Below are 81632 nucleotides of genomic sequence, written 5' to 3'. Positions count from 1 at the left end.
GGACTATACAGGGATCCGGGGGCGCCCGGTGCTCGATTTGGCAGACCACCCCCGGATCCCTGTATAGTCATGTTCAGCGCAAGGGGGTACGCCCCCGGGGCGGACGAGAGAAAGTCCCACAGCGCGCCCCTTTAGCTCAGTCGGCAGAGCGTCTCCATGGTAAGGAGAAGGTCTACGGTTCGATTCCGTAAAGGGGCTCCACCACTTGACGAGGTTCCGGTCCACTCAGGTGGGTGGCCGGTGGAACTTCACCGGCCTTGACAGAGGGACATCCACGATAGGATGTCCTTCCGTTCTGATCGGGGCGGGGTAGCTCAGTCGGTAGAGCAAGCGGCTCATAATCGCTGTGTCGTCGGTTCAAGTCCGGCCCCCGCTACCAACCCGCTGACCCCTGAGGCGCAGTACTCAGGGGTCGTCGTGGGTCTCCAGCAGTGTTCAACTGCGCCCAGGTAATGTCTCCAGCGAGAAAGGCACTCCGAAGTGGCTGCCACAGACGTGAGGCCGAAGATCACCCTGGCCTGCCAGGAGTGCAATCACCGGAACTACATCACGCGCAAGAACCGTCGGAACACCCCCGACCGTCTGACGATCAAGAAGTTCTGCCCGAACTGCCGCAAGCACAACGACCACCGCGAGACCCGCTAGGTTCTCCAGGTCCGTCGTCCCCGGCAGGGAGCGGTCGGCTTCTCGTAGACTCCAGCCCGGTGAGCACTTCGCTCACCGGGCTTTTGTTATGGCCGACACGGGTCGGCGGGCGCAGTGCCCCCGCACCGTGACCGCACAGCGCACAGGAGAGACAGAGCGTGGCGATCAACCCTGACTACCTCGGCCGGGAGTACCCCGCCCCCGAGGCCTACGAGGTGACGCGCGGCAAGATCCGCGAGTTCGCCGAGGCGATCAACGACCTCAACCCCGTCTACCTCGACAGGGCCTCCGCCAAGGCCCTCGGGTACGCCGACGTCATCGCCCCGCCCACCTTCCCCGTCATCCTGGGCATGGCCGGGTCCGCCCTGGCACTTGCCGACCCGGACCTCGGAGTGGACTTCTCCCGGGTCGTCCACGGCGACCAGAGCTTCCGCTACAGCCGTCCGCTCCAGGCGGGCGACGTCCTGAGCACGGTCACCCGCATCACCGACATCAAGGCGCTGGGCGGTAACGAGCTCATCACCATGGAGACGGTGGCCGAGGCGGCCGACGGTGAGCACGTGGTGACGGCGGGCATGATGCTCGTCGTCCGGGGTTCCTAGGAAGCGGGGAAGACAGTGAACAGGATCAAGCACGCCGACGTCGAGGTCGGGACCGAGATCCCCGAGCGGGCCTTCCCGGTCCGCCGTCTGGACCTGGTCCGCTACGCGGGCGCCTCGGGTGACTTCAACCCGATCCACTGGAACGAGCGGTTCGCGAAGTCGGTCGGGCTGCCCGACGTGATCGCGCACGGCATGTTCACCATGGCCGAGGCGGGCCGGGTCGTCACCGACTGGACCGGGGACCCCGGCAGCGTCGTCGACTACGCTGTGCGCTTCTCCGCGCCCGTGGTGGTCCCCGACGACGACCAGGGCGCCGAGATCACCGTCGGCGGCAAGGTGAAGGCCAAGAACGACGACGGCACCGTCACCGTTCTGCTCACCGCCCGCTCCGGCGGCGCCAAGGTCCTGGCCAAGGCCACCGCCGTGGTCCGCCTGGCCCCGTAGCCCGCAGGGCCACGACCGATCCCAACCGCACCCGCGTTCGTTCTCTCCGCAAGAGGTATGCCCGTGTCCACGATGCTCGCCGACCACACCACCCTCGGCCTGGGCGGCCCCGCCAAGGCCTTCCGGACCGCCAGCTCCACCGACGAGCTCGTCGGTCTCGTCACCGAGGCCGACCGCACGGGTGAGCGCGTGCTCGTGCTCGGTGGCGGAAGCAACCTGGTCGTCGCCGACGACGGGTTCCCCGGAACCGTGGTCCTGGTCGCCTCCCAGGGCGTCACCACGACCGAGGCCGGTACCGACCCGGAGACCGGCGAGGAGATCGTCCTGCTGAGGGCGGACGCGGGTGTGGAGTGGGACCCGCTGGTGGAGCGGACCGTCGCCGAGGGCCTCAACGGCGTCGAGTTCCTCTCCGGCATCCCCGGCCGGGTGGGATCCACCCCCATCCAGAACGTGGGCGCCTACGGCCAGGACGTCAGCCAGACCGTCCGCGAGGTGCTGGCCCTGGACCGCACCACCGGTGAGCTGGTCACGCTGTCCAACGCCGACTGCGGCTTCACCTACCGCGACAGCGCCTTCAAGGGCCACGAACGGTACGTGGTGTGCGAGGTCGTCTTCGAGCTGCGCAGGGGGCCGCTGAGCCGCCCCGTCCGGTACGCCGAGGTGGCGCGCGCCATGGGTGTGGACGCGGGGGAGCGGGTTCCCCTGGCCCGGGCGCGCGAGGTGGTCCTCGGGCTGCGCGCGGGCAAGGGCATGGTCCTGGACCCCGCCGACCCCGACACCCGAAGCGCGGGTTCGTTCTTCACCAACCCGGTCCTGTCGGCCGAGGAGTACGCGGCCTTCCGCGAGCGGGCCGCCGCCCGCCTGGGGGCCGACACCGAGATCCCGGGGCACCCCGACGACGTCGGCAACGTGAAGCTCTCCGCCGCCTGGCTGATCGACCGCGCCGGGTTCACCAAGGGCCACGGTGACGGTCCCGCGCGGATCTCCGGCAAGCACACCCTGGCGCTCACCAACCCCGGCGGCGCGACCACGGCCGACCTCCTGGACCTGGCCCGCGAGGTGCGGGCCGGGGTCGAGGCGGCCTTCGGGGTGCGCCTGGTCAACGAGCCGGTCCTTCTCGGGGTCAGCCTCTGATCCGGGCGGCACCAGCCGTACGGGCCCCGGGGCCCTCCCGGCCCCCCGCGCGGGCGCGTGGCGCGGGGCACCGGCCGCCGCCCTACTGCCGCCCCGGCGGGGCGGCACCGGCGGCGACAAGACGCCCAAGAAATAAGTTAGGCGCCTCTAACTCCTTTATCAGGCCAACCTGATAATTCAATTCGCCAGATCAATAAATTGCGATCAAAAATGGTTCTGGTAATGTCTTGAGTGTCGAAGGGGAGTAGTCCCCAATGCGCGCGGTCGACACACTGGACGTCACGGTCCCGGCCGCGTGAGCCCAGTACAGCGGGCGGACGAGACCTTTGACCCGGTAGGAGACGACCGGGTTGAAGGGGCGTTCTCCGCCTCCTTCTGCCCATCAAGGACAGCAGGAGAACCATGTCAGCTTTTCTGGTCGGCCTCGGCGTGAGCACGGGTGCCATCTTCATCGCCGAAATGGGCGACAAGACCCAGTTGGTCGCGATGTCCCTGGCGACCCGTTACCGCGCCCTCACCGTCATCCTCGGCATCACCGTCGCCACCGCACTGGTGCACCTGGGAAGCGTGTTCATCGCGGAGGTCCTCGGCACCGCCATCCCCACCGACTGGCTCACCCTCGCGGCCGGGGCCGCCTTCCTGGTCTTCGGACTGTGGACCCTGCGCGGCGACGAGATGTCCGACAAGGACGAGGAACGGGCCGCCTCCCGCCGCATCCGCTCCGGGTTCGTGACCGTGTTCGTGGTCTTCCTCGTGGCGGAGCTCGGTGACAAGACCATGCTCGCCACCATCACCGTGGGCACGCAGTACCACTGGCTCCCCGTGTGGATCGGCTCCACCGTCGGCATGGTCGCCGCCGACGCCATCGCCATCGCGATCGGCGCCGTCCTCGGCAAGAAGCTCCCCGAGAGGGCCATCCAGATCGGCGCCTCGGTGCTGTTCTTCGTCGCGGGGGCGGCCATGCTCGGCCAGGGCGCCTGGATGCTCCTGGCCTGAGCACACGGAGCGGGAGCCCGCCCCGCCGCTCAGACCTCCAACGGCTCCGGTTCGCCGGCCAGCCAGTCGTCCACCCCGGAGAGCAGCTGCTTCTTCAGGGAGTCGGGGGCCCCGGCGCCCCGGATCGACATCCGCGCGAGGTCGGCCAGTTCAGCGTCGGTGAACCCGAACACCTCGCGGGCGATCCGGTACTGCTCCACCAGGCGCGGACCGAACAGCAGGGGGTCGTCGGTACCCAGGGCGATGGGCGCGCCGGCCTGGTAGAGCCTGCGCAGCGGGACGCGGTCCAGCTGGTCGAACACCCCGAGACCCACGTTGGAGGTCGGGCAGACCTCCAGGGTCACCTCCTGGGTGGCGATGCGCTCCAGCAGGTAGGGGTCCTCCACCGCGCGCACCCCGTGACCGATCCGGTCCGCGTTCAGCTCGTCCAGGCACTCCCGGACGCTGCGCGGGCCGTTGAGCTCCCCGCCGTGGGGTGTGGAGAGCAGTCCGGCGCGCTTGGCGATCCGGAAGGCCGCCTCGAACTCCCGTGCCCGGCCTCGGCGCTCGTCGTTGTTCAGCCCGAACGACACCACGCCACGGCCCGAGTACTGGGCGGCGAGGCGGGCCAGAGCCCGGGCGTCCAGGGGGTGCCGGGTCCGGTTGGCGGCCACCATCAGGCCGATCGCCACTCCGGTCTCGCGCTCGGCCACGCGGGCGGCGTCCAGGATCAGCTCCAGGGTCGCGGTCAGCCCGTCGAAGAGCGAGGAGTACCCGCTGGGGTCGACCTGGATCTCCAGCCACCCCGAACCGGCCTCCCGCTCGTCCTCCGCGGCCTCCAGGAGCAGGCGGTGGATGTCCTCGGGCCTGCGCAGCACGGAGCGGGCGACGTCGTAGAGGCGTTGGAAGCGGAACCAGCCGCGTTCGTCCGTGGCCCTGAGCTTGGGCGGCCACTCCTTCACCAGGGCCTGGGGCAGGTGCACCCCGCGTTCCTCGGCCAGTTCCACCAACGTGTCGTGGCGCATCGAGCCGGTGAAGTGCAGGTGCAGGTGGGCCTTGGGCAGCCGATCCAGTCGGCGAGCGGCGGTCGGTGTCTCCATGAACCAAGCCTGCCGTATGAAGGGCACCAGGCGTGCCAGGAATGGCCAACACCACACGACGTGAACGCGCCCCGGGCCGGAACCCGGGGCGCGTCGTCCGTCGTCGGTGCCGGTGAGGGCTACTCGGCCTCGCCCAGCAGCTTCTGCACGCGGCTGACGCCCTCCACCAGGTCCTCGTCGCCCAGCGCGTACGACAGGCGCAGGTAGCCCGGCGTGCCGAAGGCCTCACCGGGCACCACGGCGACCTCGGACTCCTCCAGGATGATCTCGGCCAGCTCGGCGGAGGTGTTCGGCGTCCGGCCCCGGATCCTCCTCCCGAGGACCCCCTGGACCGACGGGTAGACGTAGAACGCGCCCTCGGGCACGGGACACACCACGCCGTCGATCTCGTTGAGCATGCGCACGATGGTCCGACGGCGGCGGTCGAAGGCCTCGCGCATCTCCCCGACGGCGGTCAGGTCGCCGGAGACGGCGGCCAGAGCGGCGGCCTGGGAGACGTTCGCGACGTTCGAGGTGGCGTGTGACTGCAGGTTGCTCGCGGCCTTCACGAGGTCCTTCGGGCCGATGATCCACCCCACGCGCCAGCCGGTCATCGCGTACGTCTTGGCGACACCGTTGACGACGACCGTGCGGTCGGCGATCTCGGGTACCTCGACGGGCAGCGAGGAGAACTCGGCGTTGCCGTAGACGAGGTGTTCGTAGATCTCGTCGGTCAGCACCCACAGGCCGTGCTCGTGCGCCCAGCGGCCGACGGCGCGCACCTGATCGCGCGGGTAGACGGCCCCGGTCGGGTTCGACGGGGAGACGAAGACCAGCACCTTGGTGCGCTCGGTGCGCGCGGCCTCCAGCTGCTCGACACCGGCCATGTACCCGGTGCTCTCGTCGGTGACGACGAAGACCGGCACGCCCCCGGCGAGCCGGACCGACTCCGGGTAGGTGGTCCAGTACGGGGCGATGACGATGACCTCGTCGCCCGGGTCCAGCAAGGCGGCGAAGGCCTCGTAGATGGCCTGCTTGCCGCCGTTGGTCACCAGGACCTGCGCGGGCTCCACCTCGTAGCCGGAGTCGCGCCGGGTCTTCTCCGCGATCGCCGCGCGCAGCTCGGGCAGCCCGGCGGCGGGGGTGTAGCGGTGGAAGCGGGGATCGCGCGCGGCGGCCACGGCCGCCTCCACGACGTAGTCGGGGGTCGGGAAGTCCGGCTCGCCCGCGCCGAAGCCGATGACGGGGCGTCCCTCCGCCTTCATGGCCTTGGCCCTGGCGTCCACGGCGAGGGTGGCGGACTCGGAGATGGCGCTGATACGTGCGGAGACACGGGGTCGCTCAGTCATGTCCCCCATCGTGTCACGTGCCCCTTCGCGGAGCCGGGCGGGCACCGAACCGGTTTGTCCGGAGCCACGGTGAGGGCATACAATCATCCGCGTCGGCCGGGCGCCGTGCGCTCGCAACATCCACAGGAGGTGTGCGACAGCACTCCGGACCGGCTATGGTGGGGAACGCAGTTTCCGCTAAGGGCAGTGGCTCAATTGGTAGAGCACCGGTCTCCAAAACCGGCGGTTGGGGGTTCGAGTCCCTCCTGCCCTGCAAGTCCGCGCGTGGTCGGGGTGGCGCATCCGTCGCCGCCCCGATCGCGAGGGCGACGGAACTACGGGGATACGAAGCAACCCGCGACCCTAAGGACCCCAGGTGACTCAGACTGACGCCGACGCGAAGCCCGACAAGGAGCCGAAGCGTCGTACCGGTCCGGTGACGTTCACCAAGCAGGTCGTCGGAGAACTCCGCAAGGTCCGTTGGCCCACGCGCAAGGAACTGGTCACCTACACCATCGTCGTGATGGTCTTCGTCGTGATCGTCCTCGCCTACGTCTCCCTCCTGGACTTCGCCTTCGGTGAGGCCGTGACCTGGCTCTACGGCACCTTCGGCCGTCCCGCCGGAGCCTAGCTCCGACGTTCAGCCCCGCTCGGCGCCCCTTCTCGGGCGCCCTCGACGGTGGCCGTGTCCACCCTCGCCCCGTTCCTCCCGGCCGGACCTGGTCCGGCCGCGCTCGTCCGCGCGTTGGTCCCGCTTCGCCCGGAGAGACCGTAAGCTGGCAGGACTGGGTTCGACGCACGGCCGGGTTTCGGCGTGCGTCGTGCGCACTAGCGAATCCGACGAGAGAAAGAGCAGCCGTGTCCGAGTCCCCACTGACCTCTGACGACTTCCCCGAAGAGGAGCCGGATCAGTCGTCGGCGGAAGAGACCGGCCTGGCGGGCGAGCTGTCCGAGGAAGCGGTCGAGCCGGCCGACGCCGACAGCCCCGAGCTGACCGAAGAGGCCGACGAGAGCACCGAGGACGCCGAAGAGGCCGAAGAGGCTGAAGAGGCCGACGCGGAGCCCGAGCTGCCCCGTCTCGACCCCGTCGAGGAGTTCCGCAACGAGCTCGTCCTCCTGCCCGGCGACTGGTACGTCGTGCACACCTACGCGGGTTACGAGAAGCGGGTCAAGGCCAACGTCGAGAGCCGTACCCAGTCCCTCAACATGGAGGAGTACATCTTCCAGGTCGAGGTGCCCGAGCACGAGGTCACCGAGGTCAAGAGCGGCAAGCGCCAGCAGGTCACCGAGAAGGTCCTGCCCGGTTACGTCCTCGTCCGCATGGACCTGACCGACGAGTCCTGGTCCGCCATCCGCAACACCCCCGGCGTCACCGGTTTCGTGGGCCTGTCCAACAAGCCCGCCCCGCTCAGCCTCACCGAGGTGGCCAAGCTCCTGGCTCCCGAGCCGGAGGCGGAGCCGGAACAGGCCCAGCAGGCCAGGTCCGGTGGCGGTGGCTCCGACTCCCGCTCGGACGTGGCGTACGAGGTCGGCGAGTCCGTCACCGTCATGGAGGGTCCGTTCGCGACCCTGCCCGCCACCGTCAGCGAGATCAACGCCGACACCCAGAAGCTCAAGGTGCTCGTGTCGATCTTCGGTCGCGAGACCCCGGTCGAGCTCTCCTTCAACCAGGTCGCCAAGATCTGACCTCGTGGGGCCTTTCCCACAACCCGCCCGGACCACTGTCCGGGCGACGTAGACTTGGTGGGTCCGTCCCTCGCGGGACGGACCCACTGTCGCGCTGTCCCACCCGGGTGCGAACCCGGGCGGAACGCGCTCCGGTCCGTCCGGTCCCGACGGGCCGTGACCCCGTGCCCCTGGCACGGACAGCCTCCTTCGGCAGCGGTTCCACCGCGGTCCCCGTGGCCAGTGGCGCCGTGGGGGAGGCAGGGATCGGCACACAACGCAGATCAGGCAAAGGACCCGATATGCCTCCGAAGAAGAAACTTGCCGCACTCGTCAAGGTGCAGCTCCCCGCCGGTCAGGCGACCCCGGCGCCGCCCGTCGGTACCGCACTCGGTCCGCACGGCGTCAACATCATGGACTTCTGCAAGCAGTACAACGCTGCTACGGAAGCCCAGCGCGGCAGCGTCATCCCCGTCGAGATCTCCATCTACGAGGACCGCTCCTTCACCTTCATCACCAAGACGCCCCCGGCGCCTCGGCTGATTCTGAAGGCCGCCGGGCTGGACAAGGCCGCCACCGACCCGGGTCGCAGCACCGCCGGTTCGATCACCGCCGACCAGGTCCGTGAGATCGCGCAGACCAAGCTGCCCGACCTCAACACCGACGACATCGAGGCCGCGTCCAAGATCGTCGCCGGCACCGCCCGCTCCATGGGCATCGAGGTCAAGTAGCTCCCCTCGGGGTTGCTCGACGGCAAGAACCACCGTGGCAGGGCCAGCGCTGGCCCTAGGACCACACGTTCCCGTAGGAGAACAGCGTGAAGCGCAGCAAGAACCACCGCAAAGCCACGAACCTGGTGGACCGGGACCGGCTCTACAGCCCCGCCGAGGCTCTGAAGCTGGCCAAGGAGACCACCAACGTCAAGTTCGACGCGACCGTCGAGGTCGCCCTGCGCCTGGGCGTCGACCCGCGCAAGGCCGACCAGATGGTCCGCGGCACCGTGAACCTGCCGAACGGCACCGGCAAGACCGCTCGGGTCCTGGTCTTCGCGACCGGTGAGCGTGCCGAGCAGGCTCGTGCCGCTGGCGCCGACATCGTCGGCGACGACGAGCTGGTCGAGAAGGTCCAGAACGGCTTCCTCGACTTCGACTCCGTCGTGGCCACCCCGGACCTCATGGGCAAGGTCGGCCGCCTGGGCCGCGTGCTCGGTCCGCGTGGCCTCATGCCCAACCCGAAGACGGGTACCGTCACCCCGGACGTGGCCAAGGCCGTGACCGAGATCAAGGGCGGCAAGATCGAGTTCCGCGTGGACCGCCACGGGAACCTGCACTTCATCATCGGCAAGGTCTCGTTCGACGAGCCCAAGCTGCTGGAGAACTACCAGGCCGCGATCGACGAGGTCAACCGCCTCAAGCCGTCCGCCGCCAAGGGCCGCTACATCAAGAAGGCCGTGGTCACCACCACGATGGGCCCGAGCATCCCGCTCGACGCCTAGGGCCTTCTTTCGGGGCGCGCGCTCGCGTCCGCCCCGGCCCCGTGTGACACACGAACGGCCCCCGCCTCCTCAGGGAGTGCGGGGGCCGTTTCGCGTGTGCGGGGTGCTACACGGTGCCGATCTCGTCCTCGGAGGGCATGTCGAAGGAGGTCGAGCCGATGGCGGAGAACTCCATCCAGACGTCGGACTCGTCGTCGGAGAACTCGATGCGCATCGGGAAGCCGTCGGTGTCCAGCCAGAGCTTGGCGTCCATGGCGCTCTCCAGGCCGCCGCTGAACAGGTTCTCCATGGCGCCGCGCTCCTCCGCGCTCAGCTCGGAGATGTCGCTCGTGGACATCGTGCCCTCGACCACGGTGGTCTCGACGCCGTCGATCTCCTCCGTGCCGACCTCGGTGACGTCCTCCAGGTCGGAGAAGGCCCCGGCCAGGTCGGGGAGCGCCTCGACGTCGAAGCTCTCGGTCGGGTCGGCGTTCTCGTCGACCTCACCGCGGAACCACGGGGTCCCGGCACCGTAGACGCCGTGGGGGTCGGCGATGAGGGTGTCGCCGTCCTCCGTGAGCAGGACGGTGGAGGCGCCCAGGTCCTCCGCGGTGACGCCGTCGGGGACCCCTCCGGCCATGGACATCAGCTCGAACATCGTCTCGCCGAGGAAGGGCATGTCCACGGTGGCGAGGATCGCCGCGGGGTCGTCGGTCACCTGGTAGTTGAAGGTGACGGTGACGTCGCCCTCGGCCGTGGGGTCGAGGGTCTGCACCTCCATGTCGAGGGTGTAGTTGGTGAGCTCCTGGGTGCTGGAACCCAGGTTGCCCAGCAGTTCCTCCAGTGCGGAGCCGGAGGAGGCCTCGTCGGCGTCGGCGGTGCCTTCGGCGGCGGGCTCCTCGTTACCGCAGGCGGTGAGGGCGAGGAGGAGGGAGAGGGAACCAGCGGCGATCGAGGCCGGGATGCGGGTGTTCACGCGTACGTGTGCTTTCTCTGAGAGGGCGCGTCAGAAAGGGGGTGCGCCCAAGTGAGTTCCATGTTCGCACCTCAGACGGACATTCCACCCGTTCTGGTTCCCAAGGGGCGGGTCAGTTCCGCACGGGCTCGCTCACCTCGTCGCCGTTGGGGACGTGGAAGGCCGTGTCGCCCCGCTCGGAGAACTCCAGCCACAGCGAGGAGGTGGGTCCGGCGGACTCCATGCGGACGGGGAAGCCCTCGGCGTCCACCCATACGGAGACCTCCAGGCGCCCCGACACGTCCTCGCCGAGCAGGGGGCCGAAGGTGGCCCGCTCCTCGGGCCCGGTCCCTTCCGCCAACGCGGGCAGGAACCCGTGGAGGGGGAGCGTGCCGGTCTCCCCGATGTTCTCCGAGGCGCCGGGGTCGGCCCCCTGCATCGCGGACAGCAGGCCGACCAGCTCGCCCAGGGAGTCGAGGTCAAGGACCTCGGCCGGGGAGGGTGAGGGCAGGAGTGCGTCGCCCCGGACCCACTCGGTGGGCGCGCCGAGCAGGTCCTCGGAGTCGTGCAGCAGGGCCTGCCCCTCCTCGGGGTAGACCACCACCAGGTCGGGGCCGCCCTCGGGGGCACTCAGCGTGGCCCGTACGGCGGACGGGGAGTCCGACACCTCGTAGGTCAGCAGCGTCCCCGTCCCGCCCGCGGGTCCGGGGCCGAAGCCGAGTTCGAGGGTGTAGTTGTCGGCGCCCGAGGCCGCGTCGGCCAGGGCGCCGAGCAGGGCCTCGGTGTCGGCCTCCTCGTACCAGGGCCGGTCGGCGGAGGGGAAGAGCGCGCATCCGGACAGGGAGAGGGAGAGGGCGCAGGCCAGTGCCAGGGCGGAACGGGGGGATTCCACGGCGGAGGGGACTCCTTCGGAGCGGGGGGCTCGGGCGTCCCATGGTGTCATCCCGGCCTCCGGTGGAGGAGGGGAGCGCGGCACGTGTCGGTGATCACCCGATCCGGGCCCGCTCGACTACCCGAGCACTCCGGTCTTCGGCTAGAGTTGGTACTTGCCGAAGACCGCTGGTCGTCACCCGCTCGGGTGACCCAAGGACCCATTGATGGGCGCCCGCGCAGGTGTCACCAGAGCTTTCCCGTTCCGGAACGTGCCAGCCACGTACTGAGAACGCGGTCGTGCCCCGTGCGCCTCGCGCTCGGGGCTTTTTCTCGTGCTGACGCCGATCATGGAGCCCTTGGGAGTCAACCAGCGTTCACTGTTGGAAGGAGTCCCATGGCGAGGCCGGACAAGGCAGCCGCGGTCGCCGAACTCACGGACGAGTTCCGTGAGTCAAACGGCGCCGTGCTGACCGAATACCGGGGGCTCACTGTCGCGCAGATCACTGAACTGCGCCGCAGCCTCGGTCAGACAGCGCGTTTTCGCATCGTCAAGAACACGCTGACCAAGATCGCGGTCAAGGAGGCCGGCGTCGACGAGCAGATCAGCGATCTGCTCGAGGGCCCGTCCGCCATCGCCTTCGTCCACGGGGACGTCGTCGAGGCCGCGAAGGGTCTGCGTGACTTCGCGAAGACGAACACGCCTCTGGTGATCAAGGGCGGCATCATCGACGGTAAGTCGATGAGCGCCGAGGACGTCACCAAGCTGGCCGATCTGGAGTCCCGAGAGGTTCTCCTCTCGAAGCTGGCCGGCGCGCTCAAGGCCAAGCAGGGCCAGGCCGCCGCCGTCTTCCAGGCGCTTCCGCTCAAGACCGCGCGTCTCGCGCAGGCCCTGGCGGACAAGCGTGCCGAGGAAGCCGCTTAATTCCCATGAACCACGGCGGGTGCCCACCGGGCCCGGCCACTGGCTTGCACGATGCGCCGATGTGCGCCCGTGTCGTTAGAGAAAGAGAGATCGCATCATGGCGAAGCTCAGCAACGAGGAACTGCTTGCCGCGTTCGAGGGCATGACCCTCCTCGAGGTCTCCGAGTTCGTGAAGCTGTTCGAGGAGAAGTTCGACGTCACCGCCGCCGCCCCGGTCGCCGTCGTCGCCGCCGGCCCCGCCGGTGCCGCCCCGGACGCCGAGGAGGAGAAGGACGAGTTCGACGTCATCCTCGAGGGTGCTGGCGACAAGAAGATCCAGGTCATCAAGGAGGTCCGCGGCCTCACGAGCCTGGGTCTCAAGGAGGCCAAGGACCTCGTCGACAACGCCCCGAAGGCGCTCCTCGAGGGCGTGAACAAGGAGGCCGCGGAGAAGGCCAAGGCCGCCCTTGAGGGCGCTGGCGCCACCGTCACCCTCAAGTAGTCCTCCGCGGGCGCCAGTCGCCCGCTGGTCTGCGTGAAGCGGCCGTTCCTCCCCACGGGGAGGGGCGGCCGCTTTCTCGTGTCCGGGGGCGCCTCCGGCGGTCCGCCGGGATTCGGTCCTCCAGGAACCGGGAGGTTCCGGACAGCTTCGGGGGCCGAAGGTCCCCAGGGGCCGGGGGACCGACGTCCCGTATGTCGTGAACGACGCCGTGTCTGAACCGTCGTGAGCTGGGTGATGTGCGAAGCTGGGGCGGTTCGCGGACGTGTACCCCGAGTTCCCGTGTGCGAACTGTCCCCGGGACGCGATAATCTCCCGTCCCGGGAATCCTGACGGGCTCCGGAGAGAGTGTTTACCCGCCTGGGGCGGGGGAATCCTTCCGGGTGTCCGTTGGCTCACATCCCCCGTGGGGCCAGGGCAGGCGCGCTGTTTCACCCTGATGGTCCAGGGCCTTCCCCCGGGGATGTGCGCGGTGGCGTCGGGTGTCGTCGACCGGGTCCGTCCCGGGACCACCGGTCCCTCACGGGGGCACTGGTGGCCGCACGCCGGGCTTGACGGATCGCCCTCCAGGGGTGATCCTGCCGGTGTCGTGAGTGGCGCTGTGGACCGTGAGTGGACAGCGGTGTGGTGTTCGGCTACACTGCTCTTTTGCGCTGCCCTTTGGTGATCCCTGTGTCGGTGTACGGCTTCCGCCATCCCATTTCCTGGAATCCGGAAGGCCCGTCCCCGCTCGATGTGACCGTCTCAACCGCGTTGCGGCGGTCCCTCTCGTGACGGATCGTCTGGCGTGCGCGCTTCAACCGCCACAAGCCTTCGGAAGGACCCCTGTTGGCAGCCTCGCGCAACGCCTCCGCTAACGCCCTTGGTCCGCACCGCGTTTCTTTCGCCCGTATCCAGGAACCCCTTGAGGTTCCGAACCTTCTGGCCCTGCAGACCGAGTCGTTCGACTGGCTGCTGGGCAACGACACGTGGAAGACCCGGGTCGAGACGGCCCGCAACGCCGGCCGCAAGGACGTTCCGGAGCAGTCCGGTCTCGAAGAGATCTTCGAGGAGATCAGCCCGATCGAGGACTTCTCGGGCACGATGTCTCTTTCGTTCCGTGACCATCGGTTCGAGCCGCCCAAGTACTCCGAGGAGGAGTGCAAGGACAAGGACATGACGTACTCCGCCCCGATGTTCGTCACGGCGGAGTTCATCAACAACGACACCGGTGAGATCAAGAGCCAGACGGTGTTCATGGGCGACTTCCCGCTCATGACCGTCAAGGGCACCTTCATCATCAACGGCACCGAGCGCGTTGTCGTGTCCCAGCTGGTCCGCTCCCCGGGCGTGTACTTCGACAAGTCCGTCGACAAGACCTCGGACAAGGACCTCTTCGGCTGCAAGGTCATCCCGTCCCGCGGCGCCTGGCTCGAGTTCGAGGTCGACAAGCGCGACTTCGTCGGAGTCCGCATCGACCGCAAGCGCAAGCAGGGCGTCACCGTCCTGCTCAAGGCGCTGGGCTGGACCACTGACCAGATCCTGGAGCGTTTCGGCCAGTACGAGTCGATCCGCAACACCCTGGAGAAGGACCCCACCGCCGGTACCGACGACGCGCTGCTGGACATCTACCGCAAGCTGCGTCCGGGAGAGCCGCCCACGAAGGAGTCGGCCCAGGCGCTGCTGGAGAACCTGTACTTCAACCCCAAGCGCTACGACCTCGCCAAGGTCGGCCGGTACAAGATCAACAAGAAGCTCGGCCTCGACACCGACTTCACGCAGGGCACCCTCACCGAAGAGGACATCGTCGCGACCATCGACTACCTCGTGCGCCTGCACGCGGGTGAGATCGAGAAGGAGACCGTCCTCGGCCTCCGTCCGGTCGAGACCGACGACATCGACCACTTCGGCAACCGTCGCCTGCGCACCGTCGGCGAGCTCATCCAGAACCAGGTCCGCCTGGGCCTGGCCCGTATGGAGCGCGTCGTCCGCGAGCGGATGACCACCCAGGACGTCGAGGCGATCACGCCGCAGACCCTGATCAACATCCGTCCCGTCGTCGCCTCCATCAAGGAGTTCTTCGGCACCTCGCAGCTGTCCCAGTTCATGGACCAGACCAACCCGCTCGCGGGTCTGACCCACAAGCGCCGCCTCTCGGCGCTGGGTCCGGGCGGTCTGTCCCGTGAGCGCGCGGGCTTCGAGGTCCGTGACGTGCACCCCTCGCACTACGGACGCATGTGCCCGATCGAGACGCCTGAGGGCCCGAACATCGGTCTGATCGGCTCGCTCGCCGCCTACGGCCGGGTGAACTCCTTCGGGTTCGTCGAGACCCCGTACCGCAAGATCATCGAGGGCAAGGTCTCCGAGCAGGTCGACTACCTGACCGCTGACGAAGAGGACCGCTACGTCATCGCGCAGGCGAACACCCCGATGAACCCGGACGGGAGCTTCGCCGAGGCCGGCGTGCTCGTCCGTCGTAAGGGCGGGGAGTTCGAGCAGGTCAGCACCGACGAGGTCGACTACATGGACGTGTCGCCGCGCCAGATGGTGTCGGTCGCCACCGCCATGATCCCGTTCCTGGAGCACGACGACGCCAACCGCGCGCTCATGGGCTCCAACATGCAGCGCCAGGCCGTGCCGCTGCTGCGCGCCGAGTCGCCCTTCGTCGGCACCGGCATGGAGTACCGCGCCGCCACCGACGCCGGCGAGGTCATCATCGCCGAGAAGGCCGGTGTGGTCGAGGACGTCACCGCCGACTACGTCACCGTGATGGCCGACGACGGCACGCGCAAGACGTACCGCATGGGCAAGTTCCAGCGCTCCAACCAGGGCACCTGCTTCAACCAGCGCCCCATCGTGCACGAGGGTCAGCGCATCGAGGTCAAGCAGGTCCTCGCCGACGGTCCGTCCACGGACCAGGGCGAGATGTCGCTGGGCAAGAACCTCCTCGTGGCCTACATGTCCTGGGAGGGCCACAACTACGAGGACGCGATCATCCTCAGCCAGCGTCTGGTGCAGGACGACGTCCTCTCCTCGATCCACATCGAGGAGCACGAGGTCGACGCCCGTGACACCAAGCTCGGCCCGGAGGAGATCACCCGCGAGATCCCCAACGTCAGCGAGGAGGTCCTGGCCGACCTCGACGACCGGGGCATCATCCGCATCGGCGCCGAGGTCGTCGACGGCGACATCCTCGTCGGCAAGGTCACGCCCAAGGGTGAGACCGAGCTGACCCCGGAGGAGCGCCTGCTGCGCGCCATCTTCGGCGAGAAGGCCCGCGAGGTCCGCGACACCTCCCTGAAGGTGCCGCACGGCGAGACCGGCAAGGTCATCGGCGTTCGCGTGTTCAGCCGCGACGAGGGCGACGAGCTCGCCCCCGGCGTCAACGAGATGGTCCGCGTCTACGTGGCCCAGAAGCGCAAGATCACCGATGGTGACAAGCTCGCCGGCCGTCACGGCAACAAGGGCGTCATCTCGAAGATCCTGCCCCAGGAGGACATGCCCTTCCTGGAGGACGGCACCCCCGTCGACATCATCCTCAACCCGCTGGGCGTCCCCGGCCGAATGAACGTCGGTCAGGTACTGGAGGTCCACCTGGGCTGGCTGGCCAAGAACGGCTGGTTGGTCGAGGGTGTCGAGGAGGAGTGGCAGAAGTCGCTGCACGCGATCGGAGCGGCAGAGGTCGACCCGAACTCGCGCGTGGCCACGCCGGTCTTCGACGGCCTGCACGGTGACGAGCTCAGCGGCCTCATCCAGTCGGTCCGCCCGAACAAGGACGGCAACCGCCTCATCAACGAGGACGGCAAGGCCCGCCTGTTCGACGGCCGCACCGGTGAGCCCTTCGCCGAGCCGATCTCCGTCGGCTACAAGTACATCCTGAAGCTCCACCACCTCGTGGACGACAAGATCCACGCCCGTTCCACCGGCCCGTACTCCATGATCACGCAGCAGCCGCTGGGTGGTAAGGCGCAGTTCGGCGGTCAGCGGTTCGGTGAGATGGAGGTCTGGGCGCTGGAGGCCTACGGCGCCGCCTACGCGCTCCAGGAGCTGCTCACCATCAAGTCCGACGACGTGGTGGGTCGCGTCAAGGTCTACGAGGCCATCGTCAAGGGCGAGAACATCCCCGAGCCGGGCATCCCTGAGTCCTTCAAGGTGCTCATCAAGGAGATGCAGTCGCTCTGTCTGAACGTGGAGGTGCTGTCCAGTGACGGTATGTCCATCGAGATGCGGGACAGTGACGAGGACGTCTTCCGCGCCGCGGAAGAACTGGGAATCGACCTGGGCAGGCGAGAGCCGAGCAGTGTCGAAGAGGTCTAACTTCCGCGGGATTCGAGAGCAGGGGACGAATTAAGTGCTCGACGTCAACTTCTTCGACGAGCTGCGGATTGGCCTCGCCACCGCTGATGACATTCGCCAGTGGTCGCACGGCGAGGTCAAGAAGCCCGAAACCATCAACTACCGCACCCTCAAGCCCGAGAAGGACGGACTCTTCTGCGAGAAGATCTTCGGTCCGACCCGGGACTGGGAGTGCTACTGCGGCAAGTACAAGCGCGTCCGCTTCAAGGGCATCATCTGTGAGCGCTGCGGCGTCGAGGTGACCCGTGCCAAGGTGCGCCGTGAGCGGATGGGCCACATTGAGCTGGCCGCTCCCGTCACGCACATCTGGTACTTCAAGGGCGTGCCCTCCCGCCTGGGCTACCTGCTGGACCTGGCGCCGAAGGATCTCGAGAAGATCATCTACTTCGCCGCCTACATGGTCACGTGGGTGGACACCGAGGCCCGTGAGCGCGACCTCCAGTCGCTGGAAGCCCGGATCTCGGTCGAGAAGCAGCACCTGGAGCAGCGTCGCGACTCCACCATCGAGGAGCGCCACCGCAAGCTCGAGGCCGACCTGGCCGAGCTCGAGGAGCAGGGTGCCAAGGGCGACGCGCGCCGCAAGGTGCGCGAGGGCGCCGAGCGTGAGATGCGCCAGCTGCGCGACCGCGCCCAGCGCGAGATCGACCGCCTCGACGAGGTGTGGAGCCGTTTCAAGAACCTCAAGGTCCAGGACCTCGAGGGCGACGAGATGCTCTACCGCGAGATGCGCGACCGCTTCGGGAAGTACTTCCGTGGCGGCATGGGCGCCCAGGCGATCCAGGACCGCCTGTCCAACTTCGAGCTGGACGAGGAGGCGGAGAAGCTCCGGGAGACCATCCGCACCGGCAAGGGCCAGAAGAAGGCCCGCGCCCTGAAGCGGCTCAAGGTCGTCTCGGCGTTCCTCAACACCACCAACAGCCCCATGGGCATGGTGCTGGACTGCATCCCGGTGATCCCGCCGGACCTGCGTCCCATGGTGCAGCTGGACGGTGGCCGCTTCGCGACCTCCGACCTCAACGACCTGTACCGCCGCGTCATCAACCGGAACAACCGCCTCAAGCGGCTGCTGGACCTGGGCGCGCCCGAGATCATCGTCAACAACGAGAAGCGGATGCTTCAGGAGGCCGTCGACGCGCTGTTCGACAACGGCCGCCGTGGTCGCCCGGTCACCGGTCCCGGTAACCGTCCGCTCAAGTCGCTGTCCGACATGCTCAAGGGCAAGCAGGGTCGTTTCCGTCAGAACCTGCTCGGCAAGCGCGTCGACTACTCCGGCCGTTCGGTCATCGTCGTCGGCCCGCAGCTGAAGCTGCACCAGTGTGGTCTGCCCAAGCAGATGGCCCTGGAGCTCTTCAAGCCGTTCGTGATGAAGCGCCTGGTGGACCTGAACCACGCGCAGAACATCAAGAGCGCCAAGCGCATGGTGGAGCGGTCCCGCCCCGTCGTGTGGGACGTCCTCGAAGAGGTCATCACCGAGCACCCGGTGCTGCTGAACCGTGCTCCGACGCTGCACCGCCTGGGCATCCAGGCCTTCGAGCCGCAGCTGGTCGAGGGCAAGGCCATCCAGATCCACCCGCTCGTGTGCACCGCGTTCAACGCGGACTTCGACGGTGACCAGATGGCCGTGCACCTGCCGCTGTCCGCCGAGGCCCAGGCCGAGGCGCGGCTGCTGATGCTCGCCACCAACAACATCCTCAAGCCGTCCGACGGCAAGCCCGTGACCATGCCCACCCAGGACATGATCATCGGCCTGTTCTACCTGACGACCGAGCGCGTGGGTGCCGCGGGCGAGGGTCGTGCCTTCCGTTCCCCGGCCGAGGCCATCATGGCCTACGACCTGGGCGACCTGGACCTTCAGGCCAAGATCCGGCTGCGTATCGCCGACGGCGCTCCCGCGCCCAAGGACTGGACGCCGCCGGAGGGCTGGGAGCAGGGCGACGTCTACGTCCTGGAGACCACGCTGGGCCGGTACCTCTTCAACGAGGCCACCCCGGTGGACTACCCGTACGTCAACTTCCAGGTGGGCAAGAAGCAGGTCTCGGTGCTGGTCAACGACCTCGCCGAGAACTACCCCAAGGTCCAGGTCGCCACGACCCTGGACGCCCTGAAGGACGCCGGTTACCGCTGGGCCACCCGGTCCGGTCTGACCATCGGCATCGAGGACGTCGTCGCGCCTCCGCACAAGGCCGAGATCCTCGGTGGGTACGAGCGCAAGGCCGACAAGATCCAGCGCGAGTACGACCGCGGTCTGATCACCGACGACGAGCGCCGTCAGGAGCTCACCGAGGTGTGGACCCAGGCCACGGCCGAGGTCGCCAAGGACATGGAGGACAACTTCCCCGCCGACAACCCGGTGTGGATGATGGTCCAGTCCGGTGCGCGTGGTAACCCGATGCAGGTGCGCCAGATCGCCGGTATCCGGGGTCTGGTCTCCAACACCAAGGGTGAGACCATCCCGCGTCCGATCAAGTCCTCCTACCGTGAGGGCCTGTCCGTGCTGGAGTACTTCATCTCCACGCACGGTCAGCGCAAGGGTCTGGCCGACACCGCCCTGCGTACCGCCGACTCGGGTTACCTGACCCGTCGTCTGGTGGACGTCGCGCAGGACGTCATCGTCCGCGAGATCGACTGCGGCACGGACCGTTCGCTGTGGCACGAGATCGGTGAGAAGAACGCCGCCGGCGTCGTCGTGCGCAAGCACAACGTCGAGAACACCGGCTTCGGTCGGACCATCGCCGAGGACACGCTGGACCCCGAGGGCAACCTCGTCCTTCCGGCGCTGTCCGACACCTCCGAGCAGAACATCGACAAGCTGGTCGCCGCCGGGGTCACCCGCGTGCGCATCCGCTCGTCGCTGACCTGTGAGGCGAAGATCGGTGTCTGCACCACCTGCTACGGCCGCTCCATGGCGACCGGCAAGCCGGTGGACGTCGGTGAGGCGATCGGTATCATCGCGGCCCAGTCCATCGGTGAGCCCGGTACCCAGCTGACCATGCGTACCTTCCACATGGGTGGTTCGGCCGGTCAGGACATCACCCACGGTCTGCCCCGTGTCCAGGAGCTCTTCGAGGCCCGCGTCCCCAAGGGTGTGGCCCCGATCTCCGAGATGGAGGGGCGGATCAGGGTCGACGACACCGAGAAGAGCCGCAAGATCGTCGTCATCCCCGACGACGGCACGGACGAGATCGCCTACCCGGTCCCGATGCGTGCGCAGCTCCTGGTGAGCGACGGCGACCACGTCAAGGTCGGCCAGCAGCTCATCCAGGGTGCGATCAACCCGCACGAGGTTCTTCGCATCCAGGGCCCGCGCGCGGTGCAGCAGCACCTCGTGTCGGAGGTCCAGGAGGTGTACAAGTCGCAGGGTGTGTCCATCCACGACAAGCACATCGAGATCATCGTCCGCCAGATGCTCAAGCGGGTGAACATCCTGGAGTCCGGTGACACCGAGCTCCTGCCCGGTGAGATGGTCGAGCGGCCGAAGTTCGAGCGGATCAACCGACGCGTCGTGTCCGAGGGCGGCCAGCCCGCCGCCGGACGTCCGGTGCTGCTGGGTATCACCAAGGCCTCTCTGGCCACGGAGTCCTGGCTGTCGGCGGCCTCCTTCCAGGAGACCACCCGCGTGCTGACCGAGAACGCGATCCACGGTAAGAGCGACCCGCTGCTGGGCCTCAAGGAGAACGTCATCATCGGTAAGCTCATCCCGGCCGGTACCGGTATTCCGCAGTACCGCAACATCCGGGTGGAGCCGACCGAGGAGGCCAAGGCCTCGATGTACTCGGTCTCCGGTTACGAGGAGCCCAGCGAGTACACCTTCGGTCAGGGTTCGGGCGAGGCCGTTCCGCTGGAGGAGTACGACTTCGGTCCGTACAACCGGTAGGTCCAACCTGAACGTTGGTTGAGCTGACGGCGGTGGTCAGCCACCCCCATCACCGGGGGTGGCCCCGCCGCCGTTTCGTCGTTGTCGGTTCGTACACTGCGGTGCGGACGGGGAGAGGGCGCTACGGCGCTGTCGGGAGAGCAGGCAAGTGACTGATAACGGGGGCGGGACGCCGGGCAACCGTGCGTCCGATGCGGACGGGGACTCCTGGTTCAAGCCCAGCGAGAACCGCTACCGCACACAGTCGGAGTACCAGGACCCCCTCGAGGAGGACGCGGCGGCCAACCCTGGGGAGGGGAGCGCGGAGGGCGCGGTCTTCCCCGACAGCGGCGGCTACGCGGGGCTGAGCGCCTCGCGTCCGGCGATGGTGGAGCCGTACCCGGACGCACTGGGTGGTCCGCCCTCGACACCGGGTATCTCGTACCCGGGCGCGGGCACGTCCGCCTACGAGCCGGTGACCCGTTTCCCGGGGGAGGACCCCCTCGCCGTCCGCGAGCCCGGGTACCCGGGCATCGCGGCCAGCGCCGAGGTGCCGCTGCCCCCCGAGGACGACAGTTGGGCCAACTCCCGCCGCTCGTGGGAGGAGGCCTCTCCCGCCGGTGAGCGCACCGCTCCCGCGAGGGGGGAGCCCACCCCTGCCCAGGACCCGTGGAACCCGCAGGAGTCCCTCTCGGGCCCCGGCCGGGACTCCGGGGATTCGCAGGGTTCGGCTTCCGCGCCGGGCTCCCGGGGCTCGGAGTCTCCGACCGCCGGGTACACCCCGGGTGCTCCTGGCGACTCCGGCCTCTACGGCACCTCCGGCGACTCGTGGGGTTCGCGGGACGCCGACTCTTCGCTGGGATCCGATTCCGCGCGGGACGCCTGGATGCCCCTGGCCCCGACCCCTGGCTCCAGGGATTCCGGGGCTCCCTTCGGGGACGCCTCTGGCGCTCCTGGGGGCTCTGGGTCTGTTGGCGACTCCTGGTCTTCGCGGGACTCCGCTGCCCCGCGTGGTTCCGATGCGTATGACGCCGACGCTGCCGCGTGGTCCTTCCCGGACTCCGGTCTGTCCGGTGACTCACGTGGTGCGGACCTCGGGCAGGATGCGTGGTCGCCGCAGGAGTCCGTCCCCGGCTCCGCCCCGGACTCCGGTTCCGCGGGTGACCTGTGGGCTTCGGATCCCGACGCGCGGACGTCCCAGGCCTCCTGGGGATCCGAGTCCTCGGCTGCCGGGTACACCGCGGATGCTGCTCTCGACTCCGGTTCGGCCGGTGACTCGTGGGCCTCGCGTGGGTCCGAGTCGCTTGACGCTGACGTGGCGCCGTGGTCCTCGCCGGGCTCCGGTTCGTCCGGTGATTCGTGGGGTTCCGGGGACTCTGATCCGCTTGCGTCCTCTGGCTTCGCGCCCTCGGGTGCTCCTGGGGACGCTGGGTCTGTTGGTGACTCCTGGTCCTCGCAGGACTCCGCTGCCCCGCGTGGTTCCGATGCCTATGACGCCGGCGCTGCCCCGTGGCGCTCGCCGGACTCCGGTCTCTCCGATGACTCACTCGGTGCGGCCCTCGGGCAGGACGCGTGGTCGCCGCAGGAGTCTGTTTCCGGTCCTGCTCAGGACTCCGGTTCCGCCGGTGAACTGTGGGGTTCGGGGGATTCCGCTGCCTCGCGGGGTTCGGATCCCGACGCCCTGTCGTCCCAGGGTTCCTGGAGTTCGGTGTCTTCGGCCACCGGTGCCTCTTTCGACTCCGGTTCGGCCGGTGACCCGTGGGCCTCGCGTGGGTCCGAGTCGCCTGAGGCCGATGTGACCCCGTGGTCTGCGCAGGACTCCGGTTCGTCCGGTGATTCGTGGGGTGCCGGGGACCCTGATCCGCTCGCGTCCTCGGGCTTCGAGCCCTCGGGTGCTCCTGGGGGCTCTGGTTCTGTCGGGGACTCCTGGTCCTCGCAGGACTCCGCTGCCCCGCGTGGTTCCGATCCGTACGACACCGACGCTGCCCCGTGGCACTCCCCGGACTCCGGGCCCTCCGATGACGCGTGGGGCGCCGCCTCGCCGGGGTCGGATGCCGTGAGCGGTGCGCGGTCGCCCCTGGGGTCCTGGGACGCGGACTCCTCCGCCGCCGGGTACACCTCGGATGCCCCTCTCGACTCCGGTTCGGACTCGTGGGGTTCGCGGGGGTCGGACTCCGGTGCGGACTCGTGGTCCCCGCTGGACTCTGGTTCCTCGGGTGACGCGTGGGGTTCGCGGGACTCCGCTGCCTCGCGTGGCTCCGAGTCGCCTGAGGCTGATGTGGCCCCGTGGTCTCCGTCGGACTCCGGGGACGCGTGGGGTTCGGGGGACCCCGAGGCTCCGGCTTCCGGTGCGTCCTCCTGGACCTCCCGGCCCTCCGGCCCCGGTGAGGGGTCGTGGGGCTCGGACTCCTCGCTGGACGCGGATGCGCCGTTCCCGACCGTTTCGGGTCCCGGCTCCGCGTCGGACTCGTGGTCCTCGCGGAACCCGGATTCCTCGCTGGACGCGGACACGCCGTACCCGACGGTCTCGGGCCCCGGCTCGGTTTCGGACTCGTGGGCCTCCCAGGACTCCGATCCCCTCCAGGACAGCTGGCGCCCCACGGGCCCCGGCGAGGAACTCTGGAAGTCGGACCGGGAACAGTCGAGCGAGTGGTCCGGCACGGGCGGGCTGGACAGCTGGAGCCCGAGCGAGGACACCGGGGACACGTGGAAGGCCTCGGGTACCACCGAGCCGTGGGCGGAACAGGCCGAGCGGCCGTGGTCCGACCAGACCCGCACCTCCTCCTACAGCGGTGACCGGTACGACGACGAGCTGTCCCCGCGTCCCGTCGAGGGAGCTCGGTCCACCGACCGCTACGACGACGAGCTCTCTGCGCCCGATGGCGGCACGGGCAACACCTGGGCCTTCGACCGCAACGATCCGCGTCTTCCCGACGTGGTCCGGGACGCGGAGCGACGCCGTCGGGAGACGCCCCGGGACGAGTACGGGGACTGGGGGGAGGACGACGAGCCGGACACCGGCACACTGTCCGCCGCCGTCCCCAGTTCCGAGGACCCCCTGGCCGCCATCGCGGACATGCAGTCGCGCGCCAGGACGAAGGACCACGAGGACGACCCCGAGTCCGACCGCGACGAGGAGGGCGACGACTCCTGGCGCGGCGGTGAGGGCGCCACCCAGATGTTCAGCGCGCCGTCCTTCGAGGAGGACCCGTCCCCCGGTCGCGACGATTCCGAGGACCGTTACGAGGACGATCCATCGGACGAGGACGACCGGGACCGCGGGGAGGTGGAGACGGACTACGAGGACGACTTCACCCCGGCCGACTACGGGATGCCGGAGCGGCCCAAGCCCGCCAAGCGGCGCCGGGACAAGATCGCCGAGGACTTCCCGGGCTTCGACGAGGCCCGGGACGACGGCGACTACCCGGGCTACGACAGCATCGACTTCCTGGCCGACACCGAACCCGGAGCGAACGTCACCCTGTGGCTGGGTCTGGCCTCGGTGATCCCGGGCCTCGGTGTGATCACCGCGATCCTGGCGTTGTTCGTCACCGGCCCCAAGGCCAAGCGGGCGATCCGGGAGTCGCGAGGGACCCTCGACGGGCTGGGCCTGATCACCACGGGCACCGTCTTCGCGGTCATCGGCATCCTCGTGACGGTGATCTCCGTCGCGATCTGGTTCGTTCTGTAGAAACCCGGCCGCTTTTCGGGGGACAATCGGGTCCTCCGGGAAGCGGCCGTCCCCGTTGTCGGCCCTTTGATGGGAAACCCTGGGCGAAGCGCGCCGGGGAGCACGTAGACTGTTTGAGACCCACGGCTACGCGAGATCCGGTTCCGCTTGTCTCGCCATGTCGCACACCGTTTTGACCGCATGTTCGGTTAGCGGTAGCCTGTGTGATTGTGCCCGTGAGTCGACGGGTCACACGTGCGTGTGCGGCGCCCCAGTTCTCCTCAGGATGGACACGGGGCGCGCGGCGCAGGTGAACCCCCTCCTGTGAATCGGTCTCCGACCGGGTGTGCATCCGTTCGCCATGCGTGGGAACGAGGGCGACACGCCCGACCACGGGGGTCGGGGAGGTTCGGGGAATTCAGCAGGTCAATAGCGATATCGGCTACGAGAACCGGCGTAGGTCACGAGGAAGACGGAGACGCGGTGCCCACCATCCAGCAGCTGGTCCGCAAGGGCCGACAGGACAAGGTCGCAAAGAACAAGACCCCGGCGCTGAAGGGGAGTCCGCAGCGTCGTGGTGTGTGCACGCGTGTCTACACCACTACGCCGAAGAAGCCGAACTCCGCTCTGCGTAAGGTCGCTCGCGTCAAGCTGAGCAGCGGCATCGAGGTCACGGCCTACATCCCCGGCATTGGTCACAACCTCCAGGAGCACAGCATCGTGCTGGTTCGTGGCGGTCGTGTGAAGGACCTGCCGGGCGTTCGCTACCGAATTGTCCGCGGTTCGCTCGACACCCAGGGTGTCCGAGGCCGCAAGCAGGCCCGTAGCCACTACGGCGCCAAGAAGGAGAAGTAAGCATGCCGCGCAAGGGCCCGGCGCCGAAGCGCCAGCTCATCACCGACCCGGTCTACGGCTCGCCGCTCGTCACCGCACTGATCAACAAGGTGCTCCTCGACGGCAAGCGCTCCATCGCTCAGGCGGTCGTGTACGACGCCCTCGAGGGCGCCCGGGAGAAGTCCGGTCAGGACCCGCTCGTCGTTCTCAAGCGAGCCCTGGACAACGTCAAGCCCGCGCTGGAGGTCCGCAGCCGCCGCGTTGGTGGCGCGACCTACCAGGTGCCGGTCGAGGTTCGCGCCTCCCGGTCCACCACGCTGGCCCTGCGCTGGCTGGTCTCCTACTCGCGTCAGCGTCGTGAGAAGACCATGACCGAGCGTCTGATGAACGAGCTGGTTGACGCCAGCAACGGTCTGGGCGCGGCTGTCAAGAAGCGTGAGGACACGCACAAGATGGCCGAGTCGAACAAGGCCTTCGCCCACTACCGCTGGTAACCCCGCGGCGAATCGATTCCTTGAGACCTAGGGAAGACGAGCCACATGGCTAAGACTTTGCTTGACCTGGCCAAGGTCCGCAACATCGGCATCATGGCCCACATCGACGCGGGCAAGACCACGACGACCGAGCGGATCCTCTACTACACGGGTGTCAACCACAAGCTCGGCGAGACGCACGACGGCGCCTCGACGATGGACTGGATGAAGGAAGAGCAGGAGCGGGGTATCACCATTACCTCGGCTGCGATCACCACCAGTTGGAACGACACCACGATCAACATCATCGACACGCCCGGCCACGTCGACTTCACGGTCGAGGTCGAGCGGTCGCTGCGTGTCCTTGACGGCGCCGTCGCGGTGTTCGACGCCAAGGAAGGCGTCGAGCCCCAGTCGGAGCAGGTCTGGCGTCAGGCCGACCGGTACAACGTGCCGCGTATCTGCTTCGTCAACAAGATGGACAAGATCGGCGCCGAGTTCCAGCGCTGTGTCGACATGTTCCGTGAGCGCCTCGGCGCGAACGCCATGCCGATCCAGCTGCCGATCGGTGCCGAGAGCGACTTCAAGGGCGTCATCGACCTCGTCCGCATGAAGGCCTACGTCTGGAACGACGAGGCCGTGCTCGGCGAGATGTACGACACCATCGAGATCCCCGAGTCCCACGCGGACGCGGCTCGTGAGGCGCGCGACTTCTTCCTCGAGACGTTGGCCGAGGCCGACGACGAGATCATGGAGATGTACCTCGAGGGCCAGGAGCCCACCGTCGAGCAGCTGGTGCCCGCGATCCGTCGCGCCACCATCGCCGGTACGGCCATCCCGGTCGTCTGCGGTACCGCCTTCAAGAACAAGGGCGTCCAGCCCCTGCTCGACGCGGTCGTCGACTACCTCCCCTCGCCCCTGGACGTCGAGGCCATCGACGGTCACGACCCCAAGGACGAGACCGAGCAGACCAAGCTCGAGCGCAAGCCGAGCGTGGAGGAGCCGTTCTCGGCCCTGGTCTTCAAGATCGTCAGCGACCCCCACCTGGGCAAGCTGTCCTACGTGCGGATCTACTCCGGCGTCCTCGAGGCCGGCACCCAGGTGCTGAACAGCCTCAAGGGCCGCAAGGAGCGCATCGGCAAGGTCTACCGGATGCACTCCAACAAGCGCGAGGAGATCCCCGCCGCTGGTGCGGGCGACATCGTCGCGGTCATGGGTCTGAAGGACACCACGACCGGCGAGACGCTCTGCGAGCAGGGTGCTCCGATCGTCCTGGAGTCCATGACGTTCCCGGCTCCGGTCATCGAGGTGGCCATCGAGCCGAAGACCAAGAGCGACCAGGAGAAGCTGGGCATCGCGATCCAGCGTCTGGCGGACGAGGACCCCTCCTTCCAGGTGGCCTCGGACGAGCAGACCGGTCAGACCGTGATCTCCGGCATGGGCGAGCTGCACCTCGAGGTGCTGGTCAACCGCATGCGCGACGAGTTCAAGGTCGAGGCGAACATCGGTAAGCCCCAGGTGGCCTACCGTGAGACCATTCGCAAGAAGGTCGAAGGCCACGTCTACACCCACAAGAAGCAGACCGGTGGGTCGGGCCAGTTCGCCAAGGTCAAGATCGACCTCGAGCCGCTCACGTCCGAGGACGGCGACGCGTCCGGGTACGAGTTCGTCAACGCCGTCACCGGTGGCCGCATCCCGCGGGAGTACATCCCCTCGGTCGACGCCGGCTGCCAGGAGGCCGCTGAGCTGGGCGTGCTCGCGCACTACCCGCTCGTCGGCATCAAGGTGAGCCTGACGGACGGTCAGTACCACGACGTCGACTCGTCCGAGATGGCGTTCAAGACCGCCGGTTCGATGGCCTTCAAGGAGGCCGTCCGCCTGGCGAAGCCGACTCTTCTCGAGCCGGTCATGGCCGTCGAGGTCACCACCCCTGAGGAGTACATGGGTGACGTGATCGGTGATCTGAACTCCCGCCGTGGACAGATTCAGTCCATGGACGAGCGTTCCGGCGTCCGTCTCGTCAAGGCCCAGGTGCCCCTTTCGGAAATGTTCGGCTACGTGGGTGACCTGCGCAGCCGTACCCAGGGTCGAGCCAACTACTCGATGGTGTTCGACTCCTACGCGGAGGTTCCGTCCGCTGTCGCCCAAGAAATTGTGGCGAAGGTTCGCGGCGAGTAGTCGCGAGCAAGCAACCAGGCTGTACCCCGCGACCGCGGGGTTGGACCACAGTCGATAGATCTGTACGTCTAGGAGACTTCCAGTGGCGAAGGAAAAGTTCGAGCGGACTAAGCCGCACGTCAACATCGGCACCATCGGTCACATTGACCACGGCAAGACCACGCTGACCGCGGCCATCACCAAGGTGCTGCACGACGCGTACCCGGCGCTGAACCCGTTCACCCCGTTCGAGGACATCGACAACGCTCCTGAGGAGCGCGAGCGCGGTATCACCATCTCCGTCGCTCACGTCGAGTACCAGACCGAGGCGCGTCACTACGCCCACGTCGACTGCCCCGGTCACGCTGACTACGTGAAGAACATGATCACGGGTGCCGCGCAGATGGACGGCGCGATCCTGGTCGTGGCCGCCACCGACGGTCCGATGCCGCAGACCAAGGAGCACGTCCTCCTGGCCCGCCAGGTCGGCGTCCCCGCCATCGTCGTCGCCCTGAACAAGGCCGACATGGTGGACGACGAGGAGATCTTCGAGCTCGTCGAGCTCGAGGTCCGTGAGCTCCTCAGCGAGTACGAGTTCCCCGGCGACGACATCCCCGTCACCAAGGTCTCGGCTCTCAAGGCCCTCGAGGGCGACGCGGAGTGGGGCAAGGCCGTCCTGGAGCTCATGGGCACCGTGGACAGCTTCATTCCCGAGCCCGAGCGTGACACCGAGAAGCCCTTCCTCATGCCGATCGAGGACGTCTTCTCGATCACCGGTCGCGGCACCGTCGTCACCGGTCGTATCGAGCGCGGCGTCGTCAACGTCAACGAGACCGTTGACATCGTCGGCATCAAGGAAGACAAGCAGACCACCACCGTCACCGGTGTTGAGATGTTCCGCAAGCTGCTCGACAACGGTCAGGCTGGCGACAACGTCGGTCTGCTCCTGCGCGGCATCAAGCGCGAGGACGTCGAGCGCGGCCAGGTCGTGATCAAGCCCGGCACGACCACCCCGCACACCGAGTTCGAGGGCCAGGTCGTCATCCTGTCCAAGGACGAGGGTGGCCGCCACACGCCGTTCTTCAACAACTACCGCCCGCAGTTCTACTTCCGCACCACTGACGTCACCGGCGTCGTGACGCTGCCGGAGGGCACGGAGATGGTCATGCCCGGTGACAACACCGAGATGACCGTCAACCTGATCCAGCCGGTCGCGATGGAAGAGGGCCTCAAGTTCGCCATCCGTGAGGGTGGCCGGACCGTGGGCGCGGGTCGCGTCACGAAGATCCTCAAGTAGCACACACGTTGGGGTGGCCCCTTCCGGAGCCGCCCCAACGTGGTGGGTGGGCCGCTTCACGGCGGCCCGCCCGCCACACTGACAAGACGTCATCGGGCTCTGTGACGGTGACGCACCGCAGGGGCAAGCCCTGTTGCGGTTTCTCAAGGGAATAGGGGCTCACGGCCAACACGCCGGCGGATTCGCCGACGGGCCTGGGCGTCTGTGACCGGACAGCTCACCGTTACGGACACTGAAGCGAAGGACGAACAGGCCACATGGCGGGACAGAAGATCCGCATTCGGCTAAAGGCCTATGACCACGAGGTCATCGACAGCTCGGCGCGCAAGATCGTTGAGACTGTGACGCGAACTGGCGCACAGGTCGCGGGCCCGGTGCCGCTGCCGACGGAGAAGAACGTTTACTGCGTCATCCGATCGCCGCACAAGTACAAGGACTCGCGCGAGCACTTCGAGATGCGCACCCACAAGCGGCTGATCGACATCATCGACCCCACGCCGAAGACGGTCGACTCGCTCATGCGACTCGACCTCCCGGCTGGCGTTGACATCGAGATCAAGCTTTAAGGACGCACAGACATGGCCACCAAGCAGATCAAGGGAGTTCTGGGCGAAAAGCTCGGCATGACCCAGGTCTTCGACGACGCGGGCAAGATGGTGCCCGTGACCGTCCTGAAGGCCGGTCCGTGCGTCGTGAGCCGCATCCGGACCCCCGACACCGATGGCTACTCCGCCATCCAGCTCGGCTACGGGCAGATCAACCCTCGCAAGGTCAACAAGCCCCTGGGCGACTACCTGCGTGCGAACGACCTGACCCCGCGCCGTCACTACGTCGAGGTGCGTACGACCGACGCCTCCGAGTACACGCTCGGCCAGGAGGTCGACGCCGCGGCGTTCGAGATCGGCCAGAAGGTCGACGTCACGGGCAAGAGCAAGGGCAAGGGTTTCGCCGGTGTGATGAAGCGCCACGGTTTCCGTGGTCTCTCCGCCTCGCACGGCACCCAGCGTAAGCACCGCTCTCCCGGCTCCATCGGCGGCTGCGCCACTCCCGGCCGCGTTTTCAAGGGCATGCGGATGGCCGGGCGCATGGGTAACGTGCGCAAGACCGTCCAGAACCTGACCGTTCACTCAGTGGACGCGGAGAAGGGCCTCATCCTGGTCAAGGGTGCTGTCCCGGGTCCCAACGGCGGTCTGGTGCTCGTCCGCACCGCTGTGAAGGGGGACAAGTAAGCCATGACCCAGATCGAGGTCAAGAACCCTGAGGGCGGCTCCAAGGGCAGCGTTGAGCTCCCCGAGTCCGTCTTCGCCCAGCAGGTCAGCATTCCGCTGATCCACCAGGTCGTGAACGGCCAGCTGGCTGCCGGTCGGCAGGGCACCCACGCCACCAAGACCCGCGGCGAGGTCCGCGGCGGTGGCAAGAAGCCCTACCGCCAGAAGGGAACCGGTCGCGCCCGTCAGGGCTCGATCCGCGCCCCGCAGTACACCGGTGGTGGCACCGTTCACGGTCCCCAGCCGCGTGACTACAGCCAGCGGACCCCGAAGAAGATGAAGGCCGCCGCCCTGCGCGGTGCCCTCTCGGACCGGGCCAACCACGGCCGCATCCACGTCGTCACCGAGTTCGTCGGTGAGGGCGCGGAGAGCAAGTTCACGCAGACCGCTCTGAAGGCGCTGCGTCAGGTCACCGAGTCCGACAAGGTTCTCGTCGTCCTGGCCCGCGAGGACGAGCACAACCGGCGCGCCCTGCGCAACCTCGAAGAGGTCCACATCCTCGACGCGGACCAGGTGAACACCTACGACGTCCTCTACGCGGACGACGTGGTCTTCACTGAGGCGGGCTACGCCGAGTTCCTGGCCCACGCGGCCGGTGCCTCGAAGGCCGCTGAGTCCGAGGAGGACGACCAGTGAGGATCGCCGACCACCGGGACATCATCGTCGAGCCGGTGATCTCCGAGAAGAGCTACGGGCTCATGGACGAGAACAAGTACACGTTCATCGTTCGCCCGGACGCCAACAAGACCCAGATCAAGATCGCGATCGAGAAGATCTTCGAAGTGAAGGTCACGAACGTGAACACGATCAACCGGAAGGGTAAGCGCAAGCGGACCCGTTTCGGTTTCGGGAAGCGTCCCGACACCAAGCGCGCGATCGTCAGCGTGGCCGACGGCCAGCGGATCGACATCTTCGGTGTCTGACCTTTCCCGGGTCTGACCGCTACATGTCAAGCAACACGTAAAGGAATGCGCGAAGAAGATGGGCATTCGGAAGTACAAGCCGACGACGCCGGGTCGTCGCGGCTCCAGCGTGAGCGACTTCGTCGAGATCACGCGTTCGGAGCCGGAGAAGTCCCTGGTCCGTCCGCTTCACTCCAAGGGCGGTCGTAACGGCCACGGCCGGATCACCGCTCGTCACCAGGGTGGTGGCCACAAGCGCGCCTACCGCGTGATCGACTTCCGTCGTCACGACAAGGACGGCGTGCCGGCCAAGGTCGCTCACATCGAGTACGACCCCAACCGCACCGCTCGGATCGCTCTGCTCCACTACGTGGACGGTGAGAAGCGCTACATTCTGGCGCCCGCCGGCCTCAAGCAGGGCGACAAGATCGAGAACGGCCCCCAGTCCGACATCAAGCCGGGCAACTGCCTCCCGCTGCGCAACATCCCCACGGGTACGTTCGTGCACGCGGTCGAGCTGAAGCCCGGTGGCGGTGCCAAGCTGGGTCGTTCCGCGGGGTCGCAGATCCAGCTCCTCGCCAAGGAGGGCCGTTACGCCACGCTGCGTATGCCCTCCGGTGAGATGCGCATGGTCGAGATCTCCTGCCGCGCCACGGTTGGTCAGGTCGGCAACGCCGAGCAGTCCAACATCAACTGGGGCAAGGCCGGCCGCTCGCGGTGGAAGGGCAAGCGCCCGACCGTCCGTGGTGTGGTCATGAACCCGGTCGACCACCCGCACGGTGGTGGTGAGGGCAAGACCTCCGGTGGTCGTCACCCGGTCAGCCCCTGGGGCAAGAAGGAAGGCCGGACCAGGGCCAAGAACAAGGCCAGCGACAAGCTGATCGTGCGGCGTCGGCGTAGCGGTAAGAAGAAGCGGTAAGGAGCACGTCTGATGCCACGTAGCCTTAAGAAGGGTCCCTTCGTCGACGACCACCTCATCAAGAAGGTGGAAGTTCAGAACGAGAAGGGGACCAAGAACGTCATCAAGACGTGGTCCCGGCGATCCATGATCGTCCCGGAGATGATCGGTCACACGATCGCCGTCCACGACGGCCGCAAGCACGTTCCGGTGTTCGTGTCGGAGTCGATGGTCGGCCACAAGCTCGGTGAGTTCGCTCCCACGCGTACTTTCCGTAGCCACGTCAAGGACGACCGCCGCAGCCGCCGCTAGCGGTTGCAGCAGTTGTAAGAACCATTTTCTCCACGGTGAGTGGGGAAGGAATTTCCGTGAGCGAGGGAAAAGCGATGGGAACGAGGGCACAGGCGCGGTTCGTCCGCGTTACGCCCCGAAAGGCTCGCCGGGTGGCGGACCTTATTCGCGGGTTGCCCGCTGACGAGGCACAGGCGGTGCTCCGGTTCGCGCCCCAGTCGGCGAGCGAGCCCGTTGGCAAGGTGCTGGCAAGCGCCATCGCCAACGCTGAGCACAACGACAAGCTGGACCGCGAGTCCCTGGTGGTCGAGCGCGTCTGGGTGGACGAGGGTCCGACCCTGAAGCGCATTCGTCCCCGAGGCTTCGGCCGGGCTTTCCGAGTCACCAAGCGCACGAGCCACATCACCGTGGTCGTCGCTGAGGGCGCGGGCGCCTCGTCCAAGACCAAGGAAAGGACCCGATAGTGGGGCAGAAGGTAAACCCGCACGGGTTCCGCCTCGGCATCACCACCGACTTCAAGAGCCGCTGGTACGCCGACAAGTCCTACAAGGACTACGTCAAGGAAGACGTCGCGATCCGTCGGATGTTGACCCGTGGCATGGAGCGCGCGGGCATCTCCAAGGTGGAGATCGAGCGCACCCGTGACCGTGTCCGCGTGGACGTCTACACCGCCCGGCCGGGCATCGTCATCGGCCGCCGCGGCGTCGAGGCCGACCGGATCCGTACGGACCTTGAGAAGCTCACTGGCAAGCAGGTGCAGCTGAACGTCTTCGAGGTCAAGAACCCCGAGATCGACGCGCAGCTCGTCGCCCAGGGCGTCGCTGAGCAGCTGAGCAGCCGCGTGGCTTTCCGCCGCGCGATGCGCAAGGCCATGCAGAGCGCCATGAAGAGTGGCGCCAAGGGCATTCGTATCCAGTGCGGTGGCCGCCTGGGTGGGGCTGAGATGTCCCGCTCGGAGTTCTACCGCGAGGGTCGCGTCCCGCTGCACACGCTGCGCGCCGACATCGACTACGGCTTCTTCGAGGCCCGTACGACGTTCGGTCGCATCGGTGTCAAGGTGTGGATCTACAAGGGCGACGCCCCTGTGACCCGCGCCGAGCGCGAGGCCGCTCAGGCCGCGCAGCGCACCGCCGGTGGCGGTCAGCGCCGCGAGCGTCCGCAGCGTCGCCGTCGTGGCGGTGCCGCTGGCGCCCCGGGCACTGACGCCAAGGCTGGTGCTTCGGCCGAGGCCCCGAAGACCGAGGGGAGCTGACCGATGCTTATTCCTCGCAAGGTGAAGTACCGGAAGCAGCACCACCCGGACCTTCGCGGCAAGGCCAAGGGCGGAACGACGATCACCTTCGGTGAGTTCGGCATCCAGGCCCTGGAGTCGGCTTACGTGACGAACCGTCAGATCGAGTCCGCTCGTATCGCCATGACGCGTCACATCAAGCGTGGCGGCAAGGTGTGGATCAACATCTTCCCGGACCGTCCGCTGACGAAGAAGCCTGCCGAGGTCCGCATGGGCTCCGGTAAGGGTTCGCCCGAGTGGTGGGTCGCGCCGGTCAAGCCGGGTCGCGTGATGTTCGAGCTGTCGGGCGTGCCCGAGGCCGTGGCCAAGGAGGCCCTGCGCCGTGCGATGCACAAGCTCCCGATGAAGTGCAAGTTTGTTAAGCGGGAGGTGTGGGAGTAGTGGCGAAGTCCGTGACTGCCCACGAGCTGCGCGACCAGTCCGTCGAGGACCTGGTCACGAAGCTCAAGGAAGCCAAGGAAGAGCTCTTCAACCTCCGCTTCCAGGCCGCCACCGGCCAGCTCGACAACCACAGCCGTCTGCGCACTGTCAAGCGCGAGATCGCCAGGATCTACACGGTCCTGCGCGAGCACGAGCTGGGCATCGTCCCGCTGTCTGGTGAGTCGGCTGAGGAGACGAAGGAAGCAGCCGAATGAGTGAGAACCAGACCGCGACGCGCAACTACCGCAAGGTGCGCGAGGGCTACGTCGTCAGCGACAAGATGGACAAGACCGTCGTTGTCGAGGTCGAGGACCGCGTCAAGCACGCCCTGTACGGCAAGGTCATCCGACGGACGACCAAGTACAAGGCGCACGACGAGGCGAACTCCGCTGGCGTCGGCGACCGGGTCCGCATGATGGAGACCCGGCCGCTCTCCGCGACGAAGCGTTGGCGCGTCGTGGAGATCCTGGAGAAGGCTAAGTAACCCCAGCCTGTTGGCGGCCGGCACGCGTTGTCGGCCGCCGACGCGAGGGGTGAGACCACCTAGCCGTGCGGCAGTGGACCGCACGCATCACATCAGGAGCAGACGTGATTCAGCAGGAGTCGCGACTCAAGGTCGCCGACAACACGGGTGCCAAGGAGATCCTTACCATCCGTGTTCTCGGTGGCTCGGGTCGGCGCTACGCCGGGATCGGCGACACGATCGTCGCCACGGTGAAGGACGCCCTGCCTGGCGCTGGAGTCAAGAAGGGCGACGTCGTCAAGGCCGTTGTCGTGCGCACCGTCAAGGAGCGCCGCCGGCCCGACGGCTCCTACATCCGCTTCGATGAGAACGCTGCCGTGCTCATCAAGGACGGTGGGGACCCGCGAGGCACCCGCATCTTCGGCCCGGTCGGCCGTGAGCTGCGTGACAAGAAGTACATGCGCATCATTTCGCTGGCGCCGGAGGTGCTCTAAGCGATGAAGATCAAATCTGGCGACGAGGTCATCGTTCTCGCCGGCAAGGACAAGGGTGCCACCGGCAAGGTCGTCAAGGCCCTGCCGAAGGAAGACCGTGTCATCGTCGAGGGCGTCAACCTGGTCAAGAAGCACAGGAAGGCCAACCCGGCGGGCGGCCAGCAGGGCGAGGTCGTCACCAAGGAGGCCCCCATCCACGTGAGCAATGTTGCGCTCGCCGTGGACGGCAAGGCCACTCGGGTCGGCTACCGCTTCGAGGAAGACGGAACCAAGGTTCGGGTCTCCCGTCGCACCGGTAAGGACATCTGATGACGGTTACCAACGACATCACCGCACCTCCGATGCCGCGACTCAAGGAGAAGTACCGCAACGAGATCGCTGCGGGCCTCAAGGACGAGTTCGACATCGCCAACGTCATGCAGATCCCCGGTCTCACGAAGATCGTGGTCAACATGGGCGTGGGCGAGGCGGCTCGGGACGCGAAGCTGATCCAGGGCGCGATCGCCGACATCACGGCGATCACCGGGCAGAAGCCGAAGATCAACCGGGCCAAGAACTCCATCGCGCAGTTCAAGCTGCGCGAGGGTCAGCCGATCGGCGCCAGCGTCACGCTGCGCGGTGACCGGATGTGGGAGTTCCTTGACCGGCTGCTCTCGCTGGCCCTGCCCCGGATCAGGGACTTCCGTGGCCTTTCCCCGAAGCAGTTCGACGGGAACGGCAACTACACGTTCGGTCTGACCGAGCAGGTCATGTTCCACGAGGTCGACCCGGACAGGGTCGACCGCCAGCGTGGGATGGACATCACGGTTGTCACGACGGCGACCACCGACGAACAAGGCCGCAGCCTGCTCAAGCGGCTCGGTTTCCCGTTCAAGGAAGCCTGAGGGGTTACCACAGATGGCTAAGAAGTCGCTGATCGCGAAGTCGCAGCGGAAGCCGAAGTTCGGCGTTCGTGCGTATACTCGATGCTCTCGGTGCGGCCGCCCCCGCGCCGTCTTCCGGAAGTTCGGCCTGTGCCGTATCTGCTTCCGCGAGATGGCCCACCGGGGCGAGCTGCCCGGTATCACCAAGTCGAGCTGGTAGTTTCCGGTGGGGCCGACCCTGCGCACTAGCGCGGTCGGCCCCCCGAAACGCCGCCTCACTGGTGGCTCGAAGCAGTGACCGTGACCGCCTCCAGGCGGTCGTCGGTGCAGCAACATCCATTCAACAGGGCACGGCAGTCCCGGGAGGGACCGCGGTGCCCACGACCACGCCGAAGGTCCGTTTGTGCACTCTCCGGGGGTAACCCCGACGGGAGGCAGGCTCTGGGAAAGCCCGCACTCGGAAACCGCGGTGAGGAAGGGCCAGTCGGCCATGACGATGACCGACCCGATCGCAGACATGCTGACGCGTCTGCGTAACGCGAACTCGGCGTACCACGACACCGTGACGATGCCGTATTCCAAGATCAAGGCGCACATCGCCGAGATCCTCCAGCAGGAGGGCTTCATTCAGGGCTGGCGGACCGAGGAGGCCCCCGTGGGCCAGAGCCTCGTCCTCGACCTGAAGTACGGCCCCACCCGTGAGCGTTCCATCGCGGGAATCCGCCGGGTGTCCAAGCCCGGTCTCCGGGTGTACGCGAAGAAGGAGAACCTTCCGCGCGTGCTGGGTGGCCTCGGTGTGGCGATCATTTCGACGTCCGGTGGCCTGATGACTGACAAGCAGGCCAAGAAGCGTGGCGTGGGCGGCGAAGTCCTCGCTTACGTCTGGTAATAGGGAGAGACTGAAGCATGTCGCGAATCGGTCGACTGCCGCTCTCGGTCCCCAAGGGCGTCGAAGTCACGATTAACGGGCAAGACGTCACTGTCAAGGGGCCGAAGGGCGAACTCAAGCACACGATCGCCGAGCCGATCACCGTCTCCTTCGAGGACGGTATCGTCACGGTCGCTCGTCCTGACGACAAGCCGGAGAACCGGTCGCTGCACGGTCTGACCCGTGCACTGGTCGCCAACCTCGTCGAGGGTGTGTCCAAGGGCTACGCCAAGACGCTGGAGATCCACGGTGTGGGTTACCGCGTCCAGGCCCGCGGCTCCAACCTGGAGTTCTCGCTGGGCTTCAGCCACCCGGTGGTCATCGAGCCCCCGGAGGGCATCACCTTCCGCGTGGAGAAGCCGACCATCCTCCACGTCGAGGGCATCGACAAGCAGCTGGTGGGCCAGGTCGCCGCGAACATCCGCGGTCTGCGCAAGCCTGACCCGTACAAGGCCAAGGGCGTGCGGTACAAGGGTGAGCACATCCGCCGCAAGGCCGGAAAGGCTGGTAAGTAGGCATGGGCATCACCGTGAGCCGTAAGCGCACCGCGAAGGCCACTACCTCGCGCAAGCGCCGGCAGTTCCGGGTCCGCAAGAAGGTCGTGGGCACCAGTGAGCGTCCGCGTCTGGCCGTGTTCCGTTCCTCCAAGCACATCGTCGCGCAGGTGATCGACGACTCCAAGGGTCACACCCTGGTCGCCGCCTCCAGCGTCGAGACCGATGTGCGGGGTGCCGAGGGCACGAAGTCCGACAAGTCCGTCAAGGTCGGTGAGCTCGTCGCGCAGCGCGCGAAGGACGCCGGTATCACCCAGGTCGTCTTCGACCGCGGTGGTAACCGGTACGCCGGTCGTATCGCCAAGCTCGCCGACGCGGCGCGCGAGGGCGGGCTGGAGTTCTAGTTCCATGACCTCTGTACTGGCCAAGAACAAGCACGAGAAGAGGAATCACTGATGGCTGCAGCACCGCGGCGCGGCGCCGGTGGCGAACGGCGTGATCGCCGTGACGATCGCCGCGGCGGCGCCGCAGACAAGGGTGTCTCCTACATCGAGAAGGTCGTGACCATCAACCGGGTCGCGAAGGTCGTCAAGGGCGGCCGTCGCTTCTCCTTCACCGCTCTCGTCGTCGTCGGTGACGGCAACGGCATGGTGGGTGTCGGTTACGGCAAGGCCAAGGAAGTTCCGGCCGCGATCGCCAAGGGCGTGGAGGCCGCGAAGAGGAACTTCTTCCGCGTCCCCCGCATCCAGGGCACCATCGTGCACCGGGTCCAGGGCGAGGAAGCCGCTGGCGTCGTCCTGCTCCGTCCGGCCGCCCCGGGTACCGGTGTTATCGCCGGTGGTCCCGTGCGCGCCGTCCTGGAGTGCGCCGGCATTCACGACATCCTGAGCAAGTCGCTCGGTTCGTCCAACCCGCTGAACATCGTGCACGCCACGGTGGCGGCGCTCAAGGGTCTCAACCAGCCCGAGGAGATCGCGGCCCGCCGTGGTCTGCCGATCGAGGATGTGGCCCCGGCTGCCATGCTGCGCGCTCGCTCTGAGGCGAAGGCAGGAGCCTGATCATGGCCAAGATCAAGATCACGCAGACCCGCTCCAAGATCGGCGGCAAGGTGAAGCAGCACGCTGCTCTCCAGTCGCTGGGCCTGGGCCGGATCGGCAAGTCCACCGTCCGTGAGGACCGCCCTGAGGTTCGCGGGCAGATCACGATCGTCTCGCACCTCGTCACTGTCGAGGAGGTCGCAGAATGAGCGACTACAACCCCGACGAGCTGCTCAAGCTGCACCACCTGCGTCCCGCCCCGGGTAGCAACAAGGCCAAGATCCGCAAGGGTCGTGGCGAGGCTTCCAAGGGTAAGACCGCTGGTCGCGGTACCAAGGGCACCAAGGCTCGTAACACCGTTCGTCCCGGCTTCGAGGGTGGGCAGATGCCCCTCATCCGCCGGATCCCGAAGCTCAAGGGCTTCAGCAACGCCCGGTTCAAGACGACCTACCAGATCGTCAACCTGGACAAGCTGAGCGAGCTCTACCCCGAGGGTGGCGAGGTCACCGTCGAGGGCCTGGTCGCCAAGGGTGCGGTTCGCAAGAACCAGCTCGTCAAGGTGCTGGGTACGGGTGAGATCACCGTCGCCGTGCAGGTGAGCGCCAACGCGTTCTCCGGCTCCGCGAAGGAGAAGATCACCGCCGCCGGTGGCACTGTCACCGAGCTGTAGGGGTCTCCCTACGATGCGTACTGGGGGCGTCCGCCCAGCAGGTCCTGGAAAGGTCCTGTTGGCGGGCGCCCTCACGTGTTGGAGCGGGTTCGTTATCCCGCTCCGACCCCTCGCGTCGGGTGATGACTGTTACAGTGCCATCTGTTTGAGTTCCCCGCTTGACGTAATGTGAGTACTTCCGAGCACCGGGCGACAGGCCCGGCGCTGACGTTCTACGACGATTCAGGATCGGCCGCGATGTCTGGAACCCGTTCCGCCGCCGAAGCCGCGCAGGAGGAGACGTGCTAGGTGCGTTCGTTCGTGCATTCCGCACGCCCGACCTGCGCAATAAGCTGCTGTTCACACTGTTCATCCTGACGATCTTCCGGCTGGGTTCGGTGATTCCCGCACCGGGCATCGACTCGGCGGCGATCAGGGACCAGATGGACTTCATCACCGCGCAGGACCAGTCCGGTGTCTACGCGATGGTGAACCTCTTCAGCGGCGGCGCCCTGCTGCAACTGGCGGTGTTCGCGCTCGGGGTCATGCCGTACATCACCGCGAGCATCATCATCAACCTGCTCACTGTCGTGATCCCGCGTCTGGAGGCCCTCAAGAAGGAGGGCCAGGCCGGACAGAGCAAGATCACGCAGTACACCCGTTATCTCACCCTCATGCTCGCCGTGCTCCAGGCCACCTCCATCGTGGCCATGGCCCGCACCGGCGCCCTCTTCCAGAACTCGATCGACCCGTCGGTCTACATGCCCAACCAGGACATCCTCACCATGGTGACGATCGTCTTCGTGATGACCGGCGGTACCGCGATCATCATGTGGATGGGTGAGCTGATCACCGAGCGCGGTGTCGGCAACGGTATGTCGCTGCTGATCTTCACCCAGGTCATCGCGATGTTCCCCTCCTCGATCATGGGTCTGTACGAGGAGCGGTCGGTCTGGATCTTCATCATCATCTGCCTCGCCGGTCTGGCCCTGATCACCGCCGTGGTGTTCATGGAGCAGGCGCAGCGCCGTATCCCGGTGCAGTACGCGAAGCGCATGGTGGGTCGTCGCATGTACGGCGGCAGCTCGACCTACATCCCCCTGAAGGTCAACCAGGCGGGCATCATCCCCGTGATCTTCGCCTCCTCCCTCCTGTACCTCCCGCAGCTGGTCGTCGGTCTGATCGGGCAGGACTCCACCCATCCGGTGGCCCAGTTCTTCCAGACCTACTTCCTCACGGGCACTCACCCCGTCTACATGGCGACCTTCTTCGTCATGATCGTCGGCTTCGCGTTCTTCTACGTGGCGATTACGTTCAACCCCACTGAAGTCGCCGACAACATGAAGAAGTACGGTGGGTTCATCCCGGGTATCCGTCCGGGGCGTCCGACCGCCGAGTACCTGGACTACGTCCTGACTCGTCTGACGACCCCCGGTTCGCTGTACCTGGGTGTGATCGCTCTCCTGCCCATGGTCGCTCTCGGCGCCACCGGTGCCGACATGAACTTCCCCTTCGGCGGGACGAGCATCCTGATCATGGTGGGTGTCGGGCTGGACACGGTGAAGCAGATCGAGAGTCACCTCCAGCAGAGGAACTACGAAGGTTTTCTGCGATAAATGCGTGCAGTATTGGTGGGGCCGCCTGGGGCCGGTAAGGGCACCCAGGCCCAGATCCTCGCGGAAGAGCTGTCGATCCCGAAGGTGTCCACCGGTGACATCTTCCGGGCCAACGTCAGCGGTGGTACCGAACTCGGCAAGAAGGCCAAGGAGTTCATGGACCGTGGCGACCTCGTCCCCGACGAGGTCACGAACGCCATGGTCAAGGACCGGCTGGCCCAGGACGACGCTGCGGGTGGTTTCCTGCTGGACGGGTTCCCCCGCAACGTCCCCCAGGCCGAGACCCTCAAGGGGATGCTCGGCGACCTCGGCACCGACCTCGACGTCGTCCTGGAGCTGCGGGTCGACGAGGAGGAGGTCGTCAAGCGCCTCTCGGGTCGTCGTTCCTGCCCCGAGTGCGGCCGCGTGTACCACGTCGAGTACGACGCCCCGAAGGAAGAGGGCAGGTGCGACAACGAGGGCGCCGCGCTCTACCAGCGTGAGGACGACCGCGAGGAGACCATCCGGCACCGCCTGAAGGTCTACCGCGAGCAGACCTCCCCGCTGGTCGAGTTCTACTCCGGTGAGGGCCTGCTGGCCACCATCGCCGCCACGGGCCCCGTGGCGGAGGTGACGGCCCGAGCCAAGGCCGCCATCGAGGAGAAGCGGTCGGCCCGCTGATGTCCCGTAGAGCCGACTCGGGCGTGCAGATCAAGACGCCGGAACAGATCGCCAAGATGAGGGCGGCGGGCCAGGTCGTGGCCCGCGCCCTGGACACCCTCCGGTCCGCGGTGCGGCCCGGGGTGTCCACCCTCGAACTGGACGCGGTGGCCGAGAAGGTCATCCGGGACGCCGGGGCCATCCCTTCCTTCAAGGGCTACCACGGCTTCCCCGGATCGATCTGCGCCTCGGTCAACGAGGAGGTCGTGCACGGCATCCCGAGCACCGAGCGCGTCCTGGCCGACGGCGACATCATCTCCATCGACTGCGGTGCCATCCTCGACGGCTGGCACGGCGACTCCGCGGTGACCATCGCGGTCGGGGAGGCCCGGCCCGAGGACCTCGCGATGATGGAGGTGTGCGAGGAGTCCATGTGGCAGGGGATCGCGCAGATGCACCCGGGCAGGCGCCTGGGTGACATCGGGTTCGCGATCGATGGCCACATCGCGGCCAACGGCGGCTACGGCAACGTGCGCGAGTACGGCGGCCACGGCATCGGCACCGAGATGCACATGGACCCGCACGTGCTCAACTACGGCAAGAAGGGCCGTGGCCAGAAGCTGGTCGAGGGCATGTGCCTGGCGATCGAGCCCATGACCACGCTCGGCAAGCACGACGTGGTGGAGCTGGAAGACGGCTGGACGGTCGTCACGCGGGACGGCGGTCGCGCCGCCCACTTCGAGCACACCGTGGCGATCACGGCGGACGGCCCGATGGTGCTGACCGCACGCGAGTCGAACCGCGATAAAATCACCCAGATGGGGTTCGTCCAGCCGACCTGGTGACGGCGGACCCACCACCCGGTTACCTCCGGCCAACGGCCGGAGGCGGCGGGGGTGGCGACCACCCACGGGTGAAGAGGCGAGGTACGCGCAGTGTCCGAACCGGTGCCGTCGATACGAACGTCCGACTCCGAGCGGGACCGCGTGGCGGGGCTCCTCCAGGAGCACTTCGCGCAGGGCCGGTTGGACCACGAGGAGTTCACCGAGCGTCTCAGCCAGGCCTACCGGTCCAGGACCGTGGAGGAGCTGGCCGTGGTGACGCGGGACCTGCCCGAGCGTGACCTCGCCGACGTCGGCCGGGCCCCGCTGGCCGACGCCGCGGCCCCGCCCCTGCGGTTGCGCGACCCCGCGCTGATGGTGCCGTGGGTCCTCTACGGCGGCGTCAACGTCCTGTGCTTCTTCATCTGGCTGATCCTCTACTTCACGACCGGGGCCAGCTACCCTTGGTTCCTGTGGGTTCTCGGCCCGTGGGGGATCATGATGTCCGTCGTGACCTTCGGGGTGCTCGCCGCCCAGCGCGGCCAGGGCGAGGACTAGGACGCCCGCCGACCGTGTAGGGTTCTGTGCCCTCCGGTTAGGAGTACTTGTCCGAAGGGGATAGACTGTCACTGCCCATACGCGGGCTGTTGGGTCAGTCTGCCTTCTTTGTGCCACGTCATTCCACTCGACGTACGCTCTCTCGCAGTTGGCCCGAGCTTCCAGTGTGTTCAGGCTCTGACGACCAGGACTTCTCCGGTCGTCCGGGCTCTCGCGTCATGCGAGGCCACTGGGGTCGCGTCGGGTTGTCATGATCAACCAATTGATGAGCGAGGCGTGGAGGACATGGCGAAGAAAGACGGCGCCATCGAGATCGAGGGTTCCGTTGTCGAGTCGCTACCCAACGCTATGTTCAAGGTAGAGCTCGACAACAAGCACACGGTCCTTGCCCACATCAGCGGCAAGATGCGGATGAACTACATCCGTATTCTCCCCGACGACCGCGTCGTCGTGGAGCTGAGCCCGTACGACCTCACGCGCGGGCGCATCGTTTACCGCTACAAGTAGCCCGTCAGGGGCCGCACGGCCCAAGACTGGTGATGTGATGAGTTCGGAGTCACCATGAAGGTCAAGCCGAGCGTGAAGAAGATCTGCGCGAAGTGCCGCGTGATCCGTCGTAACCGTCGGATCATGGTCATTTGCTCGGACCCGCGCCACAAGCAGCGCCAGGGCTAGCTCCCCGGTTCGCTCGTCGCGGCTTCCGCACAGCGAGGACCCGGTGGGGTACCACCCCAGCCGGGCACGTGAAACAACGAAAACCTGTTCCGATCTCCCGCCGTCAAGGACGCGCGGGGGAGAACCCCCGGTCGGAGGCCGGGGCCTCGTCGATTGGGCGACGAGAGGATGGAACGGGTCAGACCTCCGCATATGCATGGATGGAGTCTCGCCCACATGGCACGTATTGCCGGCGTTGACCTCCCCCGCGACAAGCGGGTGGAGATCGCTCTCACTTACGTTTTCGGGGTTGGCCGTACCCGCGCCCTCGAAACCCTGAAGAACACCGGTGTCGACGGGAACACCCGCGTCTACCAGCTGTCCGAAGAGGACCTGGTCAAGCTGCGCGAGTGGATCGACGCCAACTACCAGGTCGAGGGTGACCTGCGTCGCGAGGTCCAGGCCGACATCCGTCGCAAGATGGAGATCGGTAGCTACCAGGGCATTCGCCACCGTCGTGGCCTTCCGGTCCGCGGTCAGCGCACGCAGACCAACGCCCGTACCCGCAAGGGCAAGAAGAAGACCGTGGCCGGCAAGAAGAAGGCCGGCAAGAAGTAGTCCGCCTCGGACCTGTCAACCGCGTCCGAGAAGATGCACACGGACCGATGATCTCTGGGAGTTTCGCTCATGCCGCCTAAGGGCCGTCAGGGTGCCGCGCGCAAGGTGCGCCGCAAGGAAAAGAAGAACATTGCCCACGGGCACGCTCACATCAAGAGCACGTTCAACAACACGATCGTGAGCATCACCGACCCCACCGGTGCGGTGATCGCCTGGGCCAGCTCGGGCCAGGTCGGCTTCAAGGGGTCGCGTAAGTCCACCCCCTACGCCGCGCAGATGGCCGCCGAGGCCGCTGCCCGCCGCGCCCAGGAGCACGGTGTCCGCAAGGTCGACGTCTTCGTGAAGGGCCCGGGTTCCGGCCGGGAGACCGCCATCCGTTCGCTTCAGGCGACCGGTCTCGAGGTGGGCTCCATCCAGGACGTCACCCCGGTTCCGCACAACGGCTGCCGCCCGCCGAAGCGCCGCCGCGTCTGATTGGCACCGGTGCCCGCGCCTCCTACCGCGCGGGCACCCCGTGGTGCGGTCCGCCACCGCCCCCTGTGGGTAAGCGGGGCGGACCGGGTAGGAATCCGAACAGGGGACGCCACCGCTCCGGTGGTGTCCGTCCGGTGGCCGTCAAATAGCGGGCGGCCATGTGGAAGGGAAGTCACGGACCATGTTGATCGCACAGCGTCCCACGCTCACCGAGGAAGTCGTCTCGGACCTGCGTTCGAGGTTTGTCATCGAGCCGCTGGAGCCGGGTTTCGGCTACACGATCGGTAACTCTCTCCGTCGTACGCTGCTGTCCTCCATCCCCGGTGCGGCTGTCACCAGCATCCGCATCGAGGGCGTCGAGCACGAGTTCACCACCGTGCCCGGGGTCAAGGAGGACGTCACCGAGATGATCCTCAACCTCAAGGGTCTGGTCGTCAGCTCCGAGCACGACGAGCCGGTGCTGATGTACCTGCGCAAGCAGGGCCCCGGTGTGGTGACCGCCGCGGACATCGCTCCGCCGGCCGGTGTCGAGGTGCACAACCCCGACCTGCACATCGCCACGCTGAACGGCAAGGGCAAGCTGGAGATGGAGCTGACGGTCGAGCGCGGCCGCGGTTACGTCTCTGCGACGCAGAACAAGCAGCAGGGCCAGGAGATCGGTCGGATCCCGATCGACTCCATCTACTCGCCGGTGCTGCGTGTGACCTACAAGGTCGAGGCCACCCGTGTCGAGCAGCGCACCGACTTCGACCGCCTGATCGTCGACATCGAGACCAAGCCGGCCATCCGTCCCCGTGACGCCGTGGCCAGCGCGGGCAAGACCCTGGTCGAGCTGTTCGGTCTGGCGCGTGAGCTCAACGTCGACGCCGAAGGCATCGACATGGGCCCGTCGCCGACGGACGCCGCGCTCGCGGCGGACCTGGCGCTGCCGATCGAGGACCTCAACCTCACGGTCCGGTCCTACAACTGCCTCAAGCGTGAGGGCATCCACAGCGTTGGTGAGCTGGTTGCCCGCTCCGAGCAGGACCTGTTGGACATCCGTAACTTCGGTGCCAAGTCCATCGATGAGGTCAAGCAGAAGCTCATCGACATGGGCCTGTCCCTGAAGGACTCCCCGCCCGGATTCGACCCCAGCACCGCGGCCGACTCCTACGGCTCCGAGGACGACGAGGGTGAGTCCTTCGTCGAGACGGAGCAGTACTAACCTTCGTCGCCCAAAGGTCCCCGGCCGAGTGCGGCCGTGGACCGCATCACTAGGAGAACGACACCATGCCCACGCCTACCAAGGGCGCCCGTCTGGGATCCGGGCCCGCTCACGAGCGGCACATCCTGGCGAACCTCGCCACCTCGCTGTTCCAGCACGGCCGCATCCGCACCACGGAGGCCAAGGCCAAGCGCCTGCGTCCGTACGCCGAGAAGCTCATCACGCTCGGCAAGCGCGGCGACCTGCACGCCCGTCGTCAGGTGCTGACCAAGATCACGGACAAGTCCGTGGTGCACGAGCTCTTCACCGAGATCGGCCCGCGCTTCGAGAACCGTCCCGGTGGTTACACCCGTATCACCAAGATCGGTCCGCGTAAGGGCGACAACGCCCCGATGGCCATCATCGAGCTGGTCGAGGCGCTGAACGCGCCCGCCGCTCCGGCTGCCGCTCCCGCCGAGGAGACCGCCACGGCCGAGGACACCACCACGGAGGCCCCCGAGGCCACCGAGGAGAGCTCCGAGAGCAAGTAGGGCCGACGTGCGCAGGGCCCAGGGCCCGCGCCAGGCTCGTGGAGTGCCCGACCCTCGCGGGGGTCGGGCACTTCTTCTTTTCACGGGTCACCGGCAGGACCGTCTCGGCGGTGCCGGTGGCCCTGGCGCGTCCGGTGGGCGCGCCAGGGATGCGGGGTGGGGATGGACGAGAACGAAACGACCGTCCGGCTGCGACTGGACATCGCCTACGACGGGACCGACTTCTCCGGGTGGGCGACCCAGCCGACTCGGCGCACCGTTCAGGGTGAGCTGGAGTCCGCGCTGGCGAAGGTGCTCCGGCTTCCGTCGGCCTCGGTGACGTGTGCCGGCCGCACGGACGCCGGTGTGCACGCGCGCGGCCAGGTGGCGCAGGTGGACGTGCCGCTCGCGACCTGGGAGGACGAGGGGGAGCGGGTGCTGCGCAGGCTCGCCGGTGTGCTGCCCCGGGACGTGCGGGTCAGCGCCGTCCGGGTGGCGCCGCCGGGGTTCGACGCGCGCTTCTCGCCCCTGTTCCGCCGCTACGTGTACCGGATCAGCGACGCCCCCTACGGCGTGGAGCCGCTGCGGCGTCGCGACGTGCTGTGGCACCGGCACCCGGTGGACGTGGACCGGATGAACGAGGCCGCCGCCCTGTTGGTCGGCGAGCACGACTTCGCGGCCTTCTGCAAGAAGCGGGAGGGGGCCACGACCATCCGTGAGTTGTTGCGCCTGGAGTGGGTGCGGGAGGAACCGCACCTGATCGCCGGGACGATCCAGGCCGACGCCTTCTGCCACAACATGGTGCGTGCCCTCGTGGGGGCGCTCCTGGCGGTGGGGGACGGACGCAAGGGGGTGGAGTGGCCGGGCAGGGTCCTGGGCGCCGCCGTACGCGATTCCTCGGTGCACGTGGTGGGTCCGCAGGGGCTGAGCCTGGAGGAGGTGCGCTACCCCGCCGACGAGGAGCTGGCGGGCAGGGCGAGCCTCACCCGTCGCGTGCGCGAGCTCCCCTGCAAGGGGCACGCAGAGTAGAGGGCGAGCTGGGTGTGCCGGGCCGGAGTCTCAGGGCGTGCGTGTGCGGGACCGGAGGGTTCGGGCGTGCGTGCGTCCGAGGGCCTGCCTGTGCGCGCGGAGGGCGAAGGCCCCGGGCCGGGTCGCGGTGTGCCTTCCGGGGCTGTCTCCGGGCACGCCCGTGCGGGCGGAGCTAGTAGGTCCCCGGGCTGGGGCCAGTGTGCGTCCCGGGGCAGTCTCGGGGCATGCGAGTGCGGGCGGAGAGCGAAGACCCCCTGATAGGTCAAGTAGAGCCGGAAACACCGAACGGCGCCACCCTGGTCCACGAACTGTGGACAACCCGGGTGGCGCCGTCTTCGTGTGCGGGGCCGGTGCCCCTCAGGCCCGGTCGTCGGCGAGCGCCCCGTGGACACTCTCGATGAACCCCTCACCGATGTCGCGCAGTTCGGTGGCGTCGCCGCCGTCCTCGGAGCCCTCGTCGCTGCCGTCGCTGTTGGCGGACAGGGAGAAGAGGAGGTAGCGGCCCCACTGGCCGCTGCTGCCGTGGCCGCCCGAGTAGCCGAGGCGTTCGGCGGGCGTGCCCTCGTCGCCGGGCAGGCCCGCGAACCACTCCGCGCCGACCAGGTCCTGGGCTCCCAGAGCGGTCTCGGCCTCGGAGTCGCTCGGCATGGCGGCGATCCCGACGGTGACCGCGTGGTTCTGGTCCTCGCTCAGGTACGAGGCGCGCACCAGCTGGCGGCAGTCGTTGTCGGCGAGCACTTGGCCGTAGTCGCCATGGGTGCCCGCGGCGCAGTCGTCGCTGTCGTCGACGGCGACCCGGCTGAACGTGCCCTGGCCCTCGACCTCGATCTCCTCGGGGAAGAGGCCGTCCGCGGCCAGGGCCCCGGAGTCGGCTCCCTCGTCGGAGACCGGGGTGGCGCCGGAGCCGCCGGAGCCGAAGTAGAAGGCGCCGCCGCCAGCGATCGCCAGCAGGGCCACGAAACCCGCGCCCATGAGGACGATCTGGCTCCGGGGCCGCTTCCGCGCGGGCTGGTCGTCGTAGTCGTCGTAATCGTCGTACTCGTCGTAGGCGTCCCGCACGCTCTGGACGTCGAACTGGGCGGTGTCGGCTCCGGCGTCCTCGGGCACCTCGTCCCGGTAGAGCGGGCGGTTGGCGCCGGAGGGGCTGCTGGCCGGGACCGCGCGCAGGTTCTGGGTGGCGCCCATGGAGTCGGTCGGGAAGACCGGATCCTCGGCGGGCCGGGGCGGCTCGGGCTGCTGCGCGGGGTAGGCGGGCGGACGGTTGCCGCCCGAGGGAGCGCCGTGCGGGGGCATGCCGGGCGCACCCGGGCCTCCAGGGCCACCGGGAGCGCCGTGGGCGCCGGGCGGAAGGGAGTTGGGCGGGGGCGGGATCGGCCCGCGCATGGACGGCTGTCCGCCCGTGGGCATCGCCTGGGGCGCGCCGGGCGGAACCTGGGGTCCCGTGCCGGGGTGTCCGGGGTGCTGACCCGGAGGGCCCTGGTACTGGCCGGGGTGCTGGCCCGAATGCTGTCCGGGCGGGGGCTGCGGCGGACGGCCCTGCGCGTGCGGGGGCACCGGGGCGCCCTGGCCGGGGTGCGGAGCGCCGGGAGGCAGGGGCTGGCCGGGGTAGGGCTGGCCCGGCGCCTGGGGTCCGGTGACCGGGCGCCCGGGGCCCTGAGGGCCGCCCGGGGGCACATTGGGGCCGCTCTGAGTGAGATGTCCCATTCCGGGGTGGCCGCCGGTGGGTCCGGCCGGGGCTCCGTACGGGGCCCCGCCCTGCTGCGGGCCACCGTGGTGCGGCGGCCCCTGCGGACCGCTGGGTCCGGTGTGCTGCGGGGGTTGGGGGCCGCTGTGTACTCCGGGAACGCCCTGCGGACCGGTGCCGCCCTGCGGGGGCTGGGGGAACTGACTGTGCGGGTGAGAACCCGGAGCGGGCTGCGGCGCCTGCGGGCCACTCGGACCGGCGTACGGCGGGTACTGCGGGCCGGAGGGGCCCGCGGCGGGGGAAGCGTGCGGCCACTGCGGTCCGGATGTGGAATGCTGGCCGTCAGACTGGGAGGGCGCCCCGAGCAGGTCCCGACCGTCGCCTGCCTCCGGCTGGAGAGGTCGTCCGTCTGGGCCGTACTGAGGCGGGTTCGGATGGGTGCTGATGGGAGTCTCCGAAGGCTCTGGGAGTGGGACTGGGTCGCGGCTCGCCGGGCCCGTGGCCTGTGTCCGCCTCGTGGCTTTCTCACCGGTTCGGCGGACGCACGGCGATCGTGACGGGCGTCTCCAAGGTGCGGGTCACCGCCCGTGGTACCGGGCGGATACCGGCCTTTCGGTGCAAGGGTAACCAACGCGCGGGCGAGGGCAGGACGAAGCACTCGCGGCGACAGGCATAATAAAAGGCGGAGAGGTCACGGATGTGAACCCGTCCCGGCGCTTTCCCGCCAGACGTATCCCATCGGTCGGCCCTACGCACGCTTTGACCTGCGTTAGGGTGGACAGGTAGGGTATTTCGTCGTTGTGCGTTGAGTTGCCGTGGGCCCCAAACTCCCGAAGCTGGGTGCCGATCCACGCACCATCGTCTGCGCACTCACGACCGGGTCGTCCTGATTGGACATGGGACATCCGGCCAAGTAACAGCCCCGCACCCGCGGCGGCTGTTCGGCCCCGCACCCGTAGGGGTGTTCCGTAATACGAGTCCACCATCCCGTTCGGGATGGGGCAGCCGACTGGAAGAGCGAAGGCGAACGATCGTGCGCACATACAGCCCCAAACCAAACGATGTCCAGCGTCAGTGGCACGTTGTCGACGCTACCGATCTCGTGCTCGGGCGTATGGCGAGCCAGGTCGCCACGCTGCTTCGGGGCAAGCACAAGCCCTACTACGCGCCCCACATCGACACCGGCGACTTCGTCATTGTCGTGAACGCCGAGAAGGTCGCCCTGACCGGCAAGAAGCTGGAGCAGAAGCGGGCCTACCGGCACTCCGGTTACCCCGGCGGTCTGCGTTCGATCGCGTACGCCGACCTGCTGGAGAAGAACCCCGAGCGGGCCATCGAGAAGGCCGTCAAGGGCATGCTCCCCAAGGGCTCCCTCGGCCGTCAGATGGGCAAGAAGCTCAAGGTGTACGCCGGTGCGGAGCACCCGCACCAGGCCCAGCAGCCGGTTCCGTTCGAAATCAAGAAGATCGAGCAGCCCGCCTAGGCGTTCGCAGACTTTTACAGGAAGCACGAGGATAACCGTGGTCGAGCCCACCGGCATCGAAGACGTCGAGCAGGAAATCGCCGAGAACCCGGAGGAGTTCCCCTCCGAGTACACGAGCGAGTCGGACGAGACGACCGCCGCCTACGTTCCCACCGCGTCCGGCCCCAGCGCCGGTACCGGTCGTCGTAAGCAGGCCGTCGCCCGCGTTCGCATCGCCCCCGGATCGGGCGAGTGGAAGATCAACGGCAAGCCGCTTGATGTCTACTTCCCGGACAAGGTCCACCAGCAGACGGTCAAGGACCCGTTCGTCTCGCTCGGGTTCGACGGCGCCTACGACGTCTTCGCCCGTCTTGACGGCGGCGGCACCAGCGGCCAGGCCGGCGCCCTGCGTCACGGCATCGCCCGTGCGCTGGCGACCCTGGACGCCGAGAACAACCGTCCGACCCTGAAGAAGGCCGGCTTCCTCACCCGTGACGACCGCGAGGTCGAGCGGAAGAAGGCCGGTCTCAAGAAGGCGCGCAAGGCTCCGCAGTTCTCCAAGCGCTAATGCTCATGCGCCGACTCCTGCGCGGCTGAGCTTTCGCCCGTACGTCGTTCCCTCTGTCGGGGACGGCGTACGGGCTTTTGGTTTTTCCGGTGGCTTTCTCCGCCACGCTGAACTTCACCGGCGCCGGCTCTCTCCGGTGCCGCTTTCGAAAGGGGCTGTCGCCTGTGGCTCGGCTGTTCGGAACCGATGGCGTACGCGGTCTCGCGGGACGAGACCTGACCGCTTCGCTCACCCTGGAACTGTCCATCGCGGCTGCGCGGGTCCTGGCCGCGACCGACGGCGACCGTCGACCGCTGGCCGTGGTCGGACGCGACCCACGTGCGTCCGGGGAGTTCCTGGAGGCCGCGGTCGTCGCGGGTCTGGCGAGCACCGGCGTGGACGTCGTCAAGGTCGGTGTGCTGCCCACCCCGGCTGTGGCGTACCTCACCGGTTCCCTGGGCGCCGACTTCGGCGTGATGCTCTCGGCGAGCCACAACCCGGCCCCGGACAACGGGATCAAGTTCTTCGCCCGGGGCGGGCAGAAGCTTGAGGACTCCCTGGAGGAGGAGATCGAGGGCATGCTCGGCGTGCCCTCGACCCCCGCCGTGGGTGACGCGGTCGGCCGCGTCACCGAGTCCCACGACGGTGCGGAGCGGTACACGCAGCACGTCCTGGACTCCCTGCCGCACCGTCTGGAGGGGCTCAAGGTCGTCATGGACTGCGCCCACGGCGCGGCCAGCACGGTCGCTCCCGAGGCGCTGCGCCGGGCGGGCGCGGAGGTCATCGCGATCGGTGACCAGCCGGACGGCCACAACATCAACCAGGGGTGCGGTTCCACCAGCCTGGGAGCTCTCCAGGAAGCGGTACGGCTGCACGGCGCCGACGCGGGCATTGCCAACGACGGCGACGCCGACCGCTGCCTGGCCGTGGACTCCGAGGGCAACGTGGTGGACGGCGACCAGATCCTGGCGATCCTGGCCACGGAGGCCAAGGAGGCCGGGCGCCTGGAGAAGGACACCCTCGTGGTGACGGTCATGTCCAACCTCGGTCTGAAACTGGCGATGGCCCGCGAGGGCGTCGCCGTGGTGGAGACCGCGGTCGGTGACCGTTACGTGCTGGAGGAGATGAAGCGCGGCGGGTTCGGGCTGGGCGGTGAGCAGTCCGGCCACGTGATCCTGCTCGACCACGCCAGCACCGGCGACGGCCTGCTGACCGGTCTGCACCTGCTGGCCGCCATGGCGCACCGAGGGCAGGGCCTGGCCGAGCTGGCCAAGGTCATGACGCGTCTGCCGCAGATCCTCATCAACGTCCCGGACGTGGACAGGTCCAAGGCCGCCGAGTCCGAGGAACTGGCCGCGGCCGTCCGCGAGGCCGAGGCCGAGCTGGGCGAGACCGGCCGGGTTCTCATCCGGCCGAGCGGGACCGAGCCGAAGGTCCGCGTGATGGTGGAGGCCCCCGAACAGGAGCAGGCGGCGGCCGTGGCCGAGCGCCTGGCCGGGGTGGTGCGCACCGCCCTCAAGTAGGGGCTCTTCCCACGATCCCTGCGCGCATCCGGGCAGACAACGGCCCGGGTGCGCGTTTTCGTGTGTGTGCGGTGTGGTGGGGCGGCCCCGGAGGGGGCGCTCCCTAGGGTCGGATGACCGGGGCCGTGCGGTCCCCGGCCGGTGGAGTGGAGCGGGCATGATGACGGACGCGCGGTACGGGCACTCCCTGACCGTCGGTGTGGACATCGGCGGTACCAAGGTCGCCGCCGGGGTGGTCACGCCGGGCGGCAGGGTGCTGGCACGGCTGCGGACGGAGACCCCGGAGCGGAGCAAGAGCCCCTCGGTGGTGGAGGAGACGATCGTGTCCGTCGTGTCCGAGCTGCGCAGGGAGTACCGGGTGCGGGCCGTGGGCGTGGGCGCCGCCGGGTTCGTCGACGAGCGTCGTTCCCGGGTGCTGTTCGCTCCCCACCTGTCATGGCGTGAGGAGCCGCTCAGGGACGCGCTGTCGGTGCGCCTGGGGCTGCCGGTGGTGGTGGAGAACGACGCCAACGCCTCGGCGTGGGCCGAGGTGCGGGCCGGAGCGGCGCGGGGTGTGGACGACGTCGTGGTGGTGAACCTGGGGACCGGGATCGGCGGCGCGATCGTCCTGGGTGGTGAGCTCAGACGTGGGCGCTTCGGGTTGGCGGGCGAGTTCGGTCACATGACGGTGGTGCCTGGCGGACACCGCTGTGAGTGCGGGAACCGGGGCTGCTGGGAGCAGTACGCCAGCGGTAACGCGCTCACTCGTGAGGCCCGTGAGCTGGTGAGGTCGGAGTCTCCGGTGGCGCAGGGGCTGCGGCAGGCCGTGGGCGGGGACCCGGCGCTGATCACCGGGCCGCTGGTGAGCGAGTTGGCCCGGAAGGGGGACCGCGCCTGCCGTGAGCTGATGGAGGAGGCGGGCGGGTGGCTCGGCGTGGGGTTGGCCAACCTCGCGGCCGCCTTCGACCCGGAGCTGTTCGTGATCGGTGGGGGCGTGTCCGAGGTGGGGGAGCTGCTGCTGGACCCGGCGCGCGGCGCGTTCGCGAAGAGTCTGACCGGTCGCGGCTACCGGCCGGAGGCGCGGGTGGTGGCCGCAGCCCTGGGCAACGAGGCGGGGCTGGTGGGCGCGGCCGATCTCGCGCGCGAAGCCCTGCCGAGGGGGAGGAGGCGTCGCCGACAGCCGCGCCTGGGCAGGGCCCGGTGGTGACTCAGCGCCGAGGGGTCAGCGCCCGCACGTTGACGTCGATCGGGAAGGGCACGTCCAGCTTGAGTCGTTCCCGGGCGATGGTGGTCGGGACGTAGCGAGGCGCGGAGGTTCCATCGAGCTCGTACACGTGGATGGCGGGCCCTTCGTCCTCCTGCTCGATCCGCCAGAAGTGCGGGATTCCGGCCGCCGCGTACTTCATCGGTTTGGTGGTGCGGTCCCGCTCCCGGGACTCCGGGGAGACGATCTCGATCGCGATGAGCACGTCCTCGGGTGGGACGTGGGTGGCCCGGTACCAGTCGAGGTGGTCGTCCTTCCCCTCCTCGAACTCGTAGACGAGGATGTCGGGCTCGGGGTGCTGGTACTTGCCCAGCTTCATGGTCATCCTCAAAGGATGTCGACGTTCTTCGGTGCCGCTTCCTCCAGAGCGTTGGCCAGGTGGCGCACGACGTGCGAGTGAAAGCGGGTCTGGGGGAACGAGCGCTCCGTCGATGAGTTCCATCCGGGGTACCCCCGGAGGAAGTTTGTCCATGTCATCAGCGGTCCAGCCCCCGGGCGGGGTGAGGAACCAGTCGGGGAGCGGCTCGGCCGTCGAATCCTCCTGGGTCGATTCCTGGGGCCACTCCAGTGTCGCTGTTCTTCGCATGACAGGAAGGTAGCGCTGAGTGACGACAGAAGAACACGCCTTGCTGATACCCGCTCTTGCGGGTTCCAACGGCGCTGGTCACGGTGCTACCCGCGATTAACCGAACCCGGTTCTAGTGTGCGGGTCACATTCTCTGTAGAGTGCGGCCATGGATCTCAACGGAATCTCCGCCCTCGTCTCGGGCGGCGCCAGTGGCCTCGGTGAGGCCACCGCCAGGGAACTCGCCTCCGCCGGTGCCACCGTCGTCGTCGCCGACCTCAACGCCGAGCGCGGCGAGGCGGTCGCCAAGGAGATCGGTGGCGTCTTCGTCTCCACCGACGTCTCCCAGGAGGACCAGGTCAAGGCCGCCGTCCAGGCCGCGGTCGACACCGGCAAGCCCTTCCGGGTCGCGGTCTCCTGCGCCGGGATCGGCTGGGCGACCCGCACGGTGGACCGCAGCGGCAACCCCCACGACCTGGACAGCTACCAGAAGGTCATCCAGGTCAACCTCATCGGCACGTTCAACGTGCTCCGCCTGTCGGCCGCCGAGATCGCCAGGACCGAGCCGGTCAACGAGGACGGCGAGCGCGGCTCCATCCTCAACACCGCCTCCCTCGCGGGCATTGAGGGCCAGATCGGCCAGATCGCCTACTCCTCCTCCAAGGGCGGCGTGATCGGCATGACCCTCCCGGCCGCGCGCGACCTCGCCGCGATCGGCGTCACGGTCAACACCATCGCCCCCGGCATCCTGGAGACCCCCATCTACGGCGACGGCCCGGGCTCGGAGGAGTTCAAGCAGCGCCTGGCCGCCCCGGTTCCCTTCCCCAAGCGCCTGGGCACCGCCAAGGAGTTCGGCAAGCTCGCCCGGACCCTGCTGGAGGTCAGCTACGTCAACGGCGAGGTCGTCCGGATCGACGGCGCCCTGCGCATGCCCCCGAAGTAGGAGGACACCGTGTCCGACGAGGTTCTCTACACGGCTGAGGACGGCGTCGCCGTCATCACCATCAACCGTCCCAAGGCGAAGAACGCCGTGAACGCGGCGGTCGCGGCGCGCATCGCCGAGGCCCTCGACGACGTGGACGCCCGCAAGGACGTCAACGTCGCGATCATCACCGGCGCCGGTGGCACCTTCTGCGCCGGAATGGACCTCAAGGCCTTCATGAAGGGCGAGGTCCCCGTGGTTGAGGGGCGCGGGTTCGGCGGTTTCGCCGAGCGCGGCCCGAGGAAGCCGCTGATCGCCGCGGTCGAGGGATACGCCCTGGCGGGCGGGTTCGAGGCGGTGCTCGCCTGCGACCTGGTCGTGGCGGCGGACGACGCCAGGTTCGGCATCCCCGAGGTGAAGCGCGGTCTGGTCGCGGGAGCCGGTGGCCTGCTGCGCCTCCAGCACCGCATCCCGCGCAACATCGCGATGGAGTTCGCCCTGACCGGTGACTTCGTCGGCGCTGGGCGTCTGGCGGAGCTGGGCCTGGTCAACCAGGTCACCGAGAGCGGCGGCGCTCTGGAGGGCGCCCGGGCCCTGGCCGCCCGGATCACCCCGAACGGTCCGCTGGCCCTGAAGGTCTCCAAGGAGATCATCCAGGCCTCGGACGACTGGTCCACGGACCAGATGTGGGAGCGGCAGAACGAGCTGGCGGGCCCCGTGTTCGTGAGCCAGGACGCCATGGAGGGGGCGATCGCCTTCGCCGAGAAGCGTGACCCCGTCTGGAAGGGCGAGTAGCGCGCCCACCGGCACCGTGCGGCGGCCGTCCCCTGGGGTGCGGCCGCCGTTCGTGTTCCCGAACCATGGGTTCCGAAGTGGTCACTCTCCGTGTGTAGCCTGGGATCTCCATCCCGAACGCCAAGGAGACGGCTTCGTGACCCTCATTCCCACTGGGAGCCGCCCCGCTACCCGGCTCGGGGCGCCCACGATCCTGGCGGTGGCCGACACCTCGGAGCGGGTCGGACTCACCGTGGCCATGCTCGACCGGCTCTCCGGGGCCGGGACCACCGTCGGGCTCGCGGTGGCCCGTACCGACCGGACCCCCTCCCCGGCCCGTATCCGTAACGAGACCGAGGGCAGCCGCCAGGCCGGTCTGCGCGTGCCGGTGCTCACGGCGCGCCAGATCCGCTCGTTGGTCCGGCGCCACCGCCCCGGCGTCGTGCTGCTCAACTGTTCCGGTCCGCTCGTGGAGACACTGTCCTGCTCGCTGAGGTCCGTGCTGCGCCGGTACCGGCCGGTGGTGGTGTCCGCGCTGCCCGCGCTCTCACTGCCCGCCACCGAGGGCGAGTGGCTGCACCGCTCCAGGGTCGACCTGCTCGTGGCGCACAGCCGCCGCGAGGTCGCCGAGTACTCCGCCCTGGGCGAGCGTCTCGGCGTCCGTGGCGAGGTGGGGTTGGGCAGTCTGCCTCTGAGCCGAGGGAACGCGGACCGGGGGACCCGGCGCGACCGTGTGGTGTACGCGGCCCATCCCGGGGCTCCGGACACCGAGCGGGGGCGCCGGGTCGTCCTGCTCGCCCTGACGGAGCTGGCCGAGAGTCGCCCCGACCTGGAGGTCGTGGTCCACCTGGGCCACGAGTCGGGGAGCCGCCACCCATTCGTGGAGTGCTGGCGCTCGATGGTCCGGGCCGACCTGGCCGAGGACCACGTGCTGGTCTTCCGCTCCGGACAGCTGTCCGACCAGCTGGACCGGGCGCGCGGCCTGGTGGCGATGGGTTCGCCCGCCGTTGTCGAGGCCCTCGCGCACCGGGTGCCCACCCTGGTCCTCACCGACTTCGGGGTGGGTCCGGGGCAGGGCAACGCGGTGTTCGAGGACAGCGGACTGTTCGGCACCCTGGCCGACCTGCGGGCCACCCGCTTCCGGCGGCCCAGCCGTGAGTGGGGCGAACAGAACCACTTCCACCCGCCCGAGCACGATGACTGGGTGGACCGGCTGCGCGTCCTGCACGGGCGCTCGCTGAGGGGTGAGCTCGGCTGAGCCTCAGGACTGGTTGCCCTGCTCCTGCGTCGCCTCCTGGAGCGGCAGGGCGGCTTCGGCGAGGGTGAGCTCCGCCTCGGGCGCCCGGCCCGCCGCGGCCAGGAAGTAGGGCTCCATGACCATGGCCAGCGACTGGGAGAAGGAGTAGGAGAAGTGGTTGGTGTCGTAGTACACCAGCTGGTTCCCGATCACCCCGTGGCAGACCTCGTCCTGGCACAGGTAGTTGGTCATGTCCAGGAACCGGGTGTTGGGCGGAACGTCGGTGAGCTCCTCGTAGGGGGCCTGCGCCGCCATCGAGTTGGATCTGGGCTCCGAACACTCCGAACGGTGGTTGCGGTCGGTGCAGTCGGGGACCCGGAAGGAGAACCGGGGGGTGTCGCGGACCGCGACGACGTCCACGCCCTGGTCGTCGAGCTGGCGCCAGCGCTCCACGAAGCCCTCGGGGACGTGCTCGTCGGGGCCGGTGCGCACGCTGGTCAGTGAGCCCAGGGTGAAGACCGTGTCCGGTTCCAGGACCTCCAGGGCGGCCATGACGTTGTCGTTCCACCGCGTGCACTCGGGGAACTCCGCCCCGCGGTACTGCTGCTCGTGCGCGCTGAACTGGCAGGCGTTCTTGGTCATCGTCACCAGCCGCCATCCGTGCTGGTCGGCGAGGGTCTCCAGGGCCTGGAACCAGTGCCGCACGTGGGAGCTGCCCACCAGGGCGATCGTGTAGTCGGAGCGCACGTCGCCGAACTCGCAGGAGACCACCTCGGGCTGGTTGATCAGCGCGTTGCACTCGCGGGTCTGGTTGATGGTGTCGCGGGCGACCGTGGTCGTGTCCGGGTAGATCGGCAGGGCGGGCAGGTTCCGCGCCAGGTCCTGGTCGAGGTGGACGGCGGCGCCCGGGTAGGCGAGCGGGTTGGAACTGAGCTCCGTGCGCAGCTGCCGGTCGCGTTCGATCGACTGCCCCCACAGGGAGCCCGCCACCAGGACGGGCACCACGAACAGGATGCCCGCCGCGAGTGACCACACCGGGGTACGCAGGCGCCGGGTGGCCCGGACCACGCCGCCGTCCACCAGCCAGCTGGTGGCCAGCGCCGCCGCGAAGGAGACACCCAGGACGAGGAAGCCGCCGCCGAGGGTGGGACGGTCCTGCCCGGTCAGCTCCAGGTGCAGGACGAGCACCGGCCAGTGCCACAGGAAGAGGGTGTAGGCGTGTCCGCCCAGCCAGGTCAGCGGGCGCGCGCACAGGAGGCGGTTCGCGGACAGGCGTCCGTTGTCCGCTCGGCCCGCGCCCGCGAGGATGATCAGCAGCGCCGCCAGCGTGGGCCACAGGGAGGCGTAGCCCGGATAGGGCAGGGAGTCGCCGATCACGAACCCGCACAGGACCAGCGCGACCAGCCCGATCCACCCGGCGGCGGCGCGCGCCCAGCCCGGCAGGTCCACCCGGTGGACGAACAGCGCGAGCAGGCCGCCCAGGGCCAGCTCCCACAGGCGGGCACCGGTGTCGAAGTAGGCCCACACCGGTTCGGTCGAGGTGATCCACAGCGAGTAGGAGAACGAGAGCGCGAACACCGTGCCCACAGCCACGGCGGCGCCCCGGCGGACCGACCGGCCCAGCCGGACGGCGAGCAGCGCGGCGACACCGATCAGCACCGGCCACAGCAGGTAGAACTGCCCCTGCACGGCCAGGGACCAGAAGTGCTGGACGGGGCTGGCGGCGGAGTTCTCCGCCATGTAGTCGACCGACCCCAGGGCCAGGTGCCAGTTCCCGTAGTAGAGCGCCGCCGCCCACACGTCGTCGATGACGGCGGTCCACTGGGAGCGCGGGAAGTACGCGTGGGCCATCAGCAGGACCGCGCCGAGTACCACCGCCCCCGCGGGGAAGAGCCGCTTGACCAGCTTGGTCCAGAAGGCGGCGAGGTCGACGCGTCCGTCGCGCTCCATCGCCCGGACCAGCGACCCCGTGATGAGGAAGCCGGTGAGCAGCAGGAAGACGTCGACACCGCCGGAGACCGTGCCGAACCAGATGTGGTAAACGGCGATGAGCAGGGCGGCGACGGCGCGCAGCCCCTCGATGTCGGGTCGGCGGCGGTGCCGGGGCGTCACGTGGGGCGTGACGGGGTCGGGGGCGCGGTTCAGGGCGGAAACGGACACGGGCCTGCCTCGGGCTCGAAAAGGTGAGGGCAGGGGTCAGCCGGGCCGTTCGGTTCGTACGACGGGCACCAGGTGTGCGGTGGGGGCTGAGGGAGAAGCCCTGCCTGTCCAGTATCAGCAGCACCGGGGTGTGTCCCGTGTGAGGGACGGGCCCTGTTGTCGAGTCGAGATGAAATCTGTGTGAATGCGTATCCGCGAACAGGAAGAACGTGTGCGGCGGGTCACATTCGGGGTGTATGTCGGGGCCTGAGTGGTCCCGTTGTCAACGTTCGGGTGTTCGCACGCCGGTGAAGCGGGAGGGCGGTCTCCTCCTCCACGGATCCCTTCGCGGGACTGCCCCGGCTGGCGGCATTCTGACGAACTTCGTCCGGCGCCACGGGACGGCTGGTTCTGGCTTTTCTGTCCGGTGGAGTTCCCCGGATTCTCCTTCCGGCCGATGGTGACGACCCTTCTTTCCGGCGTCCTCCTGGGGGATTGTGGTCGGCTGTGAGGATTTCTGCCTCTGGCGCGAGAAAACGCATTGTTCTGTCTCTTGGTGTCTTGTTGATTGCGGGGTGTGGTGGATACGACGAAAGTGCTCCCAGAGCGGAGGTGGAGAAACAAAGGGGAGGGGCCTTCACCGACGAACAGTGGGAGGACGTTTTCGGTGTCTACGAGACCGAGTGCGAGAACGAGTTCATGATCGAGAGCGTCGTGGAACACGGAATCCGGTAAGGGGACGAGAACCTTCTCCGGCTCGAAGGGACCATGGCCGAGCACCTGTGTCCGGAACACGTCCACCACATGGAGTACGCACTCACGCAGGTGAGGTGAGAAGTGCGGGGACGGTCGCCGCCGCCAGGTGACCGGCCCGACCAGACGGTCAGTCGCCCAAGGGCGCTCGGGAACCAGGCAGGACCGGGGTCGGCCTCGGCTCACGCCCTCTCGCGCCCCGCCCGCTCCGAGCCGATCCGTCCGGACCCTTGTGGGGGACCGGTGCGCTGTGGCACGCTTTTGGGGAGCACCACAGGTGTGCCCGACCCGGCCAGGAGCCGGGTTTTCGTGTTTCCAGGGCCCTTCCACGGTCCGACGCGCCTACCGCCGCCCAGAGCCGTTCAGCCGTTCAGCCGCTCCGGCCGCGCTCTCCCCGCCCCGCCCGCGCCCAGCCGCGCCGGGGCCGCGTCGTTTCCGTCCGCCCCATGCGTCCCCGGCCCACAGGGCCGTTTTCCCTCGACGGCCGAGCAGAGGTGAGCCATGTCCGGCGCCGTGTCCGTGCGTGTCCAGATGATCCCCGAGCTGAGCAGCATCGGCGACCAGGTCAGGAAGCAGCTGGAACAGGACTTCGCGTCGCTGCCGCAGGTCGGCAGGGATGCGGGGGGCCAGATCAGTGAGCAGCTCGCGGGTGCCATCAACGAACGCCTCTCCTCCGGGTTGTCCGGCGCGCCCCCGGCCGTCCAGGCCTATGGGCAGCAGATCTCGGACACCCTGACCAGCACCCTGGTGAGCGCCGGGCAGAGTATCGGGGCCCAGCTCGGCGCGGCCATGACCTCCGGGGTGTCCCCGCGGGTGAGCGAGATGTTCTCCGGGCTCCCGGCCAGCGCCTCGGGGGCCGCCTCCCAGGCGGCCGACCTCATCGGACAGGGACTCGACGCTCTGCCCGGGGTGGTCGAGAACCTGGGGGCCGAGGCCGGGCGTCTGCTGACCGACAAGGTCACGGACGGCGCGGGGGAGGCTGGCGGCAAGGGCGGGACCCTGCTCGCGGACAGGGCCAACGAGATGATCGAGAGTGGTCTGGCGAACATGCCGCCCGCGGTCCAGGCGTTCGGCGGACAGGTCGGTGAGACGCTCAGCGCCACGCTTCCCGCCGCGGGCGAACAGATCGGCCGAGCGCTGGCCAGCAAGCTCGTCGACGCGGCGGCCCCGGTGGTCGCCCAGGGGTTCTCCACCGGCACACAGGCGCTGCGCGACCTGGCCACCGGGTACCGGACGGCGGGTGCCGGGGCCGACAGCTTCGGCAAGAACGCGACCAAGGGCGGGGTGGCGGCCAAGGCGGGGGCCATCGGCAGCAACCTGATGGCCGGGGCGCAGAAGGCGCTCAACACGGTCATGAGGGCCAACCCGATCGGCCTGATCGTCACGGCCCTGGGCGCGCTGGTCGCCGGACTCGTGTACGCCTACCAGAACTCCGAGACCTTCCGGGAGATCGTCGACGGGATCTTCTCCTTCGTGCAGGAGATCGCCGAAGGGGTCATGGCCTTCTTCACGGAGACGTTACCGGGCATGTGGACGGCGCTGATGGAGGCCGCCGAGGACTTCTGGGACACGTTGGTCGGTCTCATCGAGACCGCCTGGGAATGGATCAAGACGATCCTCGCCCACCACCCGTTCGCCCTCCTGTTCACCTACTGGGACGAGATCACCGCGTTCATCGGTGAGGCCTGGGACTGGCTGGTGGAGAAGACCGGCGAGGTCTGGGACTGGCTGGTCGAGAAGATCACGGGGGTGGGCCAGAGCATCGTCGACTTCCTCACCGGCATCTGGGAACGGGTCACCAGTGCCGTGCAGGCGGCCTGGGACTGGGTGGTCGAGCTGATCGACTCGGCCTGGCAGACGGTGCTGGACACGATCAGGGGCGCCGTCACCTGGGTCGTGGAGCTGGTCGAGGGGCTGCGCGAACGGATCGGGGCGGTCTTCTCAGCGATCCGGGAACGGCTGGGCGGGATCGTCAGCGGCATCGCCACCGCCATCAGCGACGCGTTCGAGAACGCCCGCAAGTGGGCGGTCGAGAAGTTCGAGGCCCTGCGCACGGGGGTCGAGGAAAAGATCGAGGCGGTCCTGGAGTTCGTCGGCGACCTGCCCGAGACGATCAAGGGCTACTTCTCCGACGCGAAGAACTTCCTGGTCAACGCGGGCAAGAACATCATTCAGGGCCTACTCGACGGAATCGACGAGGTCTGGCAGAAGGTCAAGGACAAGCTCTCCGACCTCACCGACTTCATCCCCAGTTGGAAGGGTCCGGCCCGGGTCGACAAGAAGCTGCTCACCCCGGCCGGCCGGATGATCATGGACGGCCTCATGGACGGGATCGACGACCGTCTCCCCGATCTGCGCGGTCAACTCGGCGACGTCAGCGGTGAGATCACCAAACGGGTGGTCCCCGCCTCCCTGGAGGTAAGGGACCACGCCGCGGGCCTGTCCGGCTCCCCGCTGGCCCAGGGCGGACCGGTCGTCAACATCGAGCGGTTCGAGGCCACGGAGGAGATGTCGCCGCACGAGGTCGGGGACCGCCTGATGTTCCTGATGCGATCGAGAGGCATGTGATGAGCGGACTCAGGGAGGGACAGATCCGCTGGCGTGGACAGCTGCTGTTCGACGGAGGCGATCTGGCCCTGACCGAGTTGGAGGGCTGGGACGACCTGCCCGAGATCGAGACCGGCAACGTCGAGCGCGCCGCCCGGCACGGAGCCTGGCCGGGGGCGGCCCTGGCGGGACAGCGTCTGGTCACGGCCGTCGGAGTACTGACCGGTGCCGGGTCCCTGCCGGACGTACGCACGGTGCTGCGACCGCTGCGCCGGGCGCTGACCCTCACGGACGGAGCCCGGCAACACCCGCTGGAGATCTGTGTGGGAGGGGAGAGCCTGACCGCCCACGCGCAGGTCACCGCCCGGGTCATCCCGGGCGGACCGGCCTTCCGGAGCGCACGGCCGATCGTCACGGTGCAGTGGACCTGCGCTGATCCGCGCCGGTACGGGAGCGCGCGCCAGAACACGGTGAACCCGCCCCAGCCCAGCGAGGACGGCCTTGAGTACCCGTTGGAGTATCCCCTCGACCACGGGCGACCAGCTCACGGCGGCGGGGCGAACCTGCTCAATGACGGGGACAGCCCCACCCACCCCGTGGTGGAGGTCGCGGGGCCGTGTTCCCGGCCGCGTCTGATCAACCGCACGACCGGAACCAACCTGGAGTTCGGGCTCACCCTGGCGGGTTCGGACCGACTCGTCGTCGACTGCGACCAGGGGACGGTGCTCCTCAACGGTGTCGACGGCTTCCACCACATCGCGCCCGCGTCCGTTCCCCCTGAGCACTGGACGCTGGCCCCCGGGACCAACCCGGTCCACTTCCGCCCACAGACCTCGGAACCCGAGGCCTGGGCCCGTTTCCGCTGGCGCGACGCCTACCTGTGACACCGGGACCATCGCCGTCCACCGACTGGAGGAACACATGACCATCCGATCCCTGGCCCTGCGCTCCGGGGCGACCTCCGCCGAGGACCACAGGGTCATCCTGGGGGCGCTCCTGGGCAGCGCGGAGGGGGAGGCCCTGGACCGGCGCAGCGGGCTCTTCCACGACAGGGGCACCGCCGACCTGAGCGGCTCCGACATGACCGCGACCATCGCTCCGTTCGTGGTCGCGGTCCGGGGAGCGTCCGCGACCCACCAGGGCACCTATCTCGTCGCCAGTACCGAGGCGGTCGAGGTCGAGCTGGAGGACGGCCCGGCCGAGGGCGATCGCGTGGACCTCGTGGGCGTGGTGATCCGCGACGACACCTACGACGACTCCGGGGAGACCGAGGCCGAGGTCCGGGTGGTCGACCCGGACTCGGACGAGACCTACCTGCCGCTGTTCGAGATCACCGTGCCCCAGGGGGCCACGGCGGGTGAGGGCGGGATCGACTGGCCGCGGGAACCGGGGGCCGCACTGTCCCAGAACATCGCGGACCGGCGCGACTACACCTCGGTGGCAGGCGGTGTGGTGCGGGTACCCGACACCGCCTCCCGGAACCGGATGGAGGAGGTGACGGACGGGACGTTGGCCTACGTCACCTCCAGCAGGGACCTCTACGTCCTTGAGGAGGGTGCGTGGGTCACGGTCGCGGGCCCCGAACACGAGGTCCGCAGGCCCAAGGTCGTGGCCGGGCTGGTGACGCACATCGTCGCCGACGAGCCCGCCGGGGACTACTTCCGGGGCGGCGCCTTGGTGACCTTCGAACCGGGAACCTTCCGCGAGACCCCGGCGATCTTCATCACGGGTGTCAGCGACGTCCCCGGCAACCTGAAGGAGGTCACCTGCATCCGCCGGAGCAAGGACGGCTTCACGATCCGTGTGGCCCGCACCAACCACACGGAGTTCACCGTGAGCTGGATGGCGATCGAGAGGACCGAGGAGACGATCAGGGCGGTGAAACCGCCCCCGCAGGACCAGGCGCGGGACTCGGCGAAGTGACATGGCCTTCTACCGCTACCAGTTCTGCGACCTGGTCACCGACAGGCCCATCGCCGACCTCGACCTGACCGGCGTGAGCTTCGACCGGCGGATCTGCCAGCCGGGGACGTTCAGCGGCTCGGTCGCGGTCACCGGCCCCGAGACCGCCGAACGCGTCGCCCGGGTGGTGGGTCGCAGCGAAGTCGACCTCGGGCGGGGCCCCGGCCGCACCGTCGTCCACGTGTGGCGCGGCGACCAGATCTGGGGCACCTATCTGATCTGGTCGGCCGAGCCCAAGAGCGACAACCGGGGCCGGGTCACCGTCGACCTGTCCGGGGCCTCCCTGGAGAGCTACCTCTACCACCGTCAGATCCGCACCGACCTCACCCTGGCGGGCGCCGACCAGCGGTGGCTGGCCCGCGAGCTCGTGCGGCGCATGGAGGAGCCCCGGCCGATCGGACTCGTGCCGGTCACTCCGGGCGAGCCACCGGACCCGGAGATTCCGGAGGAGCGCGGCCACGTGGACGGGGCCGCCGCCGAACCCCGGTCCATCACCTACCGGGCCTCGGACGCCGTGTCCTTCGGGGAGGCGCTGGAGGATCTCTCCTCTCGCGTCGACGGTCCCGAGTGGATGGTGCGCACCGTGGTGCGCGCGGGCGAGCGCGTCCGGGAGTTCGTGGTCCAGGACCAGATGGGCCAGGACCGGACCGAGCACGTCTTCACCCAACCGGGCAACGTCGTGGCCTGGAGCTATCCGGCGGACGCCTCGGGAGCCGCCACCTCGTGGCGGGCGCGGGGCGACGCACCGGACGCCGCCCCCGAGGAGGAGGCCGAGCCCGTTCTCTCCCGGACCTGGTCCGACCCCCGGTTCGAGGGCGCGGGCTGGCCCCTGATGGACCGCACCGTGGACGTCCCCGGGGTCACCAGTCCCGCCGCCCTGGACGAGCACGCCCGCTGGTGGGCCGCCCGCTCCTCGGGTTCGGTGCGGTTCCCCCAGGTCACCGTGCGTCTGCCCGATCGCACCACCCTCACCCCCGACCGGCTGGGGGACAAGGCGCGGCTGACCCTGGTCAACGACTGGTTCCCCCTCGTCAGGGGGAGCCCCTCCTTCTCCCGGTCCTGGCGGGTGATCGGAATCGAGGTCACCCCGGCCACCCGGGGCCAGGGGGAGGACACCGCCACGCTCATCTTCGAGGAACCACCCGACACCGAACCCGGAGCGGAGGAACCCTGATGCCCCTGCCCAGCTATCCGCCCGATCTGGCCGGGGAATGGTCCCTCCTGCACCGCAGGGTCCGTTCCACCTTCACCTCCTCCCAGCGCCGGGGACCGGTCCCGGGGGCGGCCGCCCCCGCAGGTCCCGACGGCGGGGGAGCACGCCGGACCATGGCCCTCCCCGAGGAGGGCGCCCCCGCCGGGGTGCGGGACGTACGGGCACTCGGAGCGGTCGGTGACGGCCGGGCCGACGACACCGGGGCGCTCCAGACGGCCCTCGACCGTGCCCGGGAGGACGGCGGCGGAGTGGTGTGGGTCCCCGGCGGTACCTACTCCGTCCAGGCCCCGCCGCTTCGCGTCCACGCCAACACGCGGATCGTCCTGGCTCCGGACGCCGTGGTGCGGCGGGACGGAGAGGGGACCCTGCTCACCAACGGTGACCCCGGCCAGGAGTCGCCCGGCCACGCGGGCCACGGCCGGATCCTGTTGGAGGGTGGTGTCTGGGACGGCAACGGTCTGCGGATCCCCGCCCACGACAGTGTTCTGTCGTTCGGTCACGCGCTCGGGATCACCGTGCGCGACACGGTCATCCGCGACGTCCCCGGTCACCACGCGGTGGAACTCGACGCGGTGCGGTGTGCCCGGATCCTCGACGTCCGCTTCGAGGGGTTCACCGACGCCGGGGGCGCCCGCTCCCTGTCCGAGGCCGTCCGGCTGGGCATGTCCGGACCGGGTTCCGGGTTCGACGAGTCCGGCCCCCACGACTACACCCCCTGCTCCGACGTGGTGTTGTCGGGCTGCTCCTTCGGGGCTTCGCAGACCCCGGGCAGCGGGCCCTGGCCCCGGGGGATCGGGTCCCGCGGCGCCACACCCGGCCGTTCCCACGGGGACATCCGGATCCTGGGCTGCCACTTCGAGTCCTGCTCCGCCGAGGCCGTACACGCCTGTGCGTGGGACCGGCTCACGGTGCAGGGAAACACCTTCCTCGACTGCGCGGGCGGGGTGAGCGTGGTCTCGGTGGCCGACGCCGAGGAGGACGACACCGCACGCCTGGGCGGGGGCGACCCGACCGGGCATCCCCGACCCCTGTCTGACGTGGTGGTCACCGGCAACGTCCTCACCGGGACCGGAGGGCTCCCGGCGGTCCGCTGCGCCGGGCACCCCGGCGGCCCGGTCCGCAACGTCACCGTCACCGGCAACACCGTGAGCGGAACCGGAGGTACCGGGTTCCTCCTCGAGTCCACCGAGGACGCGGTGGTGGACGCCAACGTCCTGAGCGGGGTCGGCGGCACCGGCGTGCACGTTCGGGGCGGCGGGGGACTCAGGGTCTCCGGCAACCGGATCTCAGGGGCCGCCGCGTACGGGATTCGGGCCAGCGACCGGACCAACGGCCTGTCCGTCACCGGGAACGGGGTGGACAGCCGCGACTCCGGGCTGTCCGTCACCGGTACCTGCCGGAACCTGGTGCGACACGGCAACGACCTGCGCGGGTCGGGCGGCCTCGACGACGCCTCCCCCGACCCGGTCACCGACCCGGGCGACCTCGTCTGACCCGCCACCGCAACCCCACCGGACAGGAGACGACGAACATGATCGTCCCGCTCTTCGCGGACGCTGAGGACCTGGTCGTGGAGCACCTGCGCGCACGGCTGCCCGACTTCCCGGACCGGTGGTCCGGGACACCGGTCACGGCGCTCTCCGCACCAGGTTGGGAGCCCGGCGAGGACCCCGCACTGACGGTGCACTGCGAGTCGGCGGAGTCCGAACCGTCCCTCACCCAGCGGGCGGCCGTCCGCGTGACCTCCTGGGCCGACGCCCGCGACGACGTCAAGGAACTGGCCCGCCTGGCCCACGCGGCCCTGTTGGAACACCCCGGAGACGCCGACGTGGTCTCCGTGCGCCCGGTCGACGGCGTCGTCGTGGACGACGAGGGCGACCTGGCCGACCACCGAGCCTCCTTCACGGTGCTGGTCACCCAGCGCCGGGCCACACGGCCATGACGACCCGCCCCGGCGGGATCCGACACACACGATCACCGGCAGAAGGGAGCCATCCCCGATGGCAAGTACCGACAACGCCAGCGTCTGGGCGTACGCGGACGTCTACATCGCCCCGCTGGGCAGCGAGATCCCGCGTGAGGGCCGCCCGTTCAACGCCTCCTGGGAGCAGGTCGGCCTGCTCGACGGGGAGGAGGGCTTCACCGAGACGTTCGAGGTCGAGAGTGAGGACCTCTACGCCTGGGGCGGGATCCTGGTCGCCTCCACCCACAACAACTTCAAGGTGACCCGCAAGTTCCTGCCCTTCGAGGACAACAAGGCCGTCTACGACGTCATGTTCCCCGGCCACGACGTCGAGTTCGGCGAGCGGGGGACCTTCGAGGGCGACATCAACGTCCCCGACCTCCAGGCGAGGTTCATGATCGCCTTCGAGACCCGCACCGGCGACATCCTCAAGCGCACGGTCTCGGCCAACTACGCGCAGGTGGCCGAGCGAGGGGAGTCCACCGAGAACGCCACCGAGATCGCCAAGCGCGAGATCACCGTGGCGATCTACCCCACCGACCCCGTGAACGACAAGGCCACCCTCTTCTACACCTACAAGGGCCCGTCCCGCCCCGAGGACGACAACGGCGGTGGCGACGACGACGGGGGAGGCGGCGGGGAGGGCCTGGGCGCTCTCTGACACCAGACCGGCCGGGTCGGGGTTCGCGCGGTTCACCGGCCCGGCCCCACCCACAACCGCGCGGGTAGTCCGAACACCATCAGTCGAGAGGGAACCGCGCCATGACCGAGAACACCGTCGTACAGGCCCCGGCCGCCCCGGCCCAGTCACGGACACCGGCCACCTCCCCGGCGGCCCGCGCCGTGAGGGACGAGGCCACGGCCGCCCCCGAGCCCAAGCGGCTGACGCTGGGCGGGGTCGAGTACCTGCTGCCCGCCACCTCCGACCAGTGGCCGCTGGCAGCCCTGGAGGGGTTCGAGGAGGGGAAGATCGTCGCCGCCGTCCGCAGCCTGCTGGGAGCGGAACAGTGGCAGAGGCTCAAGGACACGGGGGCGACCCTGGCCGACCTCAACGTGCTCGCCGAACAGATCGCCGCCGCCTACGGGTTCCAGAGCCCGGGGGAATAGCCCGCCTCCTCCGCCTGCTCAGGGAGGCCCCTGACGCGGTGGAGGCGGATCTGGCCCGGTACTACGGGATCGACCTCGGCGACCTCTGGCGCGGGGGACTCACCCCGCGCCGCCTGGCCGTCCTGGTGCGGCACCTGCCAGCGGACTCGGCCACGGTGACCTCCGTGGGCGGTGACGGGTGGACGCTCTCCCACTACCTCCAGGCCGACCTGGTGCACGCCACCACAGGCCAACCGCACCCGGCCGACCCCCGTGTGCGCAGGGCGCAGGAGGAGAAGCTCGCCCGGCTGGCCGAGGCGCAGCAGCGGGCCGAGAAACGGCGGGCGGAGCTGGAGCGCCGACGCCACCGGTGACACCGGGCTACGCGCTGGCCCCGGTGCACGCGGTGTGGTTCGGGGCGGGGCGCGCCAACGGGTGCCCCGCCCCTTCCTCCCGTTCCGGGGCCGTTGCGAAAGGGAGCGCGGTCCGGGTTCTCGAGACCGAAAGTGGCCAAGTGGGTGCGGAAGGCAAACGTACAGGCCGTCGCCTTTCCCGGGGACTCCTGGTGGTGGCACGTGGGAGGAACCTGGGTGCCTCTCTTGTGCTTTCCGATACGGGGTGTTCGGCTGAGGTGCACGGTCTTCGTGAGGCAGGGGAACGTCTGATGGCGGGAGTGGAAATCGGTGCTTCGGTGGGCCTGCGAGCCTGCTACGCGCACATGACGGCCAGTCCGATCGCGGTGGTGCGCTCCGGTGCGCACAGCGTGGCCCTGGTCCGGGCGGACCTGCCCGTGAAGGAGGTGCTCCGGGACGCGGCCCTGCTCCTGGAGCCCGCTGAGCTGCGCCTGTTGGAGTCCTGGCTCAGGGATGGCGCCTGAGCGGCCGGTCGCCGGGACACGTCCTCGACAGGTAGACGTCCACGACATCGCCCAGGCAGTACAGGGGGCGTCCGGCACTGCCCGTGCCCCGGGGCCGCAACCGGCCGCGCCGGGCGTGGCCGCGTACGGAGGCCGGAGTGACCCGGTGCCCCAGGACCTGGAGGGCCCGTGCGGCGTCGGCCGCGGTCACCAGGTGCTCCCCGGCCCCCAGCAGCATGCGCCGTCGCCCCTCGCCGACCGACACCCGTGTCTCGCATTCGGGGCAGCGGGTGCTCGTCGCCCCGGACCTGGCGTAGCAGGGGGTCGCGCAGTCGGGGCACAGACCGGCTATGACCCTGTCCGAGGGCAGGTCGACGGCGCGCTCCGCCTGTTCCACCGCCTCGCAGACCTCGTCGACACACTCCGTTCCGAGTGCGTTCCGGCGCAGCGCACCAGTGTGGCGGGAGAGCCAGGACGCCAGGGCCGACGAATCGTTTCCCGTGGGTCCCGGCACCCCCGGTTCCTGGATGGCCCGACACCAGGCCGACAGGGTGCCCTGCAGCACGGCGGAGGCCTCGGTGATCGCGGGGTCGAAGGCCAGTGGGGTCTCGGTGCTCCTACGGCCGAGGTTTCCCGGCCCGGTGCGCCGCTGTCGGGCCAGCGCCAGGTCCAGGTCCCGGGGCAGGCCCCCGACGACCTTGTCCAGTGCCAGTGTCAGTCGTCGCACGCACTGGGGGCAGACGGAGTCGTCGCCGTCGAGGGGGAGGGTGCAGGTGACGGTAGTGCAGAAGCGATGCATGGGTTCTCCGTCGTGGGGGAAAGTAGACCCAATTTATGCAAAGTATTGCCAAGTTACAAGGAGGGGCTGGTTCCCCGCGACAAGGCAGGGCCTGTTCGCGGCGGGTCCCAGCCGGTGCCGCCTCGGGAGGTGACACCGGACCCTCCCGGATCCCTACGACGCTGACCTAAGGTTGGGGCCATGCCCAAGGACAGATCTCCCGGTGGTTCGCCCGACGCCCTCGACCGGGCCATGTCCGAACGCCGCCTCGCGCTGGGGCTGGGATGGGGTGAGCTGGCCGCGCGCGCCGGTCTTTCCGAGCAGGCGCTGCGCGACATCCGGAGCGGCCGGAGTGCTCCGCGCGAACTCACCGTCCACCGGTTGGAGTCCGCGTTGGGCTGGACGCACGGTTCGGTCCGCGCGGCCCTCTCCGGCGGCGGACCCACCGTCGCGGACACCGAGGGGCCCGACTCCGTGGAGACGGCTCCCGACGACGACGGGCTCTCCTGGAGCCTCGAGGGCGAGGCCGTGTGCTACGAGCTCACCCGCATGATCGACGGCAACCCCTTCACCGCCCGGCTCGTCGTCCGCGACGGACGCCCTCGTGAGCAGGTCGAGCGTGAACTGGGCAAGATCATGCGGATGGCCCGGATCCAGTTGGGCGGCTGACCCGGCCCCGGCCGCCGGACCCCCTCAACCGAACCGAGGGGGAAGCCTGACGTCCGCACACAGGAGCGACGAAGGGCCCGCGCGGCATCGCGCGGGCCCTTTCGTGCTGTCTGGGGCGAGCAGTCTGTCCGGGCCGGTCAGTCGCCCACGGGAACCGGGGTACCGGCCTGGCCGCGGAACGGGTCGGCCGGGATCGGTTCGGCGATCGCGCCGACCGGGAAGTCCAGCAGCGCGCGCTCGTACAGGTCGTTCACCGCCATGGTGAACCGGGTCAGCGAGTCCGGCTCGTCCGGGCCCAGCAGGTAGTGCTTGAGCACCGCCCGGCGATCGGCCAGCGCGTCGCCCTCCGGCTCGCGGGCGGCGGCCAGGACGGTCTCCAGCCCGGCCAGCCCGGGGCGCAGCACGTAGCCCGCGCCCGCGGACGGGAACTGGCGGCGGAACTCGTCGTCGTCGGTTCCCTGCATGTCCACGATCGCGTACGGCTTGCCGCTGGCCACGAAGTCCGCGACCACGCTGGAGATGTCGCTGACCATCACGTCCGACTCGTTGAAGCACGAGAACAGCGACGGCAGCGTGTCCGTGACCACGTGGTGGCGCAGCGGACCGGACGAGGTCCAGTACACGGAGTGCCAGCGGTCCAGTAGATCCCGGTAACCGACCAGGTCCTCGGGGGACAGGTGCTGCTCCGAGGCGTTCTCCCGGAAGGCGTCGATCCGCTCCCGCAGCTCGGCGAGCTCCCGCACGGCCTCGGGCGTCACCGGCTCCAGTCGGCCGTTGGCCTCCCCGATCAGCTCGATGATCCGGCGGTGCGCGGCCGCGGCGGCGGGAGAGCGCCGTCCCAGCAGCGGGTGCGGTTTGTAGATCACCCGGACCGGTTCCGGCCCCCGGACGAGCCGCTCCACCAGTTCCAGCCCGGCGGTGTCCGCCGAGGTGAGGTAGTTGTTGTCGTCCACGCCCTCCCAGGTGGGCGCGTAGATGACGGTCGGCACCACGCGCTGCTCGGGCGGCCGGTGACCCTCCACCGCCACCAGCTGGGGGCGGCCCACCTCGACCACGTCACGGTCGTCGATGGCGTGCCGGACCCGCTCGTAGCGGTCGCGGCCGCCGCGCCCGGCGACCCAGATCTCGTCGAAGATCCGGCTCACGCGGTTGCTGCTGGGCAGCTTGTCGCTGTCGCCGTGGCCGACGAACACGTGCTTGATCTCGGCGCGCTGGATCAGGTGGATGTTCTTGCCGGTATTGCCCGGGTAGAGCGCGACCCGCACCGCCGAGAGGTCCAGCGCGGCCAGGTCGTCGGCGCGCGGCACGCACACCACCGGCAGCGAGGTGGGCTCCAGGTGCGGCAGGTTGCCGCGCTCGCGGAAGATCACCAGTGCGCGCCGGTCGCCCTTCTCCAGGGCGTCCAGCCACATGTTGGCCTGGTAGACGGCGTTCTGCTCACCCACGCCGAAGGTGAAGTACAGGACCACCTCGGGCTGCACCTCGCGCAGCGCCTGGTTGAGCCCCTCGATGACCTCCTCGTTGGAGGGCATCCTCATGTGGGCCAGGAACGCGGGGGCGGCGAACAGGACCGCGCCCAGCGCCAGCAGGATCGTGAGGGCGGCGCCGGTCTGGGCCAGGACGGCGGGGCCGCCCGCCAGGTAGCCGACCGAACCCAGGACCAGGGGGAGGTCGGCCAACAGCAGCCTGCTCATGGGCACCGCGCGCAGCAGGCCGGGGACCTCGGGCAGGCTGAGCCCGGACAGGTCAAGGTTGCGGGTCCTCACCGGCAGCTTGGCCCGGCGCAACACCTGGTGGCGGAGCAGGTCGTAGGCGAGGGTGAGGACGAAGAACGCGGCCACGGTCCCGGCGGTCCACCAGTAGGCAGCGGTGCCGACCGCGTCCAACGAGACGTAGAGCGCCAGAACCAGCGCCTGGCGGGCCAGTGTGCGCACGGTGAGGCCGACCCGGATGCGGCTCAGGACCTTGCTGAGCACGGTGACGCGTTGGGAGACCAGCCACTCGGTGACGTACAGGACCAGCGCCATGGCCCCGAAGAGCCACACCTGGGCCATGGCGACCTCGACCGCCTGGAGGAGGAAGGTCAGACCCATGATCCCGAGCACCGCCAGGGCGGTGCGGTCCAGGCCGAGCCTGGCGAGGTAGTTTTTCACTTGACGCCTTCCCGTTCCTTCTCACGGGTGCCGGCCGGGGCGGGGTTCTCGCGGCGCACGTCGATGACGTGGCCGGTCAGGTCCGAGAGGAGGACGTCGACGGAGGTGCGGGCGACCTGGTCGGAGCTGAGGAGGCTTCCGGCGGGCTCGTCGCCGAAGGCCTTGGTGCGCATGGGCGTCTGGGTGCGCTCGGGGTTGATGCAGTTGATGCGCACGCCGTCGGCGGACCACTCGTCGGCCAGGGCCTGGGTGAGGTTGACCGTGGCGGCCTTGGTGGAGGAGTAGAGGCTGTACTCGGCGCGGCCCCGGGTGTAGGAGCTGGACGTGTACAGCAGCAGCTGTCCGCCGGTCTGCGCCAGATACGGGAAGGAGGCGCGGGCGATGTTCACCGGCGCCAGGTAGTTGACGCGGAGGGTGTCCTCGATCTCGGCCGGATCTGTCTGGTCCAGGCGGCCGATGCGCAGGACGCCGGCGGTGTTGACCACGAAGTCGACCCGACCGGTGGCCGTGTGGGCCTGCTCCAGGGCTCCGGCGACATCGTCGGGGTTGGCGACGTTGGTGCGGGTGGCGCTGCGGGAGTAGCGGAAGACGCGGGCGCCGTGCTTCTCGGCCAGGTCCGCCACACCGGCGCCGATGCCGTAGCTGCCGCCGAAGACCACCACGGTCCTGCCGGACAGCTCGCGGGCGTAGTCGTCCTCGGTGTGCTCGGGGGTGGAGGAGGTGGCGAGCTGGAAGAGCTTGTCGGCGATGAAGATGTCCACCGGCTGGGTGACCTTCATGTTCTGCTCCTCGCCCGCGACCACGTGGATCGGCACGTCGGGCGAGTAGCGCAGCACCACGGAGCAGTCGTCGGTGGCCTCGAAACCGGGGTCCTCCCAGGCGCGCGTGTAGGCGTCGCGGATGGTGGCGAGCCGGAAGGCCTGCGGGGTCTGCCCGCGGCGCAGCCGGGACCTCGTGGGGACGTCGGTGATGAGCTCGTCGTCGACCTCGATGATGGTGTCCGAGGACGGGATGGCCACGTCCACGGCCTCGAAGGTCTCCAGCGCGGTGACGCAGTCCTGGATGACGCGCTGCGAGAGCATCGGCCGCACCGCGTCGTGGAACAGGACGTTGGTGGTGCTCGCGGGCAGGTGGGACAGCGCGTCCAGGGCCAGCTGCGTGGTGGCGTTGCGCGAGGTCCCGCCGGGGATCACCTGCGTGACCTTGGTCAGTCCGGCCCGGTCGACGATGTTCTGGGCGTCGGTGACGAAGCCGGGGTTCATCATGACGATGACCTCGTCCACCCGCTCGGCTCTCTCGAAGATGGTGAGCGTGTGCTCCAGGATCGTCTTCCCTGCGATCTTGAGGAGCTGCTTGGGCGTGGCGAGGCCGATGCGTTGGCCGCTTCCGCCAGCCAGGACGACCGCCACCGTGCGGGTGGCCGGGGCGGGGATGGGACGCGGGGTGGTGATATCAGGCAAGTTCGTCTCCCATGGAACTCGTGGAAACTCTGTGCCCGACCTTGGGGGAACAACGTGCGGTGCTGGCACGTCAGGCCGAGTCGCGGATGACCGTGACGCCCCGATGGGGTGAAGGGTTTCGCGGATGGTGTACTGACGTTCTTCAGGTGTTCACGCACGGTTCGTGCGGGAACTCCACATTGATGACGGCAGGGGGCAGAGCGGGGTTTACGCGCCAGTACGACGTGTTGCCCGCGACGACACGGTGGCGTGAGTGCCTGGAGAGGTCTGCTGGCCGTCGTCCCCACATCCCGTGATGTCCGGAGGATGTGCGCAGATTTCGACGTTACCCCCCTCTGACCACGGAAAACAACGAAACTTGCCGTGCTGTTCGGCACGCTGTGTCCCGTTGGTCGGCCCCTGGCCCGGGCCCGTTCCCGGTGTGTCGCGAGACACACGATTCCGGCGCCGGGCGGTCGCGGAGCGGCGTCAGCCGAACATGAGGAGGCCGTCGCGGGACTCCGGTTCGTTCCTTCGAGCTCGTGCGGAGAGTGGGAGGACGGCCTGCGGCGGCGGGGTCGTGCGGGGAGCGGGAAGAGGGCCTGCGGCGGCGGGGTCGTGCGGGGAGCGGGAAGAGGGCCCGCGGCGGCGGGGTCTCCGGGTTCCGGTGGAAACGACTGAGCGTGCCCTCGTCCGAGGACACGCTCAGTCCGGTGGTCGCCCCACGGGGCGGGGCGTCAGGCGGCGGGTTCGGTGGCCCGGCCCGCGGCGGTGAGGTCGGCCTCCCGCTGGCGGCGGTCCGGGAGGAACCGGCCCAGCCCCCAGTGCAGCAGCAGTGCGCTGACCAGGGCCACCACCCAGCCGTAGTCGGCGAGCGGGGCCAGGAAGCCGATGAACGGGCCGCCGGAGCCCACCGGGAGGTCGGCGCCGCCCACGGCCAGCAGGGCGCCCACACCGAAGGCCACCAGCGCGCGCCAGTTCCAGCCGCGCGAGTACCAGTACTCGGAGCCGCGCGTGTAGAGCGCGGGCAGGTTCACCCGGGTCCGGCGCAGCAGCCAGTAGTCGGCGAGCAGGATGCCCGCGACGGCGCCGAGCAGGCTGCCGACGGTGCCCAGCCACGCGAAGATGTAGACGTTCTCGTCCTCCATGAGCTTCCACGGGAAGATCATGACCCCCAGGAAGGACGTGGTGATCGCGCCCACCCGGAAGCTGAACCAGTTGGGCTTCAGGTTGGCCAGGTCGTAGGCCGGGCCGACCAGGTTCGCGGCGATGTTGGTGGACACGGTCGCCAGCAGCACGACGAAGATCGCGAACAGCAGGCCGATCCCGCTGTCCATCTGGTTCACGACGTCGATCGGGTTCCACAGCGCCGCGCCGTACACGACGGAGGTCCCCGCGGTCACCATCACGGCGATGAGCGAGAACAGCGTCATCGTGGTGGGCAGCCCCAGGGACTGGCCCACGACCTGCGAGCGCTGCGAGGAGGAGAACCGGGTGAAGTCGCTGATGTTCAGGGTCAGGGTCGCCCAGTAGCCGATCACGCCCATGAGCGAGGGGAAGAACAGCGCCCAGAACGACGGGCCCCAGCCGAGGCTGGTCTCCGTGCTCAGCATCGGGCCGAAACCGCCGGCCTCCACGGCCATCCACACGAGCAGCGCCGCACCGCCGACGGCCATCAGCGGCGCCGCCCACACCTGGAGCTTGCGCACGCCCTCCATGCCCCACAGGATGATGGCGACCTGCACCAGCCAGAACAGGCCGAAGGACAGCCACAGCGTCCACGGGTAGCCGCCGAACCCGGCGGCGTCGGTCCAGGAGTCACCGAACAGGCGACCGGCCAGGACGTACACGCCCTGACCGCCGACCCACGTCTGGATGCCGAACCACCCGCAGGCCACCGCGCCGCGCAGGAGGGCGGGCAGGTTCGCGCCGCGCAGCCCGAAGGAGGACCGCGCGAACACCGGGAAGGGGATGCCGTACTTCGCGCCCGCGTGGCCGGTCAGCACCATCGGCAGCAGCACCACGAGGTTGCCCAGGACGATCGTGACCATGGCCTGGCGCCAGTCCATCCCCGCGGCGATCAGCCCGCTGGCCAGCGTCCACGCCGGGATGCTCACGGACATGCTCACCCACAGGGCGGTGAAGCTCCCGGTGCCCCAGGTCCGCTTGGACATGGGGACGGGCTGGAGGTCGTCGTTGACGAACGGGCCGTCGGGGAGCGTGGTGCCCTCGGGCATCGACACGCGGCCGTCGGGGTGGACGACCTGGGACGTTGACTCTGGCGTGGACGGTGGGTGGGACACGGGACACCTGTGTTTCGTGGTGCTGACGGGGAGCGGGTGCGCGGGCGCGGCGCTGGGCCCGAGCGTGTGCGGCCTGTGGCGGGACCCCGGGGCACACCCGAAATATCCGGATCTGATCCAGGCCATCGAATATCTTCGCACGTCATCCGTGTCTTGCTGACGCCGCGCGGACCGTGGGGGAACGGCCCGCGCGGGCGGGGATCGGTGTCAGGCCACGACTTCCCCGGACAGTGCCGGGATGACCTCCCGGCCGTAGGTGTCGATCACCCCGTCCACGTCGTCGTGCATGGCGTAGACCGCGAACTGGTCCACGCCCAGGGCACGCAGCCGCTCCAGCTTCTCCACGTGCTCGGACACCGGTCCCACCAGGCAGAACCGGTCCACGATGGTGTCGGGCACGAAGTCGGTGTCCGGGTTGTCCACCCGACCGTGATGGCTGTAGTCGTAGCCCTGCCGGGTCTTCACGTAGTCGGTGAGCTCCTGCGGCACCATGTCGGACTGCTCGCCGTAGCGGGCCACGAGGTCGGCCACGTGGTTGCCGACCATCCCTCCGAACCAGCGGCACTGTTCGCGGGCGTGCGCCAGCCCCTCGGTCGTGCCGTCGGTGACGTAGGCGGGCGCGGCCACGCACACCTTCACGTCGCCGGGGTCCCGTCCCGCGGCCTCGGCGGCGGAACGGACGGCGCGCACCATCCACTCGGTGAGGTAGGGATCGGCGAGCTGGAGGATGAAGCCGTCCGCCTCGCGGCCCGCCAGTTCGAGCGCCTTGGGACCGTAGGCGCCCATCCAGACGGGCAGGGAGCCCTCGCGCACCCACGGGATGCGCATCCCCGTGCCGTCCACCCGTACCTCCCGGCCCTCGGCGAGGTCCCGGATCGCTCGCATCGCGTCGGAGAGCAGGGCCAGCGTGGCGGGCTTGCGCCCCGCCACGCGCATCGCCGAGTCCCCTCGGCCGATCCCGCAGACGGTCCGGTTGCCGTACATGTCGTTCAGGGTGGCGAACAGCGAGGCCGTCACCTCCCACGAGCGGGTGCTCGGGTTGGTGACCATCGGGCCGAGCACCATCTTCTCCGTCCGGTCCAGCACGCGGCTGTGGATGACGAAGGGCTCCTGCCAGAGCACCACCGAGTCGAACGTCCACCCGTGGGAGAAGCCGTGTTGTTCGGCGCGGACCATCCGCTCGACCAGGAGGTCGGCGGGCGGGTCCGTCTGGAGAACGATTCCGAAGTCCATGTGTGCCTCCTCAGACCAGGTACTGGCAGGTGGACCGGGGCACGTAGGAGCCGTCACCGGCCGAGCCCAGGTAGGAACCCTCGTCCACGATCACGCGGCCGCGTGAGAGCACGGTGCGGGCCCGGCCCGTCACGCGCCTGCCCTCGTAGGCGGAGTAGTCCACGTTCATGTGGTGGGTGTCGGCCGAGAGGGTCTGCTCCGCGTTCGGGTCGTAGACCACCAGGTCGGCGTCGGCGCCCGGCGCCACCGTGCCCTTCTTCGGGTACATCCCGAACATGCGCGCCGGGGTGGCGCAGGCCAGCTCGATCCACCGGCGGCGGCTGATGTGCCCCTCCACCACGGCCTGGTGCAGCAGGTCCATCCGGTGCTCCACCCCCGGCATGCCGTTGGGGATCTTCGAGAAGTCGCCCACGCCCAGGTCCTTCTGCCCGACGAAGCAGAACGGGCAGTGGTCGGTGGAGACCACGGACAGGTCGTTGGTGCGCAGCGCCCGCCACAGGTGCTCCTGGTGCTCACTGGGGCGCAGCGGCGTGGAGCACACGTACTTGGCGCCCTCGAACCCGGGCTCGGCGAGGTTGTCCGTGGACAGGAACAGGTACTGCGGGCAGGTCTCGCCGAACACGTTGAGGCCGAGGTCGCGGGCGCGGGCCAGCTCGGCCACGGCCTCGGTGGCGGACACGTGCACGACGTACAACGGCGCCCCCGCCACCCGGGCCAGCTGGATGGCGCGGTGGGTGGCCTCCGACTCCAGCAGCGCCCTGCGCACCTCCCCGTGGTACCGGGGGTCGGTCCTGCCCTCGGCCAGGGCCTGCTCCACCAGCACGTCGATGGCGATGCCGTTCTCCGCGTGCATCATGGTGAGCGCGCCGTTGGCGGCGCCGCGCTGCATGGCCCGCAGGATCTGCCCGTCGTCGCTGTAGAACACGCCCGGGTAGGCCATGAACAGCTTGAACGAGGTGATGCCCTCGTCGACGAGTACGTCCATCTCCTTGAGGGAGGACTCGTTGACGTCGGACAGGATCGCGTGGAAGGCGTAGTCGATCGCGCAGGCGCCGTCGGCCTTGGCCATCCACGCGTCCACCCCGGAGCGCACGGACTCGCCGGGCCGCTGGATGGCGAAGTCGACGATGGTGGTGGTGCCGCCCCAGGCGGCGGCGCGGGTGCCGGTCTCGAAGGTGTCGGCGGACCGGGTGCCGCCGAAGGGCATCTCCATGTGGGTGTGGCCGTCCACGCCGCCCGGGACGACGTAGTGGCCGGTGGCGTCGATGGTCCGGGCGCCGCTCTCCGCCCAGGCGCGGGCCGGGTCGCTGCCGCGCAGGGCGAGCGCGGCCACCTTGCCGTCCTCGACGAGGACGTCCGCCTCCACTTCCTCGGACGCGGTGACCACGAGGCCGCCGCTGATGAGGGTTCGGGTCATGGCCTTACCCCTCCACCAGCGGCCCGTAGGCGTCGGGCCTGCGGTCGCGGTAGAACGCCCACTGCTGGCGTACCTCGTCGACCAGGTCGAGGTCGAGGTCGCGCACGACCAGCTCGGCGTCGGTGTCGGAGGCGACGTCGCCGACGAACTGCCCGCGGGGGTCCACGAAGTAGCTGCTCCCGTAGAAGTCGTTGTCGCCGTACTCCTCGACCCCGACCCGGTTGATGGCCGCCACGAAGTACTCGTTGGCCACGGCCGCGGCGGGCTGCTCCAGTTTCCACAGGTAGGCGGACAGGCCCCGGCTGGTGGCGGAGGGGTTGTAGACCAGCTGGGCCCCGGCCAGGCCGAGCGCGCGCCACCCCTCGGGGAAGTGCCGGTCGTAGCAGATGTACACGCCGATCCTGCCGACCGCCGTGTCGAACACGGGCCAGCCGAGGTTGCCGGGCCGGAAGTAGTACTTCTCCCAGAAGCCCTTGACCTGCGGGATGTGGTGCTTGCGGTACTTGCCGAGGTACGTGCCGTCCGCGTCGATGACGGCGGCGGTGTTGTAGTAGAAGCCGGGCTTCTCGACCTCGAAGACCGGCAGCACCATGACCATGTTCAGTTCCCTGGCCAGGGCGCTGAACCGGGTGACGGTGGGCCCGTCGGGGACGGGCTCGGCCCAGCGGTGGTGTTCGGGTTCCTGCACCTGGCAGAAGTAGGGGGCGTTGAAGACCTCCTGGAAGCCGATGACCCCGGCTCCCTGGGCGGCGGCGTCCCGTGCGTACTTCTCGTGGGCGGCCATCATCGATTCGGCGTCACCGGTCCACTCGGTCTGTACGAGTGCGGCCCGGACGGTGTTCGGCATGGTCCCTCGCTCCTCTTCGAGCGCCGCCCGGAACACGGGCGGCTCAGAACGCCTGGTACAACCGCGTACGGCCCTTTCACACCGGTTCCCGCTTTTCGGGGGAGACCGTCTGCGAGTGGGACGGCGCGTTGTAGAGGTCGCACCTTAGGTAAGAGGAGAATGGCCGGTCAACGTCCGACATCCGAGGTACTTGGAAAGAAACGGGTGAACCTTATTCACCCCCGTGGCCACAGTTCACCTATGTCCTTTGTGTGGCGAAATCAATTCAGAGGAAGCGACAGGTTTCACCGTGCTGCGGCGGGTGATTTCATGTCTTCGCACACATGACTGAGGGCGACCGGGCTCGGTGCCCGGCCGCCCTCGGTCGGCGGGAGCGGGTCAGCCGGTGACGTCCACCTCGACCTCGTCGCCGCCCAGGAACTCGGCGCTCAGACCCATGTGCGAGATGTCCGAGGGGTCCTCGACGTCGAAGACGATCGGCACGGTCTCGGAGTCACCCGGGGAGACGGCGACGTCCATCCGGAAGTCGTCGTCGAAGTCCTCCGTGGCGACGTAGTCCTCCGGGATGGCCGTGCCGCCGGAGTCGTACAGGTGCTGCTCGTCGCGCCAGAACTCGATGTCGTCGTTGCCGTCCGGACTCACCTGGACGTACACCACGACGTACTCGCCGTAGGGCGTGTACCCCGGGACCTCAGCGCCGACCTCGATCTCCACGATGCTGAAGACCATGCCGTTGTGGCTGACCTCCTCACCGACCCCCGGCATGTCCGGGTTGGAGCGCTCCTCGCTGCCGAGGCCGGTGCTGGTTTCGCCGGCGGACCCGCTGGAGCCCTCGGACTCCGAGCTGCCGCCGGTGTCGCCCGAGGTTTCGCCCGAGCCGTTGTCGCCGTCGCCGGAGAGGAAAAAGACGAGGAGCACGACCAGGGCCACGCCGATGACGAAGAGGCCGCCGCAGCCGAGGCTGATCCACAGCCACGGGCCGCCGCCCTTGGACGGGGGAGGGG

Annotated in this window: 83 protein-coding genes, 3 tRNA genes and 1 pseudogene; 72 read left to right on the top strand and 15 right to left on the bottom strand. The window is 68.8% G+C overall.

Annotation, left to right across the window (positions count from 1 at the left end):
- Window positions 1–125: 125 nt before the first annotated feature.
- The 7 genes from ADX84_RS06890 to ADX84_RS06860 all read left to right on the top strand — a co-directional run bounded on the left by ADX84_RS06890 (window position 126) and on the right by ADX84_RS06860 (window position 3821).
- Window positions 126–201, top strand: a tRNA-Thr gene (locus ADX84_RS06890).
- Window positions 202–303: 102 nt separating this feature from the next.
- A tRNA-Met gene (locus tag ADX84_RS06885) sits at window positions 304–379 on the top strand.
- Window positions 380–480: 101 nt separating this feature from the next.
- Window positions 481–645: a 50S ribosomal protein L33 gene (gene rpmG / locus ADX84_RS06880; RefSeq protein WP_026117477.1), complete on the top strand. Its 165-nt coding sequence runs from the start codon at window positions 481–483 to the stop codon at window positions 643–645.
- 158 nt (window positions 646–803) lie between these two features.
- Window positions 804–1247 (top strand): MaoC family dehydratase N-terminal domain-containing protein, encoded by a 444-nt coding sequence (locus ADX84_RS06875; protein ID WP_017543029.1) that lies wholly within the window; start codon window positions 804–806, stop codon window positions 1245–1247.
- A gap of 15 nt (window positions 1248–1262) precedes the next feature.
- Entirely contained in the window at window positions 1263–1691 is a 429-nt protein-coding gene (locus ADX84_RS06870; protein ID WP_017543028.1) for a MaoC family dehydratase, read from the top strand.
- A 57-nt stretch (window positions 1692–1748) separates the two neighbouring features.
- On the top strand, window positions 1749–2825 hold the full coding sequence (locus ADX84_RS06865; RefSeq protein WP_199776495.1) for a UDP-N-acetylmuramate dehydrogenase: 1077 nt from the start codon (window positions 1749–1751) through the stop codon (window positions 2823–2825).
- A gap of 402 nt (window positions 2826–3227) precedes the next feature.
- The gene (locus tag ADX84_RS06860) at window positions 3228–3821 is read left to right on the top strand and encodes a TMEM165/GDT1 family protein (RefSeq protein WP_049569219.1); all 594 of its coding nucleotides are present in this window, start codon (window positions 3228–3230) and stop codon (window positions 3819–3821) included.
- Between the two features lie 29 nt (window positions 3822–3850).
- Here ADX84_RS06860 and ADX84_RS06855 read toward each other — a convergent pair whose 3' ends face one another.
- Complete coding sequence (locus ADX84_RS06855; RefSeq protein WP_049569215.1) at window positions 3851–4900, bottom strand: adenosine deaminase; 1050 nt, start codon at window positions 4898–4900, stop codon at window positions 3851–3853.
- A gap of 119 nt (window positions 4901–5019) precedes the next feature.
- Window positions 5020–6228: a pyridoxal phosphate-dependent aminotransferase gene (locus ADX84_RS06850; RefSeq protein WP_049569213.1), complete on the bottom strand. Its 1209-nt coding sequence runs from the start codon at window positions 6226–6228 to the stop codon at window positions 5020–5022.
- 180 nt (window positions 6229–6408) lie between these two features.
- Here ADX84_RS06850 and ADX84_RS06845 point away from each other — a divergent pair.
- The 5 genes from ADX84_RS06845 to rplA all read left to right on the top strand — a co-directional run bounded on the left by ADX84_RS06845 (window position 6409) and on the right by rplA (window position 9367).
- A tRNA-Trp gene (locus ADX84_RS06845) sits at window positions 6409–6481 on the top strand.
- Window positions 6482–6583: 102 nt separating this feature from the next.
- The gene (secE, locus tag ADX84_RS06840) at window positions 6584–6838 is read left to right on the top strand and encodes a preprotein translocase subunit SecE (protein ID WP_049569206.1); all 255 of its coding nucleotides are present in this window, start codon (window positions 6584–6586) and stop codon (window positions 6836–6838) included.
- 227 nt (window positions 6839–7065) lie between these two features.
- Complete coding sequence (gene nusG / locus ADX84_RS06835) at window positions 7066–7893, top strand: transcription termination/antitermination protein NusG (RefSeq protein WP_049569199.1); 828 nt, start codon at window positions 7066–7068, stop codon at window positions 7891–7893.
- Window positions 7894–8174: 281 nt separating this feature from the next.
- Complete coding sequence (rplK, locus tag ADX84_RS06830) at window positions 8175–8603, top strand: 50S ribosomal protein L11 (RefSeq protein ID WP_049569197.1); 429 nt, start codon at window positions 8175–8177, stop codon at window positions 8601–8603.
- Window positions 8604–8689: 86 nt separating this feature from the next.
- Complete coding sequence (gene rplA / locus ADX84_RS06825) at window positions 8690–9367, top strand: 50S ribosomal protein L1 (RefSeq protein WP_049569194.1); 678 nt, start codon at window positions 8690–8692, stop codon at window positions 9365–9367.
- 106 nt (window positions 9368–9473) lie between these two features.
- On the opposite strand, the gene ADX84_RS06820 is transcribed toward rplA, so the two are convergent.
- A complete protein-coding gene (locus ADX84_RS06820; protein WP_049569191.1) occupies window positions 9474–10322 on the bottom strand; it encodes a hypothetical protein in 849 nt (282 codons plus the stop codon).
- 112 nt (window positions 10323–10434) lie between these two features.
- Entirely contained in the window at window positions 10435–11193 is a 759-nt protein-coding gene (locus ADX84_RS06815; protein WP_049569188.1) for a hypothetical protein, read from the bottom strand.
- A 375-nt stretch (window positions 11194–11568) separates the two neighbouring features.
- Between ADX84_RS06815 and rplJ the strand changes: the two genes are divergently transcribed.
- The 41 genes from rplJ to truA all read left to right on the top strand — a co-directional run bounded on the left by rplJ (window position 11569) and on the right by truA (window position 47313).
- Window positions 11569–12096: a 50S ribosomal protein L10 gene (gene rplJ / locus ADX84_RS06810; RefSeq protein ID WP_049569186.1), complete on the top strand. Its 528-nt coding sequence runs from the start codon at window positions 11569–11571 to the stop codon at window positions 12094–12096.
- Window positions 12097–12193: 97 nt separating this feature from the next.
- Window positions 12194–12577 (top strand): 50S ribosomal protein L7/L12, encoded by a 384-nt coding sequence (gene rplL, locus ADX84_RS06805; RefSeq protein ID WP_049569183.1) that lies wholly within the window; start codon window positions 12194–12196, stop codon window positions 12575–12577.
- 825 nt (window positions 12578–13402) lie between these two features.
- Window positions 13403–16870 carry a DNA-directed RNA polymerase subunit beta gene (rpoB, locus tag ADX84_RS06800; RefSeq protein ID WP_049569180.1) on the top strand — a complete coding sequence of 1156 codons (3468 nt, stop codon included), beginning with the start codon at window positions 13403–13405 and terminating at the stop codon, window positions 16868–16870.
- A gap of 34 nt (window positions 16871–16904) precedes the next feature.
- Window positions 16905–20783 carry a DNA-directed RNA polymerase subunit beta' gene (locus ADX84_RS06795; protein ID WP_049569178.1) on the top strand — a complete coding sequence of 1293 codons (3879 nt, stop codon included), beginning with the start codon at window positions 16905–16907 and terminating at the stop codon, window positions 20781–20783.
- Between the two features lie 2257 nt (window positions 20784–23040).
- On the top strand, window positions 23041–24453 hold the full coding sequence (locus tag ADX84_RS06785) for a hypothetical protein (RefSeq protein ID WP_049569172.1): 1413 nt from the start codon (window positions 23041–23043) through the stop codon (window positions 24451–24453).
- A gap of 462 nt (window positions 24454–24915) precedes the next feature.
- The gene (gene rpsL, locus ADX84_RS06780; protein ID WP_014912437.1) at window positions 24916–25287 is read left to right on the top strand and encodes a 30S ribosomal protein S12; all 372 of its coding nucleotides are present in this window, start codon (window positions 24916–24918) and stop codon (window positions 25285–25287) included.
- Between the two features lie 2 nt (window positions 25288–25289).
- A complete protein-coding gene (rpsG, locus tag ADX84_RS06775) occupies window positions 25290–25760 on the top strand; it encodes a 30S ribosomal protein S7 (protein ID WP_017543010.1) in 471 nt (156 codons plus the stop codon).
- Between the two features lie 45 nt (window positions 25761–25805).
- The gene (gene fusA, locus ADX84_RS06770) at window positions 25806–27917 is read left to right on the top strand and encodes an elongation factor G (RefSeq protein WP_049569167.1); all 2112 of its coding nucleotides are present in this window, start codon (window positions 25806–25808) and stop codon (window positions 27915–27917) included.
- 82 nt (window positions 27918–27999) lie between these two features.
- Window positions 28000–29193, top strand: a complete 1194-nt coding sequence (tuf, locus tag ADX84_RS06765) for an elongation factor Tu (RefSeq protein WP_049569164.1) — start codon at window positions 28000–28002, stop codon at window positions 29191–29193.
- Between the two features lie 257 nt (window positions 29194–29450).
- Entirely contained in the window at window positions 29451–29759 is a 309-nt protein-coding gene (rpsJ, locus tag ADX84_RS06760) for a 30S ribosomal protein S10 (RefSeq protein WP_013156110.1), read from the top strand.
- Window positions 29760–29771: 12 nt separating this feature from the next.
- Entirely contained in the window at window positions 29772–30422 is a 651-nt protein-coding gene (rplC, locus tag ADX84_RS06755) for a 50S ribosomal protein L3 (RefSeq protein WP_017543007.1), read from the top strand.
- Window positions 30423–30425: 3 nt separating this feature from the next.
- Complete coding sequence (gene rplD, locus ADX84_RS06750; RefSeq protein ID WP_049569159.1) at window positions 30426–31097, top strand: 50S ribosomal protein L4; 672 nt, start codon at window positions 30426–30428, stop codon at window positions 31095–31097.
- The gene (gene rplW, locus ADX84_RS06745; protein ID WP_017543005.1) at window positions 31094–31384 is read left to right on the top strand and encodes a 50S ribosomal protein L23; all 291 of its coding nucleotides are present in this window, start codon (window positions 31094–31096) and stop codon (window positions 31382–31384) included. The genes rplD and rplW overlap by 4 nt, the downstream gene beginning before the upstream one ends.
- A 58-nt stretch (window positions 31385–31442) precedes the next feature.
- Entirely contained in the window at window positions 31443–32282 is an 840-nt protein-coding gene (rplB, locus tag ADX84_RS06740; RefSeq protein WP_017543004.1) for a 50S ribosomal protein L2, read from the top strand.
- A 12-nt stretch (window positions 32283–32294) separates the two neighbouring features.
- Window positions 32295–32573 (top strand): 30S ribosomal protein S19, encoded by a 279-nt coding sequence (gene rpsS, locus ADX84_RS06735; protein WP_017543003.1) that lies wholly within the window; start codon window positions 32295–32297, stop codon window positions 32571–32573.
- A gap of 74 nt (window positions 32574–32647) precedes the next feature.
- On the top strand, window positions 32648–33016 hold the full coding sequence (rplV, locus tag ADX84_RS06730) for a 50S ribosomal protein L22 (protein WP_017543002.1): 369 nt from the start codon (window positions 32648–32650) through the stop codon (window positions 33014–33016).
- On the top strand, window positions 33016–33804 hold the full coding sequence (gene rpsC, locus ADX84_RS06725; protein ID WP_049569156.1) for a 30S ribosomal protein S3: 789 nt from the start codon (window positions 33016–33018) through the stop codon (window positions 33802–33804). The genes rplV and rpsC overlap by 1 nt, the downstream gene beginning before the upstream one ends.
- Before the next feature lie 3 nt (window positions 33805–33807).
- Window positions 33808–34224, top strand: a complete 417-nt coding sequence (gene rplP, locus ADX84_RS06720; RefSeq protein ID WP_026128979.1) for a 50S ribosomal protein L16 — start codon at window positions 33808–33810, stop codon at window positions 34222–34224.
- Entirely contained in the window at window positions 34224–34478 is a 255-nt protein-coding gene (rpmC, locus tag ADX84_RS06715; protein ID WP_017542999.1) for a 50S ribosomal protein L29, read from the top strand. Before rplP ends, rpmC begins: the two co-directional genes overlap by 1 nt.
- Window positions 34475–34747, top strand: a complete 273-nt coding sequence (gene rpsQ, locus ADX84_RS06710; RefSeq protein WP_017542998.1) for a 30S ribosomal protein S17 — start codon at window positions 34475–34477, stop codon at window positions 34745–34747. The genes rpmC and rpsQ overlap by 4 nt, the downstream gene beginning before the upstream one ends.
- A 104-nt stretch (window positions 34748–34851) precedes the next feature.
- Window positions 34852–35220: a 50S ribosomal protein L14 gene (rplN, locus tag ADX84_RS06705; RefSeq protein ID WP_013156121.1), complete on the top strand. Its 369-nt coding sequence runs from the start codon at window positions 34852–34854 to the stop codon at window positions 35218–35220.
- A 3-nt stretch (window positions 35221–35223) separates the two neighbouring features.
- On the top strand, window positions 35224–35529 hold the full coding sequence (gene rplX, locus ADX84_RS06700) for a 50S ribosomal protein L24 (protein WP_017542997.1): 306 nt from the start codon (window positions 35224–35226) through the stop codon (window positions 35527–35529).
- Window positions 35529–36104, top strand: a complete 576-nt coding sequence (gene rplE, locus ADX84_RS06695; protein ID WP_049569149.1) for a 50S ribosomal protein L5 — start codon at window positions 35529–35531, stop codon at window positions 36102–36104. The genes rplX and rplE overlap by 1 nt, the downstream gene beginning before the upstream one ends.
- A 13-nt stretch (window positions 36105–36117) precedes the next feature.
- Complete coding sequence (locus tag ADX84_RS06690; protein WP_013156124.1) at window positions 36118–36303, top strand: type Z 30S ribosomal protein S14; 186 nt, start codon at window positions 36118–36120, stop codon at window positions 36301–36303.
- A gap of 270 nt (window positions 36304–36573) precedes the next feature.
- Entirely contained in the window at window positions 36574–36972 is a 399-nt protein-coding gene (gene rpsH / locus ADX84_RS06685) for a 30S ribosomal protein S8 (protein WP_026119486.1), read from the top strand.
- Window positions 36973–36989: 17 nt separating this feature from the next.
- A complete protein-coding gene (rplF, locus tag ADX84_RS06680) occupies window positions 36990–37526 on the top strand; it encodes a 50S ribosomal protein L6 (protein WP_017542994.1) in 537 nt (178 codons plus the stop codon).
- Window positions 37527–37528: 2 nt separating this feature from the next.
- Window positions 37529–37909, top strand: a complete 381-nt coding sequence (rplR, locus tag ADX84_RS06675) for a 50S ribosomal protein L18 (protein WP_017542993.1) — start codon at window positions 37529–37531, stop codon at window positions 37907–37909.
- A gap of 51 nt (window positions 37910–37960) precedes the next feature.
- The gene (gene rpsE, locus ADX84_RS06670; protein ID WP_017578630.1) at window positions 37961–38563 is read left to right on the top strand and encodes a 30S ribosomal protein S5; all 603 of its coding nucleotides are present in this window, start codon (window positions 37961–37963) and stop codon (window positions 38561–38563) included.
- Between the two features lie 2 nt (window positions 38564–38565).
- Window positions 38566–38751: a 50S ribosomal protein L30 gene (gene rpmD / locus ADX84_RS06665; protein WP_017542991.1), complete on the top strand. Its 186-nt coding sequence runs from the start codon at window positions 38566–38568 to the stop codon at window positions 38749–38751.
- A complete protein-coding gene (gene rplO / locus ADX84_RS06660; RefSeq protein WP_049569146.1) occupies window positions 38748–39212 on the top strand; it encodes a 50S ribosomal protein L15 in 465 nt (154 codons plus the stop codon). Before rpmD ends, rplO begins: the two co-directional genes overlap by 4 nt.
- A 281-nt stretch (window positions 39213–39493) precedes the next feature.
- Complete coding sequence (secY, locus tag ADX84_RS06655; RefSeq protein ID WP_049569143.1) at window positions 39494–40807, top strand: preprotein translocase subunit SecY; 1314 nt, start codon at window positions 39494–39496, stop codon at window positions 40805–40807.
- Window positions 40808–41467 carry an adenylate kinase gene (locus tag ADX84_RS06650; RefSeq protein ID WP_199776493.1) on the top strand — a complete coding sequence of 220 codons (660 nt, stop codon included), beginning with the start codon at window positions 40808–40810 and terminating at the stop codon, window positions 41465–41467.
- Window positions 41467–42291 (top strand): type I methionyl aminopeptidase, encoded by an 825-nt coding sequence (gene map / locus ADX84_RS06645; RefSeq protein ID WP_049569137.1) that lies wholly within the window; start codon window positions 41467–41469, stop codon window positions 42289–42291. Before ADX84_RS06650 ends, map begins: the two co-directional genes overlap by 1 nt.
- 90 nt (window positions 42292–42381) lie before the next feature.
- Complete coding sequence (locus tag ADX84_RS06640; protein ID WP_049569134.1) at window positions 42382–42825, top strand: DUF1707 domain-containing protein; 444 nt, start codon at window positions 42382–42384, stop codon at window positions 42823–42825.
- A 285-nt stretch (window positions 42826–43110) separates the two neighbouring features.
- Entirely contained in the window at window positions 43111–43332 is a 222-nt protein-coding gene (gene infA, locus ADX84_RS06635) for a translation initiation factor IF-1 (protein ID WP_017578623.1), read from the top strand.
- A gap of 54 nt (window positions 43333–43386) precedes the next feature.
- On the top strand, window positions 43387–43500 hold the full coding sequence (gene rpmJ / locus ADX84_RS25325) for a 50S ribosomal protein L36 (RefSeq protein WP_082206327.1): 114 nt from the start codon (window positions 43387–43389) through the stop codon (window positions 43498–43500).
- Window positions 43501–43716: 216 nt separating this feature from the next.
- The gene (gene rpsM, locus ADX84_RS06630) at window positions 43717–44097 is read left to right on the top strand and encodes a 30S ribosomal protein S13 (protein ID WP_017542983.1); all 381 of its coding nucleotides are present in this window, start codon (window positions 43717–43719) and stop codon (window positions 44095–44097) included.
- A gap of 69 nt (window positions 44098–44166) precedes the next feature.
- Window positions 44167–44571, top strand: a complete 405-nt coding sequence (rpsK, locus tag ADX84_RS06625; RefSeq protein WP_017542982.1) for a 30S ribosomal protein S11 — start codon at window positions 44167–44169, stop codon at window positions 44569–44571.
- Between the two features lie 181 nt (window positions 44572–44752).
- A complete protein-coding gene (locus ADX84_RS06620) occupies window positions 44753–45775 on the top strand; it encodes a DNA-directed RNA polymerase subunit alpha (RefSeq protein WP_017542981.1) in 1023 nt (340 codons plus the stop codon).
- 65 nt (window positions 45776–45840) lie between these two features.
- On the top strand, window positions 45841–46305 hold the full coding sequence (gene rplQ, locus ADX84_RS06615) for a 50S ribosomal protein L17 (RefSeq protein WP_049569132.1): 465 nt from the start codon (window positions 45841–45843) through the stop codon (window positions 46303–46305).
- Window positions 46306–46467: 162 nt separating this feature from the next.
- On the top strand, window positions 46468–47313 hold the full coding sequence (truA, locus tag ADX84_RS06610; protein ID WP_049569129.1) for a tRNA pseudouridine(38-40) synthase TruA: 846 nt from the start codon (window positions 46468–46470) through the stop codon (window positions 47311–47313).
- A gap of 357 nt (window positions 47314–47670) precedes the next feature.
- Here the strand turns inward: truA and ADX84_RS06605 are convergent, their stop codons facing one another.
- On the bottom strand, window positions 47671–48606 hold the full coding sequence (locus ADX84_RS06605) for a hypothetical protein (RefSeq protein WP_049569126.1): 936 nt from the start codon (window positions 48604–48606) through the stop codon (window positions 47671–47673).
- A 1424-nt stretch (window positions 48607–50030) separates the two neighbouring features.
- Between ADX84_RS06605 and rplM the strand changes: the two genes are divergently transcribed.
- From rplM to ADX84_RS06585, 4 genes are all read left to right on the top strand, one after another.
- Window positions 50031–50480: a 50S ribosomal protein L13 gene (gene rplM / locus ADX84_RS06600; protein ID WP_017542977.1), complete on the top strand. Its 450-nt coding sequence runs from the start codon at window positions 50031–50033 to the stop codon at window positions 50478–50480.
- 37 nt (window positions 50481–50517) lie between these two features.
- On the top strand, window positions 50518–51027 hold the full coding sequence (gene rpsI, locus ADX84_RS06595; RefSeq protein WP_017542976.1) for a 30S ribosomal protein S9: 510 nt from the start codon (window positions 50518–50520) through the stop codon (window positions 51025–51027).
- 164 nt (window positions 51028–51191) lie between these two features.
- Window positions 51192–52529: a phosphoglucosamine mutase gene (gene glmM, locus ADX84_RS06590; protein WP_049569122.1), complete on the top strand. Its 1338-nt coding sequence runs from the start codon at window positions 51192–51194 to the stop codon at window positions 52527–52529.
- 157 nt (window positions 52530–52686) lie between these two features.
- Window positions 52687–53715 (top strand): ROK family glucokinase, encoded by a 1029-nt coding sequence (locus tag ADX84_RS06585; protein ID WP_049569119.1) that lies wholly within the window; start codon window positions 52687–52689, stop codon window positions 53713–53715.
- A gap of 1 nt (window position 53716) precedes the next feature.
- Here ADX84_RS06585 and ADX84_RS06580 read toward each other — a convergent pair.
- Window positions 53717–54358 (bottom strand): annotated as a pseudogene (locus ADX84_RS06580) (Uma2 family endonuclease).
- 148 nt (window positions 54359–54506) lie between these two features.
- Between ADX84_RS06580 and ADX84_RS06575 the strand changes: the two are divergent.
- The 3 genes from ADX84_RS06575 (at window position 54507) to ADX84_RS06565 (ending at window position 57291) form a co-directional block, all read left to right on the top strand.
- On the top strand, window positions 54507–55280 hold the full coding sequence (locus ADX84_RS06575) for an SDR family NAD(P)-dependent oxidoreductase (RefSeq protein WP_049569115.1): 774 nt from the start codon (window positions 54507–54509) through the stop codon (window positions 55278–55280).
- Between the two features lie 9 nt (window positions 55281–55289).
- Window positions 55290–56054: a crotonase/enoyl-CoA hydratase family protein gene (locus tag ADX84_RS06570; RefSeq protein WP_049569113.1), complete on the top strand. Its 765-nt coding sequence runs from the start codon at window positions 55290–55292 to the stop codon at window positions 56052–56054.
- A gap of 136 nt (window positions 56055–56190) precedes the next feature.
- Window positions 56191–57291: a DUF6716 putative glycosyltransferase gene (locus ADX84_RS06565; protein WP_049569110.1), complete on the top strand. Its 1101-nt coding sequence runs from the start codon at window positions 56191–56193 to the stop codon at window positions 57289–57291.
- A gap of 3 nt (window positions 57292–57294) precedes the next feature.
- On the opposite strand, the gene ADX84_RS06560 is transcribed toward ADX84_RS06565, so the two are convergent.
- On the bottom strand, window positions 57295–59430 hold the full coding sequence (locus tag ADX84_RS06560) for an acyltransferase family protein (RefSeq protein ID WP_049569108.1): 2136 nt from the start codon (window positions 59428–59430) through the stop codon (window positions 57295–57297).
- 591 nt (window positions 59431–60021) lie between these two features.
- Here ADX84_RS06560 and ADX84_RS26955 point away from each other — a divergent pair.
- The 11 genes from ADX84_RS26955 to ADX84_RS06510 all read left to right on the top strand — a co-directional run bounded on the left by ADX84_RS26955 (window position 60022) and on the right by ADX84_RS06510 (window position 69810).
- Complete coding sequence (locus ADX84_RS26955) at window positions 60022–60144, top strand: hypothetical protein (RefSeq protein ID WP_255352555.1); 123 nt, start codon at window positions 60022–60024, stop codon at window positions 60142–60144.
- Window positions 60145–60663: 519 nt separating this feature from the next.
- Entirely contained in the window at window positions 60664–62730 is a 2067-nt protein-coding gene (locus ADX84_RS06555) for a hypothetical protein (protein ID WP_053107260.1), read from the top strand.
- On the top strand, window positions 62730–63593 hold the full coding sequence (locus ADX84_RS06550) for a phage distal tail protein (protein ID WP_049569105.1): 864 nt from the start codon (window positions 62730–62732) through the stop codon (window positions 63591–63593). The genes ADX84_RS06555 and ADX84_RS06550 overlap by 1 nt, the downstream gene beginning before the upstream one ends.
- 37 nt (window positions 63594–63630) lie before the next feature.
- Complete coding sequence (locus ADX84_RS06545; RefSeq protein ID WP_049569102.1) at window positions 63631–64632, top strand: hypothetical protein; 1002 nt, start codon at window positions 63631–63633, stop codon at window positions 64630–64632.
- 1 nt (window position 64633) lies between these two features.
- Complete coding sequence (locus ADX84_RS06540; protein ID WP_049569098.1) at window positions 64634–65845, top strand: hypothetical protein; 1212 nt, start codon at window positions 64634–64636, stop codon at window positions 65843–65845.
- On the top strand, window positions 65845–67377 hold the full coding sequence (locus ADX84_RS06535) for a right-handed parallel beta-helix repeat-containing protein (protein WP_049569096.1): 1533 nt from the start codon (window positions 65845–65847) through the stop codon (window positions 67375–67377). Before ADX84_RS06540 ends, ADX84_RS06535 begins: the two co-directional genes overlap by 1 nt.
- A gap of 38 nt (window positions 67378–67415) precedes the next feature.
- Window positions 67416–67826, top strand: coding sequence for a hypothetical protein (locus ADX84_RS06530; RefSeq protein WP_049569093.1), 411 nt, complete (start codon window positions 67416–67418; stop codon window positions 67824–67826).
- Window positions 67827–67884: 58 nt separating this feature from the next.
- Window positions 67885–68508, top strand: coding sequence for a hypothetical protein (locus ADX84_RS06525; protein WP_049569091.1), 624 nt, complete (start codon window positions 67885–67887; stop codon window positions 68506–68508).
- A gap of 101 nt (window positions 68509–68609) precedes the next feature.
- Window positions 68610–68954 carry a hypothetical protein gene (locus ADX84_RS06520; protein ID WP_049569089.1) on the top strand — a complete coding sequence of 115 codons (345 nt, stop codon included), beginning with the start codon at window positions 68610–68612 and terminating at the stop codon, window positions 68952–68954.
- 38 nt (window positions 68955–68992) lie between these two features.
- Window positions 68993–69307: a hypothetical protein gene (locus ADX84_RS06515; RefSeq protein WP_049569087.1), complete on the top strand. Its 315-nt coding sequence runs from the start codon at window positions 68993–68995 to the stop codon at window positions 69305–69307.
- A gap of 290 nt (window positions 69308–69597) precedes the next feature.
- A complete protein-coding gene (locus ADX84_RS06510; RefSeq protein ID WP_049569084.1) occupies window positions 69598–69810 on the top strand; it encodes a hypothetical protein in 213 nt (70 codons plus the stop codon).
- On the opposite strand, the gene ADX84_RS06505 is transcribed toward ADX84_RS06510, so the two are convergent.
- On the bottom strand, window positions 69794–70588 hold the full coding sequence (locus ADX84_RS06505) for a hypothetical protein (RefSeq protein WP_049569081.1): 795 nt from the start codon (window positions 70586–70588) through the stop codon (window positions 69794–69796). The two genes, ADX84_RS06510 and ADX84_RS06505, sit on opposite strands and share 17 nt — an antisense overlap.
- A gap of 180 nt (window positions 70589–70768) precedes the next feature.
- Between ADX84_RS06505 and ADX84_RS06500 the strand changes: the two genes are divergently transcribed.
- Window positions 70769–71236 (top strand): helix-turn-helix transcriptional regulator, encoded by a 468-nt coding sequence (locus tag ADX84_RS06500; protein ID WP_049569078.1) that lies wholly within the window; start codon window positions 70769–70771, stop codon window positions 71234–71236.
- 137 nt (window positions 71237–71373) lie between these two features.
- Here ADX84_RS06500 and ADX84_RS06495 read toward each other — a convergent pair whose 3' ends face one another.
- The 7 genes from ADX84_RS06495 to ADX84_RS26265 all read right to left on the bottom strand — a co-directional run.
- Window positions 71374–73389, bottom strand: coding sequence for a glycerophosphotransferase (locus tag ADX84_RS06495; RefSeq protein ID WP_049569075.1), 2016 nt, complete (start codon window positions 73387–73389; stop codon window positions 71374–71376).
- Window positions 73386–74849 (bottom strand): bifunctional cytidylyltransferase/SDR family oxidoreductase, encoded by a 1464-nt coding sequence (locus ADX84_RS06490; protein WP_053107258.1) that lies wholly within the window; start codon window positions 74847–74849, stop codon window positions 73386–73388. The genes ADX84_RS06495 and ADX84_RS06490 overlap by 4 nt, the downstream gene beginning before the upstream one ends.
- A 716-nt stretch (window positions 74850–75565) precedes the next feature.
- Entirely contained in the window at window positions 75566–77065 is a 1500-nt protein-coding gene (locus tag ADX84_RS06485; RefSeq protein ID WP_234003858.1) for an NCS1 family nucleobase:cation symporter-1, read from the bottom strand.
- A gap of 273 nt (window positions 77066–77338) precedes the next feature.
- Window positions 77339–78364: a TIGR03842 family LLM class F420-dependent oxidoreductase gene (locus ADX84_RS06480; protein ID WP_049569068.1), complete on the bottom strand. Its 1026-nt coding sequence runs from the start codon at window positions 78362–78364 to the stop codon at window positions 77339–77341.
- A 10-nt stretch (window positions 78365–78374) separates the two neighbouring features.
- On the bottom strand, window positions 78375–79781 hold the full coding sequence (gene hydA / locus ADX84_RS06475; protein ID WP_049569065.1) for a dihydropyrimidinase: 1407 nt from the start codon (window positions 79779–79781) through the stop codon (window positions 78375–78377).
- A gap of 4 nt (window positions 79782–79785) precedes the next feature.
- The gene (locus ADX84_RS06470) at window positions 79786–80628 is read right to left on the bottom strand and encodes a nitrilase-related carbon-nitrogen hydrolase (RefSeq protein WP_049569062.1); all 843 of its coding nucleotides are present in this window, start codon (window positions 80626–80628) and stop codon (window positions 79786–79788) included.
- 378 nt (window positions 80629–81006) lie between these two features.
- The coding region (locus tag ADX84_RS26265) for a hypothetical protein (RefSeq protein ID WP_049569060.1) at window positions 81007–81632 on the bottom strand (626 nt) is incomplete at its 5' end.

This window comes from Nocardiopsis sp. SBT366 (assembly GCF_001083815.1).
Taxonomy (GTDB): Bacteria; Actinomycetota; Actinomycetes; order Streptosporangiales; family Streptosporangiaceae; genus Nocardiopsis; species Nocardiopsis prasina.
This window is presented reverse-complemented; position numbering and strand designations above follow the sequence as displayed.

Coding starts and splice junctions, on each gene's coding strand:
- rplR (WP_017542993.1), top strand. CDS start 37,529: ATGGGCATCACCGTGAGCCGTAAGCGCACCGCGAAGGCCACTACCTCG.
- ADX84_RS06575 (WP_049569115.1), top strand. CDS start 54,507: ATGGATCTCAACGGAATCTCCGCCCTCGTCTCGGGCGGCGCCAGTGGC.
- ADX84_RS06585 (WP_049569119.1), top strand. CDS start 52,687: ATGATGACGGACGCGCGGTACGGGCACTCCCTGACCGTCGGTGTGGAC.
- ADX84_RS06505 (WP_049569081.1), bottom strand. CDS start 70,588: ATGCATCGCTTCTGCACTACCGTCACCTGCACCCTCCCCCTCGACGGC.
- rpsG (WP_017543010.1), top strand. CDS start 25,290: ATGCCGCGCAAGGGCCCGGCGCCGAAGCGCCAGCTCATCACCGACCCG.
- ADX84_RS06485 (WP_234003858.1), bottom strand. CDS start 77,065: ATGCCCGAGGGCACCACGCTCCCCGACGGCCCGTTCGTCAACGACGAC.
- ADX84_RS06860 (WP_049569219.1), top strand. CDS start 3,228: ATGTCAGCTTTTCTGGTCGGCCTCGGCGTGAGCACGGGTGCCATCTTC.
- truA (WP_049569129.1), top strand. CDS start 46,468: ATGGACGAGAACGAAACGACCGTCCGGCTGCGACTGGACATCGCCTAC.
- rplC (WP_017543007.1), top strand. CDS start 29,772: ATGGCCACCAAGCAGATCAAGGGAGTTCTGGGCGAAAAGCTCGGCATG.
- rpsS (WP_017543003.1), top strand. CDS start 32,295: ATGCCACGTAGCCTTAAGAAGGGTCCCTTCGTCGACGACCACCTCATC.
- ADX84_RS06650 (WP_199776493.1), top strand. CDS start 40,808: ATGCGTGCAGTATTGGTGGGGCCGCCTGGGGCCGGTAAGGGCACCCAG.
- rplP (WP_026128979.1), top strand. CDS start 33,808: ATGCTTATTCCTCGCAAGGTGAAGTACCGGAAGCAGCACCACCCGGAC.
- rplK (WP_049569197.1), top strand. CDS start 8,175: ATGCCTCCGAAGAAGAAACTTGCCGCACTCGTCAAGGTGCAGCTCCCC.
- rplE (WP_049569149.1), top strand. CDS start 35,529: ATGACGGTTACCAACGACATCACCGCACCTCCGATGCCGCGACTCAAG.
- rpsM (WP_017542983.1), top strand. CDS start 43,717: ATGGCACGTATTGCCGGCGTTGACCTCCCCCGCGACAAGCGGGTGGAG.
- rplX (WP_017542997.1), top strand. CDS start 35,224: ATGAAGATCAAATCTGGCGACGAGGTCATCGTTCTCGCCGGCAAGGAC.
- ADX84_RS06510 (WP_049569084.1), top strand. CDS start 69,598: ATGGCGGGAGTGGAAATCGGTGCTTCGGTGGGCCTGCGAGCCTGCTAC.
- ADX84_RS06480 (WP_049569068.1), bottom strand. CDS start 78,364: ATGGACTTCGGAATCGTTCTCCAGACGGACCCGCCCGCCGACCTCCTG.
- rplQ (WP_049569132.1), top strand. CDS start 45,841: ATGCCCACGCCTACCAAGGGCGCCCGTCTGGGATCCGGGCCCGCTCAC.
- ADX84_RS06620 (WP_017542981.1), top strand. CDS start 44,753: ATGTTGATCGCACAGCGTCCCACGCTCACCGAGGAAGTCGTCTCGGAC.
- ADX84_RS06540 (WP_049569098.1), top strand. CDS start 64,634: ATGGCCTTCTACCGCTACCAGTTCTGCGACCTGGTCACCGACAGGCCC.
- rplB (WP_017543004.1), top strand. CDS start 31,443: ATGGGCATTCGGAAGTACAAGCCGACGACGCCGGGTCGTCGCGGCTCC.
- rplO (WP_049569146.1), top strand. CDS start 38,748: ATGAGCGACTACAACCCCGACGAGCTGCTCAAGCTGCACCACCTGCGT.
- rpsJ (WP_013156110.1), top strand. CDS start 29,451: ATGGCGGGACAGAAGATCCGCATTCGGCTAAAGGCCTATGACCACGAG.
- rpmD (WP_017542991.1), top strand. CDS start 38,566: ATGGCCAAGATCAAGATCACGCAGACCCGCTCCAAGATCGGCGGCAAG.
- rplJ (WP_049569186.1), top strand. CDS start 11,569: ATGGCGAGGCCGGACAAGGCAGCCGCGGTCGCCGAACTCACGGACGAG.
- infA (WP_017578623.1), top strand. CDS start 43,111: ATGGCGAAGAAAGACGGCGCCATCGAGATCGAGGGTTCCGTTGTCGAG.
- ADX84_RS06605 (WP_049569126.1), bottom strand. CDS start 48,606: ATGCCCCCGCACGGCGCTCCCTCGGGCGGCAACCGTCCGCCCGCCTAC.
- rplF (WP_017542994.1), top strand. CDS start 36,990: ATGTCGCGAATCGGTCGACTGCCGCTCTCGGTCCCCAAGGGCGTCGAA.
- ADX84_RS06520 (WP_049569089.1), top strand. CDS start 68,610: ATGACCGAGAACACCGTCGTACAGGCCCCGGCCGCCCCGGCCCAGTCA.
- rpsQ (WP_017542998.1), top strand. CDS start 34,475: ATGAGTGAGAACCAGACCGCGACGCGCAACTACCGCAAGGTGCGCGAG.
- hydA (WP_049569065.1), bottom strand. CDS start 79,781: ATGACCCGAACCCTCATCAGCGGCGGCCTCGTGGTCACCGCGTCCGAG.
- rplV (WP_017543002.1), top strand. CDS start 32,648: ATGGGAACGAGGGCACAGGCGCGGTTCGTCCGCGTTACGCCCCGAAAG.
- rplD (WP_049569159.1), top strand. CDS start 30,426: ATGACCCAGATCGAGGTCAAGAACCCTGAGGGCGGCTCCAAGGGCAGC.
- ADX84_RS06555 (WP_053107260.1), top strand. CDS start 60,664: ATGTCCGGCGCCGTGTCCGTGCGTGTCCAGATGATCCCCGAGCTGAGC.
- ADX84_RS06530 (WP_049569093.1), top strand. CDS start 67,416: ATGATCGTCCCGCTCTTCGCGGACGCTGAGGACCTGGTCGTGGAGCAC.
- ADX84_RS06545 (WP_049569102.1), top strand. CDS start 63,631: ATGACCATCCGATCCCTGGCCCTGCGCTCCGGGGCGACCTCCGCCGAG.
- rpsH (WP_026119486.1), top strand. CDS start 36,574: ATGACGATGACCGACCCGATCGCAGACATGCTGACGCGTCTGCGTAAC.
- rpmJ (WP_082206327.1), top strand. CDS start 43,387: ATGAAGGTCAAGCCGAGCGTGAAGAAGATCTGCGCGAAGTGCCGCGTG.
- ADX84_RS06865 (WP_199776495.1), top strand. CDS start 1,749: ATGCCCGTGTCCACGATGCTCGCCGACCACACCACCCTCGGCCTGGGC.
- ADX84_RS06550 (WP_049569105.1), top strand. CDS start 62,730: ATGAGCGGACTCAGGGAGGGACAGATCCGCTGGCGTGGACAGCTGCTG.
- ADX84_RS06535 (WP_049569096.1), top strand. CDS start 65,845: ATGCCCCTGCCCAGCTATCCGCCCGATCTGGCCGGGGAATGGTCCCTC.
- ADX84_RS06500 (WP_049569078.1), top strand. CDS start 70,769: ATGCCCAAGGACAGATCTCCCGGTGGTTCGCCCGACGCCCTCGACCGG.
- fusA (WP_049569167.1), top strand. CDS start 25,806: ATGGCTAAGACTTTGCTTGACCTGGCCAAGGTCCGCAACATCGGCATC.
- ADX84_RS06690 (WP_013156124.1), top strand. CDS start 36,118: ATGGCTAAGAAGTCGCTGATCGCGAAGTCGCAGCGGAAGCCGAAGTTC.
- ADX84_RS06850 (WP_049569213.1), bottom strand. CDS start 6,228: ATGACTGAGCGACCCCGTGTCTCCGCACGTATCAGCGCCATCTCCGAG.
- rpsK (WP_017542982.1), top strand. CDS start 44,167: ATGCCGCCTAAGGGCCGTCAGGGTGCCGCGCGCAAGGTGCGCCGCAAG.
- ADX84_RS06855 (WP_049569215.1), bottom strand. CDS start 4,900: ATGGAGACACCGACCGCCGCTCGCCGACTGGATCGGCTGCCCAAGGCC.
- rplL (WP_049569183.1), top strand. CDS start 12,194: ATGGCGAAGCTCAGCAACGAGGAACTGCTTGCCGCGTTCGAGGGCATG.
- rpsE (WP_017578630.1), top strand. CDS start 37,961: ATGGCTGCAGCACCGCGGCGCGGCGCCGGTGGCGAACGGCGTGATCGC.
- map (WP_049569137.1), top strand. CDS start 41,467: ATGTCCCGTAGAGCCGACTCGGGCGTGCAGATCAAGACGCCGGAACAG.
- ADX84_RS06470 (WP_049569062.1), bottom strand. CDS start 80,628: ATGCCGAACACCGTCCGGGCCGCACTCGTACAGACCGAGTGGACCGGT.
- ADX84_RS06525 (WP_049569091.1), top strand. CDS start 67,885: ATGGCAAGTACCGACAACGCCAGCGTCTGGGCGTACGCGGACGTCTAC.